Genomic DNA, 114,256 nt, shown 5'->3' on the forward strand with positions numbered 1-114,256 from the left:
GCCGATGTGCTCAGCAGCATCGCCGACATCCCCCAGAACCGTCTCCACGAACTGCTGCCATGGAATTGGCGCGCAGCCGAAGATCAACGCGAAGCCGCCTGATCCGCGGCCTTCACCGAATGCCTACCCCCGTCCGGCGAGTGAAATTGCACATATCCGTTCATAGCTGCTCCCTGCTGAACGAAGCGCTTAAACCAGCAGGAAGGTGTTGCCCAGCACTACGCTGCCCAGCGATCCAGTTCGGGGAACAGCGGCAGTCGCGGCGGCAGCGGCGGTTCGATAACGTTCGGATCGTAGGCAGACACCGTCACCCATTCCATCCGCCAGTCCACAATGATGCTTCGGCCTTCCAGCCTGACAAAGCCAGCCCCATCGCGGGCGACCTCCCACTTGCATTCAAGCTGATCGTCGTAAGCGCCTTGGAGCAGTGTGCCCTCACTGAGGCCGATCAGAAAGCGGTCATCGTCCTCATAGGGAACGGCCAGCGTGGTTTCGATATCGCCGCTGACACGCAGGCGCACGCTTTCCGGCATAGGTTCGATTTTGACGGTCATCGCAGAATCATCCTTTCCTACATGAGAACATATAGCGAACATATCATGGGGAAAGGAGTCGGCAATCATGATTATCGACGGGACGTTTTTGATGGGCATTGCGGCCGTGCTGACCAGCATTGCAACGCTTTGGAGGGCGATGCGAGGGCGCTAGGCATGCGCCCCATCCGCATTGACGCAGACGGGGCGAAGCAAGAAGGGGCGGGTTCAGTCCAAGAGCGAGTAGCGCCCATCTTGATTGCGGCTCCAGTAGTGCGACACAGGATCTCCCCCGGTATGATGACTTAATGTCATGCCGATGTGTTGCCCATCGAATCCCAGTTGCTTGGCGGTCGACACCAGATGCGGCCCTTCGTTTACGCCATCACCTATTAACGCCTGAAAGACGGCAATGAGCTGGTCGTGCCTGTTTAGCCCGCATCTGCCCATAAGCTGCTGCAATGCCGCCATATCGACCACCTGATGTGCCTGAGTTTGAAATTCGTTCATTTCCATATTTCCAAAGTTGCGACCTTCTATCGAAGGCAAAAAATAAAAGGGGTGCCCGCCCACACGCCGACCGGGAAGGCCAAGCGCATGGACGGGCGATGAGGTTAGAGTCAGGCGGGACCGATCTGCATTTTCCTCGCTCCTGCCTCCACAGCGGCCAGCAGCGTGTCATTGGCGAGATGGGAGTACCGCATCGTGCTCTTATGATCGGCATGCCCCAGCACCCGCCCTACGGCGAACAGGTCGATACCCGCGTTGATCATGAAAGACGCCGCAGAGTGGCGAAGGTCATGGATGCGCAAATCAGGCAATTTCGCTTCATCCCGTGCCGTCTGCCACGAATGTTTTACCGACACATATGGCTTACGGGTTTCAGGATTCGGCAGGACGTAGGGACAGGCACCGAACTTCGGCACGGCGTTCAGCATGTCGATCGCAGGCTTGGACAGCGGTACATGACGTGCCCGGCCGGTCTTGGACGTCGGGATCAGCCATTGCCGCTTCTCCAGGTCGATATGCCGCCATTCAGCATGAAGCAACTCAGACACCCGCGCCCCGGTCAGAAGGAGAAGGCCCACGATATGCTTCAATTGCGGGTTCAGCGATGCCTCCACCGCCGTCATTAGCCGCTTGGCCTCGGCGGCACTGAGGAACCGTTCACGGGCATTATTGATGGGCTTCCGGGGGATACCCTTTACCGGGTTCTTGCTGACCCCCGGCGTCTCCCAGCGAAGGGCCAGTTCGAACGAGCGATTGAACATCACCCGAACCTTTTCGACCGTAGCAGGCGCAAGCCCTTCACCCAGCTTTTCGGCCAGCCATTTGGCGATGGATGGCTGCGTGATTTCGTCCAGTCGAAGCTTTCCCCAGCGTGGCAGTATGTGCAGGCGGATGATCCGCTCGGTATTGGCCGGGTTTTTCTGATAGGTCTTGGCGTAATCAAGATGCTGCTCCGCCAATGTCGCGTAGACGGGCACCGACCTTTTCTCACGGCGTTGAGCCATAGGATCGTTCTGTCCTACCACCTCGGCGCGCAAGCGTTCAGCCGCCTTCTTCGCTTTGGCGAAGGTCAAATCCCCATAAGAAGCGATCTTGAGCTGGCATTGACGCTCACCGGCATTTTCATACCGAAGATAGTAGGTCTTTCCGCCCGACTGACGGACTTCGAGAACGAAGCCGGTGATTGAGGTATCATAATAGTCGATCTTCTTCTTGCCTTGAGGGCAGGTCGCAAGACGCGCAAAATCGGCGTCCAATTTCTGGATGGGCATAGAGTTTTCCTTTTTGAAAAGAATGGGCTTCCCAGGCGGCCGGAGGGCAGCGCGGGGCGCAGAGAGGGGCAGACCCCAAGCACGCCGAAAGACGCGTCTGAGGTGCCCGGAGCGGGGTTGGAGGGGATAGACCGGGGCAGTGATGCCCCAGCCGTCAGAGGGTGGTGGAGAGCGCGGAGGTCAGGTCACGGTATCGACCGGCACTACCGCCCACGCCTGCCGTTCCTTGCAGGGTGCTTTCTGAATTTCGAAGCCATCGACGATCCGATTGGCGTGACGCTTCAGATACCAACCTAATTTCGAGGGGTTTATCGACCCTCGCTCGACCACTGGCAGGTCGAACAGCGCATCCTCCAAGTCATCGACAATTTCGGATTCTGCGATGATCTTGCGAACCATTACGGCCTTCGAACCGAACCGATCGCGCCATGCGGTCATCAGGCGACCTAGGGCTTCGCCGTCAGGATCTTCCTGAACCTGTGCAATGAGGCTGGCGGCTGGATCGATCTCACCCAGAGCGATCAGAGGATAGCGGCACAGGCTGGCCCAAAGACCATCGAAACTGGCGATCGAGGGCACATCCAGCTTGGCCTGCCCCGACGCCATCCAATAGCGCGCAACGGTCAAGGCTGCGGCGACATATTCACCTCGCGACTTACGCACCGCGTCCAGCGGGTTGCCATTGTAGCGCAACGTCGCCGGTGAGGAAGATTTCGGGGCGAGACGGATGGTAGCGACCCGCCTGCACATATCGCGAACGGGACCGATGTTGTTCCCCGTCCCAAGAAGGAAGGCGCGGGTGCTGACGGTCGCATTTCGGCTGACGCCCAGTATGCGCTCTGAAATAGTCGAGCTGGTGATGATGCGATTCATGACGCTATGCGGCAGCCAGTCGAACTGCATGTCGTCAAACATGACGGCCGCCGGTGCTTGCAGGAGGGCCGCGAGCATCGCCTTGCTCGCCTCCTCAGCCGTCGCAGGATACCCCATGGTCATCGGCTGACCTGGACCTGCAAACGATGCGATGATGCCGCCCAGGTAGCTTTTACCGCTGCCCGGAGCGGAAGCCGTGATGTTGAAGGCGGGAGCCACTGGCAGGCTTTGCCGGACAGCAGCCGTAATCATGGCACAAAGAGCGGTTGAGCGATCCTGCGGTGTTGCGAAGTGGAATTCTTCGATCAGCCCCGACAGCTTCGCCAAAGCAGCCCTGACATTGGCCTCAGTGGGTTCAGGCAGGGGGAACTGACCCGGATCGAAATCCGCGAACAACTGCGAGCCCTGATGGTATCCAGCCGACGCAATCAGCGTGACACCATCGTCAAGGAAGTAAGGTTGCCGAACCAATCCGCCCAAAACAGGCAGGCGGTCATAGCTTCCACTTTTATATACCTGCTGCACCGTGCGCACGGGAGGATCGCGACGGGACCATTCCTTGGAACGGCCATCGTAAACTTCCCAATCCGCAGCATCGGCCAGAGCCGCCGCGATAGCCTGTTCGGACAGCATTTCCATGGCGATATTCCCCGATCCAGGCGCACGACGCACCGAGACCACAAGGCCGCCCGACTGGAACACATCCCCCTTCTCCGCCAGTACATCCTCAGCGGCCCGCTTGACCCGATTGAGTTCGCCCTGTGTAACGCGGATGCGCGCCTTTCCTCGCGCCATGTTGGGATCGACGTTGAGATGTTCGAGCAGTTCGATGATGTGGTAGTCGTCCCTGTGTGAGTGCTGGCAGCAGAAGCCGCCCAGCGGGAAATCCTCGTCCGGCTCGAAATAGGCCGCACCTGAATCCAGAGCGTCACTGTGCTCCTCAACCCAAGGGCAGCGCACTTCATGCTTCCCTGCAGCGATCTCGCGCTTGTACAGACCTGCCGACTTCAAAGCTGCGAGGGCAGGATTGACGGGCGGCTTGGGCGTATAGACCCCATCACCCCGTGCCGGAGTGGATCGCATGAGTTGCCCAGCGCCCACCGAAACAGGAGCCGCACGGACAGGGTCCAACTCCAAACCAAGGAGGTCGGCAATCTCATCGACGGAATAGCGCACCTGCGGGTTCCAGGCGACGAAGCGACAGGCAAAGGGCCGATCGTCGTCGGTCCGGTGTTTTTCCTTGCCGTTGATTGCATAGGGCAGACGCGCCCAGCGTCCGACACCATTGGCCCCCGGATCGCAAAGTTGCGCTGCAATGACGGCGTCCTGCAACCGTTTCACGCCAGCCGCATCCAGCAGCGGGTCTGTCAGCACGATACCAAGCTGACGATTGCCGGGACTGGTTTCGATCGCCCATGTCGGCTGGAAACCTTCCAGACGAGCCGGATCGACCTTGGTGCCTACATCGTCCAGCAGCAGGAAATGATAGCCATGAAACAGATCCTTCTGCGCCAGCGCGACACCATCCTGCCCCGGCCGAAAGGTCGAGCAGTTGATATAGTTGTTTCGGTAGGACGGGCATTGCTCATTCACGTTGTCAGCAGCCTGCGCCTGCCAGCCGCCCTCTGCCGGGTCGGCGGGTTTAGAGCAGACCAGCGGCCAGACGCCCGCCTCAGACGTTCCGAATATCATTTCCACGAAAGCGCCGTTCGAAGGGGGGAAAGGGGGTGAGGCAGGTGCAGTGTCCTCCCCTCCTTCACCTCCTTTTTGCGGGGCAGGTACAACAATTCCCACAGCATCGTCGTTGGACGGGGCGGCGGCATGCGTAGCATCTGGAATCCCTGGCTTGGCACCAATCTTGATGCCAGCAGCGCTGATCGCCTGCTTTACTGCTACAATGGGAGTTGATGATGGAGGATCGTCCTCCTGGGTTGATTGATGCAACATTTTGGTCCTTTGAAAAAGAAGGACCAGAGGCACGCGTCGTCAGCTTGGGAAGCATGTACGCTGCCCAAATTGTGCAAACCCCTGATCCACAATTGATAAAATGGCCGACGGGATAGCCTCGCTGACCCATCAACCGAAAAACCGACAGGCAACGCTCGCCTGTCGCAATCGAAAATCTGACGGCCAAAACTTGGCATCAGACTTACAAAGCCTCGCTAAACCTCCTTGTTCTCTTCAAGACTGAGAAAAGGAATATGCCATTTTTATTGTGAAAAATCAATATTTTGCCACCTTCATGCAATTTCTGCATAGACCTATCGAACATCGATTAGCTAGGATCATGCAATTATTGCATAGAATGCTCAGAAATTTTTTTGGGCTGCGAAGGGTCGAACGACGATGGCAATCACTCCCTCACAACCCACACTAAGATCGATTCGAGACATCCGGGTTATCTGGCTCGAAGCGTTTATCGCTAGCGTTGAAACGGGAAGTTATACCGAAGCAGCCAAGAGGCTGGGATGTAGCCAACCAAGCGTTAGCAGATATGTGCAATTCCTGCAGGAAGCGGTCGGGCAAGTCCTCATTCTCAACTACAACTCGCCCGTTTTGACTGCCGATGGCAAAAAATTCATGCGTCGGGCACGGGGCGCATTGAATTGGTTGAACGTAGTGGATGCTCGACATCAGTATCTCAAACAGCAGGCGGTTGAATTAACGCCACTGGGCGGCGCTGCTCATTCCGATCCGACCGGCACCAACGGCGAATGACGTCTGCCATGAGGGCCATTCCGCATAGGCTGCACACCATCACCGGATAACGCTTGAGCATTTCCGAGAAGAGATTGAGCGCGAGAAAGCCAAAGGTTTCGGACGGTCGGAACCAAGCACCCCAGAGCAACATGAGCGCGCCTGCAATCAACAGCAGGACCGCAGCCCATCGGAAAGCGGCCAGAGCGAGCATCAGCAACGCACAGTATAGAAGAATTTTCATGTTTTGTTCTCCATCAAAACTCAATGCAGTCGGAGCAGGGATTGAAAGGGAGGGCGTGGTCTGCGCACATCGCAAGCAGGCTGGCATCGACGCCATCGGCCTTGGGCACGAAGACAATCCAGCCGAACCCATCGTCAGAGAGGACGTAGGCCATCTCGAACCAGTCCCCATGGTCGCTGATCCATTCCGTCGAGGGCATGAAGCCAGGGGCACCATAGGGCGTGCCATCAACCAGATTGCCAAGGACCGGGAATCCCAGCGCAGCATCCAGCACCTCCATGGTATCGCCCGGCTGGACGACGAGGAAGTGCGCGACCTCTCCAAGGTCATAACCGTCGATCGTGCCGAATTGCTCGAACCGGCGTTCCAGCAGGCTGCGCTGCTCAACGTCGGTAGTTGATTCAATTGTCAGGCGCATGGCCTGAGCATCGCGAATTTCGATCATGTGCAATTTCCTTCAGACAAAGAAAAAGCGCCCCGGAGTTTCCCCCGAAGCGCTGCGATTTGTAGGTTTAGATTGTTAGTCGGCGACTGTTCTGGCGGCTTGCTCGACCCGCTCCTTGGCCAAGCCTCGAAAATGAGACCGTTGAACAGCGTGCCAAATGACCGACAGCAGGATGAGCCACAGCCCATGCCAACTGAAGAAACAGAACAGGATGCCAACGCCGAAACAGATCAAGGCACCGTTGCCCCCTTCCTTGGCGATCAATCTGTCCACCTCCTTGTCGACCAGCTTATTGATCGACGCATTCATTGCAGCGCCATGGGCGGCAGTCTGGATTGAGGATACCTTAGCGGGCTGCTGTATCGATCCACCTTCCTGTTCAACTGCGGACCCGACTTCTCTCGACGCCTCCAGTGTGGCAGCAATCTTTGCCACATGGGCATCAGCATCTTGTTGGGCTTGGCGCTGTTCTCCGGCCAATTCCCGACGACGAGCTTCTATCTTGGATCGGAAATCCATCGACTATTCCTCCCCGCTGCTGGACAGGATCGCACCGAGGACTGCACTGCCCACGACTAATCCAGCCGCGCCAGCCGCCGCTTTCCTGCCGACCGAACGGGATTGATCTTCTGCAACGATGATGTCGTCGATGACGCGCTGCGCCCTCGCCTCTCGTTCAGCTTCTGGAATACGCCGTTCGAAGGTCACCATCAGAGTCTCGCGATCGCTGACCACCAAATGTCGCTGCAGGACGTTCGCCATGAATACCATGCGCCAACCTTCCGCTGCCATCGCATTGAGATAGGCTTCCAGCACAGCCGTCTCGATCCTGCCTTCACCGAGGAGAGCGGAACTGATCGCGCCATCGGCAACGTCGATGACCTTATATTCATATTCCATGTCAGCCCTCCTTCCAGACGGCTTCGACAAAGGCACGGCAGGATGTACGCGCATTGATGATGTTGCGGCCGGTTGAGAGACGAAGGGTTTGTTCGTTGATCGGCTGGATTTCCTTGCCTCGGCGCTTGGCCTCTTCGTAGGTGCGGGTGGTGGCGATTGAGCGGCAAGCAGCCATGAGGGCATCGGCTTCAGGGATAAACTGGTACCGGGAGTAGCGTAGATCGACGGTGAAACCGGTGGCGGAATCTTTGATGTCGAACTTGGCATTCTTGTCGCCACCAGCAGACAAGGGCTTGGAAACATCGGCGGGCGTTGTGCAGGCAGCGAGCAGCGCCAGACCTGCCATGGGCATGATCTTCTTCATGGTAATCTCCATTCATGTATGGTGATGAACCGCAACCCGGTTGGGCACGGCTGAACAGGCAGCATCGCTATTGCGGAATCTGAATCACTGCTCGCCCCCTCACGCATGGAGAGCGACCTTCGGCTTCAACCTCGCGTCGCCCTATGTACCTCTCGGAGCGACGGCCGAAGCCGGATGTTAGGAACCTGATCGATGAGCAGGCGCATGCGCCTTTACCCTTGCGGGCTGGACATGCGCGCATGCCACCCGGCCCCCAAAATCTGGCGACCGAGTTCATCGAAAAAGAGGTTCCTACGCCCCACCCTCCGGCTTTCACGGAAGGCAGAGCTTTTCTGGCGGGATTAGAGCAGCTTCGCAATAGGAGTTTGTTGCGGCCTATTCATATAAGATGGTCCGATTTGCGCGAAGTCGAGCGCTTACTGAATGAAAGCATTGGCCAACCACCATCTGTTTGGATACCAATCACGCTTAGTTACGCGGCTGCTTGGCTGCTTATATTAAGGGTTTGTAGGAATGGTCGCAAAATCAGAACAGGTATCGGACGCACTGAACACGCTTGCTGAAGCCGTGAGGGGTTCAACATCTCATTCCAACAAAATGTCAGATGTTCTCGGATGGAATGCACCACCATTGGATAAATTTAATTTGTCCGATGTGGCTACAAATTTGGCAACCAGCATAAGACCTCTGCCAGATTCTGCTTATGCTGATGATTACGACCCAATTCTCGACATCGAAAAAATTGAGCATCTTCGCTCCAGCGTTGTGCCCCAACTCTGGAATGGCAATGGCATTGAAGCCGTAAGAACTTACCTTAGCACTTTATCTTGGCTGGAGTCTGACTTCGCTCCATTAATGAAGGTGAAACTAGACTGGGACACGGTCGATGATTCCACGCAAATGCCTCGCGATTTGGCCAAGCGACTACGGGCATTAAACGCGCAAATGAACACAGTTTCTGGGGCAACAGATAATTTAGCCCAGCAAGTCTCAGAGATAAATCGGGCGCACGATGCAGCGCTCTCACTCCCAACCGACCTCGAAAGCCTTTCTGAGGCACGCTTGTTGGTGCAGAAAACGACTGCATCAGTGGAAAGCCTCCACAAACAAGTGGAAAGCGCAGCGGAAACGGCGAATGGTGTCTTATCGCAGATTCAAGAAAAATCTTCCGAGGCTGATAAGTTAGTTGAAAATACAAGTGATGCATATCGCGCTGCTACGACAAAAGGGCTTAGTGAGGCTTTCCAGACGAGGGCAGACAGAACCGCTAAGTCAATGTGGACGTTCGTTGTAGGATTGATTGCATCTCTGGGCATAGGAGCATGGCTCGGTTCACATAGAATCAGCATGATTCAAGCCCTGATCGAGAAAAACGCGCCATCATCTCTTGTTTTTGTGAATCTCGTTCTTGCTGTACTTTCAATTGCGGCGCCAGTGTGGTTCGCTTGGATTGCAACGAAGCAAATCGGGCACAGATTTAGATTGTCGGAAGATTATGCATTCAAGGCCTCTGTGGCGCGAGCCTATGAAGGCTATCGGCGTGAAGCAGCAAAACTTGACGAGGATTTTGCAAAACGTTTGTTTGCTTCCGCTTTGGATCGCCTTGAAGAGCCACCATTGCGCTTTGTTGAGCAGGAAACTCATGGAAGCCCGTGGCATGAGTTATTAAAGCGGCGGTCCACGCCTAAACCTGCTGCGCCTAACACCCACCTCCTACCGACGGTACCTGCTTCTGTTCCCAAACCAGGGAACGACCAAAGCTCTGAGCAGGAAACAGCTTAGGATGAATGCTTTGAGCAGATTCCACTTCCACGCCCGACCCACCGGATACCCACATGGGTCAACCTAGAAGCACATAAATTAGGCAACCTCTCGGCCATAAGCCGAAAGGCACTTTCGCTAGGTTTTTCAGGAATTTCCTACTGAAGGACTGGTGCCGCTTACGTGACTCGAACACGTGACCCCATCATTACGAATGATGTGCTCTACCAACTGAGCTAAAGCGGCGTCGGGGCGGGCAGATAACAGCGGTTGGGCGATTGGACAAGCGGGCATTTCATTCCGCCGCCGCCTTTTTTCCGCCCGCACCAGTTTCGCCCTGCCCCGGCCGATCCGCGCCATCCTGTTTACGGCAAATTTACCATCCCGTGCCACTGTCGAGTCCCGGAATAGTTTTTTCAGCGCAAGGTAGGACGATCGAATGGACACGCTGCGGGGGCATGATGCCGCCAATGACGAGGACGATTTCGACTATGTCGGCGACGCGCAGATGGATGCGCCGCCCGCCGTCATCTCCGATGAACGGCGCATGCAGGTGCGCGCCTATAATTATTGGGCGTCGCTGCTGGGCGACCGCACTTTGCCCTCGATCGAGGATCTGGCCCCGGAACAGCTGGAGGATTTCGGCCCACATTCGGTGTTGCTCGATTTCAGCGTCGGCCTGGACAATCCCGCCATCGTCTATCTGGGCACCGCGCTGCGCGCCGAATGTCAGATCGAGGGAGCGATCGGCTATATCGACGATGTGCCGGCCCGTTCGCTGCTCTCGCGCCTGACCGACCATTATCTGCAGATCATCGCCAATGCCGCGCCGATCGGCTTCGAAGCGGAATTCATCAACCAGCGCGGTGCGGAAATCATGTATCGCGGCATATTGATGCCTTTCTCTTCCGACGATGAGACGATCGACTTCGTGTTCGGCGTCATCAACTGGAAGGAGCTGGCCAGCCGCAGCCTGACCGATGCGCTGGAGCTGGAAGTGGACGAGGCGATGCGCAGCGCGCCCGCCGCCCGCGACACCGCGCCGATCTGGGCCGACGGTCCCGCCGCCGACCAGCAGAGCAACAGCCTGGCCTTCGACATCGAAGAGGATGAGGAGGACGACGCGCTCGACCTCGCCGGCATGGAATGTCCGACCGAGGATGCGCCGCTGGCCGACTGGCTGGCCATCGCCCGCGATGGCGCCGCCCGCGTACGGATCAGCGAGGCGCGCAGCCATGCCGCCCTCTATCGCGCCGTCAGCCTCTCCTATGATTTCGCGCAGGTCGCCCGCGTCCGCCCGGACGACTATGCCGAACTGCTGCATGATTATGGCATCAAGGCGCAGGCGCGCAGCCCGATGACCGCCGTGATCAAGCTGGTCTTCGGCGCCACTTACGACAAGACGCGGATCACCGAATATGCGACCGCGCTGGACCATGCGATGAACGCAGGCCTCAGCGTCGGATCGCTCGCCGCCTATCTGTCCGACTATGTCGGTGGCCTCAAAGCCCTGGTGCGCGACGAACGCGCCGCCCGCCGATCGCAGACGCCTGCCAAGCCGGATCGCCGCCAGATGGCGCGCGACACGGTGAAGGCCGCCGTCGCGATCGATCCGGTCGCGGTCGCCACCGATGCCGATGGCCTGGCCGTCGTCATCGCCCGGCGAGAGGCCGATGGCACGCTGGCGATCGTCGCCGCCCTGCCGGAAGACAGCGATCTCAACCAGCGGGTGATCAGCGCCGCCGCACGCTGATACGGCATGTCCGCCCGTGACCTGCCGTAAAGACGTAAGAAAATAGGTTCAGATAGCGCGCATCCGCGCTCGACATGCTGCGCGGGCTGAACGATAGTCGCCTCGACCGACCGGCCCCGCACATCCCGCGCGGGCCATGTTGCGCTGCATCATATTATTTCAAAAATCGGAAATTTTATTTCTCACAAGGGTTGAGCCGCCCCTTGGCCGGGCGCATATAGGCGGCCCTAAAGCCGAGGAGTCGCATGGCGGCGATCCAGCGCCTCCTCCGTTATGATCCATGCGGGACGAACCCGTGGCAAGAGGTGAGCGAATGACGGCGCTGGCGGAAGCGAAGAACAAGGAAGTCGACAAGAATATTCGCGAGGCGCTGGAAGGCGCGCTCAGCCGGGGTGCCCTGCCCGGCGAAAGCGAAGGGTTTGACGAGGCCGCGCTGGCTGCCGCCGCCGCATTCCTGGGCCGCACCGCCAATGGCCGCAAGCCCGGCCATGAGGCGATTGCGGTGGAAACGCTGGGCGAAGGCGCCAATGGCCGCTTCATGCGGCTGGCCATCATCAATGATGACATGCCCTTCCTGGTCGATTCCATCGCCAATGCGCTGGCGGCGGCCGACATCACCATCCACCGCCTGCTCCACCCCGTCCTGTTCGTGACGCGTGATGGCGATGGCGCGCTGACCGGCGTGTTCGAAGAGGATGCGTCCGGCGCCCGCCGCGAATCCATGATCTATATCGAAACCGACCGCGCCGACGCGAAAGCGCGCCGCGCGCTCGAAAAATCCTTGCAGGAAACGCTGGCCGACGTGCGCGTCGCGGTCGCCGACTGGCCCAAGATGCAGTCGGCCATGGCCGCCGATGCCGACGCCGTGCCGGATGAGGAAGGCGCCGCCTTGCTGCGCTGGTTCCTGGCCCGCCACTTCACCCAGACGGGCCATGAAATCCTGCACCGCGACGGCAGCAGCAGCGCGCCGCTCGGCATCTGCACCCGCCATGACAAGCCGCTGATCGCGCCCGCCTCGCTGGAGGCCGCCTTCACCTGGTTCGAAGAGGGCAAGCGCACCCCGCTGATCATCAAGTCCAGCCGGATTTCGCGCGTCCATCGCCTGGTACTGCTCGACCTCATCATCATTCCCGTGCGGGAAGGAAAGACGGTCAAGGCCCTGTCGATCCATGCCGGCATGTGGACCAGTTCGGGCCTGTCGGCGACCCCGGACAAGGTGCCGCTGCTGCGTTCGGCCCTGTCCACGCTGATGGACAAGTTCGGCTTCGATCCGCAGGGTCACGCCGGCAAGACGCTGGCCCATGCGCTGACCGCCCTGCCCCATGACATCACGATCGGCTTCGACCGCGAGACGTTGGAGCGGCTGGCGCTGACCTTCATGTCGCTGACGGATCGGCCGCGCCCCAAGCTGGCGCTCGCCACCAGCGCACTGGCGCGTCACCTCTATGCCTTCGTCTGGCTGCCGCGCGATGAGCTGTCCACCGCCCGCCGCGTGAGCATTCAGGACATGCTGGCGCTCAAGAGCCATGGCACCGTGCTCAGCTGGTCGATCGCGCTGGAGGAAGGCGGCCTGGCGCTGCTGCGCATCACGCTCGACCTGCGCGATGGCGGGGTCGTGCCCGATGACATCGCGCTGGACCGGATGCTCAAGCAGATGGTGCGTGGCTGGATTCCGGCGGTCGAAGAGGCGCTGGCCGTCACCGAAGAACCGGGCCGCGCCGCCGCCATGGCGCAGCGCTATGGCGGCGGCTTCCCGCTCGCCTATCGCAACGGCGCTGGTCCGGAAGAAGCCGCCGTCGACATCCGCCTGATCCATGGCCTGTCGGGGGATGGCGACAAGTCGATCCGCATCTACCGCAACCCGGAAGACAGCGTCGAACGGCTGCGGCTGAAACTCTATAGCCATGTCACCGTCGCCCTGTCCGAAGTCGTCCCCGCCTTCGAGAATTTCGGTTTCCGCGTGATCGAGGAAATGACCACCGCGATCAGCGGTAGCGCGATCGAGGGCGGCACGCTGGGCCATGTCCAGCGCTTCGTGCTGGAATTGCCGGCCGGCGATAATGCGCAGGTCGTGGTCGATCGTGCCGAGGTCGTGACCGAAGCCATCGCCCAGGTGCTGGAAGGCGTGGCGGAAAATGACCGGCTGAACGAGCTGATCGTCACCGCTGGCCTTGCGCCGCGATCGGTCGTGCTGTTCCGCGCCCTCTATCGCTATCTGCGTCAGGCGGGCGTCGCCTATGGCATGGTGACCTTCGCCGACACGCTGCGCAAGGCGCAGGGCGTCGCCAACAACCTCATCACCCTGTTCGAAGCGCTGCATGATCCCGCCGCGCAGGATGGCGCTGCCGACCGTATCGCGCAGGCGCAATCCGAAATCGACGCGGGGCTGGAACAGGTGACGGCGATCGACGAGGATCGCATCCTGCGCCTGCTGCGCGCCGTCATCACCGCGACGCTGCGCACCAATTTCTACGCCCCCGCCGCGCAGGAGGCGATCGCCTTCAAACTGGACAGCGCCTTGGTGCCGGGTCTGCCCGCGCCGCTGCCCTGGCGCGAAATCTGGGTCTATTCCCCGCGTGTCGAGGGCATCCACCTGCGCGCCGGCCCGGTCGCCCGTGGCGGCCTGCGCTGGTCGGATCGTCGCGACGATTTCCGTACCGAGATCCTCGGCCTCATGAAAGCGCAGCGCGTGAAGAACGCCGTCATCGTGCCGACCGGCGCGAAGGGCGGCTTCTATCCCAAGCAACTGCCCAACCCGCAGGCCGATCGCGACGCCTGGATCGCCGAAGGCACCGAAAGCTATCGCATCTTCATCCGATCCTTGCTGTCGATCACCGACAATATCGTGAAGAATAAGGTGACGCATCCGGCCGATGTCGTCGTGCATGATGGCGACGATCCTTATTTCGTCGTCGCGGCGGACAAGGGCACGGCGACCTTCTCCGACGTCGCCAACGCCATCGCGCTGGATCGCGGCTTCTGGCTGGGCGATGCCTTCGCCAGCGGCGGCTCCAACGGCTATGACCACAAGGCGATGGGCATCACGGCGCGGGGCGCATGGATTTCGGTCCAGCGCCACTTCGCCGAAATGGGCGTCGATGTGCAGAGCGAGCCGGTCAGCGTCGTGGGCTGCGGCGATATGTCGGGTGACGTGTTCGGCAACGGCATGCTGCTCAGCAAGGCGATCAAGCTGGTCGCCGCCTTCGACCATCGCCACATCTTCTTCGACCCCACGCCCGATCCGGCCAAGAGCTGGGAAGAACGTAACCGCATGTTCGCCCTGCCCCGCTCCAGCTGGGAAGATTATGACAAGTCGCTCATTTCCAAGGGCGGTGGCGTCTTCTCCCGCGCGCTGAAGCGCATCCCGCTGACGCCCGAAATGCAGGCGATCCTGGACGTGAAGGACAAGGAGATGGAGCCGGCCGCGCTCATTTCCGCGATCCTCAAGGCCCCGGCCGACCTGCTCTGGTTCGGCGGCATCGGCACCTATGTGAAGGCCGCCGCGCAGAGCCATGGCGACGTGGGCGATCCGGCCAATGATCGCCTGCGCGTCAATGCCGAACAGCTGCGCGTCAAGGTGATCGGCGAAGGCGCGAACCTGGGCACCACCCAGGCGGGCCGTATCGCCTTCTCGCTGCATGGCGGGCGGATCAACACCGACTTCATCGACAACAGCGCCGGCGTCGACTGTTCCGATAATGAAGTGAACATCAAGATCGCGCTGAACAAGGAAATGGTGGAAGGCCGCCTGCCCTTCGACAAGCGCAACACGCTGCTGGAAAGCATGACCGACGCGGTGGGCGACATCGTGCTGGAGGATAACCGGCTTCAGGCGCTCGGCCTCTCCATCGCCGAAGCGGGCGGCGCGGCCGACCTCGCCTCCTATGTCCGCCTGATCGAAACGTTCGAGGAAACCGGCAGGCTCGACCGGCAGGTGGAGGGGCTGGCCGCCAACGACCAGCTGCTGCGCCGTGGACAGGATGGTCAGGGCCTCACCCGCCCCGAACTGGCCGTGCTGCTCTCGACCGCCAAGCTCGCCCTGCAGGATGCTATCGAACATGGCGATCTTGCCACGGACGAGAGCATGACGGCCGAACTGATGGCCGCCTTCCCCGAAGCGATGCAGAAGAAGGAAGCGGACGCGATCGCCGGCCATGCGCTCAAGAAGGAGATCATCGCCACCAAGGTCGCCAACCGCATCGTCAATCGTCTGGGCCTCATCCACCCGTTCGAACTGGCGGAGGAGGAAGGCTGCTCGCTCGCCGATCTGGCCAGCGCCTTCCTGATCGCGGAACGCCTCTACGATATCGGCACGCTCTGGGCGGATATCGACGCGGCGGACATGTCGGAAGGCGCACGCCTTGCCCTGTTCAGCGACATTGCCAGCGGCATGCGGGCGCAGATCGCCGACATATTGCGCGCCCTGCCTGCCGGCACGCTGCCGGCCGAGGGGCATAAGCGTCTGGCCACGGGCGTCGGCCTGCTGGCCCATCAGGTCGACGATCTGCTGACCAGCGAGGCGCAGCGCCGCACCGCTGCCGTCACCGACCGGCTGATCGGCCTTGGCGCTCCCGAAACGCTGGCGGTCCGCACCGCCGGGCTGTTCAAGCTGGACGGCGCCGTCGGCATCGCCTCGCTCGCGGCGCGGCTGGGCGTGGAGGAAATCGCGCTGACCCGCGCCTTCACCCATCTGGGCGAAGCGGTCGGCATCGATTGGGTCCAATCCGCCGCCGCGCGCATGGAACCGACCGATCCGTGGGAGCGCCTGCTCATCTCCGGCGTTGCCCGCGACATGCAGCAAGTCCGGCTCGATTTCCTGGCGCAGGGCAAGGGCAAGGACGTCGCCACCCATGTCGAAGAGTGGTTGCAGGCCAAGGGCGCCCGCGTCCGCCAGTTCCGCACCCTGGTCCAGCGCGCCAAGGCCGCCGCGACCCCCAATGTCGCGATGTTGGCCGAAATCGCCGGCCAGGCGCGCGGTCTGCTGGGCCGCTGATCGCCCGCACAGCAAAAAAAGGGGCGCCATCCCATGCGGATGGCGCCCCTTTTTATGCTTTCACCTTATATCGTAAAGCCATGCGGGATGTTCCCCGGCGAAGGCCGGGGTCCAGTTCAAACCGTGCTACTGGACCCCGGCCTTCGCCGGGGAACGCTACACATAATAGCGTGTCACTTACTGCGGCGTATCCGCTGCCGGCGCATCCTCGACATCATCGCCATAGGCATCGGGCACCACCAGCTTGGGCGCGTCCTTCTTGCCCGGCGTGCGGATATCCTCGCCATAGATGGGCACGAATTTCTCGTCGGATACCCGGCCATGCAAGGCCTCGATCTCCGCCTTGCGCTGGCGCAGATACATGGTCTTGTAGACGGTATAGGGGTCGTCTTCCTTGCGGATCGCCGTGATGGTTTCGTCGAACGCGGCGCGCTCGCCCAGCTGGTTCAGGATCGTCGAGGGGATGACATAGGTGGGCTTGTTGAACGGCTTGCCCACGGCAAAGGGCAGGATCATCTTGTCCACCGTATCGCCGATGATGTCGCGCAGCGTCGTCGGCCCCACGATCGGCAGATACATGTACGGCCCCGGCCCGATGCCGTAAAAGCCCAGCGTATTGGCCAGGCCATTGTTGCGATGGGGCAGGTTGAACGGCTTGCGCTTGGCCACGTCGAACAGGCCGACGAAGCCCAGCGTCGAATTGACGCCGAACCGGCCCACCGTCTCGAACGCCTTGCCCGGCTTGAACTGGAGCAGATAGGCGGCGGCCACCACCGGATCCTGCAAATTGGAGAAGAAATTGCGCAGCCCCTTGCGCACCGGGCGCGGCAGGCCCTTATTATAGGCCTTGGCCACCGGCTCCAGCACCGCCTTGTCGACCGATTGCACCGCCTCGAAACTCTTGGCGTTCAACTGCTCCAGCGGATCGCCCTTGGGCGCGCCCTTGTCGCCGGTAACGACGATATCCTGCGCGGCATCATCCTGCGGCGCGGGCGGCGTGGCGGCGGGCGGTGGCGCAACCTCAGCCGGCACTGCCGGGGCGGTGGACGGGGCAACATCCTGTATCGCGGCAACCTCCGCAGCCACAGCCAGTTGCGGCGCCGTGCTTTGCGCCTGCGCACCCATCATCATCATTCCCGCAGCGACGGCCGGCACCAACATAATATATTCCTAGCAGCGGCCCCGCGCTCTCCCCGCACAGCCCTTCAAAATCCATGACGCCCCGGACATATTTAATCCGTGTTACATCAGGCATACAGCGCGGCTAGAGGTGGTGGCCCGCATCGTCAATAGCAAGACCCGCCCGCCGATCCTCGCTCCGGGGCCGCTCGTCGCAGCATCTTACATTTTGATACAAGATTCTCGATGCGACTCGTTTGCAACTGCGAGTCGTTCTCTTTATGCGTTGAAATCATCTTTCGCAGGACAAGTCCCCTTTCCAATGCACGGAACCGCCCGCATCCAGAAGCCCAGGAAGAAGAGCGCCAAGGCCTTCTGGATGAAGCAGCTGCATACCTGGCACTGGGTCAGCTCGGCGATCAGCCTCATCGGCCTGCTGCTCTTCGCCTTCACCGGCATCACCCTCAATCACGCCGCCGATGTGGAAGCATCGCCGCAGACGATCGAGAAAAGCGCCACCCTGCCCGCCGACCTGCTGAAACAGGTGGCGGCCGACGATGCACCCGATGCCAAAAAGCCCCTGCCCGCGCCGGTCGCGGCCTGGGTGGAAAAATCCGTCGGCCAGTCGGGCCAGGGCGTCGCCGAATGGTCGGCCGACGAAATCTATCTCGCTTTGCCCCGCCCCGGCGGCGACGGCTGGGTGTCGATCGACCGGCATGACGGCAAGGTCAGCAGCGAAACCACCAGCCGCGGCTGGATCAGCTATCTCAATGATCTGCATAAGGGCCGCAATGCCGGCGGCGCGTGGAAGTGGTTCATCGACATCTTCTCGATCGCCTGCTTCGTCTTCGCGCTCACCGGCCTCGTCCTGCTGCAAATCCATGCCAAGAAACGGCCGAGCACCTGGCCTCTGGTCGCCGCCGGCCTCGCCATCCCGGCGATCCTTGCCATCATCTTCATCCACTAACGGGGGATTATTTCGCTCATGCAGATCAGTCATCGCCTGCTGCTGACCGGCACGGCCGCACTCGGCGCTGCGGGAACCGCGGCGGCACCTGCCACGGCCCAGACGCTCAACGTCAGCGTCGCCATTCCGCGCCTGTCGGTCGCCGAATATCATCGCCCCTATGTCGCCATCTGGGTCGAAAAGGAGGGCGCCGCCCCCCGCAGCCTGGCGGTCTGGTATGATTATGACAAGGCCAAGGGCGAAGGCACCAAATGGCTGCGCGACGTGCGCCAGTGGTGGCGCGCATCCGGCCGTGCGCTGACCTTCCCGGTCGATGGCGTCAGCGGCGCGACCCGCGCGCCCGGCGACCAGAAGATCGCCTTCACGGCCGGCAAGGGACCGCTCGGCACGCTCGCGCCCGGCAATTACACGCTGCTGGTCGAAGCGGCCCGCGAAGTGGGTGGCCGCGAAGTCGTCCGCCTGCCCTTCTCATGGCCGCCAAAGCCCGGCGCCACGGTCCGCGCGGCGGGCAGCAGCGAATTGGGCGCCGTCGCCCTCAGCTTCGGAAAGTAACAGGGGAAAGACCATGAAGGCCAGATTTCTGATCGCGGGCGCACTCGCCGCCCTTTCGCTCGCCACCACGGCGCAGGCCCACCGCCAGTGGATGTTGCCGTCGTCCACCACCCTGTCGGGCGATGACAGCTGGGTGACGGTTGACGCCGCCATTTCCAACGACGTCTTCTATTTCGAACATTTCCCGATGGGCACGGAAAATGTCGTCGTCACCGAACCGGACGGCGCAGCCGGCAAGATCGAAAATGCCGCCAAGGGCCGCTATCGTTCGACCTTCGACGTCCATCTGACAAAGCCCGGCACCTATCGCATCGCCAATGTGTCGACCGGCGTGATGGGCAGCTACACGCTGAACGGCAAGCAGGAACGCCTGCCGCGCGGCACGACGAAGGACAAGCTGGCTAGCGTCATCCCCGCCGGCGCGACCAATGTGCAGACCGCCGAAATGGCGAGCCGGAACGAGATTTTCGTGACGCTGGGCGCACCCAGCACCACCATCTTCAAGCCCACCGGCGTCGGCATCGAGCTGGTTCCCGTCACCCACCCCAACGACCTCGTATCGGGCGAAGCGGCGACCTTCCAGTTCCTGCTGGACGGCAAGCCCGCTGCCGGCCTCAAGATCACGGTCATCCCCGGCGGCATCCGCTACCGCGACGCGCTGGGCCAGATCGATCTGACGGCCGACAAGGATGGCAAGGCAACGATCACCTGGCCGCAGCCCGGCATGTACTGGCTGAACGCCACGCTCGGCGGTGGCCGTGAAGGCGGTCCGGGCGGCGAAGGTGGTCCCGGTGGCCCCGGCGCCAAGGCCGGCGAAGGCACCCCGCCCGCGCCGCGCCCGCAGGCTCCGGCCGGCCCGCCGCAGCGCCGCGCATCCTACATCACCACGCTGGAAGTGCTGGCGCCCTGACACCGCCGACGTCCCACGGCGTCCGTATCGCGATCGCGCCCGGCCTGTCGCCCGACCAGTTGGTTGGGCGACAGCAGCCGGGCGCGATCCTTTCGTTTGGCGGGCCGACCATGGGCACCAGTTGGTCGGCGCAGATCGTGGCGCCGCCCGCAGGCTGCGCCGCCGCGATCGAAGCGGTGCTGGCCCGCATCATCGACCAGATGAGCAATTGGGAAGCGGACAGCGCCATCAGCCGCTTCAACCGCGCGCCCGTCGGCGAATGGATGGCCTTGCCGCCGGAGATGCTGACGGTGCTGCGCGCCGGGCTGGACATGGCCCGCCTGTCGCACGGCGCCTTCGATCCCGCGATCGGCCGGCTGGTCGATCATTGGGGCTTCGGGCCGAACGCCTTCGCCTCCCCCTATGCCATCGCGGCACCATGGCGCCGGATAGAGTTGGAGCGCGGCCATGCCCGCCGGCTGGCCGATGTGACGCTCGATTTCTCCGGCATTGCCAAGGGTTTTGCCGTCGATGCCGTGGCGGAGGCATTGCTCGACATGGGCGTCACGAATTTCCTGATCGAAATCGGCGGCGAACTGCGCGGTGAGGGCATAAAGCCCGACCTCCAGCCCTGGTGGGTGGATGTCGAAACGCCGACCGACCTGCCCGTCCCCACGCTGCGCATTGCGCTGTGCGACCTGGCCGTCGCCACCTCCGGCGACTATCGCCGCTTCCGCATGCAGGACGGCGCCCGCCTGTCCCACAGCATCGACCCCACGACCGGCCAGCCGATCGCACAGGGCGTCGCGTCGGTGACGGTGCTGCACGCTCAGGCGATGCTGGCCGACGCCTGGGCCACCGCCATCACCGTAATGGGGCCGGATCGCGGCATGCACCTCGCCACCCGCCACGGCCTGCCCGCGCGCCTGGTGATGCGCACGGCAAGCGGCGCACAGGAATATATGACGCCGGCCATGGCCGCGATGCTGGATTGAGCGCGTTTTAGGGTGGGAAGCGGATGCTCCCAACATTCGTCACCCCGGGCTTGATCCGGGGTCCCGCTGCCGTCTCGAAGCCATAGATTGGAAGAAAAGCGGGATCCCGGATCAAGCCCGGGATGACGATATCGCGAATATCCGATCCCGCGCCTCCCCCTTCCACAAAACTTCCAAAGTAGGATTTTCTCTGATCTATCCTCACAGATGGACCAGCCCCATCCATCGCCGCGAAGGCGTGACCTTCCAGTCGCAAAAGCGGCCCAAGCCTGTCGCGCCGACGGCGCAGCACTGGCGCATCTTCATGACCCATGTGACGCGTCGGTGACGCCGCACGCGCGCTTCGCGAGCGCAAAAGGCCCCAAAAGGCCCTGCCACGGTGTGAACTTCGTTGGAGAAACGGACCTGTGACCCTGAGATCAAGCGTCGGCCCAGCGGCGCAGCAGGTTGTGATATACGCCGGTCAGCCGGATCACCTCGTCATGACCCTGCCCCATGGCGGCGGCGACGCCCTGTACGCTGCGATCGAGGTCGAACAGCATCTGCCGCGCGCCATCGTCCCGAACCATCGACTGGAGCCAGAAGAAGCTGGCCACGCGCCGCCCGCGCGTCACCGGTTCGACCCGATGCAGCGAGGAGGACGGATAGAGTACCGCATGCCCCGCCGGCAGCTTCACCTGCTGCACGCCGAAATGCGTCTCGATCGTCAGTTCGCCGCCATCATAGGCGTCCGGCGCCTCCAGAAAGACGGTGATCGACAGGTCGGAACGCACGCGAAAGCCGGTGCCGGCCTGGATGCGCACGGCATTGTCGACATGCACGCCGAAATTCTGCCCCCCGGCATAGCTGTTGAAAAGCGGCGGAAAAATCCTGAGCGGCAATGCGGCCGCGATGAACAAGGGCGATCGACCGAGCGCATCCAGCACCATCTGCCCGGCGCGTTTCGCCGCCTCGCTATCCTCGGGCAATTGCAGGTTGCGCTTGGCAAGGGCGGACTGGTGGCCGGATGTGATGTTGCCATCCACCCAGTCGGCCGCGTCGATCAGCGCGCGGATAGCAGCGACGCCGTCAGCGTCGATCAGGTCGGGTATGGCAATCAACATGGAAAAGCGTGTCCGTCAGGCGGCGTCGGTCCGCAGGATGAAAGGAATTTCGACCACGCCCTTGACCCGCACGGCCTGACCGCTGCGCAGGATCGGCTTCCAGCGCCAGCCCTTCACGGCGTCGCGCGCGGCATTGTCCAGCCGGGAAGAGCCGCTGCTCTGCGCCACGCTGATGCTTTCGACCGCGCCGTCTAGCCCGACGATCAGGCTGAGCACGACCGTGCCCTGTTCATGCTTGCGGCGGCTTTCGACCGGATAGCGCGGCGGCTTGCCCGCCACCATCTGCGCGCCGAGGTCGCCGCCCTGCACGATGCTGGGCGGGGCCGGCGGCGCGGCGGGCGCCGGTGGCCCCGGCACGGCCACCGTGACCGCGACGGGCGTGGGGGTCGGCACCGGGGTCGGATCGGGCGTCGTCTGTATCGTCTGGACCGGCACGGGTGTTTGCACGATGGGCGGCGGCGCGACCACTGCGGGCTTGGTCGGCGGTGGCGGTGGCGTCTCGGCGGCCGGGGGCGGTGGTGGCGGGGTCAGGTTGACGACCGTCAGCTTTGCCGCCTCCATGCGCTGCACATGGTTACGCACTTGAACGAGCGCGCTGATCGCCAGCGCGTGAAGGGCAAGAATGGCCGCGATGGCAGGAAGATTGGGCCGCGACCGTGCCCCATAGCGAGCGGCGGCTGGGCCGGAGGCGACCGACGAACGGGACATGGCGGGCGCGGGCGTGATCGCCTGCTCCGAAATGGCATCATAATCGTCGATCGGCAGACTCGCGGCTTGCAGCATGACAGCGCCTCCCTTTCCGCGCCCATAACGCGAAGCCTAATGCGAATCAATTGCGTCCTGGCAATAATCAGCAAAGTTTGGGCGGGCGGCGACCCGATGCAGATTGCAATAATCGCCGCCCACCCCTTATTTTCTCGCCCCGCGCAGCCGGGGATTTCAGGATCAGAACTGATAGTTCAGGCTGAATACGGCCGACCGGGTCGGCGCCGGCTGCGCCCAGCTATTGCCGATCGAGTTGCGGACCGTCGTCACATATTTCTCGTTCGTGAAATTCTGGACGTTCACCTGGGCCTTCAGATTGTCCGTGATCGGATAGTTCACCATCAGGCGATGGATGGTGTAGCTCGGCACATGATAGGCGATGTAATTGCCCGCCGTCAGCTGCGCCAGGGTCGGCTGGTTCATCAGGAACTTGCCCTGATAGGTCAGGCCATAACCCAGCTCCAGACCGAAGGCGAAACGATAGGTGGTGAACAGGCTGCCCGAATGTTTCGGCGTGTTGGTAAGGGCATAGCCCGCCGTGGGATCTGGGAAGGCCGCGCTGTTGGCGCAGGTGCCCGCCGCCGTGCTGATCGAACCCGGATTGTCCAGGCAATAGTCCGAAACGCCCTGTTTGATCTTCGACTTGAGATACATGTAATTGGCGGAAATCGTCCAGTTGCTGGTGATATTGCCCGATGCGCCGAAAGATATGCCTTCGACCCGCTGATGACCGTCCGTCGCCTGATCCGGCAGGGTCGGATCGCCCGATACGACCTTGATCTGGTCGCGATCGTTGCGGAATGCGGCCAGCGTCAGCAGCAGCTTCTTGTCGAACAGATCGGCCTTGGCCCCGATCTCGTAATTTTTGGTGGTCTCCGGCTTCGTAAAGCAAGTGCCGCTGCCGCCGGCTGCATTGCTCGCGGTGCAGCTGCCGTCGACCGATGCCTTGGACGGCAGCTTGCTGTTGCCATAGGCGACATAGATGCTGGTGTCCGACGTCGGCTTCACCACCGCACCGATGCGGTAGGAGAAGAGAGTCTCGTCCATGTTCGGCAATCGGGTAACGGCGCCCGGCTGACCCAGCGCCGCGGAACCGGCGGTCGTGTTGTAGGCGAAGGTGCGGCTGAGGCCCTTCACCTTCTCATAGCGCAGGCCGCCGTTGATCTCGAAAAAGTCGCTGAACTTGACCGTATCGAACAGATAGGCGGCATAGCTGGTCTGTTCACCCACGGCGTGGGTGGCCTGGATGAAGTTGACCGGGCCGACATAATTGTTGCTGCCATAGATGCGCGCCAGACCCGACGTGGCGGCAGGGCCGGTCACGACCTGCCCCGGATTGGCGATGCTGACCAGCGGCTGGTAGAAGCCCAGGCTGGCGGCGGCATTATAGGTTGCGGTGGCCGTGCCGGCACCGGTCGCCGGCGCGCTGAACGGCGCGGCATAGGGATCGAAACCGTTGGCGGTGCGGCCAAGGCTGCCCTGGCGCTGATCATAGCGTTCCCACAGCGCCGATGCGCCCAGCACCAGCGTATGGCCGATGCCGCCGGTATCGAAATCGGCACTCAGATCGACCTGATTATAGGCGGTTTCATTGGTAATGAAGCGCTGATTCCCGCGCCCGCCGATCGGAACATAATAGCCGACCGGGATGGTCAGCGTCTGCCCGGCCGCGGTCGAACCGATGCGCACGGTGCAGGCGCCGCCCGTATCGGGATTGAAACCGCCCGCCGTGCCATTGTCCAGGCAGAAGGTGCCGTTGGGCTGGCTGGTGACGGTATCCTGCTTGATATTCTCATAGCGGGTCAGGTTGCGGATCTTCACGCTGTCGCTGAAGGCGTGGCTGAAGATCGCCTGAAGCGACTTGGTCTTGCTGTTCTGATGATCCAGATTGGCATAGCCATAATAGCCCGACCGGTCGAAATCCTTGACGATGCCGCCCAGCGCCGGGAAGTAGCGCATGCCATATTGCGGCATCGCCTTATCATCCAGATATTCGCCCTGCAGCGTCAGGCTGGTCGGCCCGTCGATGCCGATGGTGATGGCGGGGGCGATGCCCCAGCGCTCATAATCCTCGACATCGCGGCCCGGCACATCGTTGCGATGATAGACGGCGTTCAGGCGCACGGCGATCAGGTCATTGACGCGCGTATTGGAGTCGATGGTGGCGCGATAATATTGATCGGTGCCAACGCCGGCGTTCAGGACCGTCTGGTCGTCGGCCAGCGGGCGCTTGGTGACGAGGTTGATCGTGCCGGCGACCGATCCACCGCCGTTCATGACCGAGTTGGCGCCGTTGGTGACCTCGACCTGCTCGATATTATAGACTTCGTTGCGATTGAGGAACGCGCCCGAACGGACGCCGTCGATCGTCACGTCGTTCTTGGCATCCTGTCCGCGCAGGATGATGCGGTCGCCATAGCCGAAGCCGCCCTCGCCCGCGCCGAAGGTGATGCCCGGCACGGTGGACAACACGTCGCGCAGCGTGAGCAGATTTTGTTGCTGGATCGTCGCCTTGCCGATCACCGTGATGGTCTGGGGCGTATCGAGCAGCGGGCGGGTATATTTGGGCGATTCCGCCTTCTCCACCTTGACCGTCGATTCATCGATCGCGCTGTCGGTAACGGTCACGCCGCCAAGGCGCGCGCCCTGTTCCCCGCCCTGTGCGCTGGCATTGGCCGCGAAAGCCATGGCGCCGACGCAGCCCAAAGCCAGAAAGGACGTCATATTCCCGGACTTCGACATGATAACAGATCCCCCTTTTGTAGTTGGAGAAGCTGCTATTGAGAGTCCTTCGCAGAGTCAACGCTATTGCGACTGATTATTGCCGATGTTGCAAGATTGTTGCAGGAACAGCCAACTGCGAATGGCGCTCGCCAGATTGGGTGGATGTGGCACGGCAAGCCGCGCCGCATCGATGCGGGCGACCAAAGCGTTGACGGGCAATTGATGTTGGGCAGCCTGAGCGCGCAGGGCATCCCAGAAGATCGGTTCCAGACTGATGGCGGTCTGGTGCCCCGCAATGGTCACGCTGCGCTTGACCGGCGGGGAGAAGGGCGACCCTTCCGGCCCATCGGGGCCATGGTCAGGGTCGCCCCGCGTCATCAATACATATGCTGGCCGCCGTTGATCGACAGGGTGCTGCCGGTCACGAAGCCACCATCCTCACTGCAAAGGAACGCCACGCCGCGCGCGATTTCATGCGCCTGGCCCAGACGACCGACGGGAATCTTCGCCACGATCTTTTCCAGCACGGCCGGCGGCACGGCGGCCACCATGTCGGTGTCGATATAGCCGGGCGCGATCGCGTTGACGGTGATGCCCGACCGGGCGCCTTCCTGCGCCAGCGCCTTGGTAAAGCCATGGATGCCGGACTTGGCGGCGGCGTAATTGACCTGGCCATATTGGCCGGCCTGCCCGTTGATCGAACCGATATTGACGATCCGGCCCCAGCCGCGTTCCCGCATGCCGCCAAAGGTCGCCTTGGCCATGTTGAAACAACCGCCCAGATTGATGCGCATCACCTCGTTCCAGTCGTCGAAGCTCATCTTCGCCAGCACGCCGTCGCGGGTGATGCCGGCATTGTTGACGACGATATCGACCGGGCCGAGCGCTTCAGTCACCTTCGCCACGCCGTCGAGGCAGGCCTGATGATCGCCGACATCCCATTTGAAGGTCGCGATGCCGGTCTTTTCGGTGAAGGCCTTCGCCTTTTCCTCGTTACCCGCATAATTGGCAGCGACGGTGTAGCCCAATTCCTTCAGCGCCAGGCTTATCGCCTCGCCGATGCCACGCGTTCCGCCCGTCACGATCGCTACTCTCGACATCTGCGCATCCTCTTCCTGTAACAAGGGTCAGTCGATCCAACCCGAAAGCTCGCGGCTCATAAGCCTCTGATAGAGAGTGATAGCTTCCACCGACGCGTTTAGACAGGGCAAATAGGCAAAATTTTCGCCACCCTGGCGCAAAAAAACCTCTTTCGCGCGCAACGCGATTTCCTCTAGGGTTTCAAGGCAATCCGCCGCGAATCCGGGCGTTACGACAGCAATATTTCGGACACCTTCCTGTACCAATTTGGCGAGCGTCGCTTCGGTTTCGGGTTCGAGCCATTTGGCCCGGCCGAAACGCGACTGGAAGCTCATATGGACCGGCAATGTCAGCGCCTCGCGCAGCAGGCGAACCGTCTTGACGGACTGGCAATGATAGGGATCGCCCAGATGCAAGGTGCGTTCGGGCATGCCGTGGAAGCTGGCAAGCAGAGCATCCGGCACGAAGTCCAGCGCCGCGACATTGGCGTCGATGGACGCCTTCAATGCGGCGATATAGGCCGGGTCGTCATGATAGGGCGGCAGGGTGCGCACCGCCGGCTGCCAGCGCATCGCCGCCAATGCGGCAAAGGCGGCATCGTTGGCCGTCGCCGTGGTCGCGCCGCTATATTGCGGATAGAGCGGCGCGAGCAGGACGCGATCGCAGCCCTGCACCTTCATCGCCGCCAGCTTTTCGGCGATGGCGGGATTGCCATAACGCATCGCCCAATCGACCACGACATGCGGCATCGCCTGCTGCAACGCCTGCGCGATGGCGCGGCTATGCACGGCCAGCGGCGATCCTTCGGGCGTCCACACCTGTTGATAGGCATGGGCGGATTTTTTCGGCCGGGTGGTCAGGATCACGCCGTGCAGGATCGGTTGCCAAACGATTTTGGGGATTTCCACCACACGCGGATCGGACAAAAATTCCGCCAGATAACGACGCACCGATTTGGCATCGGGCGCGTCCGGCGTGCCGAGGTTGATGAGCAGCACGCCGACCTTGGGCGCGGGAATAGCGGGATGATCGGCAGGCAGGGTCATGCGGTTCCTACTAAAGGCAGACTGCGCAGGCGCTGACCTGTCCAGGTATAAAGGGCGTTGGCGATGGCGGGGGCGACCAGTGGCGCGGCAAGGTCGCTGACGCCGGCCGGCTCTGCGGTACTGCGCATCAGTTCCACCGTGACCTCCCCAATATCCGACAGGCGCGGCAGGTTCATGCGACCCAATATGGCGCGGGTCGGCATGCCCTTTTCATAAGGCACCGACGCGCCCATCGCATAGGCAAGGCCATAGATCAGGCCGCTTTCGATCTGCTGCCGGGCGATGTCCGGATTGACCTGATCGCCGGCATCGACCGCCGCGACGATGCGATTGACGCTCAGCGTATCGCCATTCATCGCCGCCTCCACCATGACCGCGGCATAGGCGCCGTTCATCATATGGGTGGAAAGCCCCTGCCCGCTGCCTGGGATCCCGCCCTGCCAGCCACCCATGGACGCCGCAGTCGACAGGCAATGGGCAAGGCGCGGATTGCCGCCCAGCATCTGGATACGGAAGGACATGGCCTCCATCCCCGCCAGATGCGCCAGTTCGTCGATGAAGCTCTCCGTAAAGAAAGCCCCATGCAGATGCGCGTTGCCGCGCATGAAGCCGAGCGGCAGGCCCACATCGGTCGGGAAATGATCGACCGCCCAGTTGGGAATGGCATAGGGCGGCACCATGCCCGCCACCGCCAGCCGCGTGACCGTGTCCGCCGCATCGGCCGCCGCCTCATGCGGCAATTTCCCGTCCGCGATCCGCGACCATGTCTGGGTCATCGCACAGGGCGCAGCCACCTTCGCCGACCAGCCCTCGATCGCGCCGTTGCGGCCCAGCTTTGCGGCCATGCGCGCGTGAGCCGGGGCGCTGGGACGATCCTGGATCACATCTTCCAGCCGCGACCAGAGCAGTTGCACCGGCCGCTTCATCTCCTGCGCCAGCAGCGCCGCCTGCACCCCGACATCCCAATCCATGGCGCGCCCGAACGAGCCACCGGCATGCAGCGGATAGAGCGTCACCGCCCGTTCGGACAGGCCCAGCGCATCGGCGATCGCCGCACGGGCAAGGCCCGGCGCCTGCGTCGCCATCCAGACTTCGGCGCCATCGTCCGTCACCCGCGCAGTCGCGCAGGGTGGTTCGATCGCCAGATGCAGGCCGGCATCGACCTGATATTCGCTGGCGAGGATGGTCGCGCCTTCGAACACCGGACCAAGATCGCCCTGCGCATAAAGGCGACGGCCGGCCGATCCTTCAAAGGCGGTTTCCAGCGCCTCCTCGATGCTGCCGCTGCTGACCTGTGGCCCGCGCAAGGTGAAGACCGGATCGGCCAGATCCAGCGCCTTGTTGGCCGCCCACCAATTGCTGGCCACCGCCGCGACCCAGCGCTCACGCCGGATCAGCCGGAGAAAACCGGTGACGCCGCCAGCCGATTTTTCGTCCACGCCAGCCAGCAACGCGTCCCCGATCGGCCCCTGCCGGATCGAGGCATAAACCATGTCGGGCAGGCGGATGTCGGCGGCGAAATTATGGCTGCCGTCGATCTTCGAAGGCGTGTCGAGACGCGGCAGATCCTGCCCCGACAGGCGGCCATCCTGTCCCTGTCGATAGGGCAATATGTCGGGCAGGTCGAAACGCGCGGCATCGGCGACGATATCGCCGATCTTCATGCGATGGGCCGCGCCATCGCTGATGATCCCGTCGGCGATATCGCAGCTTTCCCAGGGGATGTTCCAGCGCGCCGCCGCCGCCTTGCACAACAGCACGCGCGCCGCCGCGCCGGCATCGCGATAGGCGTCGCGAAACATGGGGATGGAGGTACCGCCGCCCGTCAGCATCAGTGCGCCGCGCGTCGCATATTGATTGAGCGCCCAGTCGCCCGCCCCGCCCAGCAACCGCGTCCAGTCGCTCGCCAGCCATTCGCGCGCCAGCAGCCTGTTGGCGTAAAGCGGGCTGACCGGCGCGCTCTGCACCGCGACCGTGCGCCAGTCCGCGCCCAGTTCGTCCGCCAATATCTGCGGCAGGACGGTCGTGACCCCCTGCCCCATTTCGGTCTGGGGTACGACGACGATGATCTGCCCCGACGCGTCGATCTTCAAGAAGGCGTTGACGATGGTTTCGTTCGCGCCGGCATTGAGATTGGGTTGGTAGCTGCGCGGCCAGACGCCCCAGGCGATCAGCAGCCCCGCCGCCGCGCCGCCACCCACCAGCAGGGTGCGGCGATCAATGCCTGTTTTCGTGCCGGATTGCTTCCGCGGGGTGCGCGCCATGCCTGCCTGATAGAGGCGGAAAAGCGTGCTGCCTAGAGCGTTTTCAAGGCAGGTTCACCTGCCGGCTCGGAAAACGCGACAATCCGGCTTACGCGTTATTCCGCAGCGATCGGCGCGACGCCGAAGCGGGGAATGTCGATCGCCGGGCAACGGTCCATCACCACCTGCAATCCCGCCGCCTCTGCGCGGGCGGCGGCGGCTTCGTTGATGACGCCCAGCTGCATCCACACCGCCTTCGCGCCGACCGCGACGGCATCATCCACCGCCTCGCCCGCCGCTTCGCTGCGACGGAAGATGTCGACCAGATCGATGGGCACGCCGATGTCGGACAGGCGGCCCCAGACGAATTCGCCATGCACATGTTCCCCGGCGATCTGCGGATTGACCGGCAACACGCGATAGCCATGGTCCTGAAGAAATTTCATCACGCCATAGCTGGGGCGGTCCGGGCGATCGGAAATGCCGACCAGCGCGATGGTGCGGGTGCGGCCGAGCAAGGCGGCGATATCCTCCGGGGCGGTAAGCGGCATGACGATCTCCTTTCCTGCTGACATGGTGAAGACGCTGCCGCATGCAAGACGTTCCCATCACCGCGCGAGCCGGTTATTCCCGCATGCGATGAGGCTGCCGCTCGTGACCTGTTCCCCAGCGTAGACCGGGGTCCAGTTCAAAGGGTGGTACTGGACCCCGGCCTCCGCCGGGGAACCGCATCTTCATTGCTTGTTGGGACTAGTCTGCACCATGTTCGCCATCCGCCCCGACGACCTGACCGATCCGCAGACCCGCGCGCTGCTGGCACTGCATCTGTCCGGTATGCACGACCATTCCCCGCCCGACGCCGTCTTCGCGCTGGACCTGTCCGGCCTGCAATCGCCCGATATCCGGCTATGGTCGGCCTGGGACGGCGAGCATATCGCAGGGGTCGGCGCGCTGCGGTTGCTGGACGCCGAGCGGGGCGAGATCAAGTCGATGCGCACCCACCCCGACTATCTGCGCCAAGGCGTGGGCACGGCATTGCTGCTTCATGTCATCGACGCCGCGCAGGCAAACGGCCTGAAACATCTGAGCCTTGAAACCGGGCGCGGCACCGCCTTCGGCCCCGCGCTCGCCCTTTATCGCCGCCACGGCTTCGTCGATGGCGGGCCGTTCGGTGCCTATCGGGTGAACGGCTTCAGCCAGTTCCTGCACCTGCGCCTATAGTCAGCCAGCCGCCTTCAACCAGTCCGCCACCTTCTGCGCGATGGCGCGGAACGCGTCGGCATATAGGCCCTCGCCCGCCGCCGGGGGATCGCCAGCGTCGGACTGGCGGCGAATCTCGATCGCCAGCGGAATGCGGCCAAGGAACGGCATGGACAGGTCGCCCGCCGCGCTTTCCGCCCCGCCCTGACCGAAGGGATCGGAGATTTCGCCACAATGGGGACAGGCATAGCCGGCCATATTTTCGACCAGCCCCACCATCGGCACACCCGCCTGCGCAAACAGGCTGACCGCGCGGGTCGCGTCGATCAGCGCCAGATCCTGCGGCGTGGACACGATCACCGCGCCAGCGGGCTTATGCTTCTGCACCATGGTCAACTGGATATCGCCGGTGCCGGGCGGCATATCGACCACCAGCAATTCGGCGTCGCCCCACTCCGCGTCGATCAGCTGCGTCAGCGCATTGCCGACCATCGGCCCGCGCCAGGCCAGCGCCTTGCCCGGCTCCACCAGATGCGCCATCGACAGCATCGGAATGCCGATCGGGCCGGTGACCGGAACCAGCTTCTTGTCGCGCGCAACCGGCTTCTGGTCCTCGCTCCCCATCAGCTTGGCCTGCGACGGGCCATAAATGTCGGCATCGACCAGCCCGACCTTGATCCCCAGCCGATGGAGCGCGACGGCCAGATTGGCCGACAGGGTCGATTTGCCCACCCCGCCCTTGCCCGAAGCCACCGCCAATATGCGTAGCGGCTTGCGCTCTTCTGTCGGCTTGCGTTCCGCCGTCATCGCTATGCGCACGTCAGTGACGCCCGGCACGGTCAGGCCCCCTTCGCGGATCGCGGCGGCCAGGCCGTCGCGCTGCTGCGGCGACAATCCGCCCACGTCCAGGGCCAGGGTCATGACCCCATCCTTGATGCGCGGCGCACTGGCGCGGCCATCGGTCAGAGCGGTCAGACGGGCGGTGAAATCGGCAAGATCGGTCATGACAAAGCCCTGTAGGAAATAATCGCAGCCATTTGCACTGTTTTTCGGAGAAGAGCCTTCCTATAGAAGACAGTATGAGAAGAATATTCGGGTGGATGCCCGCGATCGCAGCGATGGTCCAAGGCCCCTGGGGCGGCAAGAATGACGGCCCGGACGGGGACGGACAGAAAGGCGGCGACGGCGGCCCGCGCAACCCGTGGACCCAGCCGGGCAAGCCGGCTGCCGGCCAGAAGGGGCCGTCCGCGATCGAGGATCTGCTGCGTCGCGGCCGCGAAAGCTTCGGCCAGGGTGGCGGCAATGGCGGTGGCGGCGGCTTTGGCGGCCTGCCGCCCCGCGCCGCCGGCCGGGCCTTGTGGCCTGTCGCGATCGGCCTGGTGGTCATCTTGTGGCTGGTCCTGACCAGCTTCCACCGCGTCGGCCCGCAGGAACGCGGCGTCGTGACCTTCCTCGGCAAATATAGCCGCACGCTGACGCCCGGCATCAGCCTGACCCTGCCCGCCCCGTTCGAGGCGGTGACGACGGTCGATGTCGAGGAAATCCGCACCATCGACATCGGATCGGCCAGCGCCGAAAGCGAAAATCTGGTGCTGACCGGCGACCAGAATATCATCGACCTCGCCTATTCGGTGCGCTGGAACATCCGCAACCCGGAACTCTATTTGTTCCAGCTGTCGGAACCCGACGCCAGCGTGCGCGAAGTCGCCGAAAGCGCCATGCGCTCGGTCCTCGCCAGCGTCAGCCTGGACGATGCGCTAGGCGCGGGCCGCACCGCGATCGAGCAGCAGGTCGAACTGCGCATGCAGGAGATATTGGACGGCTATAAGTCGGGCATCCGTATTCAGGGCGTCGCGATCAAGCAGGCCGACCCGCCGACCGCCGTCAACGACGCGTTCAAGGCCGTGTCCGCCGCGCAGCAGACCGCGCAGACCTACCTCAACGAAGCGCGCGCCGCCGCCCAGCAGGTAACGGCCAAGGCGCAGGGTGAGGCTGCGGCCTTCGACAAGGTCTATGAACAATATAAGCTGTCGCCCGACGTGACCCGCCGCCGCATGTATTATGAAACCATGGAGGGCGTGCTGTCGAACGTCGACAAGACCATCGTAGAGGGCAATAATGTGACCCCCTATCTGCCATTGCCCGAAATCAAGAAGCGGGCACAGGCCGCCCCGGCGACAGATGCCGCCACCAGCACGGGAGGCCAGTAATGCCCGCTATCCTGCGTCACCCCGTCGCCCTTGCGCTGATCCTGCTCGCGCTGCTGATCCTGATCGGCAGCACCGTGGCGATCGTGCCCGAAACCAAGCAGGGCGTGATCGTCCGCTTCGGCGATCCCAAGGAACTCATCAACCGCTATCGCCCCAATGAAAGCTTCGGCCAGACCGGTGCCGGCATCATCCTGCGCTGGCCGTTCGTCGATCAGATCGTGTGGATCGACAAGCGCGTCCTGTCGGTCGAAATGGAGCGACAGCAGGTGCTGTCCACCGACCAGTTGCGCCTTCAGGTCGATGCCTTCGCCCGCTATCGCATCGTCGATCCGCTGCGCATGTATATCGCGGCCGGTAGCGAGGACCGCGTATCCGACGCGCTGCGCCCGATCCTTGGCTCTGCGCTTCGCAACGAACTGGGCAAGCGCCCCTTCGCCGCACTGCTCAGCCCCGAACGCGGCCAGGTGATGCAGAATATCGAAGCGGGCCTCGACCGGGTCGCGCGCCAATATGGCGCGGAGATCGTCGACGTGCGGATTAAGCGGGCCGACCTGCCCGACGGCACGCCGCTGGAAAGCGCCTTCACCCGCATGCGCACCGCGCGCGAGCAGGAGGCGCTCACCATCCGTGCGCAGGGCGCCAAGCAGGCGCAGATCATCCGCGCCGAAGCCGACGCCAACGCCGCGCGCATCTATGCCGAAAGCTTTGGCAAGGATCCGTCCTTCTACGATTTCTATCGCGGGATGCAGAGCTATCGCTATACCTTCGCGCCCGATCGTCCGGGTCAGACCAACATCATCCTGTCGCCGGACAATGAGTTCCTGCGGCAATTTCAGGGACGACGTTAATCTTTCGTCATGATCCCTACTGGATCATTACGGAACCAGCGTCATTCAATGAGGGTTAAGGCAAAGCGGAGCATCTGAGGGCTTCTTAAAAGTCCCGCCTTCCTTACCCCTGAAGCTTTGAAGAGGACCGTCACGAGTGCGTTACGCTTATGCCATTACCGGCGCCCTGCTGCTCGGCGGCACCGCCATCGCGGTCACCACCAGTTCCAATGTCGGCGCGCAGACCGCGCAGAATGAAGGCCTGACGGCCGCAGCGCCTGCGGGTGCGCCTGCCAGCCTGGCCGACATGGTCGAAAAGCTGCAACCGGCCGTGGTCAATATTTCGACCAAGCAGCGCGTAAAGGTGCAGAACCCCTTCGCCGGCACCCCGTTCGGCGACCTGTTCGGTCAGGGCCAGCAGGGCGGCCAGCCGCAGACGCGCCAGGCGCAGTCGCTCGGCTCGGGCTTCCTGATTTCGGCCGACGGCTATATCGTCACCAACAACCATGTGGTGTCGGCCGGTGCCGAAGGCGCCAGCGTCGATTCGATCACGGTCACCATGACCAACAAGGAAGAATATCCTGCCAAGCTGATCGGCCGCGACCCCGCGACCGATCTGGCGGTGCTGAAGATCGAATCGCCCAAGCCATTCCCGTTCGTCAAGTTCGGTGACAGCACCAAGGCGCGCGTGGGCGACTGGGTCGTCGCGATCGGCAACCCGTTCGCGCTTTCGGGCACGGTGACGGCGGGCATCATTTCCGCCTTGCACCGCAACACCGGCGGCACGTCGGGCTATGACAAGTTCATTCAGACCGACGCGTCCATCAACCAGGGCAACTCGGGTGGCCCGATGTTCGACATGCGCGGCAATGTGATCGGCATCAACAGCCAGATCCTGTCGCCCTCGGGCGGCAATGTCGGCATCGGCTTTGCCATTCCGTCGGAACAGGCCGCACCGATCGTCGATACCCTGCGCAAGGGTCAGGCGATCAAGCGCGGCTATCTGGGCGTGCAGATCAGCCCGCTGGGCGAAGATCTGGCGGACTCGCTGGGCCTTGCCAAGAATCGCGGTGAATTCGTCCAGGGCGTCGAGCCGGGCAAGGGCGCGGAGAAGGCCGGGATCAAGGCCGGCGACGTGATCGTCAGCGTGGCCGGTCAGGAAGTGACCGCCGACCAGAACCTGTCCTCCATCGTCGCCAATCAGGGCATCGGTGCGAAGGTGCCGATCGTGCTGATCCGCAACGGCCAGCGCCAGACCGTGACCGCCATCGTGGGCGAGCGCCCGTCGGAAGACGAGCTGAACAATTTCGCGCAGCCGCAGGGCGACGAGGATTTCAGCCAGCAGGACCAGAATCCGGGTCAGGCGACGCAGCAGGCGCTGGGCATTTCGGCGATCCCGCTGACGCCTGGCATCATCCGCCAGCTCGGCATTGCCGGCGATACCAAGGGCGTCGTCATCACCGCCGTCGATGGATCGACCGATGCCGGCGCCAAGGGCCTGCGTCGCGGCGATGTGATCATCAGCGCCAACAACCGCCCGGTCGCCACCCAGGCGGAACTGGACGCACAGGCCAAGGCCGTGTCGTCGCAGGGCCGCAACGCCATCCTGTTGCAGGTGCTGCGTCGCGGCCAGCCGGCAATCTTCCTGCCGGTGCGTCTGCGCGACAAATAAATTCCATAATGCCTATCGCCTTGTGGCGAAGGCAGATGTGCGGTTAATTCCGTCATCCCCGCGTAGGCGGGTATCCATCTCCAGCCCTCGCACCAAAGGATAGCGTGGGAGATGGGTTCCCGCCTTCGCGGGAATGACGGTTTTTTTGTTGGGGGAAGGATCGATAATGAGCGACGGTATCTTCATCGGCCTGGGCGCACCGGAGAAGGATGGGCCAGACGGAAGCAAGGGAATCCCCCAGACGCTCAACCTGCGCCGCGCGAACCGGCACGGCCTGATCGCGGGCGCGACCGGCACCGGGAAGACGGTGACGTTGCAGGGTATCGCCGAAAGCTTCTCCGCGCTGGGCGTGCCGGTGTTTCTGGCCGATGTGAAGGGCGATCTGGCCGGCATTTCCATGGCCGGTTCCCCCACCGCCAAAAATGCCGACAAGCTGGTGTCCCGTGCCGCGGAGGTCGGCATCACCGACTATAGCTATGCCGACAATCCGGCGATCTTCTGGGATCTTTACGGGCAGCAGGGTCATCCCGTGCGCACCACCGTCAGCGAAATGGGGCCGCTGCTGCTCGCTCGCCTGATGGGCCTTAACGAAACGCAGGAAGGCGTGTTGTCGATCGCCTTCAAATATGCGGATGAGGAAGGCTTGCTGCTGCTGGACCTCGGCGATCTACAGGCGATGCTCGCCTATTGCGCCGAAAATGCCGACACGCTTTCGGCCCGCTACGGCAATGTGACCAAGGCCAGCGTCGGCGCGATCCAGCGGCAATTGCTTCAGTTGGAAAGCCAGGGCGGCGATCATTTCTTCGGCGAACCCGCGCTCGACATCCACGACATGCTCCAGGTCGATGAAAAGGGCCGCGGCTATGTAAATATACTGGCCGCCGACAAGCTGATGCAGTCGCCCAAACTCTATGCTACCTTCCTGCTGTGGCTATTGTCCGAACTGTTCGAGACGCTGCCGGAAGTGGGCGACCCGGACAAGCCCAAGCTGGTCTTCTTCTTCGACGAAGCGCATCTGCTGTTCGACGACGCGCCCAAGGCGCTGACCGACAAGATCGAGCAGGTCGTGCGCCTGATCCGGTCGAAGGGCGTGGGCGTCTATTTCGTCACGCAAAACCCGATCGACATTCCCGAAGATGTGGCGGGCCAGCTCGGCAACCGCGTGCAGCATGCGCTCCGCGCCTTCACCCCGCGCGACCAGCGCGCGATCAAGGCCGCCGCCGAAACCTTCCGCATCAATCCCGACCTGCATGTCGAAACCGCGATCACCGAATTGAAGGTGGGCGAGGCTTTGGTGTCGCTGTTGCAGGAGGATGGATCGCCGGGCATCGTGCAGCGCACGCTGATCGCCCCGCCCCGCTCGCGCCTTGGCCCGCTCGATGCGAAGGAACGGGCGATCATCCAGTCGATATCGCCGGTCGCGGGCAAATATGACACGGCCGTCAACCGGGAGTCGGCAGAGGAAATTCTCGCGGCCCGCGGGCAAGCCGCCGCTGCCGCCGCGCAAGCCTCCAAGGCGCAGGCCGAAGCCGACAAGGCCGCCGCCGCCCAAGCCAAGGTGGAAGCCAAGCAGCGCGAGGCGGAATTGAAGGAACAGGCCCGGCGCGACGCCGTGGAAGCGCGCGAGGCGGCCAAGCCCAGCGCCTTCGACAAGGCGGTCCAGTCCGCCACCCGCGCCGCCGGCTCCTCGGTCGGGCGGCAGGTCGCCAACGAACTGGGCCGCGCGGTATTCGGCGGATCGAGCCGCAAATCGTCATCCGGCGGCATTGCCGGCAAGCTGGTACGCGGTATCTTGGGCAGCCTGTTCAAATAGGCTATCATCCGCATCGGTGCCGGGCCGCAACAGGGAGATGATCGACATGAAAGCGACAGCGCGTTGGGCAGGTGCAGCCTTGTTTCTGCTGGCCACACCCCTGCATGCGCAAATCGTCGTCGTGCCACGCCATGTCGTGGGCGCGGCGATCGTCAGTGACATCGTCGCCGACCGGCAGGCCCAGCGCGACGCACGGCAAACGCCCTATGCGGCGCCGGGCTACGGGTCGATCAGCACTGCCGCCGCCGCGCGGGACGCCTGCGCGGAAAAGGCGCTCCATCAGGCCGGGCCATCGTCACGCCTGATCGGCTCCGCGCGCGCCAGCACCATGTCCACCGGCTGGGAAGTCGAAGGCGTGGTGGGTTCGGGCGACGGCGACATTCCCTTCGTCTGCTCGGTCCGCAACGGATCGGTCAGCGGGATATTGCTGAAATAGTCAGGCGGTCGCGCAAGCGACTGGTTTGGGTGGAACCAAGATCCTCCTCCCAAATGCGGGAGGAGGCAACAGCTCCGCCCATGGCCGCTCCTAACCTTACCCGCTTTCGTCATGCCGGGCTCGACCCGGCATCCCACTTTTCCTGCAAATATTGGTAGTAAAAAAGCGGAACCTCGGGCCACCCCGATGTGACGATAGTGGGTGGATTGCGGATGGTCGGCTTATCTTAGCCCTCTCCCGTTTTCACGGGAGAGTTCAAAGCAGGCACGTGACTGCTTTGAAGGGTGAGGGTCTTTCTTCTTTTTGGCAGGAAATGCTTGTCCAGAAAGAAGAAAGACCCTCACCGACTGCGACTAGGCAGCAAGCTGCCAAGTCTCCGTTGCCTCTCCCGCGAAGGCGGGAGAGGGTAACAAGAGCGCCCGCATCTGCTCGTCGCCAGCCATCTCACCGCAACATGACACGCCGCTACCAATGTAGGATAATCTCTGATCTATCCTGTCGGATGACCCGTTCGCCCCTTCGCCCCAGCACGCCCCATGCACCAAATCCGCCCCGCATGCATGACCCGACCGGTGCGCTACTGTGCCCTGGCTGGCGCGGCGCAATAACCCTAATGGCGCGTTGCAGACGCGTGACGGTGACCTTCATGGCGCATGGGCGGCGCATCGTCCGTTTTTTACCGCATTTTCGCGTCGCCAGTGACGGTGTGAACTTCGCGCCACGCTCAAAGCGTGACCCTGGAGTGACCCAGCAAAGCGCCCTCTTCGCCACCGCCATCCCGAATCACCCGGTCGTCCGCCGATCGGGCAGGTCCGCCTGGCCTGCCCGGAACGCAGGCGGCAGCCTGCAAACATGTCGGCCCGCCCCGCTCCCCCTCCCGCTCATAGGTCGCAAAGCAAATCTTGTTGCCTGCTGGGTCGCGGCGCTGTTGCTTCGGCAATATAAGCGCCGCTAAAGCCATCGGCATGACGGCCTCCCCTCCTCCCCGCCACCCGCTGCATTTCGCCAATTTCCGGGCCTATCTGGTCGGTCGGCTATGCGCCGTGCTGGCGCAGTACAGCATGATGATCGTGCTGGCGTGGCAGGCCTATAATATCGCGCGCGAAACGATGACGACGGCGGGCGCCTCGGCACAGCTGGGCCTGATCGGGCTGGCGCAATTCCTGCCTCTCTTCTTCCTGACGCCCATCACCGGTTGGGTCGCCGATCATTATGACCGGCGGGTCATCACCCGACTGACGCTGACCCTGCTGACGACGGCCTCGGCCTTGCTGGCCTTCGCCACCTATGAAGGCTGGGTCAGCCTGCCGCTCATCTTCGGCATCGCCATCATCGTGGGCATCGCGCGCGCCTTCAACGGACCGGCCTATGGCGCATTGGCGCCCAATCTGGTGCCGCCCGCCATTTTGCCCACCGCCATCGCCATTTCCAGCGTCGCCTGGCAGACCGGGTCCATCATCGGCCCGGCACTGGGCGGCTATGCCTATGCGATGACGCCATGGGGCGCCTATGCGCTGGCCGCCGCGCTTTATGGCGTTGCCCTGATCGGCATGCTGCTGATCGGGCCGGTGCCCCAGCCGCCGCGCGACACCAGCCGCCATCCCGTGCGCCAGATGATCGACGGCTTTGCCTATGTGAAGGGCAACCGGCTGGTGCTGGCGACGATCACGCTGGACCTGTTCGCCGTGCTGCTGGCGGGCGCGACCGCATTGCTGCCGGTCTATGCCCGCGACATATTGCATGTGGGATCGGCGGGCCTTGGCCATCTGGCTGCGGCGCCCGGCATCGGCGCGGCGGTGACGGCGCTCTGGTTCTCCTTCCGCCCGATGAAGACGGAAGTGGGGCTGAAGATGCTGGCGTCGGTCATCCTGTTCGGCCTGTCCACGATCGCCTTCGGCTGCACCGCCTTTCTGCCGCGCGACATCGCGGTGGAGGCAGGCGTCGCGGCGCTCGTGGTGCTGGGCGGCGCGGACATGGTGTCGGTGTTCGTGCGCCAGTCGCTGGTCCAGCTCCATACGCCCGATGCCATGCGCGGCCGCGTGTCCAGCCTGTCGCAACTCACCATCTCCGCCTCCAACGAACTGGGCGAAGCGGAGTCCGGCTTCCTGGCCGCCATGGTCGGGCCGGTCGCGGCGGTGATCGGCGGCGGCATCGGTGCTATCATCATCACCATCATCTGGGCGCGACTCTTTCCCGAATTGCGCCTTGCACGTAGCTTCGATCCACCCGACATCGGGCGAGCGGAAAATAGCCAGGAGAAGCCTTCATGAAAGCTGCCACGATTCTCGAAACCATCGGCAATACGCCGCACGTCCGGGTGAACCGGCTGTTCGGGGACGCTGAAGTCTGGATCAAGTCGGAACGATCGAACCCCGGCGGATCGATCAAGGACCGTATCGCCCTCGCCATGATCGAAGCGGCGGAGGCCAGCGGCGAATTGCAGCCCGGCGGCACCATCATCGAGCCGACGTCGGGCAATACCGGCGTGGGCCTGGCCATGGTCGCGGCGGTCAAGGGCTATAAGCTGGTGCTGGTCATGCCCGAAAGCATGTCGATCGAGCGCCGCCGCCTGATGCTGGCCTATGGCGCCAGCTTCGACCTGACGCCGCGCGAAAAGGGCATGAAGGGCGCGATCGAGCGCGCGCTGGAGCTGGTGTCGCAGACGCCGGGCAGCTGGATGCCGCAGCAGTTCGAAAACCCCGCCAATATCGACGTGCATGTGCGCACGACCGCGCAGGAAATCCTGGCCGACTTCGCCGACACGCCGATCGACGCGCTGATTACCGGTGTGGGCACGGGCGGCCATATCACCGGCGTGGCCGAAGTGCTGAAAAAGGCATGGCCCAATCTGAAGGTCTATGCGGTCGAACCGACGCTGTCGCCGGTCATCAGCGGCGGTCAGCCCGGCCCGCATCCCATTCAGGGTATCGGCGCAGGCTTCATCCCGGCCAACCTGCACACCCAGTTGCTGGACGGCGTGATCCAGGTCGATCCCGCCGATGCCAAGGATTATGCCCGCCGCGCCGCGACGCAGGAAGGGCTGCTGGTCGGCATTTCGTCGGGCGGCACGCTGGCCGCGATCGCGCAGAAGCTCAAGGAACTGCCCGCCGGCAGCCGCGTGCTGGGCTTCAACTATGATACCGGCGAACGCTATCTGTCGGTGCCCGACTTCCTGCCGGAATAAGGCAGGATCGCCCCATGCCGTTCGCCTGCAACCATAAGGGCGAACGGCGAAGCGATATGGCGCCCCTCATGCCTGCCTTGTTTCAGCCCCTGTTCCTGCCTAAAGGCAGACCCCGCACAGAGGCACTATGGATGCTGGACCATGTTCAGCATGAAGTGGCTTATATTCGGAAACGTGGCGAACCGCGCTGACGACCGATCCGTCGCAGGGCCATCATCCGCGTGAAACGAACCGATCTTTCCACCCTCCTGTCCTGGATCGTCTGGGCCTTGCTGTTCGTGGGCCTGCCCATGGCGGTGGCCGGATGGGAAAGCCACAGGCAGGCGGCCGACGCCCCTGCGCGCGTCGCGGTCGCCCATGCGGCGCGCGGCAAGCGGCCGACGACACCCCCGCCCCCTGTCGAACCGGTCAAGGTCTATGCCCTGGCACGGGATCAGGCCGTGGCGTTCAACGCCGCCATCCCCTTTTCCCGCGACCCCAATCCGGCCGCCCTGCCCTTCCTCTTTTCCGGCACGGAAACGGATATGTCCCGCGCCGTCGATTGTCTGGCCGCAGCGGAAATTTTCGAAGCGGGCGACGATGCCGTGGGTGAGCAGGCGGTCGCGCAGGTCGTATTGAACCGGGTGCGCCACCCCGCCTTCCCCAAGACGGTATGCGGCGTCGTGTTTCAGGGGCAGGAACGCAGCACCGGTTGCCAGTTCACCTTCAGCTGCGACGGGGCGCTGGCACGGGTTCCGGGACCGGCGGCCTGGGCGCGCGCGCAGGAGATTGCGCGCGGCGCCTTGGCGGGCAAGGTCTACGCACCGGTCGGCCACGCCACCCATTATCATACCGACTGGGTCGTGCCCTATTGGAGCAGCAGCCTGGACAAGATCACGGCGGTCGGCACCCACCTCTTCTTCCGCTGGCGTGGCTGGTGGGGCACGCCCGCCGCTTTCCGCAGGCGCGGCGATGCGGGCGAGCCGCTGATTGCGCGCATCGCGGCCTTTTCGATCGCGCATCGCGACGTGACGCTCCCGCTGCCGGGCGCCGTCACGCCGGTCGGCGACAGTGCGGAGGCGATCGCCGCGCAGGCACGACAGGCGATCGGCCTGGACCAGATCGGCAAGAGCGTGGGCGGCGTGCGGTTGATCGCGCTGGCCGACATACGCAGCTTCCTGGTCGAACTGCCGCGCGGGAGCAAACCCGACAGCTGGCCGGAAAGCGCCCGCACCTTTTGCGCGGGACGGCCGCAATGCCGCATCATGGGATGGACCGCGGCGGACGCGCCCAAGGAATTGCCGCTGACCCTGGCCAATCTGACGTCCATGCGATTTTCCTACATTCACGACACGCAGAGCGGATTGCAGCGGGCATTGTGGAACTGCGCGGTGACGCCCCGCGCCGCCAAGGCCGAGTGCATGCGCCAGCGCATAACCGCAGCCTCGCCCGCGCCCGTACTGACCGGCGTTCGACGCAAGGAGCGGTTCGAAACGGTGAAGATCGCGCCGGTCGCGCCATCGGCCGCCATGCCCGGCGCCGCATCGAACGGTGCACCATGATGCCATAGCGGGTTTGCGACCCTGTTCCGTCATGGTATATTATTACATGATTGGACAAGGGTGGCATATGGTGACGCGACGGGCTTTTCTGGGCAGTGGGGGCGTGGTCTGCGGCACGTTGGGGCTGGCATTGAGCGGCGCTGACGGGAGTGCGATGGTGCACGGTGATGCCGCCTTGCCATGGCCGGCCGAGCCGCCCTTCCGCTTTACCGGCGACATGGCCGATTTCGATGCGGCACAGGCGGCATTGATGCCGCTCTATCGGGTGAACCGGGACTTCGCGACCTTCGACGCGGCCTATTATGGCGCGATGACGCTGCCGGTACAGGCCGCCTATGAGGCGCGGTCGCGCTGGGTGAACCAGAATCATGCGCTGTTCCTGCGCAATGCGGCGCCCGGCCATCCGCGCGACGTCGAACTGGACAAATCACGCGCGGCGGTGGCGAAGCTGCTGGGCGCATCGACCGAAGAGATCGCGCTGGCGGGTGGCGGGACCGAGGCGCTCTACGCCCTGATCGCCAATTACTCGCTGCTGCAACCGGGCGACGCGGTGATCTATGCCGATGTCGATTATGACGAGATGCAGTTCGCCTGCGACTATCTGGAAAAAAGCAGGAGCGCGCGGATCGTGCGCTTTTCGCTGCCGGAACCGCATGATGAGGCCAACATATTGGCGGCCTATGAGAAGATACTGAAGGACACGCCACGCGCGAAACTGCTGCTGCTGACCCATTTGTCGAACCGCAGCGGGCTGGTGCCGCCGGTCAGGGCGATCGTGGACATGGCGCGGGCGCGCGGCGTGGACACGATATTGGACAGCGCGCAGGCGGTGGGCCACCTGCCCTTCACGGTGGATGACAGCGGCGCGGATTTCATCGGCTTTTCGCTGCACAAATGGCTGGCCGCGCCGCTCGGCACAGGGGGCATCTATATCCGCAAGGGCCGGTTGCGGGATATCAGCCCCTGGCTGGGCAATCGCATCCATGGGCCGGAGGATATCCGCGCACGCATTCCCACCGGCACGGTCGATTTCGCCGCACGGCTGACGGTGCCGCGCGCGACGGAGGTGCATCAGGCCATCGGCAGTGCGGCCAAATATCGGCATCTGTTGCGCCTACGCAACTATTGGGTCGACCGAGTACGCGATATCAAGGGGCTGGAGATGATGTTGCCCGACGAGCCTGACCGCCACGGCGCTGTCGCGGGCTTCCGCCTGCCCGGCATGAAGGGGCCGGATGACGCGAAACGGGCGGCGGCGCTATTTCTCGACAAATATCGTCTGCTGGTCGTGGCCAAGGCCGGCCTGGCGTCCGGCCCGGTGCTGCGGGTCACACCAGCCCTGTTCAACAGCAGCGCCGAACTGGACCGGCTGGTGGCCGCGATCCGGGCGGAGCGCGGGCTGTTTAGCTGACCCCCCTTCACAAACAGGGACATAGCGCCTATATCGGCGTCAATCCGGTCGTCCTCTCGACGCTATGCGTTGATGGTCGGCCGTCCCCCGGATCGCTCGGGGTCCAGCATCGAATTGCGCGCGAAGCTGGCGGAATTGGGCGACTTTCGACGGGTCATCAGGTGCTGATAGTGCGGATCGGACAGTCCCGGCCCGCACTTTTTTTGCGTGGAATAGAGGGTGCGAATCACCCTCTAGTTCATAGCGCTTCGACTGAATTTCCGCCGGGATGCGGAAAAACACGACGAACTGACACAGGCAGGAACCGCATGGCGACCAAGGCTCTCCCCCCCATCAGCAACACCGGCGCTAAGAAGCGCATCCGCAAGGTGTTCGGCGACATCCACGAAGTGGTGCAGATGCCGAACCTGATCGAGGTTCAGAGGGAGAGTTACGAACAGTTCCTGCGTTCCGATCCGTCGATCGGCTATGTGTCGGGCCTGGAAAAGACGCTGCGCAGCGTCTTCCCGATCCGCGACTTCGCCGGCACCGCCGAAATGGACTTCGTCCATTATGAGCTGGAAGACCCGAAATACGACGTTGAGGAATGCCGTCAGCGCGGCATCACCTATGCAGCGCCGATGCGCGTTACCCTGCGCCTGATCGTGTTCGAAGTCGATCAGGACACCGAAACCCGCTCGGTCCTGGATATCAAGGAGCAGGACGTCTACATGGGCGACATGCCCCTGATGACGGGCAACGGCACCTTCATCGTCAACGGCACCGAACGCGTCATCGTCAGCCAGATGCACCGTTCGCCGGGCGTCCTGTTCGACCATGACCGTGGCAAGACCCACTCGTCGGGCAAATATCTCTTCGCCGCGCGCGTCATTCCGTACCGTGGTTCGTGGCTCGACTTCGAATTCGACGCCAAGGACATCGTCAACGTCCGTATCGACCGCAAGCGCAAGCTGCCGGTCACGGCGCTGCTGTTCGCGCTCGGCCTGACGCCGGAAGAAATTCTGGGCGAATTCTATAACAAGGTTACCTATGTCCGCGGTGAAGGCGGCTGGGTCATCCCCTATCTCGCCGAAGCATGGCGCGGCCTGAAGCCGGCGTTCGACATCGTCGACGCCGCTTCTGGCGAAGTCGTGTTCGCCGCCGGTCACAAGATCAGCCCCCGCGCCGCCAACAAGGCGGAAAAGGACGGCCTGGCCACGCTGCTGATCCCGACCGAGGAAGTCTATGGCCGCTACAGCGCCTATGACCTCATCAACGAGAGCACCGGCGAAATCTACATCGAGGCCGGCGACGAAGTGTCGCCTGAAAATCTCGAAAAGCTGGACAAGGCTGGCGTCGACCGTCTTGAACTGCTGGATATCGACCATGTCGGCACCGGTGCATGGATCCGCAATACGTTGAAGGCCGACAAGGCCGAAGACCGCGACCAGGCCCTCTCCGACATCTATCGCGTCATGCGCCCCGGCGAACCGCCGACGAAGGAAACCGCCGAAGCTCTCTTCGCCGGCCTGTTCTTCGATCCGGAACGCTACGACCTCTCGGCCGTGGGCCGCGTGAAGCTGAACATGCGTCTCGACCTCGATGCCGAGGATACGGTCACCACCCTGCGCGTCGAGGACATCCTCGCCGTGGTCAAGGAACTGGTGAACCTCAAGGACGGCAAGGGCGAAATCGACGATATCGATAACCTCGGTAACCGTCGCGTCCGTTCGGTCGGCGAATTGCTGGAAAACCAGTATCGCGTCGGCCTGCTGCGCATGGAACGCGCGGTCAAGGAACGCATGTCGTCTGTTGACGTGTCCACGGTGATGCCGAACGACCTGATCAACGCGAAGCCCGCCGTGGCCGCCGTGCGTGAATTCTTCGGCTCGTCGCAGCTGTCGCAGTTCATGGATCAGACCAACCCGCTGTCGGAAGTCACCCACAAGCGCCGCGTGTCGGCACTTGGGCCGGGCGGCCTGACGCGTGAGCGCGCAGGCTTCGAAGTCCGCGACGTTCACCCGACCCATTATGGCCGTATCTGCCCGATCGAAACGCCAGAAGGCCCGAACATCGGTCTGATCAACTCGCTGGCGACTTTCAGCCGCGTCAACAAATATGGCTTCATCGAAACGCCGTACCGCAAGGTCGTGGACAACAAGGTCACCGACGACGTCGTCTATCTGTCGGCGATGGAAGAGGCCAAGCACACGATCGCGCAGGCCAACGCCGAAGTGAATGCCGACGGTCATTTCGTCGAGGATCTGATCTCCTCGCGCGAAGCCGGCGAATTCCTGATGGCGCCGCGCGACCACATCACCCTGATGGACGTCAGCCCCAAGCAGCTGGTGTCGGTCGCCGCATCGCTCATTCCGTTCCTGGAAAACGATGACGCCAACCGCGCGCTCATGGGATCGAACATGCAGCGTCAGGCCGTGCCTCTGGTACGCGCCGAAGCGCCGTTCGTGGGCACCGGCATGGAAGGCACGGTCGCCCGTGACTCCGGCGCTGCCGTCGCGTCCAAGCGTGCGGGCATCGTCGATCAGGTCGACGCGACCCGTATCGTCATCCGCGCAACCGGCGACATCGAAGCCGGCCAGTCGGGCGTCGACATCTACACCCTCCAGAAGTTCCAGCGGTCCAACCAGGACACCTGCATCAACCAGCGTCCGCTGGTGAAGGTGGGCGACCTGATCGAAGCCGGCGACGTGATCGCCGACGGCCCGTCGACCGAGTTCGGCGAGCTGGCGCTGGGCCGCAACACGCTCGTCGCGTTCATGCCCTGGAACGGCTACAACTACGAAGACTCCATCCTGATCTCCGAACGGATCGTGAAGGACGACGTCTTCACCTCGATCCATATCGAGGAGTTCGAGGTCATGGCCCGCGACACCAAGCTGGGACCGGAGGACATCACCCGCGACATCCCGAACGTCGGTGAAGAAGCGCTGCGCAACCTCGACGAGGCTGGCATCGTGTATATCGGCGCCGAAGTGGAGCCGGGCGACATTCTGGTCGGCAAGATCACCCCCAAGGGTGAATCGCCGATGACCCCGGAAGAAAAGCTGCTCCGCGCGATCTTCGGTGAAAAGGCGAGCGACGTGCGCGACACGTCCCTGCGTCTGCCGCCGGGCGTTGCCGGCACCGTCGTGGAAGTCCGCGTGTTCAACCGTCACGGCATCGACAAAGACGAACGTGCCATGGCGATCGAGCGGGAGGAAATCGACCGCCTCGCCAAGGACCGTGAAGACGAACGTGGCATCCTCAACCGTGCGACCTTCAACCGCCTTCAGGAAATGCTGACCGGTCAGACGGCTTCGGCCGCGCCCAAGGGCATCAAGAAGGGCGTTGTCATCGACGAGGCCCTGCTGGGCGAAGTCGAGCGTCACGAATGGTGGAAGTTCGCGGTCGAGGACGACACCCGTCAGGCCCAGATCGAAGCGATCAAGGGTCAGTATGACGAAGCGGTGAAGTCGATCGTCGACAAGTTTGAGGACCGCGTCGACAAGCTGCAGCGTGGCGACGAACTGCCGCCGGGTGTGCTGAAGATGGTGAAGGTCTTCGTTGCGGTGAAGCGCAAGCTGCAGCCGGGCGACAAGATGGCCGGCCGTCACGGTAACAAGGGTGTCATTTCGCGCATCCTGCCGATCGAGGACATGCCGTTCCTGGAAGACGGCACCCATGTCGACATCGTGCTGAACCCGCTGGGCGTGCCGTCGCGTATGAACGTCGGGCAGATCTTCGAAACGCATCTGGGCTGGGCTGCCCGCGGCCTTGGCCAGCAGCTCAAGCACGCGCTGGAAGACTGGCGTGAGGCCAATCCGAACCCGCAGCCGGGCGACATGCCCGACGCGGTCAAGGAACGGCTGCTGACCTCCTATGGTGAGCGCTATGCCGAGCAGATCGAAGCCCGTACGCCCGAACAGATCATCGATCTGGCCGAGCATCTCCAGCGGGGTATCCCGATGGCGACACCGGTGTTCGACGGCGCCCGCGAAGCGGACGTGTCGGACATGTTGGAACGCGCAGGCCTGCACACGTCGGGTCAGTCGGATCTGTATGACGGCCGCACCGGCGACCGTTTCGACCGCAAGGTGACCGTCGGCATCATCTACATGTTGAAGCTGCATCACTTGGTCGACGACAAGATCCACGCCCGTTCGATCGGGCCGTACTCGCTCGTCACGCAGCAGCCGCTGGGTGGTAAGGCGCAGTTCGGTGGTCAGCGCTTCGGTGAAATGGAAGTGTGGGCGCTCCAGGCCTATGGCGCTGCCTACACGCTCCAGGAAATGCTGACGGTGAAGTCCGATGACGTCGTCGGTCGTACCAAGGTCTATGAGGCGATCGTCAAGGGCGACGACACGTTCGAGGCCGGCATTCCCGAAAGCTTCAACGTGCTGGTCAAGGAAATGCGCTCGCTGGGCCTCAATGTCGAACTCGCCGCGATGGACGCGACCGAAGACGACGACGGCTTGGCGCAGGCGGCGGAATAAGGGCCCCTTGGAGCGCTGCCTCCCGAAGACAGCGCTCCTCCCCTGCCTCGCTCCAGATACTTTACCCTCTAGAGGGACTTGAAATATGAACGAACTGACCAACTTCGCGAACCCGGTCCAGAAGGCCGAAACCTTCGACCAGATCCAGATCGGCCTTGCCTCGCCCGAGCGCATCCGCTCCTGGTCCTTCGGCGAGATCAAGAAGCCGGAAACCATCAATTATCGCACGTTCAAGCCCGAGCGTGACGGCTTGTTCTGCGCGCGCATCTTCGGTCCGATCAAGGATTATGAATGCCTGTGCGGCAAGTATAAGCGCATGAAATATAAGGGCATCGTCTGCGAAAAGTGCGGTGTCGAAGTTACCGTGAGCAAGGTGCGCCGCGAGCGCATGGGCCATATCGAGCTGGCCGCGCCGGTCGCACACATCTGGTTCCTGAAGTCGCTGCCGTCGCGCATCGGCCTGCTGCTCGACATGCAGTTGAAGCAGCTGGAACGCGTCCTCTACTTCGAATCCTATATCGTCACCGAACCCGGCCTGACGCCGCTGGAGAAGTTCCAGCTGCTGACCGAAGACGAACTGCTCGACGCGCAGGACGAATATGGCGAAGACGCCTTCTCGGCCGGCATCGGCGCTGAAGCCGTCAAGCAGATGCTGATGGATCTCGACCTGGAAGGCGAGAAGCAGGCGCTGCTGGACGAGCTGGCCGTCACCAAGTCGGAACTGAAGCCCAAGAAGATCATCAAGCGCCTGAAGGTCGTCGAAAGCTTCCTGGAATCGGGCAACCGCCCCGAATGGATGATCCTGGACGTTGTGCCGGTCATCCCGCCGGAACTGCGTCCGCTGGTGCCGCTGGACGGTGGTCGTTTCGCGACGTCGGATCTTAACGATCTGTATCGCCGCGTCATCAACCGCAACAACCGTTTGAAGCGCCTGATGGAACTGCGCGCGCCGGACATCATCGTCCGCAACGAAAAGCGCATGTTGCAGGAAGCCGTCGACGCCCTGTTCGACAATGGCCGTCGCGGCCGTGTCATCACCGGTGCCAACAAGCGCCCGCTCAAGTCGCTGTCCGACATGCTCAAGGGTAAGCAGGGCCGCTTCCGTCAGAACCTTCTGGGTAAGCGCGTCGACTATTCGGGTCGTTCGGTCATCGTGACCGGTCCTGAGTTGAAGCTGCATCAGTGCGGCCTGCCCAAGAAGATGGCGCTCGAACTGTTCAAGCCGTTCATCTACGCGCGTCTGGATGCCAAGGGTCTGTCCATGACCCTGAAGCAGGCCAAGAAGTGGGTCGAGAAGGAACGCAAGGAAGTCTGGGACATCCTGGACGAGGTCATCCGCGAACATCCGGTGATGCTGAACCGCGCGCCCACGCTTCACCGTCTGGGCATCCAGGCGTTCGAACCCGTGCTGATCGAAGGCAAGGCGATCCAGCTGCACCCGCTCGTCTGCTCGGCCTTCAACGCCGACTTCGACGGTGACCAGATGGCCGTCCACGTACCGCTCTCGCTGGAAGCCCAGCTGGAAGCGCGCGTGCTGATGATGTCGACCAACAACATCCTGTCGCCCGCCAACGGCAAGCCGATCATCGTTCCTTCGCAGGACATGGTCCTGGGTATCTATTATCTGTCGATGGAACGTGTGGGCGAACCGGGCGAAGGCATGCTGCTGTCCGACATGCAGGAGGTCCATCAGGCCCTCTATGCCAAGGCCGTCACCCTGCACTCGAAGATCATCAGCCGCGTGCCGCAGACCGACGAAAACGGTCAGCAGTATATGAAGCGCTTCGAGACGACCCCAGGGCGCATGCTGTTGGGCGAATGTCTGCCCAAGTCGCACAAGGTGCCCTTCGACGCCGTCAATCGCCTTCTGACCAAGAAGGACGTGGGCGACGTGATCGACGAGGTCTATCGTCACACCGGTCAGAAGGACACGGTGCTGTTCGCCGACGCCATCATGGCGCTGGGCTTCCGCCATGCATTCCAGGCCGGCATCTCGTTCGGCAAGGACGACATGGTGATCCCGGATTCGAAGGAAGGCTCCGTCGCCGAAACCAAGGCGCTGGTGGCCGACTATGAGCAGCAGTATCAGGACGGTCTGATCACGCAGCAGGAAAAGTACAACAAGGTCATCGACGCCTGGAGCCGTTGCGGCGACGTGGTGGCGAACGCCATGATGGACGAAATCCGTGCCATGCCGATCGATCCGGACACCGGTCGCCAGAAGCAGATCAACTCGATCTACATGATGGCGCACTCGGGTGCCCGTGGTAGCCAAGCCCAGATGAAGCAGCTGGCCGGTATGCGCGGCCTGATGGCCAAGCCTTCGGGCGAGATCATCGAGACGCCGATCATCTCGAACTTCAAGGAAGGTCTGACCGTCCTTGAATACTTCAACTCCACCCACGGCGCCCGTAAGGGACTGGCCGACACCGCGCTCAAGACGGCGAACTCGGGTTACCTGACCCGCCGTCTGGTCGACGTGTCGCAGGACTGCACGATCGTCGAGGACGATTGCGGCACCGAAAAGGCGCTGGAGATGAAGGCCATCGTTCAAGGTGGTTCCGTCATCGCCTCGCTCGGCGAGCGTATCCTGGGCCGCACCACGGCACAGGACATCGTCGACAGCAAGGATGGCAGCATCGTCATTCCGATCGGCACTCTGCTGGACGAACCGATGATCGCCCAGATCGAAGCCATCGGCACGCAGGCCGTGAAGATCCGCAGCCCGCTGATCTGCGAAAGCAAGATGGGCGTGTGCGGCAAATGCTACGGTCGTGACCTGGCCCGCGGTACCCCGGTGAACATCGGTGAAGCCGTCGGCGTCATCGCGGCTCAGTCGATCGGTGAACCGGGCACGCAGCTGACCATGCGTACCTTCCACATCGGCGGCGCGGCGAACTTCAACGAAACGTCGAACCTGGAGGCTCTGGCCGACGGTACGATCGAACTGCGCGACATGCCCACGATCACCGACAAGAACGGTCGCCGTCTGTCGCTCGCCCGCAACGGCGAGATCGCGATCATCGACAGCGAAGGCCGCGAACGCGAAACGCACCGCCTGCCTTACGGCGCCACCATCCTGTTCGCAGATGGCGATGCCGTGAAGAAGGGCGACCGCTTCGCCGAGTGGGATCCCTTCACCATGCCGGTGATCACGGAAAAGCCCGGTATCGTTAAGTATGTCGACCTGATCGACAACAAGACGCTGACCGAGCAGACCGACGAAGCCACCGGTATCGCCCAGCGCGTGGTGATCGAACATCGTGGTGCTGCCCGCACCAAGGAAGATCTCCGTCCGCGCCTGACCCTGATGGACGACAGTTCGGGCGAAGCCGCACGCTATATGCTGGCGGTGGGTGCGACCCTGTCGGTCGACGATGGTGCGCAGGTTCAGGCCGGTGACGTGCTGGCGCGTGTCAGCCGTGAAGCGGCCAAGACCCGTGACATCACCGGTGGTCTGCCGCGCGTCGCCGAACTGTTCGAAGCCCGCAAGCCCAAGGACAATGCGATCATTGCCAAGGTGTCGGGCCGCGTCCAGTTCCTGAAGGATTACAAGGCGAAGCGTAAGATCGCCATCAATCCGGAAGATGGCGGCGAGCCGGTCGAATATCTGATCCCCAAGAGCAAGGTGATCGACGTTCAGGAAGGCGACTTCGTGAAGCGCGGCGACAACCTGATCGGCGGTTCGCCCGATCCGCATGACATTCTGGAAGTGCTGGGTATCGAGCCTCTGGCCGAATATCTGGTCGCCGAAATCCAGGAAGTCTATCGCTTGCAGGGCGTGAAGATCAACGACAAGCACATCGAAACGATCGTTCGTCAGATGTTGCAGAAGGTCGAGATCATCGAGTCCGGCGACACCACCTTGCTGGTGGGCGAGCAGATCGACCGCGAGGAAATGGACGAGATCAACGCCAAGCTCCAGCCGGGCTTCGCGCCCGCTGCTGGCAAGCCGGTGCTGCTGGGCATCACCAAGGCCTCGCTCCAGACCCGTTCGTTCATCTCGGCCGCGTCGTTCCAGAAAACCACCCGCGTCCTCACGGAAGCGGCGGTCCAGGGCAAGAAGGACACGCTCGTTGGCCTGAAGGAAAACGTCATCGTCGGCCGCCTGATCCCGGCGGGTACCGGTGCCGGCATGAACCGCCTGCGCGTCGCCGCTTCGTCGCGTGACGCGGCGCTGAGGGCCGCGCTGCGCGCGTCCAGCCAGGTGGACCTGATCGCACCCAAGTCGGCCGCCGCCGAACGGGCTGCCGAACTGGCGCAGGGTCCGGAAGCGGCGATCGGCAACGATCCGCTGGCTGCCATCGAAGGGGAAACCCATGGCAGCGACGCGGATGCGGGCGATTACCTGCTGAAGAGCGACGGCGAATAAGCCCTTTGAAAGCATGGGAGCCGCACCCTATATAGAGTGCGGCTCCCATGCCCTTCCCTTCCGCAAGGAAGAGAAGATATGCCCGTCGGACGCACCTGCGCCCGGCGGGCTTTCTTTTTGCGCGGCCGAAAAGTCAGTGGGGGAAGGTCGCAGAAAGTCGCGCAAATATATCAGAAAAGTGCTTGACCGACTCTGCAACCCCGCCTATCTGCGGCCACCCAAGCGCGGCGCGCTCAGGATTGATGCCCGATCCTCTAATGGTAAGAGAGCGGACTCTGACTCCGTCAATCAAGGTTCGAGTCCTTGTCGGGCATCCAAATTTTCTACATTCAGCTAGAGATGCCGCCCAACAGCTGAGGCTTGGTGGCTATCAATGTCCCTGCTGTCGAATGGCATCGATCATGTATCGCCAGACATTGGCCGCATCGCTTTGATAGGCGACGAACGATTCATCCGGACCGACATATCGGATAATCTCTACACCCGCCTCCTTCATCGGCAGGCTTGGCTCATGCAGAGCCTCGATCACCGCTACCACCTGCGGCACATGGCGACGCCAATCGGCTTCGTCGTCTGGCGAAACCTTACCAGTCCCAGCCTTGGCTTCCAACGCGCATAGAGCGCGAGCGGCGCGTTCGATCGGTGTCATGTCACGAAGGTCACCAAAGCAACCCACGCCGTCAATGCGTATCGTCGACGCGCTACGCCGGGACGATCGCCCGCGCCACCGCTTCTGCCACCTTGATCCCGTCGATCGCGGCGGAGAGGATGCCGCCGGCATAGCCCGCGCCCTCACCCGCTGGGTACAGGCCGGCGACGTTGAGGCTCTGATAATCCTTGCCGCGCGTGATGCGAATGGGCGAGGAGGTACGCGTTTCCACGCCGGTCATCACCGCGTCGGGATGGTCATAATGGGCGATCTGGCGGCCGAAGGCGGGCAGAGCCTCGTGGAACGCCTCGATCACATAGTCGGGCAGGCAGAGCGACAGGTCGGTCGGCGTCACGCCCGGCTTGTAGGAAGGCACGACTTCGCCAAGCTGCGTCGAGGGTCGGCGCGCGAGGAAGTCCCCGACCGTCTGGCCCGGCGCCCAATAGGAGGAGCCGCCTGCCTGATAGGCCAGGCTCTCCCAATGGCGCTGGAGCGCGATGCCGGCGAGCGGACCGTCCGGATAATCCTTGGCCGGGTCGATGCCGACCACCAGCCCCGAATTGGCGTTGAATTCTGCGCGGCTATATTGGCTCATGCCGTTGGTGACGACGCGCCCTTCTTCCGACGTGGCGGCCACGACGCGGCCGCCGGGGCACATGCAGAAGCTGTAGACGGTGCGGCCGTTGGCGCAGTGATGGGCGAGGCTATAGGCAGCCGCGCCAAGGTCCGGGTGGCCAGCGCAATTGCCGTAGCGAGCGCGATCGACCCAGCTTTGCGGATGTTCGATCCGCACGCCGATGGAAAAGGGCTTGGGTTCGATATGGACCCCGCGCGCGTGCAGCATCTCGAAGGTCGGGCGCGCACTATGGCCGACCGCCAGCACGACATGGTCGCTTTCTATCACGCTGCCATCGTGCAGCACTACGCCGCGCAGTTTCTGCGCCCCGTCGCCCTGCCGTTCCAGCACCAGATCGTCCACGCGCTGCTGCCAGCGATATTCGCCGCCCAGCGCCTCGATCTGCTTGCGCATCGCCTCCACCATGGTGACGAGGCGAAAGGTGCCGATATGGGGATGCGCTTCCCAGAGAATATCGTCGGGCGCGCCGGCGGCGACGAACTCTTCCAGCACCTTGCGACCCAAAAAGCGCGGGTCTTTGACACGGCAATAAAGTTTGCCGTCGGAGAAGGTGCCCGCTCCGCCCTCGCCGAACTGGACGTTGCTGTCCGGATTCAGCTCGGCCCGGCGCCACAGGCCCCAGGTATCCTTGGTCCGTTCGCGCACCACCTTGCCGCGATCGAGGATGATGGGCTTGAACCCCATCTGCGCGAGGATGAGGCCCGCGAACAGACCGCATGGTCCGGCGCCGATCACGACCGGGCGCAGACCCTGCCAGCCGTCGGGGACGTGGGTGACGAATTTATAGCTGCTGTCCGGCGTCGGGCGGATGTCGTGGTCGTTCGCGAAACGGCCGAGCAGCGCCGCCTCGTCCGCAACATCGACGTCGAACGTGTAGACGAGCATGATGGCGGAGCGGCGGCGGGCGTCATTCCCGCGCCGCACCAGGCTGTACCCGCGCAGGTCATGGGGTTCGAGGCCAAGGCGTTCGCAAATGGCGGCGGGGATCGCCTCGGCCGGATGGTCGAGGGGCAGTTTCAGGCCGGAAAGACGGATCATGGCTGCGCCATAGTCCTTCGCGGCCTGAAAATAAACTAGCTGCGCCGCATCTGCCCGACCAGCCATTCGCCCACCAGCGCCGTCAGCATCGACAGGCCGGTGAGCGGGAAGAGAAGGCCGAGGGCAAGCATCAGTCCCGCGACTATGCGCGCCGTGCCCGGTGGCGCGGGCGGCGGCGCGGCGAACCGGCGTTTCCACCAGAGGATCGGCGCGGTGAGGCAGAGGGCGAGCAAGCAGAGGCAGCCCGCCAGCATCAGCAGCCGGTTTACCTCGCCATATTGTTGCCCTTGATGGGTGGCGATGCCCCATTCGACGCTTTTGGCCCCCATGCCGAACTGGCGCCAATCCATTTCCTGCACCACCACGCCGGTGCTTGCATCGATGGTAATGGCGCGGGCATCGTTGGCACGAGCGTTGAGCGCAGTGACCAGGTAGGGCGCGTCGGGGCTGGCCGGCAGGAACAATTGATAGCCGGAAGCGAGGCCATGGCGGGCCGCGATCCGGACGACCGCATCGACGCCGATGTCGCCCGGACCGCCGGTTGGCGCGTTCCTGTCCCGTAATGTCCATGGCAGCGCCTGCTTGGCCGGCGGCGCCCAGGGATTGACCTTCATCGCCGGGCGACCTGCGCCATTGGCGGCGATGACGGCGCGCAGACCGCCGCCCCAGACATCGGTCCAGGGCATGCCGGTGACGGCCAGGAACAGGATCACGCCGGCCGACAAGAAACCCAGCGTGCCATGCAGGTCGCGCCAGAAGAGCCGCCCGCCGGCCCGCCCCCGGATCGCCAGCGCGGGGCTGCCGCGACGGGGCCAGCGCAGATAGAGGCCGGTGATGCAGAGCAGGATCGCCCAGCCCGCCACCACCTCCACCAGTCGGTTGCCGATCGGGCCGGTCAAAGCGAGGCTGTGCAGGTCACGGATCGTCTGCATAATGCCACCGTCGTGCATCCGGCCTTGCAGCCGGCCGCTATAGGGATCGACGAAAGTGACGGTCGATCCGGTCGTGACGCGCCAGCTTTCGTCGCGCTTGGCAGGCACCAATATCTGGGTTGCAGGCGCCCCCGCCACCTGCGCGGCGGCGATGAGGCGTGCGGGTAGCAGCGGTTGCGCATTTGGTGGCGCAGTGATCCGCACCGGATAAAACCATGCCTCTATCTCCGGTTTGTAGAGATAGAGGGCGCCAGTCACCGCCATCAGCGCCAGCACCGGCAGGACGATGAGGCCCGCATAGAAATGCCAGCGCCACATTGCTCGATAAAGTCCCCGCTCCATCAGAAGCGCGCCCTGACACCGGCATAGAAAGCGCGGCGTTCGACGGGGTAGAAGATGGCGCGTCCGCTCGCGGGCAGGGCGGCATAGTTTACCACCGCGCTGATATCGCCGATGGCGCGTTCCCCCGTCAGGTTGCGGGCGTCGAGGAACAGGGTGACGCCATCACGCAACTGCGCCTGTGCCCCAAGGTTGAGCAGCGCATAGCTGCCCACGCGCTTGCTGTTGGCATAATCGACCCAGGCGCCCTGCGGCAGCCATTCGACCGCCGGTGAGACGCTGAGGCGATCCGTGCCCAGTTTCAGCTCCGCGCGATAGACATGACGTGGCACCACCGGCAGGCGGTTGTCGCCGAATTGCGCATCGCCGCGGAACCGGAAGTCGCTAAATTGATAGACCTGTCGCAGGCTGGCCCAAGACGTCAGGGTCAGGTCCAGCCCGGCCTCTATCCCCTGATGCCGGGTCCGGTCGGCATTGAAGGTCGCGGCAGGAATGGTGCCGGCGACGACGCTATATTGCAGCATCTCGCCGCGCAGGTCGGCACGATAGAGGCTGATATCCCAGGCGGCGATGCCCAGCCGGCCGCGCGTGCCGATTTCCGCCGTCCATGCCTTTTGCAGGCCGACGGGCGTGAAGCCCGGTGCGCCACCGGCGGGCGTCTGGCTCAGTTCGCCAAAACCCGGCATTTCGATCGACCGGCTATAATTGGCGTAGAATTGCAGCGTCTCGGCGGGCTGGTAGAGAAGGCCCAGCTTGGGTGCGAAACTGTCGAAGCTGGCGTCGCCGCTGCGCACCGGGACAAGGCGATTGGCGATGCGCCGCTCGCCATGGCTGTAAAGGCCGCCCGCGATCAGCCAGAGGTTCGTGACCGGCGCAATCCGCGCTTCGGCATAGCTGTTGATCGTCTGCGCCTTTTGCAGGGCATTTGCGGTCAGCGCGCCGGACCTGCCGTTCAGGTTGACGAACTGGCGTGCCACCGTGCGGCCGAATCGTGCCTGACTGCCCAGCGTCAATGCCACCGGCATAGCTCCCAGATTGCCCGTCAGGGCGAGGCTGGCGAAAAGGCCGCGATCCTCCGACGTCTGATCGATCAGCTGATAGATGGGGTGGGACAGAGCCTTGGTATTGTAGAAGAGGCCGAAGGCCAGCGTGCCATGGGCAAGATCGATGCTGGTGCGGTTTTGAAGCCGGATCGAATCGATATCCCGCGCCTGGTTGCCCGTGAAATTACCCTTGGCGGGATGGTCGATCGCATCCGCCTCGCTGAGCGCACCGGCCAGATGCTGGCGGATGGCCTGAGCGCTGGCGTAGAAGCGGGTTTCAACGCCCTCCCCCAGTTTCAGCCCAACATTGCCGTTGACGCGCAGCGCCTTGCGGTCGCCATGGGCGCGGTCGCTGTTCGACCGATCGCCTGAGACAACGAGATAGACATCTGCGCGCTCGTCGGCATGACCATAGGCGATCTTGCCGCGCAGCGTGTCGAAGCTGCCACCGTCGATGCGCAGCTCCGCGCCCGGCATGCTGCGCCCGGTCGGCGTCACGGCATTGATCGCCCCGCCGAGCGTCGATCCGCCAAAGCGTAGCGCATTGCCCCCACGATAGACCTCCAGATGCTGAAAGATTTGCGGGTCCAGCTCCTGGAAATCGCCATTATCGTCGGCGCCGTTGATGGGAATGCCGTCCTGCAACAGGGTCAGGCCACGCATATGATAGCCGCGCGACAGGCCCGATCCGCGGATGGAGATACGCACCTCCTGCCCGAAACGCGGCTGGGTATAGACGCCGGGGGAAAAGGCCAGCGCATCGCGCAGGGAGACGGCGGCCTTGTTCGCAAACTCGTCGGCAGCGACGACATCTACGCCGCCGGGGGTTTGCTGAACGCGGGCAGCCGCTGCTTCGACGATCGGGCTGGCGGTGACGATGATGGCGCCCTGCTCGGCTTCCTCGGCGGAGGCATGCGTGGCGGACAGGATAAGGGTCAGGGCGCACAGCGGCAGGCTGCGCGCGACATGGTGATGACGCATGGAGAGAATGGCTTTCTGAAAATAATGCAAAGGACCGCGCGTGCCCTTCGACGCCGCCTGCGGCGTCGCTCAGGACAGGCTCCGACAGGCTCAGCACGAACGGAGATTTTGGCTTTTTCAGAAAGGGACGGGTGGCCCTGATGACGGCGGCGGCGGCGCGGCGAGGCGGGCGATCAGCCCGGTCTTGAGCGCAAAGGCGATCGGACCGAAGGCCAGTTGCCAAGCAGGCAGCGGCAGGTCGGCCGCCATGAGCGGCGGCACCAGCGGCTGCACCGATGCGGCGAAGGGGCAATGTTGCTGCCCGGTCACGCCGTCATCGGGGCGATGGTCGCCCTTATCCGGCGCGGTTCCGCGCGGCACGACGACGTTGACGGGACCGGTCCCGGTACAGAGCGTCACCACGACGCCCCGTTCCGTACGCACGGGCATGAAGCCCGACGGTGCGATCAGCTGGATGGCAAGGACGAGCAGAGCCAGCGCTGCCAACAGGCCGCGCGCCTTCTCCGACTGTCTGATCACCCCCATCATGTCCCCTGACGTAGCGGCGATGGGCCGCCCTGTCATCCGGGCAAAAGGTCCAAGTCGCGCCCTCACTCACCTTGACGTAAACGTAAAGTCGAATTACATCTCATGGCATGAACACGCGCAGCAGCATCGCCGGCATCGAATTGCCCGACCATAGCGAACGGCAAAGCTACACGATCACCGACCTGTCCGAGGAATTCGGGGTCACCGCCCGCGCGCTGCGCTTCTACGAGGATGAAGGGCTGATCTCGCCCGAACGGCAGGGTCTGGCCCGCATCTATTCGCGCCGCGACCGTGCCCGCCTCGCCTGGATATTGCGCGGCAAGCGGGTGGGCTTCAGCCTGACCGAGATTCGCGAAATGATCGACCTTTATGACGCCGACGAAGCGCATGAGGCGCAGCGCCGCGTCACCGTGGACAAGTGCAAGGCGCGGATCGACCTGCTGACCCGCCAGAAGGACGATATCGACGCGGCCATCACCGAACTGGCCAGCTTCATCACGACCATCGAACAGAAATAATCCCCCTCTCCCGCCGGGGAGAAACAGAAGAATAATCAGGAGAAGATCATGCCCAGCTATGCCGCCCCCGTTCGCGACACCCGCTTCGTGCTGGATCATATTGTCGGGCTGGACCGCTATGCCAACCTGCCCGGATTCGAAAATGCCACGCCCGACCTGGTCGAGGCGATCCTGACCGAAGGCGGCAAGATGGCGGCCGAAGTGCTGTTCCCGCTGAACGCCGTGGGCGACAAGGAAGGCTGCACCCGCCACCCGGACGGCAGCGTGACCACGCCCACCGGGTTCAAGGCGGCGTTCGACCAGTTCGTCGCCGGCGGTTGGACCACGATTCATAGCCCGGCCGAATTTGGCGGTCAGGGGCTGCCCAGCGTGCTGGCGACGGCGGTGGACGAATATGTGCTATCGGCCAACCAGGCGTTCGAAATGTATCATGGGCTGACCGCCGGCGCGGTCGCGGCGCTGATCGCCAAGGGCAGCGACGAACTGCAACAGCGCTACATCCCCAAGATGGTGTCGGGCGAATGGACCGGCACGATGAACCTGACGGAGCCGCATTGTGGCACCGACCTTGGCCTCATCAAGACCAAGGCCGTGCCGCAGGCCGATGGCAGCTATTCGATCACCGGCACGAAAATCTTCATTTCGGCGGGCGAACATGATCTGGCCGAAAATATCATCCACCTCGTCCTCGCCAAGACGCCGGATGCCCCGGAAGGCAGCAAGGGGATTTCGCTGTTCGTGGTGCCGAAGATGTTTGTCGGTGACGATGGCACGCTGGGCGACCGCAATGCCGTGTCCTGCGGCTCGATCGAGCATAAGATGGGCATCCACGGCAACGCCACCTGCGTCATGAATTATGACGGCGCGACCGGATGGATCGTGGGCGAGGAGAATAAGGGCCTGGCCGCGATGTTCATTATGATGAACGCGGCGCGGCTGGGCGTGGGCCTTCAGGGGCTGGGCCAGGCGGAGATCGCGTTTCAGAACGCCGTCCATTATGCCAAGGATCGTCGTCAGGGTCGCGCGCTGACGGGGCCGAAGGAGCCTAACGAAAAGGCAGATACGCTGTTCGTCCATCCCGACGTGCGCCGCATGCTGATGGAAGCCAAGGCGATGACCGAGGGTCTGCGCGCGCTGATCCTGTGGACATCACTGCAAGTCGACCTGTCGCATCATGCCGCAACCGAAGAAGAGCGTCAGGCGGCCGACGACCTGCTCCAGCTGCTGACCCCGGTGGTCAAGGGCTATGGCACCGATCGCGGCTTCGACGTGGCGGTCGCCTGTCAGCAGGTGTTCGGCGGTCATGGCTACATCTGGGAAAATGGCGTGGAGCAATATGTCCGCGACGCCCGCATCGCCCAGATTTATGAAGGCACCAACGGCGTACAGGCGATGGATCTGGTCGGTCGCAAGCTGCCGATGAACGGCGGCCGCGCGCTCCAGTCCTTCCTCAAGATGGTGGGCGAGGAAGTCGCCACCGCCAAGAGCGACGAGAAGCTGGCGCCGATCGCCGAAGCGCTGGAAAAGGCGAGCGGTCAGTTGGGCGCGGCGACCATGTGGCTGATGCAGAACGCCATGAAGAACCCCGAACATGCCGGGGCCGGCGCGCATCACTATATGCACATCCTCGGTATCGTCGCTACCGGCCTGATGTGGCTGCGCATGGCCAAGGCCGCCACCGCACTGATCGCGGCGGGCGAAGGCGATACCAAATATCTGGAAGCCAAGCTGGTGACCGCGCGCTTCTTCGCCGAGCGGGTCATGCCCGATGCGGGCTCGCTGCGGCGGAAGATCGAGGGCGGCGCCGATGCGCTGATGGCGCTCGATCCGGATATGTTCCTGGCGGCCTGATTGCGGCTGCCATCCGGTAACCACGCGAAGGGCGGTCCAATGGGCCGCCCTTTTCGCATGGACCTTACGCTGCGAGCGGCAGCCGTTCTTCGACCAGAACCGGGGTCACATCGTCGGCGACGGGCGCGGTCGCCTTGGTCTTGTTGAGCGCGGCAATGTAGCGCTCGGCAGAGACGACGTCGCGGCGATAGGAGAAATAGAGCGAGATCAGAGAGAACATCATACGGCCTTTATTGACTTTGCTGCGTTGCAGCATCGCAGCTTATCTGGGCTTTTGCGGGTATGTTCGCAAATGCAATGCGGGCAAAGGCGATTGCAGGAAATGTATCTTCCATGCCCGGCTCGCCGCCGGGTGCCTGATCGGGATTACCCGCCGATGGCCAGACGCCATCACCCAACACCCGTTCGGGCTGAGCCTGTCGAAGCCCCGCTCTTTACGCTGAAGCAGCGCCATTTGAAAATGTGCAGCCCCCTGCGGCTGGCTGCCAAGGCACGCGCGCAGGACAGGCTTCGACAGGCTCAGGGCGAACGGATGTTGAGAATGGAAACGTCCGATCCCCACGTTCAAAGAATGACGGGCGCTGCCTAGCAATCGTTCAGACACGCCTTTAGAACTTCGGAATGAGCCATCCGTCACCTGCGGCCACCGCCGCCCCCTCCTCTTCCCGTACCCTGGGCCTTGCCGCCTGCATTGCCCTTGTCATGGGCAATATGATCGGGTCGGGCGTGTTCCTGCTGCCTGCATCACTCGCGCCGTTCGGCTGGGATGCGGTGGCAGGGTGGGTGTTCACCATTGCGGGATCGCTGGTGCTGGCCTTCGTGATCGCACGGCTGACTGTCGCCATGCCTGACGCCAATGCCTCGCAGATGATCGCCCGCGCCTATGGGCCGCTGGCGGGCTTTGCGATCGGTTGGATCTACTGGATCTCCATCATCATCACCAATGTCACCATCGCGGTGGCGGCGACCGCGAACCTGAGCAGCATCATGCCTGTGCTGGCCAAGCCCGGCCTGGGCGCGGTCTGCTCCATTGCTTTCCTGTGGGCGATGGCGGGGATCAACCTGATCGGTGCGCGGGCGGCCGGCCTGACGCAGATCGCCACCACCTGCATCAAGCTGGTGCCGATCCTGGTCGCGCTGGTTTTGCTGGCGATCATCCTGAGCAACGGCAGCGCGCAGGTCGAACCTTTCCCGGCGCAAGGGCTGACCGGGGCCGGCATCACCGCATCGGCCGCATTGACGCTCTGGGCACTACTCGGTTTCGAATCGGCCAGCGTGGCAGCGGACAAGGTACGCGATCCTGCGCGCACCATCCCGCGCGCGACGCTGATCGGCACGGCCGCTACCGGGCTCATCTATCTGGTCGTCTGCTCCGGCATCGCGCTGACCCTGCCCGCGGCGGAAACCCAGACCGGATCGCCCTTCGGCGCGTTCGTCAGCCATTATTGGTCGGCGGGACCAGCCAGCTTCATCGCCATCTTCGTGGTGATCAGCTGCCTTGGCGCGCTCAATGGCTGGACGCTGCTCCAGGGCGAAGTGCCGCTGGCGATGGCGCGGTCAGGCGAGTTGCCGCGCTGGCTGGCTGCGACGGATGCCAAGGGCACGCCGGTGCGCGGGCTGATCCTGTCCACCGTGCTGGCCAGCCTGATGCTGGTCGCCAACAGTCTGCAAGGGTTGGTGGCGCTATTCACCGCGATGGCGCTGCTGGCGACGTCTGCGACGCTGTGGCTCTATGTCGGATGTGCGCTGGCCAGCCTGCGGTTCCGGCTGGCAGTGCCCGCAGCGGTGATCGGGCTGGGCTATGCGCTCTGGACATTATGGGGCGCGGGACTGGTGGCGAGCGGGTCCAGCATCCTGCTGATGCTGGCGGGCCTGCCCTTTTATTGGTGGGCACGGCGGGGGCGGTGAGAGGCTGGCCCCCGGCCTTCGCCGGGGAACAGGCCTTAATCTGCCCACAAATCCTTGAGCTTGGAGAAGAAGCCGCTGACCTGCGGGCATTCTTCGCCGGTTTCCGTCTCGCGGAAGGCTTCCAGCAATTCCTTCTGCTTGGCCGTCAGCTTGGTCGGCGTTTCCACCTCGACCTGAATGACCAGATCGCCATGGCCGCGCCCGTTCAGCACCGGCATGCCGCCGCCGCGCTGGCGCAACTGCTTGCCCGACTGGATGCCGGTCGGAATCTTGATCTCATGCCGGATGCCATCGAGGCCCGGCACTTCGATCGACCCGCCCAGCGCCGCGGTCGTGAAGCTGACCGGCGCACGGCAGAAGAGCGTCGTGCCATCGCGTTCGAACAGCGAATGGCGCTTCACATGCAGGAAGATGTAGAGGTCGCCCGCAGGGGCACCGCGCGCACCAGCCTCGCCCTCACCCGACAGGCGGATGCGGGTACCTTCGTCCACGCCGGCCGGGATGTTGACCGACAGACTCTTGGGCTTGTCCACGCGCCCTTCGCCACGACAGGATTTACACGGGCTTTCGATCACCTGACCTGCGCCATGGCAGGACGGACAGGTGCGTTCGACCACGAAAAAGCCCTGTTGCGCGCGCACCTGACCATGGCCTTTGCAAGTGCCGCAAGTCTTGACCCCGGTGCCTGGCTGCGCGCCTGAACCTTCGCAACTGTCGCAGGCGGCCGACACGTCGATCGCAATCTCGGTCTTCTTGCCATGATAGGCTTCGTCGAGCGTGATCTCCATGTCGTAGCGCAGGTCCGCGCCGCGACGATTGGCCTGACGCCCACCACCGCCCTGCCCGCCAAAGCCGGACTGGCCGAAAATCGTCTCGAAAATATCGCCAAGGTCGGAAAAGCCGCCCGCGCCACCGCCACGGAAACCGCCGCCGCCACCGCCGCCCGACTGGGCATTGGTATAGGCCGCATGACCATAGCGGTCATAGGCCGCGCGCTTTTGCGGGTCTTTCAGGCATTCATAGGCTTCGGAAACGGCCTTGAACTTGGCTTCGCTGTCCACGCATCCACCGGTTTTATCCGGATGATACTTCATCGCCATCTTGCGATAGGCGCTCTTGATCACCGCACCATCAGCGGTGCGCTCGACTTCGAGCAGCTCGTAATAATCAACTTCGGTCGTCATAGAGGCCCCCGCCCGCTTCGCCCGTCATGCCGATACATATCGACATGACGGGCGATGGGCATAGATTATGCCTTGTTGTTATCGTCGACTTCCGAGAATTCGGCGTCGACGACATCGTCGTCAGCCTTGGGCGCGTCTGCACCCGGAGCCGCCGCATTGGCCTGCTCCTTCTCGTAGATCGCCTGACCCAGCTTCATGGCGACCGTGGCGAGTTCCTGCGCCTTGGTCTTCATCGCTTCAGCATCGCCGCCTTCGATCGCGGTCTTGGTTTCCGCGATCGCTGCTTCGATCTCGCCCTTCAGCGATGCGTCGACCTTGTCGCCATGTTCGACCAGCTGCGCTTCGGTCGTGTGAACGAGGCTTTCGGCGTTATTCTTGGCTTCGGCCGATTCGCGGCGCTTCTTGTCGTCTTCGGCAAAGCGTTCGGCATCCTTGACCATCTGGTCGATGTCGGAGTCGCTGAGGCCACCCGACGCCTGGATGCGGATCTGCTGTTCCTTGCCGGTGCCCTTGTCCTTGGCCGACACGTTGACCAGGCCGTTGGCGTCGATGTCGAACGTGACTTCGATCTGCGGCACGCCGCGCGGTGCGGGCGGAATGCCGAGCAGGTCGAACTGGCCGAGGATCTTGTTGTCCGCCGCCATTTCACGCTCGCCCTGGAACACGCGGATGGTCACCGCCTGCTGATTGTCGTCGGCGGTCGAATAGACCTGCGACTTCTTGGCGGGGATGGTGGTGTTGCGGTCGATCATGCGGGTGAACACGCCACCCAGCGTCTCGATGCCCAGCGACAGCGGGGTCACGTCCAGCAGCAGCACGTCCTTGACGTCGCCCTGCAACACGCCTGCCTGAATGGCGGCGCCCATGGCGACGACTTCGTCCGGGTTCACGCCGGTGTGCGGTTCCTTGCCGAAGAATTCCTTCACGGCTTCGCGCACCTTGGGCATGCGGGTCATGCCACCGACGAGGACGACTTCGCTGATCTCGCTGGCCGACACGCCTGCGTCCGCCATCGCCTTCTTGACCGGGTCCATCGTGCGCTTGATGAGGTCGGCGACCAGACGCTCCAGATCGGCGCGCGTGATCGTCTTCACCAGATGCTTGGGACCATTTTGGTCGGCGGTGATGAAGGGCAGGTTGACTTCGGTCGTCTGGGCCGAGGACAGCTCGATCTTCGCCTTTTCAGCCGCTTCCTTCAGACGCTGGAGGGCCAGCTTGTCCTTGGTCAGGTCGATGCTCTCGGCCTTCTTGAAGTCTTCGGCCAGATACTGAACCAGCTTGGCGTCGAAATCTTCGCCGCCCAGGAAGGTGTCGCCGTTGGTCGACTTCACTTCGAACACGCCGTCGCCGATTTCGAGGATCGAAATGTCGAAGGTGCCGCCGCCAAGGTCATAGACCGCGATCGTCTTGCCGTCCTGCTTGTCGAGGCCATAGGCCAGGGCAGCCGCGGTCGGCTCGTTGATGATGCGCAGCACTTCCAGACCAGCGATCTGGCCGGCGTCCTTGGTCGCCTGACGCTGAGCGTCGTTGAAGTAGGCGGGCACGGTGATGACCGCCTGCGTCACGGTTTCCCCGAGGTACGACTCCGCCGTTTCCTTCATCTTCTGAAGGGTGAAGGCGCTGATCTGCGACGGGCTATATTCCTCGCCGCCAGCCTTGACCCACGCGTCGCCGTTCGGACCCTTCGCGATGTCGTAAGGAACGAGTTCCATGTCCTTCTTGGTCAACGGATCGTCGAAGCGGCGGCCGATAAGGCGCTTCACCGCGAAAATCGTGTTGTCCGGATTGGTGACCGCCTGACGCTTGGCCGGCTGACCGATCAGACGCTCGCCATCCTTGGCGAAGGCGACGATCGAGGGCGTGGTCCGTGCCCCTTCCGCATTTTCGATGACCTTGGGCTTGCCGCCATCCATGACAGCGATACAGCTGTTGGTGGTACCCAGATCGATCCCGATTACTTTTGCCATCTCTTCCTCTTGTAACCCCAAATATATTCAGCGGTTGACGGCCCAATACCTCACATAAGCGCCAAGGCAAGGCCGGTCTGCAAAGCGGGATATAGGCGCGGTTACGCTTGGCACAAGACGCTGGGGCGTTTACCTGATGGATCGACCGGAAACGAGACAAGTTATGGAGTGTCGGATGCGCGCGCGCTTTGCCCTTTTTGCCCTGCTGGCTCCCCTTGGCTTAAGCGCCTGCGGCGACCCCGCGCCATCCTATATCGATCAGGCATGGGTGCGGCTGTCGCCCAACAAGGACACGCCATCGTCCGGCTATTTCGTCGTCCACGGCGGGGATGCCGGCGTGCAACTGCGCGGTGTGCTGACCGACTATGCGCTCAAGGTCGAGATGCATGAGACGATCAGTAAGGACGGCATGACCACGATGGAGCGGGTCGAAAGCGTCGATGTGCCGCCCAAGGGGCAGGTCGACTTTGCGCCCGGCGGCAAGCATCTGATGATCTGGGGCATCAATGACACGGCGATCAGCCGGGGCAAGATGCAGTTCACCTTCCTGATGGGCAATGGCGACCGGTTGCTGGTGGACGCGGTGATCCGCAAGCCGGAAGCGGCAGGCACGCCCAAGCCCGCCGATAACGCGGCACATTGACCAGCCGCGCGCTGACGAGGGAAGAAGCGGCGCTGGCTCGAACCTTGTTCGGGGCGGCGATCGACTATGGCCGGGTGCGCGTACATGATCGCAAATGGTGGCCGTTCCAGCCGAAGGACGTGACCATGGCGCCGGACGGCGACCTGTGGTTTCATCCGGATGGCGGCCTGTTCTGCGCCGATTTCTGCGACAGCCCGCTGCACATACAGGGGCATTTCATCCATGAGATGACCCATGTGTGGCAGGCGCAGCGATCGGGGCGCTGGTGGCTCCCGCTGATGCGCCATCCATTCTGCCGCTATGGCTATGATGTGGCGCCGGGCAAGCCGTTCGAACGATACGGGATCGAGCAGCAGGCGGAAATCGTGCGGCATGCGTATCTGCTGCGGCGGGGCGTCGCGGTGCCGGGCAAGCCGGGGCTGGATGTGTTTGAGGCGCTGTTGCCGTTCAGAGGTGAGCGGGGGTAATTTGGGTGGTTAGGGGACGGCCCAACATAATATCGTCATTCCCGCGGAGGCGGGAATCCATCTCCTGTCCTCGCGGCTGAATCAACTCTGGTAAGATGGATCCCCGCCTACGCGGGGATGACGAAGAGGGGGTGGATTGCAAACTGTCCGGTTTTGGAGAAATAACCGGCGGTAGCTGACGCTGCCCGGTAAAAAATCATTCGGCGGCAATCACCCCACTTGCGGACATTCTCCAATGTGCGATTAAAAGCACATGAGCCGCAGCAAGCACCAAACTCTGAAAGGCGTGATCGACGGCCAGTCCAAAGGGCAGATCACGGCGATGTTCGCTGAACGTGACCACGAAGCTATGGAGTGGGTGAAAAAAGGCGCGATCAAGCGCGAAACCCTACGAGATAGGCGTGATGGGCGGATGGCCCCTGCAGATGCTGACGGGCACGTCGCTACGCCAGACGACAGCGACCGCTGACGTCCGCTTTCCATCAAATTTCGTTATTCAACCTTCCACGTGCCATCTGAACGAATGGCCTGTTTCAAGAACCAGGTTGATCTGGCGGAGCGACGAAAAATGGTCGTTTCCAGACCCGAATGTCCGTTCGCCCTGAGCCTGTCGAAGGGCCGTACTTTTTCTGCCGAAATACACCCAGAGGAAAGAGCGGGGCTTCGACAAGCTCAGCCCGAACAGATGTGGAGTGTCCGAACAGGATCGAAGACAGCCACTCCGTCCTTACCATACCCCTGCCAGCATCGCCTCCAGCAACTGCGCGAAATCCCATCCATCGGCGCGCGCCGCTATGGCGGACAGGCAATCCTGATCGTCGCGACCGGGGCGGCCGGGGCCAGTCATGTTCGGCTTCATGTTGAGATCGAACAGCTTGTAGGCGCCGCTGGCGTCCGCGCGGCAATCGATGCGGATGACGGCGCGTGCGCCGACCAGCGCCGCTGCCTTGACACATGCGTCCAGCATCGCCTGCACGGCGGGTGACGCCAGTTCCTCGGCGTCGATCGCGACGCTGTTCGCCGTCACGGCGACGTCGCCATTATAAGGCGCTACGCCGTCCTTCTGGTCGAAGCGGCGTACCGGCCGCAATGCCCGATATACGCCATCGACCGGCGGCATCACCGTCACCGTGACCTCTTCGCCGGCCAGATATTCCTCGACGATCAGCGTATCGCCGAATTTCGCGTCCGCGATCAGGGCGGTCCCCGCCGACACCAGCCCTGCCAGATCGACGACCCGCGTGACGCCCCGACTGCCGCGCCCGCGCACCGGCTTGACGATCAATGGAAAGGTCAGCCCCGTGTCCGCGATCGCCGCCTCTATATCCGCCAGCGCCCGGACGCCCGGCCGCGCGCTCTGTGCCATCAGGAAGGATCGTGCGACCGGCAGGCCCGCTTCCTCCAGCATGCGGTTGGTGGCGAATTTGTCGTCATAGCGCTGCATCAGTTCGGGCAATTGCCCCACGATCCGCACCTGCCCCAGCACGGCTTCGATCGGATGACCTTCGAACAATACGCTGTTGGCCCACAGGATCGTCGCCCCCTTCCCCATCGCATCAGCGATTCCTTCGGCCGTGTCTGGGAAGACCCAATCGAGCGGCCGCGCGGGATCGGGATCGGCCACCGGCGTCAAAAGCTCATGCCCCCGCCCGCGCAGCACGAAGCCGATATCCGCGCCGCCATCCGAATAGCCGCCGGGCTTGGCATCCTTGCGCAGGCCGTCGATCACCGGCGGCGGCAACGCCTGATAGAGGATGGCAATCACGTCCTGCTGCGTCATGTCGTCTCAATCCCGATCAACGAAAAGGGGGCCAGCCCTGCGGCTCGCCCCCTCCTCAAACTTCTGCCTTGCAACGCAATGCCTTAATAGACGCGCGCCTTGGGCTTCACATATTCGGCTTCGTCGGTCATCGTATAGTCGTGGACCGGACGATAATCGAGCGTCACCTTGCCGCCCGAACCGCCCCAGCCTTCGAACCAGCTGACCGTGTGCTTCATCCAGTTTTCGTCGTCGCGGTCCGGGAAATCCTCATGCGCATGGGCGCCGCGCGATTCCTTACGCGCGTCGGCGCTTTCGATCGTGCAGATCGCCTGGCTGACTAGGTTGTCCAGTTCCAGCGTTTCGATGAGGTCGGTGTTCCAGATCAGCGAACGGTCGGTGACCTTGACGTCCTGCAACCGCTTGTTGACCGCATGCATCTGCGTGACGCCTTCCGACAACAGCGCGCTGTCGCGGAACACGGCGGCATGCTTCTGCATGGTACGCTGCATGTCCATGCGGATGTCTGCCGTGGGCGTCGAACCCTTGGCATTGCGATAATGGTCCAGGCGACCCAGCGCCAAATCGGCGGCATCGGCCGGCAGCGCCTTGTGCGGCGCGTTGGGCTTCAGATTATCCTTGAGGAACAGGCCGGTGGCACGACCGAACACCACAAGGTCGATCAGCGAGTTGGAACCGAGGCGGTTGGCACCATGGACCGACACGCAGGCCGCTTCGCCGACCGCGAACAGGCCCTTGACGATAACTTCCGGATCGTCGCCGACCTTGGTCACGACCTGGCCGTGATAGTTACAGGGGATGCCGCCCATATTGTAATGGACGGTCGGCGTCACGGGGAGCGGCTGGCGGGTCAGGTCGACGCCGGCAAAGATCTTGCCGCTTTCGGTGATGCCCGGCAGGCGTTCGGCCAGCACCTTGGGATCGATATGGTCGAGGTGCAGGAAGATATGATCCTTATGCTCGCCAACGCCGCGCCCTTCGCGCATTTCCATCGCCATCGATCGCGACACGACGTCGCGCGACGCCAGATCCTTGGCCGACGGGGCATAGCGTTCCATGAAACGCTCGCCTTCGGAATTGGTGAGGTAGCCGCCCTCGCCACGCGCGCCTTCGGTGATCAGCACGCCCGCGCCGTAGATGCCGGTCGGGTGGAACTGAACGAACTCCAGATCCTGAAGCGGAAGCCCTGCGCGCAGCACCATGCCACCGCCGTCGCCGGTGCAGCTATGCGCCGATGTGGCGGAGAAGTATGCGCGGCCATAGCCGCCCGTTGCCAGCACGACCGCATGGCTGCGGAAGCGATGGATGCTGCCATCTTCCATGCAGATGGCGATCACGCCACGGCATTCGCCATTTTCCATGATCAGGTCGATGGCGAAATATTCGATGTAGAAGTCCGCGTCGTACTTCAGCGATTGCTGATAGAGCGCGTGCAGCATGGCGTGGCCGGTACGGTCGGCCGCGGCGCAGGTGCGCTGCACCGGCGGGCCGGCGCCCATATTCTGCATGTGGCCGCCGAAGGGACGCTGGTAGATGGTCCCATTCTCGTTACGGCTGAACGGTACGCCGGCATGTTCCAGCTCGATCACGGCCGCCGGCGCTTCACGCACCATATATTCGATCGCGTCCTGATCGCCCAGCCAGTCCGACCCCTTGACGGTGTCGTACATGTGCCAGGTCCAGTGGTCGGGGCTATTGTTGCCCAGCGACGCAGCGATGCCGCCCTGTGCCGCCACGGTGTGGCTGCGGGTCGGGAACAGCTTGGTGATGCAGGCGGTCTTGAGGCCCGCTTCGGCGCTGCCCATGGTCGCGCGCAGGCCGGAGCCGCCAGCGCCCACGACGACGGTGTCGTAGGTATGGTCGATGATCTTATAGGCTTCGGTCATGGCTTGACGACCCCAATGAAGGCGATCTTGGCGATCGCGAAGACGCCTGCGGCCGCGCCGCCAAAGGCATAGAAATTCAGCACGAGCATGGAGAAGAAGGCCAGTCCCTTGTCATGGACATAATCCTCCAGCATCACCTGCATGCCGACGCGCAGGTGCATGAAGATGCTGACCACCATTAGCATCAGCGGCACTGCGACCAGCGGATTGTGGATCCAGCTGACGACGCTTTCATAATCCAGGCCGGGCAGGCTCAGAAGGCTGAAGACCAGCCACAGGACCAGCAGCAGATTGCCGACGGCGGTATAGCGCTGCGCCAGCCAGTGATGCGCGCCATGCTTGGCGGAGCCGAGGCCGCGAACGCGACCGATGCCAGTACCGGTACCCATCAGAGCGCCTTTCCGAAGATGTAGAGCCAGACGAAGCCGGTCGTGAGCAGCGACAGGATGAAGGTCGCGATCGACCACATCTTGTTGTTCTTCAGCTCATAACCCGCGCCCATATCGAGCACGAAGTGGCGGAGGCCCGAGAAGAGATGCTGGAAGAAGAACCAGGAAAGGCCGATCATCACCAGATAGCCGATCGGCGAGGTCGCGCACTTCACGAAGGTCGCATAGGCCTCCGGACCGGTCGCGGCGGCCATCAGCCACCAGATGAGGCCGAGCGCGCCAGCGGTCGCCAGACCGTTGCCCGTCACGCGGTGCATGATGGAGACGGCCATGGCCGGCCCCCATTTCCAGATCGTCAAATGCGGCGAGAGCGGCCGGCTGTTGGAACGCGCCATGTCTACCCTAGTCCTTAGATACTTGTCCCTGAGTCCGCTCCCCTTAGGAGCGAAGCGCCACGAGGGCAAGAAGAGGAAGGCTACAGAAAGTTGCTGACGCTTTTCCAATCGCATCGGTCAGGCATAAGAAGTGATTAACCAACCCGCGCTAATGATCGAACGCGAACCGATCATGTCTTCAGCAAGGGCCGTCCCCGCATGCCGTCCAGTCTTTCCCCTGCCGCCATAACATCGGACTATATGGCGGATGTCGATCCCACCGGCGCGATCGCCAGCGCCGCGCGCGAAGTGGGCGAATTGATCGAGAAGGATCTGGGTAGCGTCGGCGCGACGTTCTTCGCCACCTATATGCGTGAAACCGGGCTTCAGGACCGGCTGAGTCGCACCATCATCGCCCGCATCGAGCAGGAGGCGGACGTATATGTGCGCGAAAAGCTGCTGCATTTCGCCGAAGGGCGCTGGGCGCAATCGGCCGCCGACTGCGTGCGCCATGCCCGCAAACATGATGTGTCGGTGCGGTCGGTGATGACCGCCGTGGCGGCCGCCAACGAGCGCGTGACCGATCTGATCTGGGAACGCTGCCATGATGACGGCGCCCGCTGCCGCAAGCTGCTGAGCATGATGTTGCAGATCGCGATGATCGATTCGGGCTTCATGAGCAACGTCCTGTCATCCGACCAGGCCGAAACGCAGCGCGCCGAACGGCAGCGGTACGGCACCTTGTTCGAACAGAGAATCGTGGGCGAGATCGACGGCGCATCGAAGCTGGGCGAATCGCTGCGCGAACAGGCCAAGGATGCGTCGGCCGCCACCCGCGGCATGCTGGGCAAGGCGTCCGAAGTCGCCGCCGCCGCCGAGCAGTCCGCGCTCGCCATGCGCGAAGCCGCCCGCACGTCCGCCGGCCTGATCCGCGCGATCGAGGATGCCCGTACCGAGGTCGAAAGCTCCGCCGAGGTGGCGCGACGCGCCTCGACCCAGTCGGGCGACGCCGTTGCGATGTCGACCACCCTGTCCGAACATGCCAAGTCGATCGAATCGATCCTGGGCCTGATCCGCGACATTGCCGGACAGACCAATTTGCTGGCGCTCAATGCCACGATCGAAGCGGCGCGTGCCGGCGATGCCGGTCGCGGCTTCGCCGTCGTCGCGCAGGAAGTGAAGAGCTTGGCCAACCAGACCGCCCGCGCCACCGACGAAATCGCCAGCAAGATCGCCGATATTCAGGCATCGACCCGCCAGTCGGTCGAAACCAACGAACGCATTCGCGACACGGTAGGCGAAGTACAGGCCAGCGCCGAGCGGATCCGTCATGCCATGGATGCGCAGGCGCAGACCGTCACCATGATCACCGCCGCCGTGGATGAAACCGCACTGGCGGCCGATTCGATGTCCACCACCATTTCGGCCATCCGCCAGGATACCGAGGTCGTGGCGTCGGAAATCGACCAGCTGGAACGCGGCTTCGTCAGCGTCGAGGGCAAGCTGGCCAGCCTGCGCCATGCCTCGTCCGACTTCGGGCGGCAGGTAGCGTAAAGCTTCCCCTGCCCCCGCCGCTGGGCTAAAGGCGGCGGGATGAACGAAGTCGCAAACGCAGCCCAAAGCTGGAAAGTCACCCTGCCCTGTACCCGCGCCGAAGCGGAGGCGCTGGACGGCGACATTGCGGCCTTCGCCATCATGGACCGGCCACCAGTGCTGATGACCAGCGAAGCCGCCCCCGATGACGACAATAAATGGCAGCTGGACGCCTATTTCGAGGGCAAGCCCAGCCCGGCCGCGATCAAGCTGCTCAAGACGTTCGTGCCAAGCGCTGCGCGGGTCAAACCGATCGTCGAAGCGCTGCCCGACGAAGATTGGGTGACGCTGAGCCAACAGGGGCTGGAGCCGGTGACGGCCGGCCGCTTCCATGTCCGCAACATCGCCACCGACCCCGAACTGCCCGGCCACGTCAATCTGCTGATCGAGGCGGGCCGCGCGTTCGGCACCGGCCAGCATGAAACCACCGCCGGCTGCCTTGCCATGCTCGACCGGATGCGCCGGGTGGGCATGCGTTTTCGCCATGTCGCCGATATCGGCACTGGCACCGGGCTGCTCGCCTTCGCCGCGCTGCACCTGTGGCCGCGCGCCCATGCGATCGCATCGGATATCGACGCCGTCGCGGTGGAGATCAGCGCCGACAATGCGCGGACCAACGGCGTGAAGCTGGGCGATGGAGCGGGGCGGCTGGCGCTGGTGACGGCGGCCGGCGGCAATCATCCCGCTTTGATCGGCCGGGCGCCTTACGACCTGCTGATCGCCAACATATTGGCCGGGCCGTTGATCGAACTGGCGCCTGCGCTCTGCGCCTTGGTGGAGGAAGGCGGCAGCATCGTGCTCGCAGGCCTGCTCAATGAACAGGCCGATGCGGTGATCGCCGCCTATCGCGCACAGGGCATGCGCCTGGCCGAACGCAGCGACCGGGGCGACTGGCCTACATTGCACCTGCGCAAGCGGCCCATCATCGGCTGGAAACGCCCCAAGCGTATCGACAGCGCCGCACGCGGCGAAGCCCCCGGTTTCGGCAGCATCTGAAGGAATAGCGCATGAGCATCACCCGCACCGTCATCGTCCAGGACATGGCCGGCGAACCGTTCGAGCATGTCGTGGTGGCCGCCAGCGCCGCTGGCGCGCGTCCCGGCATCCTGCTCTTCCCCAACGTGCTGGGGACGAAGGAAGCGGACTTCGCTTACGCGGAAAAGGTCGCGGCGCTGGGCTATACGGTGCTGGTCACGGACGTCTTTGGCCAAGGTAAGCGCACGACACGCGCCGACGCCGATCCGGCGCTCTACATGAACGCATTGAACGCCGACCGCGCGCTGTTGCGCGACCGGGTGAACGGCGCCCATACCCTGCTCAAGGGGCTGGAGACGGTGGACGCGACACGGACGGCGGCGATCGGCTTCTGTTTCGGCGGCAAATGCGTGCTGGATCTGGCGCGCTCCGGCGCAGCTATCGCCGGCGGCGTCAGCTTCCACGGCGTCTATGAAGCCCCGCCCTTCCCCAATGCCGCGATCACGACCAAGCTGCTCATCTGCCATGGCTGGGACGATCCGATCGCGCCGCCGGAAGCCACGGTCGGGCTGGCGAAGGAACTGACCGAGGCCGGCTGCGACTGGCAGATCCATGCCTATGGCCATACCGGCCACGCCTTCACTGACGAGGCAGTGAACATGCCGGAAAAGGGGCTGGCCTACAGCCCGGACGCCGACCGCCGCAGCTTCCGCGCGATGAAAGATTTTCTGGGCGACCTGTTCGGGTAAAGCGAACGCCGACAGATGGGTCAGCGCGTGGGAATACGCCGCGCGCTGGCTAGATGATGGGCATGGGTGATCGCCACGGCGAGCGCATCCGATGCGTCCGGCCCCGCAATCTTCGCGCCGGGCAGCAACCGCTGCACCATGGCATGCACCTGATCCTTCGACGCATTGCCGACGCCGACGACCGATTTCTTGACGAGCCGGGCGGCATATTCGCCGACCTCCATGCCCGATCGCGATGCATTGAGCAGGATCACCCCGCGCGCCTGCCCCAGCTTCAGCGTCGATTGCGGGTTCACGTTGACGAACACCTCCTCGACCGCCGCGCCATCGGGCTTATGCTCAAGGATGAGGTCGGTCAGCGCCAGGTCGAGCGCCAGAAGCCGCGTCGCCAGCGACATGGCGCTGTCGGTCTTGATCTGGCCATTGCCGATATGGGTCAACCGATTGCCATCCGCGGCAATCAGGCCCCAGCCGGTCGTGCCAAGTCCAGGGTCAAGGCCAAGAAGGATCATGCTCTTCTCCTCTCCCCCTGGGGGAGAGGATAGCAAGGCTTGGCAGCCTGCTGCCTAGCCGCGCTTGGAGAGGGGTGCAGCAGGCGCGGCAGGCAAGGCCCCCTCTCCCAGCTTCGCCTAGGCGGCATAGCCGCCAAGGCTGCGCAACCCTCTCCCCTATGGGGAGAGGGAATAGGCATCAGCCCAATTTCTCCATCACTTCGTCCGAGACTTCGTAATTGCCCCAGACGGTCTGGACGTCGTCATCATCTTCCAGCGTGTCGACCAGCTTCATCAGCGTGGCGGCGTTGCTTTCGTCGACGTCGACGGTGGTGGTCGGCTTCCAGGCCAGCTTCGCGCCGTCGGCGGCGCCCAGCGTGGCTTCCAGCGCCTTGGCGACTTCGTGGAGCGCGTCCATCGCGGTCCAGATTTCATGCTCGTCCTCATTGGACGACACGTCCTCCGCGCCGGCTTCCAGCGCCGCTTCGAAAATCGCTTCGGCGTCCCCAGCGCTGGCGGGATAGGTGATGAGGCCAAGGCGATCGAAGCCATGGCTCACCGCGCCCGACGCGCCCAGATTGCCGCCATTCTTGGAGAAGGCAGTGCGCACGTTCGTCGCAGTGCGGTTGCGATTGTCGGTCAGCGCTTCGACGATGATCGCCGTGCCGCCGGGGCCATAGCCCTCATAGCGCACTTCTTCGTAATTTTCGGTGTCGCCCTTGCTCGCCTTGTCGATGGCGCGCTGGATATTGTCCTTGGGCATGGACTGCGCCTTGGCCGCGTTGACCGCCAGGCGCAGGCGCGGGTTCATGTCCACATCGGGCATGCCCATCTTGGCCGCGACGGTGATTTCGCGGCTCAGCTTGGAGAACATCGAGGAGCGCTTCTTGTCCTGCGCGCCCTTGCGATGCATGATATTCTTGAATTTGGAATGGCCTGCCATGGTCCTGAATTCTTATCTGCCGTTGAAATAGGATGGGCGCCCTTACACCAGCGGCCGCCCAAAGGGCAACCGCCAGAGCAAGTCAGCCGTCAATCGCCGGCCTTTTACAGGATCAATAGAGGATCGCGGTGCCCGAAGCCGACACCATCAGCATCGACCCGTTGGAGCCGATCACTTCATAGTCCAGGTCCACGCCGACCACGGCATTGGCACCCAGGCTCGCTGCGCGCGTACGCATTTCGGCGATCGCCTGCTCGCGGGCACGCTGAAGCACATCCTCATAGGCGCCCGATCGCCCGCCCACGATATCGCGGACGCTGGCGAACAGGTCGCGGAACAGGTTGGCACCCACGATCACCTCACCGGTGACGATGCCGAGATACTCCTTCGCGGGCCTCCCCTCCAGACGGCTGGTGGTGCTGACGATAATCTCGGCCATGGGCGCTTCTCCTTTGACGAGGAATCCGGCCTCCGCCGGATTGCCGCACCGGCCCTCTCCCCCACCCGGCCACCCATATGATACTGCCGTTGGGTGGCCGGGTGGGGGAGAGGGCCGGTGCAGTTCAAAGATACGCGTGAGCGTATCTTACAAACAGCGCCTTATTCCATGCCCAGCGCGGAAAGATAGGTCTGGAGGATCGCTTCCATTTCCTGCCGGTCATGCGGCTGCATCTTACGCAGGCGAATGATCTGACGCATGATCTTGGCGTCGTAACCGGTCGCCTTGGCTTCAAGATAGACGTCCTTGATATCGTCGCCGATGCCCTTCTTTTCCTCTTCCAGGCGCTCGATGCGCTCGATGAGAAGACGTAGCTGGTCGGCTGCGACGTTGCCCTCGCTCATGGGAATCTCCGTTCGTTGTGAAAATGTGAATCAGGCTGAATGAATCAGGTTGGCGGACGCCTCTAATGATTGTCCGCGTTCTTCGCCACACTCTCCTGCATCTTTGCGATCTGCTGAGGCGTGGCTTCGCCCTGATGCTGCGCTTTCCATTGCGCAAAAGGCATGCCGTGGATGATTTCGCGTGCCTGATCCCGCGTCAGATCGCCGTCCGCTTCCGCAATCCAGTCGGCCAGGCAGTTGCGGCAAAAGCCCGCCAATCCCATCAGATCGATATTCTCCACATCGGTGCGATGCTGCAAATGCGCGACCAGACGGCGGAAGGCGGTTGCAGCAACGGCATCTGTGACTATGGTATCGGACATCGGCGCGAGAGACCCTTTCGCTGAAAACTACATCATCCTGTCGTGCAGCATGGATAACGCATAACCTCGCCCCGGCAAACCGGGAGCGATCATGACGCTCAGGAGACGATATGACGACACTACCGCCCCGCTCTCGCAAGGTTCGCATCCTGGCGACCCTTGGTCCCGCGAGCGATACGCCCGAGATGATCCGGGCGCTGTTCGTCGCCGGGGCCGACGCCTTCCGCATCAATATGAGCCATGGCGCGCATGAGGATCACGCCGCGCGGATCGCCATCATCCGCGATCTGGAAAAGGAATTCCATCGGCCGACAACGATCCTGGGCGACCTTCAGGGACCAAAGCTGCGCGTGGGCACGTTCGAAAAGGGCCTGGCCATATTGGAAACCGGCGCGCCCTTCATCCTGGACCAGGACGAAACGCCGGGCGACGCGCGCCGCGTCAACCTGCCCCACCCCGAAATCTACGCCGCGCTGGTGCCCGAAACGCGCCTGTTGCTGGACGATGGCAAGCTGGTGCTGCGGGTCAAGACGATCGGTGAGAATCGCATCGACACCATCGTCGAGGTCGGCGGCACCCTGTCCAATCGCAAGGGCGTGAACGTGCCCGACGTAGTCGTGCCGGTGCCGGCGCTGACCGACAAGGACCGGCGCGACCTCAGCTTCGCGATCGAACAGGGGTGCGACTGGATCGCGCTCAGCTTCGTACAGCGGCCCGAGGATCTTGCCGAAGCGCGCAAGCTGATGGGTGGCTATGGCGCGCTGATGGCGAAGATCGAAAAGCCATCGGCCGTGCAACGGCTGGAAGAGATTATCGAACTGGCCGACGGCGTGATGGTCGCGCGCGGCGATCTGGGCGTCGAACTGCCGCCGCAGGCGGTGCCGCCGCTGCAAAAGCAGATCGTCGCCACCGCGCGGCGCATGGGCCGACCGGTGGTGGTCGCGACCCAGATGCTCGAATCGATGATCAAGTCCCCCTCCCCGACTCGCGCCGAAGTGTCGGACGTCGCCACCGCGGTTTATGACGGCGCGGACGCCATCATGCTGTCGGCGGAAACGGCGGCGGGCGACTGGCCGGTCGAGGCGGTCGCGATGATGGACAGCATCGCCCACAGCGTCGAGCGCGATCCCGGCTATTTCGGCCGGCTTCACTATACCGAAACGCGCCCGGACCCGACGACCGCCGACGCGCTGGCCGAAAGCGCCGGCAATATCGTCGATGTCGTGGGCGCCAGCGCCATCACCTGCTTCACCTCGTCGGGCAGCACGGTGCGCCGCGTGGCGCGTGAACGGCCTTCAGCCCCGATCCTGGCGCTGACGCCGCGATCGGACACGGCGCGCAAGCTGGGCCTTACCTGGGGCGTGCATGCCATCCGCACCAAGGATATCGGCAATTTCGAAGAGATGATCGGCAAGGCCCGGCGCATGGCGTTGCGCCATGGCATGGCCGAAAAGGGCGGCAAGATCGTCGTGCTGGCCGGCGTCCCCTTCGGCACGCCTGGGTCGACCAACGTGCTGCACGTCGCAGCGGTGCGCGGCGACGAACTCAAAGGCCGCGACGAAGGCTGAACAAACTGGGGGGAGGCGCGTGCCTCCCCCCACCCGTATTTCCAGAAGAAACGAAAAGCGATTCGCGCGAATCGCCTTCCGCACCGTTCAAAGACAAACGCAGAAAAGCGCCCGATCCACGACCGGGCGCTTTTCTGCGTTACAAGACCTGCCCCCGAAGGGGCAGCGCCTGCTTTTAGCCCTGGCGGGCCTTGAAGCGACGGTTGGTCTTGTTGATGACGTAGGTACGGCCGCGACGACGGATCACGCGGTTGTCCCGGTGGCGTCCCTTGAGCGACTTGAGCGAGTTGCGGATCTTCATGGCTAGGCCCTTGATGGAATCTGAATTTGTTCGAAAATCGAAGCGCAGCCCCTATGGGTGAGACGGACCAAAGTCAAGGGCGGCAGCCGCTCTTTTGACTCTGTTCATCCTCCATGCAGCAAGTTCATGGCTTCACGCGTTGGAGGGGATTATGGCCCCCACACCGTCTATAGCACGACATAATAGCCGAATGCCCGTTGGAGTTGAACCCATGTCGAAGCGCCTTCTTTTCCTCGCCGCCATCGCCCTTCCCTTCGGCGCGTGCGCGACGGCCGCCCCGCGCGTGGAAGTGACGCGATTCCATATGGGCAATCCTGCCCGGTCCGGCACTGTCGCGGTCGAGGAAATGCCCGGCAATCCGGACATCAGCCTGGAATTTCGCACTTATGCCGGCGCGGTATCGCAGGAATTTCAGCGAGTCGGTTTCAGCGCCACCGGCGACGGGGCGCAGAGCGACTATGTCGCGCTGGTCAGCTTCAGCCGCACCTTTCGCCCGTCCGGCCCCGATCGCAGCAGCGATAGGCCGGTCAGCGTGGGCATGGGCGGCGGCATCGGCTCGGGCGGTGGCCGTCGTGGCGGCACGTTCGGAGGCTTGGGCCTTGGTGTCGGCATCAACCTGTCGGGCAAGCCCAAGGATATCGTGACGACCGAACTGCACGTCCAGCTGCGCCTCCGGTCCGATTCGACCGCTATCTGGGAAGGGCGCGCCTCGACTCAGGCGAAACAGGGTTCGGCCGCCGCTCAACCCGCCGCCGCCGCGCAGAAACTCGCCGCAGCGCTGATCGGGGGCTATCCCGGTGAATCGGGGCGCACTATAATGGTCAAATGACCATCAGCATCTCCAGCGGCTTTGACAGCGGCAATATTCGCACCCTCTCCATCACCGATTCTCCCGCCGGCGTCCGCGCCGAGCTGGAGATCGTGACGGATCATCAGAGCGACTTCTACCAATGGTTCCATTTCCGCCTTGCCAATGCGGCAGGGCGCGCGGTGGAACTGGCCATCGTCAATTGTGGCCAGTCAGCCTATCCCGATGGCTGGGCCGGCTATAGCGCCCGTATCAGCGAAGATCGCGAAAATTGGCTGCTGGCCGATACCAGCTATGCCGATGGCACGCTGACCATCCGGCTGGAACCGGACAGCAACGCCGTCTGGATCGCCTATTTCGCGCCCTATTCGATGGAGCGCCATCACGACCTGATCGCCTGGGCCGCCAGCCAGCCGGGCGTCGAGCATCGCGAACTGGGTCTGACGCTGGACGGCCAGCCGCTCGACAAGCTCACCATCGGCGAAGGCCCCAAGCAGGTGTGGCTCTATGCCCGCCAACATCCCGGCGAATCGATGGCGGAATGGTGGATGGAAGGCGCGCTGGAGCGGCTGGCCGACGAGGAAGACGCCGTCGCCCGCCTGCTGCGCCAGAAAGCGACGATCCACCTCGTGCCCAACATGAACCCGGACGGCAGCCGTCGCGGTCATCTGCGCACCAATGCGGTAGGCGTGAACCTGAACCGCGAATGGCATGAGCCGACCGCCGAGCGCAGCCCCGAAGTGCTGATGGTCCGCAATGCGATGGACGAAAGCGGCGTGGACTTCGCCATGGACGTGCATGGCGATGAAGCGATCCCCGCCGTGTTCATCGCCGGATTCGAGGGTATTCCCTCGATCACGGACAAGCAGGTCCAGCTTTATCACCGCTATCGCGACACGCTGGCCGCGCGCACGCCCGATTTCCAGACGCGGCTCGGCTATCCGGTGGCGGGCGCGGGCAAAGCGAACCTGTCCATGTCCACCAATCAGGTGGCAGAGCGATTCGGCGCGGTGGCGATGACGCTGGAAATGCCGTTCAAGGACAATGACGACCTGCCCGACGCCGATTTCGGCTGGTCACCCGCCCGCTCCATCCAGCTGGGCAAGGATTGCCTGGCCGTGCTGGCGGAGATGATCGAAGATATTTGATTGTTCCCCGGCCTTCGCCGGGGAACAACAAACTGAGCCTGACCTTTACTGCCAATCGAACGGCAGCGGCGCTTCCCGGAAGGCAAAGCGGTCGAGGTGATCCGCGACCACTTGCTTGAACTTCTCCACATCAGCGTCCGCGTTCGGCTCGAGCGTCACCACCAGTGCCTCGGGCTGCGCAGCCATGCGGATCGGACCCATGGGGAAAGCGATAACGCCTTGCTCGGGGCTGAAGTCCGTCTCGAACTTATGGCTCCAATGCTTGCATAGCTGTTGCAGATAGCGGCTGCCGTTGGTGGTCGGTACGGTAGCGGTCAGGGTCATATTCAGAGCCTTTCGATCTTGGCGACGGCTTCGTCGATCAGGGCGGCGACGTCGAACATGGTCTGGTTATCCGCGCCTTCCTTTTCAAGGCGTTGCTGGATGGCGAAGCGCAAATTATGCATCGCGCGGCGAACCGGGCCCCCATCGACCCGTTCGGCCTTCTGCGCCATCGACGCCAGCCGCTCCAGAGCCAGGTCAAGCGCCGCCTTGCGCTCTGCGATCTGCGCACGACCCGCGTCGGTAATGGCGAAGCGCTTGCGGCTGCCCTCGCTTGGCTCTTCGACGATCAGGTCCATTTCGGACAACAAGGTCAGCGTCGGATAGACGACACCGGGGCTGGGCGCATAGGCCTCACCCGACAGCGCCTCGATCGCGCGGATCAGTTCATAGCCATGCCGCGGTTCGTCGGCGATCAGCTTCAGCAGGATCAGCCGCAGCGTCTCATTGTCGAACAGGCGCCGACGACCGCCGCCACCGCCGCCGCGTCCACCGCGACCGCCACCGCGCGGACCGTCCTCACCAAAAGGATCGCCGCCGCCGAACGGGCCGCCATGTCCACGGCCGAAGCCACCGGGGAAAGCGAAGCGGTCCATGCCGCCAAAGGGGCCATGATGGCCGCGATGATGGCCGCCATGCCGACCGTGAAAATTATGGGGGTTACGCATCATTTGCTCTTTCATATATGTCATGATGCTTTGCGATATATCTTAGAAATCCCGCTCGTCAAGAGTTAGGATAGATCTTAATTGTATCAAGATATCTTAAAGTGTGGAAAAATCGATCGGCGCGTGCCGGTCCAGCGTGCGGCTCTGATCCTCCAGCGGATATTTGAGGCCACTGGCGCAGTTGAACAGCACTGCCCGATCATCCCGGCCGATCAGGCCTTCGTCCAATGCGCGCTGATAGGCTGCCAGCGTCGCGCCACCTTCGGGACAGAGCAGCAACCCGTCATCGCGCGCCACATCCCGCACCGCCGCCCCGATCGCCGCGTCGGACACCGCCAGCGCCGCGCCACCACTTGCCCGCACCGCCCGCAAGATCAGGAAATCGCCCACCGCCTTGGGCACGCGGATGCCCATGGCGATGGTCTGGGCATCCTCCCAACGCTCGGCAAATTCCACGCCCTGTTCGAACGCACGGACCATCGGCGCGCAGCCTTCGGCCTGTACCGCGAACATCTTGGGGCGCCTGGAGCCAATGAAGCCGATCTTCTCCAGTTCGTCGAACGCCTTCCACATGCCGATCAGGCCGGTGCCGCCGCCCGTGGGATAGAAGATCGCATCGGGCAGCTCCCAACCGAGCTGTTCGGCCAGCTCCAGCCCCATCGTCTTCTTGCCCTCGATCCGATAGGGTTCTTTCAGCGTCGAGAAATCGAACCAGCCGCGTGCCTTGACGCCCTGCCCCACGATCGCGCCGCAATCGTCGATGTAGCCGTTGACGCGATAGACGCGCGCGCGCTGCGCCGCGATTTCCCGCACGTTGATTTCGGGCGTATCGGCCGGGCAGAAGATCACCGATTCCATGCCAGCAACGGCGGCATAGGCGGCCAGCGCGGCGCCGGCATTGCCGTTGGTGGGCATGGCGACCTGCGTCACACCCAGTTCCTTCGCCATGGACACGGCCATGACGAGTCCGCGCGCCTTGAAGGAGGCGGTCGGCAGCCGCCCTTCATCCTTGGCCAGCAGATGCGCACCCCCCAGACGCGCCGCCGTACGCGGCAGCGGAATGAGCGGCGTCGCATTCTCGCCCAGGCTCACGATATTGGCCGTCTGCCGCACCGGCAGCAATTCGCGCCAGCGCCACAGGTCCATCGGCCGCTCGGCCAGCGCCGCCTTGGTCAGCGTCGCGCGCACGCCGTCCAGATCATAGCGCACCAGCAACGGCTTTCCCGCCGCCGACAATCCGTGCAGTTTGTCCGCCTCATAGCGCTCGCCAGTCAGCGAACATTCGAGATGGGTGACGAAGGTCGGGCGGTCGGTGGTGAGGTTGAGGTCGTGAAACACAAAAATCTCCGTTCGGGCTGAGCCTGTCGAAGCCCCGCCCTTCTCTTTTAGAAAGTGGGGCCTTTCGGCAGGCTCAGGGCGAACGGGATATACAACCCGGTTGGTTAGTCCGGCTTCTTCGCCACGCTGACCATGGCGGGGCGCAGCAGGCGGTCCTTGATCATGTAGCCGGCCTGCATTTCCACCAGCACCGTACCCGGCTCGGCATCGGCCGACGGGATTTCCATCACGGCCTGATGCTTGTTGGGGTCGAGCGGCTGGCCGACCGACTCCAGCTTGCTCACGCCGTTGCGACCGAACACGCTTTCCAGTTCGCGGCCGGTGGCCTCCAGGCCCACGACCAGGCTCTTGAATTTCTCATCATCCCGCAATTCAGCCGGGATCGCGGCCAGCGCACGGCTCAGATTGTCGGCGACCGACAATATGTCGCGCGCGAAAGCGGTCGACGCGTAGGACCGCGCATCGGCCAGCTCCTTTTCCAGCCGGCGGCGCACATTCTGCGTGTCGGCATGGGCGTAGAGAATATCCTGCTTCGCGGTAGCGAGTTCGGCCTCCAGCGCGACGATCTTCTCCGCTACGGCGTCTCCGGCCGGTGCCGCATCCTCGAGTAGCGCGTCCACGACTTCGGTGTTTTCGATATTGTCTTTGTCTTCGCTCATCTCATCAATCTCGATAGCGTCTGTGCTGTGAAATCCACCATGGGGATCACCCGCGCATAGTTCAAGCGCGTGGGGCCGATCACGCCGACCACGCCGACGACCCGGCCGTCCGCGCCACGGTAGGGCGCGGCTATGACCGAAGAACCCGACAGGGAAAAGAGCTTGTTTTCCGAGCCGATGAAGATTTTGGTCGCGCTGCCGGCCAATGCGCCGCGCAACAGGTCCAATATTTCCTGCTTGCCCTCCAGCTGCTCCAGCAATTGCCGCGCCCGTTCCAGGTCGGCGGCCGCGCCGTCGTCCAGCAGGTGCGACTGGCCGCGCACGATCAGCACCGGCCGGTCGTCGGCATCGTGCGACCAGATGGCGAGGCCCCGCGCCGCCAGATCCCGTGCGCTATTGTCGAGCGCGTGCCGCTCCGCCTCCATCTCCCGCGTCAGCGCCTCGCCCGCCTGTCGCAGCGTCAGGCCGCCGAACCGCGCCGACATGAAATTGGCTGCTTCGTTGAGCGCGATCGGGCTGACGCCTTCGGGCAGGTCCAGCACGCGGTTTTCCACCGACCCGTCCTGCCCCACCAAAACGGCAAGCGCCTGCCGTGCATTCAGCGGCACGAAACCGAACTGGCGCAGCACCGGCTCGCGCTTGGGCACCATGACGATGCCGGCGCATGCGGACAATCCCGACAGCGTTGCCGTGGCGGCAGACAGCGCTTCCTCGATCGGCCCGCTTTCGGATATGCCCGCCTCGATCGCGCGGCGCTCCTCGGCCGACGGCTCGGCCGCCTGCATCATCCCATCGACAAACAGCCGCAGCCCCGTTTCGGTCGGCATCCGCCCGGCGGAGGTATGCGGCGCGGCGAGCAGGCCCAGCTCCTCCAGATCCTGCATGACGTTGCGGATCGAAGCGGGCGACAGGCTGAGCGAGGCCATCTTGCTGATGGTGCGCGATCCCACCGGCATACCCGTGCCCAGATAGCTTTCCACCACCAGGCGAAAGACATCGCGCGCGCGATCGTTCAGTTCGGATATGGGGGTGATCGACATGCTGTCTATCTAGGCAGGTCGGCGCGCGCGCTCAAGGCGCGACCGCCTTGGGATTGAGCATATGCTGTACGTCGAGAATCTTGGGCACGGACGCGATCGCCACGCGCAGCTTGCCATGGCGCGGGTCCATGCAGCCCGACTGGAAATCCAGCCGCGTCGGCTGCTGCCCCGGCCGGCTCCATTCCACGCTATAGCTGGGCATATCCGTGGCGAAGCGGGTGCAGCTTTTCTGGTCGATCTTTTGCGTGGTGCCCGTCGCAGGGCGATGCGGCGCCAGCGTCGCCAGCAGCTTGCGATATTGCACCCGGCTGATGGTGAAGCGGGTCGGTCCCGGCACAGATGTGAAGCGTTCCGGCGTCAACAGGCCCGCGCCATCGGGCGACACCTGTACCGTATAGGCCGGGCATGCCCCGAAGCAGCGCCCCGCGGTGAATCGGATCACGTCGCCCGGCGCCTTGGGCGGTTCCAGCCCCTCCTGCTCCGCCATGCATCCCGTCAATGCCAACAGCCCGGCTGCGACCCAGATTTTTATCGTCATAACCCCTCATATCGTCCAAATTGCGGTCTGGACACTGGCAACTCGTCCCATCGACCGCTAAGCGGCGCTTTAAGTGCGCCATTGGGCGCATTGGCGGCGCCTGTCGCCTCTCAAACGCTTCGGAGTAGAAATTATGCGTCCTTCCGGCCGCGCGCCCGACCAGATGCGCGATATCACCATGGAACCCGGCTTCACCATCCACGCGGAAGGGTCTTGCCTGATCAGCTTCGGCGATACGCGCGTGCTCTGCACCGCCTCGATCGAAGAAAAGGTGCCTCCTTTCCTGCGCGGCAAGGGGTCGGGCTGGGTCACGGCCGAATATGGCATGCTGCCCCGCGCCACCCACACCCGCGGCAGCCGTGAAGCGGCCAAGGGCAAGCAGTCGGGCCGTACCCAGGAAATCCAGCGCCTGATCGGCCGCTCGCTGCGCACGGTCGTGGACTTGAAGAAGCTGGGCGAGCGCCAGATCGTGGTCGATTGCGACGTGATCCAGGCCGATGGCGGCACGCGGACGGCGGCCATTTCCGGCAGCTGGGTCGCGCTGCGCATCGCGGTGGACAAGCTGCTGGCTTCGGGTGCGCTCACCGAAGACCCGATCATCCAGAAGGTCGCGGCGATCAGCTGCGGCATCTATAACGGCACCCCCGTCCTCGACCTCGACTATGCCGAAGACAGCAATGCCGAAACCGACGCCAACCTGATCCTGACCGGCGACGGCAAGTTCGCCGAAGTGCAGGCGACGGCTGAGGGCGCGGCCTATGACGAGGAAGAGCTGCTCCGCCTGCTCCGCCTCGCCCGCATCGGCTGCGCGAAAATCTTCGCGGCACAGGATGTGGCGACCGGGCGTTAAGCAATTGCCGTCACCCCGGGCTTGACCCGGGGTCTCGCTTTCCTTTGACTGGCTCGAAGAACAAGCGAGATCCCGGCTCAAGGCCGGGATGACGAGATTAACAAGGCAAGGGTAGACAATGAGCGACGATTTCGGACAGGAACAGGCGATCCGCAAGCTGAAACCGGGCAGGCTGGTGATCGCCAGCCACAATCCCGGCAAGGTACGCGAAATCGCCGCCTTGCTCGGCCCCTATGGGATCGAGCCCGTCTCCGCCGCGTCGCTCGACCTGCCCGAACCGGAAGAAACCGGCACCACCTTCATCGCCAATGCGGAATTGAAGGCGATGCAGGCGGCCGACCTCTCCGGCCTGCCCGCCCTTGCCGACGATAGTGGCCTGTGCGTCGAAGCGCTGGGCGGCGATCCCGGCCTGTTCTCGGCACGCTGGGCCGGCCCGACCAAGGATTTCGGCATGGCGATGCAGCTGGTATGGGACGGCGTGCAGGCCAAGGGGCCGGATGCCAGCCACAGCGCCCATTTCGTCTGCGCCCTCGCCCTCGCCTGGCCCGACGGCCATGTCGAAGCATTCGAGGGGCGGATCGACGGCACATTGGTCTGGCCGCCGCGCGGGCAAAATGGCTTCGGCTATGATGCCATGTTCCAGCCGCTGGACCATGCCATCAGCTTTGGCGAGATGGACCCGGACGCCAAACATGCCATGAGCCACCGCGCCAAGGCCTTCGAGCAACTAGTCGCGGCGGTCATTTAAGAAGGCGGGATAACGTCCTGTCGGATCGTCATTGCGAGCGCAGCGGCTACTAACCCGCGGGCACCGCCTTCAGCTTCGCCTGGCCGATATGCCAGCGCAGCTGGGCGGGCGTAGCGCCGTCCACATCGTTGACGCGCCGCACCACATAATCGCCGACGAAGCGCTGGCGCGTCCCGTCCAGCAGTTGCGAATCGACCGTCACCGGCACCGTCTGGTAAATCGAACCCGCGCCACCATCGCCCGGCTCCAGCTTGCTGCCGATCGTCACCCGCGTCGACCGAGTACCGGCAAAGCCTGCCTGAAACTTGTCCAATGTCTGGTTGGGCGGTCCATCCTCCCCCCATTGTGCCCAGGCCGTGGCATAGTCGCGGGCATTGATGGCCGAATAATAACGCTGCACCACCGCGACCGCCGCCGCCATGCTCTTGGGCGCGGGATCGCATCCCTGCATCGGCTCGCCCTTGCCATCGAAAAGGGCGCAGCTGCGCGCAATTTCATCCTCGATCATGGCGCAGCTGTTGGCGGCATTGCAGGGTGGCCGGGTGGCGGGCGAAACATTGCGGCAGACGGCGACCCGCTTGGCTGCTGCCGCGGCCCCGATATCGGCGGCACAGGACAACGGTTCTGCGTCTTGGGCAACGGGTGCGGGCATCGGGCTTTGTGCGGCACCCGCATTGACCGGCGATGGGGCCACCGGCGCAGCGTCATTGGCGCTGGCTACCGCGTCCGCCTTATGCTCCGGCTGCGACGGCCCGCCACAGGCGCCGAGCGCCAACAGCGCACAGCCCGAGATCATCCATGACAGTGCTGCGTGGCGCATCCTCTTCTCCTCTGGCGGCTTCATCTGCTCAATGCCCACCACCAGGAGAAATATCCATCGCCGCCTTACGGACCGACGCTGGCGACCTGCGTTTGCGCCATCGGTGCTGCATCATCCGCGTCCAGCGGCCCCTTGCCAAAGGCGTTGCCGGCCGGGAAATAACGACAGACCAGATAGTCCGCATTCGCCCCCTCACCCAGCGCGCAGCCGACCTTGCGCGTCCCGCGCCAGATCATCTGGGTATAATGGCCGACATCCTGCCAGCGCCCGGTGGCGCTCATGTCGGGCAGCTTGCCCGCGATCCGGGTCAGCCGCTTTTCCTCCAGAAACGATCCGACCATCGCCCCATAGCCATAGAGGCGGCGCGGCCCCATCCACAGATTTTCGCCGCTGGGGATGGCGCGGCCGGTGCGAGGCGAATGGCGGAACAGGCCACTACGCGCCATATCGTCGGCATAGCGGGCGGCATCGGCCGCCAGCGCATCGTCCCAGTCCAGCAGCGGCAGGCCGAGCGAGGCACGCTCCTCATTATGCGCGTCGAGCATGACCGAGCGCAGCAACGCGGTCCCGCGCGGCGCTTCTTCCATGCCATAATAAGCAGCGGGCATGACCGTGCCGGTGGCGAGTGGCGCGACCGTTGCTGCACCATCCGACGCCGCCTGCGCACCCGTTGCACAGAGCATGATCGCCACCCATAGCGAAGCGCGCAAAAATTCTTTAGGGCTGCCCCCAGCCATGTCGTCTCTCAATCCCCAAATCGCAACGGCCCCAGACCATGTCCGCGCCGACGCTCAAGCCTTATATATCCATTGGCCCTTTTGCGTTTCCAAATGTCCCTACTGCGATTTTAACAGTCATGTCCGCGACGGCGTGGATATTCCGGCATGGGAGGCCGCGCTGCTGGCGGACATGGCGCATGAGGCGGCGCTGACACCGGGCCGGCCGCTCTCCTCCATCTTCTTTGGCGGCGGCACCCCGTCGCTGATGCCGCCCGCGCTGGTCGAAACGCTGATCGGCGCGGCGGAGCGCCATTGGGGCTTCACCCCGGACATAGAGATCACGCTGGAGGCCAATCCCAATTCGGTCGAGGCGGCGCGCTTTGCCGACCTCGCCATAGCAGGCGTCAACCGCACCTCGCTCGGCCTTCAGGCGCTCGACAATCAGGCGCTCCATTTCCTCGGCCGCGCCCATGATGTGACGGAGGGGCTGGCCGCGCTCGACACGGCGCAGCGCGTGTTCGATCGGGTGAGCTTCGACCTGATCTACGCCCGCCCCGACCAGAGCGAGGCGGGTTGGGAAGCGGAACTAGCGCACGCCTTGTCCTTCGGCACCGGCCATCTGTCGCTCTATCAGCTGACGATCGAGCCGGGCACGCGCTTTGCCACTTTGGTGGCACAGAACAAGCTGACGCCCGCCGATCCCGACCATGGCGCCACGCTTTATGAACTGACGCAGGCGATGACCGGTGCGGCGGGCATTCCCGCTTATGAAATCAGCAACCATGCCCGGCCGGGGCAGGAAAGCCGCCATAACCTCGTCTACTGGCGCTATGGCGACTATGCCGGGATCGGGCCGGGCGCGCATGGGCGGCGTGGCGGCATGGCGACGCTGCGCCACAAGAAGCCGGAAAACTGGATGGGCGCGGTGTCCCGCAACGGCCATGGCATTCAGAGCGAAGAACCGCTGGCGGCGGAAGACCGCGCCCGTGAGGCGTTGCTGATGGGATTGCGGCTGGGCGAAGGGGTGGATCTGGCCCGGATCGCCGCCCAGTCCGGGATCAGGACGGACCGTCTGGTGGACGAACGGGCGATCGCCCAACTGACCGACCTTGGCCTCATCCGCCTGACCGGCGACCATTTGCAGGTGGCGCCGGCAGGCATGCTGCTGCTCGATGCCATCCTGCCCGAAGTTGTAGCGGTCTGAACAATCAGTTCCTGTTGCGATCCAGCGCTGCAATTTCATCGTCGATGTCGCGCAGAGCGTCAGCCTGATCCTTGGCGGGCATCCGGCTGTTGGCGATCTGGATACGTGCGTTCATCAACCCGCGCCGTGCCGCCAGCTTGCCCATGCGTTCAGCCCGCGCACCTTCACGTTCGGCCAGTGCGGCCTGCCGTTCTGCCAAAGCTTCGGCGCGACTGGCCTGCAATTCCGCACGGCGGGCCTGCGCCTCGATCGCGGCGTTGCAAATGCGGACACGGATTTGCCGCTGCCCCTTGGCATCGACCCATTCGCGATGCGTGCTAACCTGGCTCGCATTCCCGTCGCATCCATCGCGAACATCGACATTCGGTACCATCCGCGCAATCTCAGCCTCGGTCGGAATACGATGGGTTTCGACGCGGCCGTCGGCATGGGTGACGGTGATGCGATTCTTTTCGCTGCGCACAATCGGCGGCGCGGGCGGTACGGGCGCGACCGGGGCGATCATGTCGGCGGCGGGCACGATCGGCGCGGGCGGAACCATGGGCGCGGACGAGGACCATGTGTCATCGCCCGCCTTCACCGCAGGGACGGCAGGCGCCGTAGGTACGGCGGGGACCGCCGCGACTTCGGCGTTCGCCGGCACGCTGGCGGTGGCGGGTTGCGACACCAGGTCGGACAATTTGGCGAAGTCGGCGCTTTCCACCTTGTCGGTGATCGCCGCCATCTGCTGCGCGGCGCGGCTGCCAGATGCGGTGAGCGCCAGGCCGGTGGCGGTGACGATCGCGACGGCGGCCATGCCCCAGCTGATGCGCTGAAGCGAAATGTCATGGTTGGACAGCATTTTCAGCCTCCCCTTGAGCGTAGTGATACGGGTGAGATGGCAAGCGCCGGCAAATTGCCGACCGCCGGCCGCCTTCAATATGGCGCGACCATAGGCATGGGCCTGATCGCGGCCGTAAAGCGAAAGGACGCGGGCGTCGCAGGCGGTTTCCTGATCGGCCCGATAGGCGCGATAGGCGATCCAGGCGACGGGATTGCACCAATGGACGGCCAGCAACAGCAAGGCGATCATATTGGCGGCCAGATCGCGCCGCTCATGATGCGCCCGTTCATGGGCGATCGCCATGTCCTGTTCCTGCGCGTCGTAGCGCACAGCGAAATCGGCCGGCAGCACGATGTAGGGCCGCAACACGCCAAAGGCGAGCGGACCGGAGGCATGCGGGCTGGAAATGAGGCGGATACGCCCTTCCTCCCCGATCGGGGTGGCGCCGTCCAGCATATGGCGGCGGAAACGGGTATAGCCCACCGCCTGCACGATCAGAAAAACGACCATGCCGGCGAACCAGAGCGAAAGGCCAGCCTCCAGCCAGGGGAAGGTCGGAGTCGTGGGGACGACAGGCGCTGCGGGCGGCACGGTCAACAGGTCGGGCAGACCCGCCTGATCGACCGCCAGATGCAGCGGCGAAGGATCGATGTCGCAGGGCAAAGCCGGCATCACCATCCGCGCCAGCGGCAGCGCCCAGAGCAGATAGGCCGCCCCCGCCCCCAGCCAGCGCGCGACCGGCCGCCGCAACATCATGACCAGCGCCATTAACAAGGTGGTGGCGATCAGCGTTTCGGCCAGCCAGACGCTCATGATTTCAGCCCCTTCAGGATTGCCTCAAGTTCGGCGATATCGTCCGCCGTTAATTGATCCTGCTGCGCCAGCTGGGCGACCAGCGGCGATATGCGCCCGCCGAACAGCCGGTTGACGAGACGCCCGCCTTCGCCCGCGACATAATCGTCACGGGCCACCATCGGGCGATAGAGAAAACGACGGCCATCCTGATCGGCGGCGATGACATCCTTGGCCATCAGCCGCGACAACAGGGTCTTGACCGTTTGCAGGCTCCAGTCGCGGTCGGTGGCGACGCGGTCGGCAACGTCATTGGCGGTCTGCGGCGCGGCTTCCCACAGCGCCTCCATCACCACTAGTTCCGCTTCGCTGATCTTCTCGCTCACGTCTTCTCGCCCGCTGGCCGGATACCCGACTCGATGTTTAACAACCACGGATGTAGTCGCATTGATTACAGATGTAGTCAATAGCCGTTCGCAGGCTCGTCCTTGACTGGCTTCACGTTGAAAAAGCCGGAAAATGTCGGAAATTTTGACAGATGGCGCGGACCATCTCGGCGCGTTAACCTTTGGAACCCGCAGCTTCCCGCGATCGCCCCAAATTGGCACGGCCATTGCGACTTTAGTCGCGTTCCCACCGTTCAACTACCGGGGGATGCAGGCAGTCTCCGCTCCGCATCCCCCACCCGGTGGCCCTCCCCCCATTTCAGGTCACACCAACGCGACGCGCGAAGTTCACACCGTTGCAGGCCCCTATGCGTGCGTGAAGCGCTCGCGAGGCTTTCGCCAAGCGCCACCGGCGCGACAGCCGCACGACATCGGCGCGCCATCGGCGTTACAGCGAAGCGACGCGCACGCGTCCGGTCGTAACCGGCCGCGGGCCATTGGCGGGTGGATGAGAATGGAGTCATCCCGCAGGATAGATCAGAGAAAATCCTACATTGGAAGGATGGTGGCGTCGCGGGCACTCATCCTTCTCCCCTGGAGGGAGAAGGATACGAAGCCTTGGCGCGTAGCGTCTAGGCGGAGTTGGATGAGGGGTTGGCGCAAGGCTGGCATATTATCGTGAGGCTGCCCCCAACAAAAAAGGCGGCCCGTTCCCGGACCGCCTTCCCTATTCCCGATCGCCCCCCGCTCAGTTGGCGGCGGCGATCCCTTGATCGGTCAGAAGCTGGCTCAGTTCGCCTGCTTCATACATTTCCATCATGATGTCGCTGCCGCCGACAAATTCGCCCTTCACATAGAGCTGGGGGATGGTCGGCCAGTCGGAGAAGGTCTTGATGCCCTGACGCACGCCCTGGTCCTGCAACACGTCGACCGTTTCATAGGTCACGCCCAGATGCTCCAGAATCGCGATGGCGCGGCTGGAAAAACCGCATTGCGGGAAGAGCGGCGTGCCCTTCATGAAAAGCACCACGTCATTGCTCTTGACGATGTCGGCAATCCGCTGCTGCACGGCGTCGGTCATGTGAAAAGTTCCATTCCTGTCTGGCGCCCATCCGATAGGCGCTAATCTCTGGCCCGTTAGTTGGGAACGGCGGTGGTCAGTTGCAAGGCGTGAAGCACGCCCCCCATCCGTCCGCCCAGCGCCGCATAGACGGCGCGCTGCTGCGCCACGCGGCTAAGCCCACGAAAGCTTTCCGCCACGACCTTAGCCGCATAATGATCGCCATCGCCGGCCAGATCGGTAATTTCGACCTGCGCGTCGGGAATGGCGGCGCGGATCATGTCCGCAATATCGTCGGCTGCCATCGGCATGGGATTAAGCCTTACTGTACTTCGATGAACTGGCGACGAGCGATCACGGCCTGCTCGTCCAGTGCGGTGCGCACGCCCGCTTCGTCGATATCCACGCCGGCCGACGTCATATCGCCTACCAGCTTGCGAATGACATCTTCGTCGCCCGCTTCTTCGAAATCGGCCTGCACCACCGCCTTGGCATAGGCGTCGGTTTCTTCCGGGGTCAGACCCATCTTGACCGCCGCCCATTCGCCCAGCAGCCGGTTGCGGCGCGCCTGAATGCGGAACTCCAGTTCCTGGTCATGGGCGAACTTGTTTTCGAACGCCTTTTCGCGATCGTCGAAAGTGGTCATGCGTCAAAAGCCCTGTTGCAAGCGGTATCTGAGCCAAGAGATAGGCAGAAGCGTCGCATTACGCAACGGCAGCAGGCACGATCCAGGGACGATCCTGCGCCTGCCTGGCTTCATAGCCGTCGATCACGTCGCTCTGATCCAGCGTCAGGCCGATTTCGTCCAGACCGCCGAGCAGGCAATGTTTGCGGAACGGATCGATCTCGAACGCGAACCGGTCCTGAAACTGGGTGGTGACGGACTGCGATTCCAGATCGACATGGATCGGATCGGTCTTCGCCACTTCCAGCAGCCTATCCACCGCATCCTGCGGCAAAACGACCGTCAAAATGCCGTTCTTGAACGCATTGCCGGAGAAGATATCGGAGAAGCTGGGCGCGATCACCACCTTGATACCCAGGTCGCCGAGCGCCCAGGCGGCATGTTCGCGGCTGGAGCCGCAGCCGAAATTGTCGCCCGCGATCAGGATCGGGCTGCCGGCATATTCGGGATCGTCGAAGACGTTGCCCGGCTCCTTGCGCAGCACTTCGAACGCGCCCTTGCCAAGGCCGTTACGCGAAATGGTCTTCAACCAATGCGCGGGGATGACGATGTCGGTGTCGACATTCTTCATCCCGAACGGATAGGCCCGGCCGTCTACGGTCGTCAGCTTGTCCATCAGTGAACCTTCTTCGCCTCAGCAGCCGGCGTGTCTTCGGCCCGGCCCAGGGTCGCGGCCATCGCCGCGCTCGCCAGCGCGCCCAGCGTCAGCAGCCAGAAAATCTTCTTCATGCGACCACACCCTCTTTTTTGTTCAACAGTTCGCGCACATCCGTCAGCCGGCCGGTGATGGCCGCAGCCGCCGCCATTTCGGGCGACACCAGATGAGTGCGCGATCCCGGCCCCTGACGGCCCATGAAATTGCGGTTGCTGGTCGATGCGCAGCGTTCGCCCGCGGGCACCTTGTCAGGGTTCATGCCCAGGCACGCCGAGCAGCCCGGCTCGCGCCATTCGAAACCGGCGTCCAGGAAGATGCGGTCCAGCCCTTCGGATTCGGCCTGTTGCTTGACCAGGCCGGAGCCGGGCACGACCATCGCATGCTTGATGCCGGCGGCGACATGGCGCCCCTTCAGCAATGATGCGGCGGCGCGCAGATCCTCGATCCGGCTGTTGGTGCAGCTGCCGATGAAGACATGCTCGATCGCGACATCGGCCATTTTCTGCCCGGCGACGAGGCCCATATAATCAAGCGACTTTTGCGCGGCGGCCTGCTTGGACGGATCGGCGAAGCTCTGCGGATCGGGCACCACGCCGGTCACGGCCACGACGTCTTCCGGGCTGGTGCCCCAGGTGACGTTGGGCACGATGTCGGCCGCGTCGATCACCACGGTCTTATCGAAGACGGCGCCTTCGTCGGTGACGAGCGTCCGCCAATAAGCGACGGCCGCGTCGAAATCCGCGCCCTTGGGTGCCATCGGGCGACCCTCGATATAGGCGAAGGTCTTTTCGTCCGGGGCGAACAGGCCCGATCGTGCGCCCGCCTCGATCGACATGTTGGCGACGGTCAGACGCCCTTCGATCGACATGTCGCGGAACACCGAGCCGCGATATTCCATGACATAGCCGGTGCCGCCCGCCGTGCCGATCGTACCGCAAATCGCCAGCGCCACATCCTTGGGCGTGACGCCCGGCGCCAGTACGCCTTCGACGACGACTTCCATCGTCTTCGACTGTTTCAGCAGCAACGTCTGGGTCGCCAGCACATGCTCGACCTCCGACGTGCCGATGCCGAAGGCCAACGCGCCCAGCGCGCCATGCGAGGAGGTATGGCTGTCGCCGCACACCAAAGTGGTGCCGGGCAGCGTAAAGCCCTGTTCCGGGCCGACGACATGGACGATGCCCTGCTCCAGATCGGCGTCACCGATCAGGCGGACGCCGAATTCGGGCGCATTGCGTTCCAGCGCGGCCAGCTGCTGCGCGCTTTCCGGATCGGCGATCGGGATGCGATGGCCATCCGCGTCGCGGCGCGGCGTGGTGGGCAGATTATGGTCCGGCACCGCCAGCGTCAGATCGGGCCGGCGCACCTTACGACCGGCAAGGCGTAGCCCCTCGAACGCCTGCGGGCTCGTCACTTCATGGACGAGATGGCGGTCGATATAGATGAGGCAGGTGCCATCGGGACGCCGTTCGACGACGTGCGCGTCCCAGATCTTTTCGTAGAGGGTGCGAGACTTTACCATAATGTCCACCCCCTAGACCCGTCCGCCGGATCGGGAAAGGGGGTGAACGACCGATTTGCCCTGTTTTTCCTATCGGGCGGGCAAGAATGTTACAGGGTTGGCTAACCCACCGGCCGACACCTACACCGCCCGATAGTCCTCGATGACCTTGCCGGCCGCGCCGATCTCCGCTTCATGGCTGTCCTCGCGCCATGTTTCGGCCAGCGCCTCCCTTTCCCACTGCTGCATGGCGGGATGGGCGAGCATATGGTCGACCCAGGCCTGCGCGATCGGGCCGACATCCAGCCCATAGGTGCGCACGCGGAAGGCGACGGGCGCATAGAAAGCGTCGATCGCGGTGAAGGTCTTGCCCGCCAGGAAAAAGCCACCAAAGCGGTCCAACCCCTGCTCCCACAATTCGCGCAGTCGGGCGATGTCCTTGTTGAGCGCGGGCGAGGGCAGATGCGGCTCCACCCGGACGCCGACATTCATGGTGCAATCGTTGCGCAACGTGGTGAAACCGCTGTGCATTTCCGCCGTCGCACATTGGGCGAAAGCGCGCGCGGCCTCGTCCGCCGGCCAGACGCCGGGATGGCGATCGGCCAGATAGAGGATGATGCCTAACGAATCCCAGACGGTACGATCCCCGTCGATCAGCGCGGGCACCTGCCCCGTGGGCGAAAAGCTGCGGAAGGCGGCATAGTTGGTCGCGGCGGCGAAGGGTTCCAGCCGGTCCTCGAACGCTATGCCCAGCGCCGTCATCAGCACCCATGGGCGCAGCGACCAGCTGCTGTAATTCCGGTTGGCGGTGATCAGCGTGTAGGACATGCGGTTCCTCCCTATGCAAGGCACGCGCCCCATAGCGCAGGAGGAAACGACGCGACAGCCGCAACGATCCATGATGCTGACAAGCTGGGCTTATATGGGCCGTTTGGTTGACAGGAAGATGACAGGGCGCGGGCGGCGGTGGCCATTAACAATGTCGTCATCCCGGGCCCTTCGACAGGCTCAGGACAGGCTTGACCCGGGATCCCGCTTTCCTTGCACGCCTAGCTTTTGAAAAGGTAGCGAGACCCCGGATCAAGTCCGGGGTGACGAAAATTTGGAACCGTCCACAAGCCATCCAGCATCTCCGCGCGCCGGACCGACCATGCCCCACTCAACCTACACTCTAGCCAAGCTGTTGAACGCTCGTCAAAAGAGCGCATCGCGGGCGGCGCCCCCTTGCCGCCCTCCCCTTGCTCTGGAGCTTTCAGTCGTGAACCGACGCCAATTTCTCGCCACCAGCGGCGCCACTGCCATCGCCGCCGCCACGCCCAACGCCTTTGCGCAAGGCGCCAGCGCCGACGCGCGGTTCCGCGCGATGCTCGACGATTTCTTCTACGGACGGCTGGCCGAATCGCCGGAGCAGGCCACCCGCCTCGGCCTCGACACCGGCGCGCGGGCGGCGTTGCGCGGCAAACTCAGCGACACCAGCGCGGCCGGCGCGGCCAAGGATCTGGCCCGGACCAAGGCACAGGTGAAGCAATTGGCCAGCATCGACCGCGCCAAACTCAGCCCCGCCAGCCAGCTCGACTATGATGTGGTCGCCTATCAGATGGACCGCGCCGTGGGCGGCGAACGCTTCGGCTATGGCGAAACGGCGGGCCGCTACGCCCCCTATATCCTGAGCCAATTGACCGGCAGCTATCGCGAAGTCCCCGACTTCCTCGATTCGCAGCACCGGGTGAAGGATGCGGCCGACGCCGACGCCTATCTGTCGCGGCTCGAAGCCTTCCCCGCCGCCCTCGACGGCGAACTGGCCCGGCAGAAGGCGGATGCGGCCAAGGGCGTGTTCGCGCCCGACTATATTCTCGACACCACGATGAAGATGCAGGCGTCCCTGCGCGACCAGCCCGCCGCGCAGACTGTGCTGGTCGCCAGTTTCGCCAAGAAGCTGGCCGCCGCCAACCTGCCACCCGAACGCGTGGCGCAGGCGGAAAAGATCGTCGCGGAGAAGATCTTCCCCGCCATCGATCGCCAGCGCGCACTGGTGGCGCAGTTGCGTGCCAAGGCCAGCCATGACGCAGGCTGCTGGCGCCTGCCCGATGGCGAGGCTTTCTACGCCGCCGCCGCCGAAGCCGCGACCACGACCAAACTGACCGGCGATGAAATCCATCAGCTGGGCCTCGATCAGGTGGCGGACATCTCCGCCCGGATCGACGCGATCCTGAAGGGCGAAGGGATGAGCCAGGGCAGCGTCGGCGATCGTCTGGTGGAACTCAACAAGCGCCCCGATCAGCTGTATCCCAACACCGATCCGGGCCGCGAGGCACTGCTGGCGCAGCTCAACAGCCAGATCATCGCCATGCAGAAGCGTCTGGGCGAATCCTTCAACACCGTGCCCAAGGCGCCGGTGGAGGTCCGCCGCGTGCCAGTGACGATTCAGGCGGGCGCGCCGGGCGGCTATTATCAGAACGCCTCGCTCGACGGGTCGCGCCCCGCCATCTATTTCATCAACCTGCGCGACACGTTCGACCGGCCGAAATTCGGCCTGGCGACGCTGACCCATCATGAAGCGGTGCCGGGGCATCATCTTCAGGTGACGGTAGCGCTGGAATCCGACTCCATCCCAATGATTCGTCGCCGTGGCTTCTACAGCGGCTATTCGGAAGGCTGGGCGCTCTATTCGGAACAGCTGGCCGACGAAATGGGCATGTATGAAGGCGATCCTCTCGGGCAGGTCGGCTATCTCCAGTCGCTCCTGTTCCGCGCCACCCGTCTGGTCGTGGACAGCGGCATGCATGCCAAGCGGTGGAGCCGGGAAAAGGCGACCGATTACCTCATCGCCACCACCGGAATCGCGCGCGGCCGCAGCCAGGGCGAAATCGACCGCTACACCGTCTGGCCGGGTCAGGCGTGCAGCTACAAGATCGGCCACACCGTGTGGACGCAGCTGCGCGACGAGGTGAAGGCGAAGCAGGGCGACAGCTTCGATCTGAAGCAGTTCCACGACGTGCTGACATTGGGCGCGATGCCGCTCGACATTTTGAAGCAGGCAGTGCGGCAGCGGGCGGGGATTGCCTGAACGACGCACTGAGTTATCCCCTTAAACTCCGTTCGGGCTGAGCCTGTCGAAGCCCCGTCTTTTTCTTCAAAGACAGCCCTTCGACAGACTCAGGGCGAACGGAGTTTAGGGTAGTTGGCACACACAAAAAACGACCCGGCGATGTGTCGCCGGGTCGTCCAGTTTCTTCCACCCAAACACGCGAAGGGAGTGTCGAAGTCCCCGCGCTTTGGCTTTTCTTGCGGCCTGCACGCCGCAAAAACGGCCGTCATCCCCGCGAAGGCGGGGATCCATCTCACACCCTTGCGGCTGGGGATAAGGCAGGAGATGGGTTCCCGCGTTGGCCTACGACCGCCCTTCGGGTCGCGGGAATGACGTGCTTAGAGATTACGCCGCGAACTGGTTCATCGTATTGTGTGCGCCGCCGGCCTTCAGCGCAGCTTCCCCGGCGAAATAATCCTTGTGATCGTCGCCGATGTCGCTGCCCGACATATTCTGATGCTTCACGCAGGCGATGCCCTGGCGGATTTCCTTGCGCTGCACGCCCTCGACATAGCCCAGCATGCCAGCCGCACCGAAATAGTCCTTGGCCAGGTTATCGGTGCTGAGCGCCGCCGTATGATAGGTCGGCAGGGTGATGAGGTGATGGAAGATGCCTGCCCGCGCCGCTGCATCCTTCTGGAAGGTGCGGATCTTCTCGTCAGCCTCGACGCCCAGTTCCGTGCCGTCATAATCCGCGCTCATCAGCTTCGCCCGGTCATAGGCACCAACATCCTTGCCGGCTTCGGCCCACGCATCATACACCTGCTGGCGGAAGTTCAGCGTCCAGTTGAAGCTGGGCGAATTATTATAGACCAACTTGGCGTTGGGAATGACCTTGCGGATGCGGTCGACCATCGACGCGATCTGCTCGATATGCGGCTTTTCCGTTTCGATCCACAGCAGATCCGCGCCATTTTGAAGCGAGGTGATGCAGTCGAGGACGCAGCGATCCGCGCCGGTGCCTTCGCGGAACTGGAACAGGTTGCTGGGCAGGCGCTTGGGGCGCAGCAGCTTGCCGTCGCGGTTCAGGATGACGTCGCCATTCTTCGCCGTCGCCGGGTCGATCTCCTCGCAATCGAGGAAGCTGTTATACTGGTCGCCGATATCGCCGGGTTCCTTGCTGACCGCGATCTGCTTGGTCAGGCCCGCGCCTAGCGAGTCGGTGCGCGTGACGATGATGCCATCGTCCACGCCCAGCTCCAGGAAGGCGTAGCGACAGGCGCGAACCTTCGCCAGGAAGTCCTCATGCGGCACCGTGACCTTGCCGTCCTGATGGCCGCACTGCTTTTCGTCCGAAACCTGATTTTCGATCTGGAGCGCACAGGCCCCCGCCTCGATCATCTTCTTGGCGAGCAGATAGGTGGCTTCCGCATTGCCGAAGCCCGCGTCGATATCCGCGATGATCGGCACGACATGCGTCTCATAATTGTCGATGGCGTGGGTCAGGCGCTGGGCCTCAACCTCGTTGCCGGTTTCGCGCGCCTTGTCGAGATCGCGGAACAACATCCCCAGTTCGCGGGCATCGGCCTGCTTCAGGAAGGTGTAAAGTTCCTCTATCAGCGCGGCGACGCTGGTCTTTTCGTGCATCGACTGGTCGGGCAAAGGCCCAAAATCGCTGCGCAGTGCCGCGACCATCCAGCCGGACAGATACAGGTACTTCTGCTTGGTCGTGCCGAAATGCTTCTTGATCGCGATCAGCTTCTGCTGACCGATGAAACCGTGCCAGCAGCCGAGCGACTGGGTGTAGTTGGCCGGGTCGAGGTCATAGGCCGCCATGTCGCGGCGCATGATGCCGGCAGTATATTTGGCGATATCCAGACCCGTGTTGAAGCGGTTCTGCAACTTCATGCGGGCGACGGATTCGGCATTGATGCCGTCCCAGCTGCCGGGGTGGCTACCGATGAGGCTCTGCGCCTTCGCGATATTGTCCTGATAGGTCATGGCCGTTTTCCTTGCGTCCGGTGATCTGTTGCCACCTTGCCTAATCACCTCTGTTGCAGTGCGGCAGTACTCCTGAAGTTCAATTGTCGATCTTTACAAAAATCTGCTGTAAAGTTGTAAAGCCTGCACAGGAGTCGCGCACATGGCCAAGGATCGTCCCGTCTATATGGGGCCGCGGCTGCGGCGGCTGCGGCGCGATTTGGGCCTGACGCAGGCGGACATGGCCGCCGATCTCGATATCTCCGCCTCCTATGTCGCTTTGCTGGAGCGCAACCAGCGGCCGCTGACTGCCGACATGCTGTTGCGGCTTGCCCGCACATACAAACTCGACATGGCGGAAGTGGCGGGCGATGGCGGCGCGGAACAGACGGCGCGGTTGCAGGCGGTGCTGAAAGACCCGATGTTCGCGGATATAGATCTGCCCACGCTCGCCACTGGCGACGTGGCGGTCAATTATCCCGGCATCACCGAAGCGCTGCTGCGCCTCTATACCAGCTATCGCGAGGAGCATCTGGCGCTGGCGGATCGGGGCGCGGGCGTGGATGCGGCGCCGCAGGAGGATGTTGCCGATCCCGTCGCCGAATCGCGCCGCTTCCTCGCCGCCCGGCGCAACAGCTTCCCCCTGCTGGACGATGCAGCGGAAAAGCTGGCAGCGGAGGCAGAAGCGGAAGGCGGCCTCATCGCCTGGCTCAAGGCGAAGCATAATCTGCGCGTTCGCCGCCTGCCATCGGACGTGATGGCCGGCTCCATGCGACGGCTCGACCGGCATCGCGACGCGGTGCTGCTCGACGATGCGCTGGACGGCGCCAGCTCGCAGTTCCAGCTGGCGCTGCAGATCGCCTATCTGGACCTGCGCAAATATTTCGACGCGATCCTGAAGGACGGCCAGTTCTCCCATGAAAGCGGCCGCCGCCTCGCCCGCCGCGCGCTCGCCAGCTACGCCGCCGCCGCGATCCTGATGCCCTATACCGCCTTTGCCAAAGCAGTGGAGGCGCGCCGTTATGATGTGGAGGCGCTGGCCCGGCAATTCGGGGCGAGTTTCGAACAGACCGCCCATCGCCTGACCACGCTCCAAAAGCCGGGGCAGGAGCGCGTGCCCTTCTTCTTCCTGCGCGTCGATCCGGCGGGCAATGTATCGAAACGGCTGGACGGCGCGGGCTTTCCCTTTGCGCGCCATGGCGGCTCCTGCCCGCTCTGGTCGGTCCACCGCGTGTTCGAAACCCCGCGTGAGGTGGTGACGCAATGGCTGGAGCTGCCCGACGGCCAGCGTTTCTTCTCGATCGCGCGCACGGTGACGGCGGGCGGCGGCGGCTGGGGCGCGCCGAAGGTGGAGCGCGCCATCGCTTTATGCTGCGCGGCCGACCATGCGCATCGGCTGATCTACACGCAGGATGCACCCGCGCCCGACCCCACGCCGATCGGCGTCACCTGTCGCCTGTGCCATCGCACCCAGTGCATGGCCCGATCCGCCCCGCCGATCGGCCGCGACATGCTGCCCGACGATTATCGCCGCACCCGCGCGCCCTTCGGCTTTGCGGATGGTTAACGGCTTTTTAGGCTGCGCGCGAGAAACAGGGGCATGACCACCGACAGACCCCGCATCGCCGCGACGCTCATCATGCGCAACGAGGCGCGCTGCATCGCCCGCTGCCTGGACAGCGTGCGGCCCTATGTCGATGCCATGGTCGTGCTGGATACCGGATCGACCGACGACAGCGTCGCCATCGCGCGGGCGTGCGGCGCGCAGGTCCATCATCTCGACTGGCCGGGCGACTTCTCGGCCGCGCGCAATCATGTGCTGGCGCTGGCCGATGCCGACTGGAACCTGATCGTCGACGCCGACGAATGGATCGCGGAAGGTGGCGAGGCTTTGCGCGACTGGTGCGACGGGCCGCCACGGCTGGGCGCGCTCTGCATCCGCAGCAGCTTCGACCTGCCGCAACAGGCGGGCGCCGCCCTGCCCTCGACCCGCAGCTGGATCGCCCGACTATTGCCGCGCGGGGTCCACTATGCCGGGCGCATCCATGAACAGCCTGTGTCCAGCCTGCCGGTCGAGCGCATCGCCCTGCTGATCGACCATGACGGATACGAGGACGCGCAGGCGGCGGGCAAGCGGGATCGCAATACGCCGATGTTGCTGGCGGAATTGCAGGCCGATCCCGGCAATCCCTACCTCCTCTACCAATTGGGCAAGGAGGCGGAGACGGCGCGCGACTATGCCTGCGCAGCGGATTGGTATGAACAGGCCAGCACCCGCACCCCCGATGGCGCGCCATGGATGCATGCGCTGCTGATCCGCCGGCTTCATTGCCTCGGCCAGTCGGGCGCGTCGGAACAGGCCATGGCGATTGCCAGCGCGCAGATGGCTCATTGGCAGGAGTCGCCCGACTTCTTTTTCGTCCTGGGCAACCTCGCCATGGACCGGGCGCTGGCCGAGCCGGCTCATGCGCTCACCGAATGGCTGCCGCTGGCGGCCACGGCATGGGAACGGTGTCTGGAAATTGGCGAGCGGCCCGATCTGGATGGATCGGTCGAAGGGCGCGGCAGCCATTTGGCGCAGCATAATCTGGACGTCATCCGCCAGCAGCTCGCGCTGCTGGGCAATGGCTGACTATTCCTCGATCAGGTCCAGATAGGCGACTACATCATTGTCGGTCGCCAGATATAGCCCATCCTGCACCTCGGCCGGCTGCTGCTCGGCGACATGCAAAGCCTGGCTCAGCGGCCCATACATGATCGTCATGGCCGCCCCATCGTCGCCGAGATGATAGAGGCGGACGGTCGCGCTGTCATAGGTGGTTCGCATGGGCCCACCCTTATCACGCCAGCGCGGCCAAGTCAGCGCCAGTCCTTGACCTTCATCGACGGCGCCAGTTGGTTCGCCCCAATCCGCACCGCATCGTCGGTGAAATTGGCGACGAAGGTGGAGCCGCGCTCCAGCCCCGGCACGAAGCCTGCCTTGTTCCCCTCGATCACCAGCCCCGCGCTCGAATGTTCGCGGCCTTCCGGAGCCACGGTGATGAAGGCGGACCAATTATCCTTGTCCTTGCCCTGCACCATTTCATTACCGGTGATCGTGCCGGTCGCGCCATTGGACAGGTCGATCATATAATTGGTCAGATGCCCGCCGCTATCGTCGAAGCTGTTGCCGCTGATGGTGACGCGGGCGGTGCGGGTTTTGAGATAATGGCCGCCATCGCCCTGATCGAAGCGGCTGTTGGTGACGGACAGGCTGGCGAGGCGACCGATATAGATTCCATGCGCGCAGTCGAGATCGCGATCGCAGCGGCCCAGCTTGCGGAAGGTCGAATTGTCGATCACCACCTGCCCGCCATCATAGTCGCCGGTGAGGATACCCTCCTCGCTGTTGCGGAACAGGCTGTTGCGCACGGTCAGATTGCCGCTTTCCAGGCGGATGCCCGCGCCATTGCCGTCGGGCACGCGGATATTCTGGAAGATGATGCCGTCCACGCTGCTGGCTTGGCCGCGCAGAACGAGCGCGCCCTTCCCTTCGCACACGGCCCCGTCGAAGATCGCGGTGCCGGGCGTCGCCGCACGGATGGTCACGTCGCCGCCCTGCTGCACGCCGCATTGGCGATAGGTGCCGGGCGCCACGACCACCGTGCCACGCCGGTCGCCGATCGCGGCCAGCGCATCGCCGATGGAGGCAAAGCCCTGCCCCGTTTCCGCAACGGTGAAAGGCGCCGCATTGCCCTGCGCCCAAGCGCTGGAAACGATGGCGGCGGAGACGAGGAGCGTGGTGGAGAGGATGCGCATGGGGACAAGCATAAGGCCCGGCGGCGACAGCACCAAGGCGCCAAGACCCGCAATCTGCCGCTGCCCCGCTATGGGACAGGGTGAAGGCCATGTCTTTACGCGGGGAACAGGTCGATCTGCTCCGCATCCGGCAGCACCGCGTCGATCAGCAGCGAGCGGTGGCAGCCCGACGGATCACGTTCGAAGCAAAGCAAGGCGGTGGGCCGCTCCGCCGCCATGTCCTTCAACTGTTCGGCCTGCACGATCGCTTCGGGCAGGTCGAGTTGGCGCGCGTAGATTTCGGCCAGCCGCGCATGATGCCCCTTGCGCGCAGCCTCGCGCCCCTCGGCCGGCGTGCCCAGCGCCTTGAGGCCGACATAGTCTATCCCCGCCTCGCGCAGGCCGGCGGCCAGGATGTTCTTCGAGAAGCCGGGGCGGCGCGACAGCGGCACCGCGCGGACATCGGCAAGCAGCCGCACGCCGGCGGCTTGCAGCGCGGCAATCAGGTCCGGCTGCGTCGTGCCTTCATAGCCAATGGTGAAGATCTTCATGGACGCAAGATAGGGAGGGGATGGCGCTATACCAGCTTCGTCACCCCGGACTAGATCCGGGGTCCCGCTACCTTCCCCCCGCGGCCCGAAGAAAAGCGAGATCCCGGGTCAAGCCCGGGATGACGATAGAGGGGTCAGTCCAGATTCGGCCGCAAATAGCGTTCCGCCGTTTCCAGATCGATGCCGCGCCGCTGCGCATAATCTTCCAGCTGGTCGCGGCCGACGCGGGCCACACCAAAATATTCGGCCTGTGCATGACCGAAATAGAAGCCGCTGACCGCCGCCGTCGGCAGCATCGCAAAGCTTTCCGTCAACGTCGCACCGGTTGCATGATGGGCGTCCAGCATCTCGAACAGGATCGGTTTCAGACTATGTTCCGGGCAGGCGGGATAGCCGGGCGCCGGGCGGATGCCGCGATACTGTTCCTTGATCAGCGCTTCGTTCGTCAGTTGCTCGCCCTCGGCATAGCCCCAGAGCGCGGTGCGGACATAATGGTGCAGCCGCTCGGCGAAGGCTTCGGCCAAACGATCGGCCAGCGCCTTTAACAGAATGTCCGAATAATCGTCGATCGCATTTTTGAAGCGCGCCAGATGCGGCTCGATGCCGTGGATCGACACGGCAAAACCGCCCATCCAGTCGCCATCGGGACTGATGAAGTCGGCCAGGCACATATTGGCCCGCCCTTCCCGCTTCTGAATCTGCTGGCGCAGCATCGGCAGGACATAGTGCTTCTCATCCTCGACATGGACGATGATGTCGTCGCCCTTGCGCCGGCACGGCCACAGACCAGCGACGCCGCGCGCGGTCAGCCATTTGTCGTTGACGATCTTGTCCAGCATCTTCTGCGCGTCGGCGAACAGGCTGGTCGCGCTTTCACCCACCACTGGATCGGTCAGGATCGCGGGATAATTGCCCGCCAGTTCCCATGCGCGGAAGAAGGGCGTCCAGTCGATATATTGGATCAGATCCTTCAGATCCCAGTCGGGAAATTTATGCACACCGGGCAGGCGCGGGCGCGGCGCCTTCAGGCTTTCGTCGATCTCGAACCCATTGTCGCGCGCTTCCGCGATGCTGATCAGCGCGCTCTGCCCCTTGTTGGCGCGGGCGACACGGACATGCTCATAATCGTCCTTGGTCTTCTGGACGAAATCATTCTTCTGCGTTTCGGAGACGAGCGCTGTGGCCACGCCCACTGCGCGGCTGGCGTCCAGCACATGGACCACCGGGCCGGTAAAGGCCGGATCGATGCGCAGCGCGGTATGCACGCGCGACGTCGTCGCCCCGCCGATCAGCAGCGGCATCGTCATGTTCGCGCGCTGCATTTCGGCGGCGACCGTCACCATCTCGTCCAGCGACGGGGTGATGAGGCCCGACAGACCGATCATGTCGGCGTCATTCTCGTTCGCGGCCTTGATGATGTCCTGCCACGGCACCATCACGCCCATGTCGATGACATCGAAACCGTTGCATTGCAGGACCACGCCGACGATATTCTTGCCGATATCATGCACGTCGCCCTTCACGGTCGCCATGATGATCTTGCCCTTGCCCTTGGCGCCCGGTTCCTTCGCCGCCTCGATATAGGGCAGCAGATGCGCGACCGCCTTCTTCATGACGCGCGCAGATTTCACCACCTGCGGCAGGAACATCTTGCCCGCGCCGAACAGGTCGCCAACGACATTCATGCCGTCCATCAGCGGCCCTTCGATCACATGGATCGGCTTGTCGGCGGCTAGGCGGCATTCCTCCGTATCCTCCACCACATACATGTCGATGCCCTTGACCAGCGCATGTTCCAGCCGCTTGGCGACGGGCCAGCCGCGCCATTCCTGCGCCGCCTTTTCCGATGCTGCGTCCTTGCCTTTGAAACTTTCGGCGAGCGTGACCAGCCGGTCGCCCGCTTCGGGATCGGTGTTGAGGAGGACATCCTCGCACGCCTTGCGCAGCGCGGGGTCGATCGCGTCATAGACGTCGAGCTGCCCGGCATTGACGATCGCCATGTCGAGGCCGGCGGGAATGGCGTGGTACAGGAACACGCTGTGCATCGCCCGGCGGACGGGTTCGTTGCCGCGGAAGGAGAAGGAGAAGTTCGACAGGCCGCCCGAAATATGGACGTGCGGGCAGCGCTTCTTGATCTCCTTGCACGCCTCGATGAAGTCGACGCCGTAATTATTATGCTCCTCGATCCCCGTCGCCACCGCGAAGATATTGGGGTCGAAGATGATGTCTTCGGGCGGAAAACCGATCGTCATCAGCAGCTTGTAGGCGCGCTCGCAAATCTCGACCTTGCGGGTCTGGGTATCGGCCTGCCCGGTCTCGTCGAACGCCATGACGACCACCGCCGCGCCATAGGCCATGCATTTGCGGGCGTGGAACAGGAAAGCCTCCTCGCCCTCCTTCATGCTGATCGAGTTCACGACCGGCTTGCCGGACACGCATTTCAGGCCTGCTTCGATCACTTCCCACTTGGAGCTGTCGATCATGACCGGCACGCGGCTGATATCCGGTTCCGACGTCATCAGCTTCAGGAATGTGGTCATCGCCTCGACCGCGTCGAGCAGGCCTTCGTCCATGTTGACGTCGACGATCTGCGCGCCATTCTCCACCTGCTCGCGCGCGATGTCGATGGCGGCGGCATAATCGCCCGCCATGATCAGCTTCTTGAACTTGGCCGATCCGGTAACGTTGGTGCGTTCACCGATGTTGACGAAAGTGGCGGTGGTCTTGGTCATTTTTAAGTGCGTCACCCCAGCGAAGGCTGGGGTCTCCCGATTTAGAGTGCGCCTCAAGAGGCACGAGATCCCAGCCTTCGCTGGGATGACGTTATTATCTTACGCCGCGATGTGCATCGGCTCCAGCCCGGCAAGCCGGGTCACGACTTCCAGTTCCGGCACCACGCGGGGCTTATGCCCGTCCAGCGCCTTCGCCACCGCGCCGATATGCGCAGGCGTCGTGCCGCAGCAACCGCCGACCATATTGACGAGGCCCTCGTCCACCCAGTCGCGGATCAGCTTCGCGGTGGTTTCGGGCAGTTCGTCATACTGCCCCAGTTCGTTGGGCAGGCCGGCATTGGGATAGGCCAGGATCAGCGTGTCGGCATTTTTGGACAATTCGCTGAGGTACGGCCGCAACAGATCCGCGCCGAACGCGCAATTCACGCCGATGGTCAGCGGCTTCAGATGGCGCAGCGAATACCAGAAGGCGTTGATCGTGTGGCCCGACAGGTTGCGGCCCGACATGTCGGTGATGGTGAAGCTGAGCATCAACGGCACGGACCGGCCCGCCGCTTCCTCCGCTTCGCGCGCGGCCATGCCCGCCGCCTTGGCATTGAGCGTATCGAAACAGGTTTCGACCAGCAGAAAGTCCACGCCGCCGGCGATCAGCGCGTCGCACTGCTCGCGATAATCGGCCTTGAGCGTGTCATAATCGACCTCGCGAAAGGCCGGGTCGTTGACGTCGGGCGAAATGCTGAGCGTCTTGTTCGTCGGGCCGATCGAGCCGCAAACGAAGCGCGGCTTGCCGTCCTTCGCGGTCGCCTTTTCGCAAGCGCTCCGGGCCAACTTCGCCGCCGCGATATTGATGTCCCACACCAGATGTTCGCAGCCATAATCGGCCATCGCGATCTTGGTCGAGCTGAACGTGTTCGTCTCGATCATGTCCGCGCCATTGTCGAGATAGGCGGTGTGGATGCCCTCCACGATGTCCGGCCGGGTCAGGCACAGAAGGTCGTTATTGCCCTTCTGATCCTTCGCCAGGTCCAGGTCGCCGCGATAATCGGCTTCGGTCAGGCCATGTTTCTGGATCGAGGTGCCATAACCGCCGTCGAAGATCAGGATCTTGTCGGCAGCCAGTTGGCGCAATTGGTCTTCGGCGGTCATATGCTCCCTCTCCCCGTTCGGTTCGAGCTTGTCGAGAACCCTCGCGCAACCGGTTCTCGACAGGCTCGAACCGAACGGAGGGGGTTAATCCGTATCAGGCGTTCACCGCCACCTTCGCCCGAAGCCCGAGCAGATGGCAGATCGCAAAGCTGAGTTCCGCCCGGTTGAGCGTGTAGAAATGGAAATCGCGCACGCCGCCTTCATACAGCTTGCGGCACAGTTCGGCGGCGATCGTCGCCGACACCAGCTGGCGCGAGGCGGGATGTTCGTCCAGCCCTTCGAACAGGCGCGCCATCCACAGCGGCACGTCGGTATTGCACATGGCGGCCATGCGCTTGGTCGCGGCGAAATTGCTGACCGGCATGATGCCCGGCACGATATCCGCCGTGATGCCCGCCGCGCCGACCTTGTCCATGAAACGGAAATAGGCGTCGGGCGAGAAGAAGAATTGCGTGATCGCGCGGGTCGCCCCGGCGTCCAGCTTGCGCTTGAGGTTATCGAGGTCGCTCTGCGCGCTCGCCGCATCGGGATGCACTTCGGGATAGGCCGACACGCTGATCTCGAACGGATGGCGCTTCATCAATCCTTCGACCAGATCGGCAGCGCCGGTATAACCGTCAGGATGCGGCTCGAACCGGCTGCCCACTTCCGGCGGATCGCCGCGCAACGCCACGATATGACGCACGCCCGCATCCCAATAGGCGTCGGCAATCTCGCCGATCTCGTCCTTGCTGGCGGCCACGCAGGTCAGATGCGCGGCCGCCGCCAGCGACGTTGCCTTCGCGATGCGCGCGACCGTATTATGGGTGCGCTCCCGCGTGGAGCCGCCCGCGCCATAGGTGACGGACACGAATTTGGGCGCCAGCGGGGCCAAAGTCTCGATCGCCGACCACAGCTGCGCTTCCATCTTCTCCGTCTTGGGCGGGAAAAATTCGAAGCTGACGCGGGCATCGCCCGCCAGATCCGCATAAAGCGGGCCAATAGGCGCGTTGTGCCTGGGATCATTCAGGGTCATGCGGAAATCCGTCCTTCGATGGGCAGAACATTGGCGCTCTGGCGCCGTCCCAGCCACAATACTACCGTCAATTCCTGGCCGGGCAGCGTTTCCACCCGTTCCAGCGCCAGCCCCGCCTGCGCGAACCAGCCGCTCATCTGTTCGTCGGAAAAGCCCAACCGCGCATGCTGGTCGCGCAGCCGCAGTTCTTCGCGTTCATGCGCCGCGAAATCGGCGATCAGCACCCGGCCGTTCGCCGCCGCGACCCGCGCCGCCTGCGCGATCACCAGTTCGGGCGCCTGCGCATAATGCAGCACCTGATGCATCACCACCGTATCGGCGCTCCCCTGCTCCAGCGGCAAGTCCAGGAAATCGCCCAGCAGCAGCGCATATTTGTCGCCGGCATCCTGTGGCAGCTTGGCACGGGCCAGACGCAGCATGTCCGGGCTGCGATCCAGCGCGGTCACCTGATCCGCATCCCCGCCGAACAATTCGATCATGCGCCCCGTGCCGGTGCCGATGTCGAGCAGATGGCCGATCGGTTCGCGCCCCAACAGGGCGACCATCGCCGCCTCCACATCGGCTTCGGCGATATGGAGCGACCGGATCGCATCCCATTCCTCGGCATGTTCGGCAAAATAGCTTTCCGCCGCCCGCGCCCGGTCCGCGCGCACCGCCGTCAACCGCGCGATATCCGCCGCCTGCCACAAGGCCTCGCTCTCGGACGGCTCCAGCCGGTCGAACAGGGTCAGAAACGGCACGACCGACCGATCCTTGCCCAGACGCAGAAACACCCAATTGCCTTCCTTGCGCCGTTCCACCAGACCCGCTTCGGCCAATATGCGGACATGGCGCGACACGCGTGGCTGGCTCTGCCCCACGACCTGCGCAATCTCCCCCACGGCCAGCTCCATCGCCCGCAACAGGTGGATGATGCGCAGCCGCGTCGGGTCGCCAAGTGCCCGGAATATATCAAGTGCCGCATGCATGATCATGTCATATAAAGAAATCTTTATATACGTCAATGCCAGTGAATTTTCTGTGCATTTTTCATCCATAAAGCGATGAAATGGCGGACATCCTATGGTTTCGCCCCATGAATGGGATTGCCTTGCCCGGTTCAAGGCAGTACGAATCGGCCCGCAGGCGCAATGGGGGGTGAGCTTTTCTCCGAGAGTGGTCTGCATTTTTATTTTTCTCAGAGAGGGGTTTTAACCCATGACCAAGTCGATTGCTCTTTCGCTCGTTCTCGCCGCTTCGCTCGGCCTGGCCGCTTGCTCGGGTGGCACTGAAAACGCCGCCAACAACGCCGCCAACTCGGCCGAGAACGCGTCGAACGCTGCCGACAACGCCATGAACGCCGCGCTGAACGCTGCCGATAACGCTGCGAACGCCGCTTCGAACGCGACCAACAACGCTTCGAACGCGATGTAATTCAGTCCCGTTCGGGTCTAGAATTTAGGAAGGGGTCGCACCGACAACGGGGCGGCCCTTTTTCTTTTGGAGCATATCATGGTCCGTCCTCTCCTCCCCCTTGCCGCCCTTGCGATGCTGGCCGCCTGCGGATCAGGATCGCAGGATGGCGTCGGCGGCGTCAGCGCCGGCGAAGCCCAGGCGCTGAATGATGCCGCCGCGCAGCTGGACGCCCGCACCGGCGCGGCTCAGAGCGCCGACCCCGGCCTCAATCCCGCCGCCGTCACGGCCGCAGGCGCCGACCGCAAGCGGGTCGCGCCGCAGCCCGCCCCGCAACCCTGACTCCGGCCCGACCCTGGCCCTGACGCGGAAAGGGCCGCCCCACATGGGACGGCCCTCCTCTTTGTCCGATCAACGTCGGATTTAGCAGTTGCGGTCGATCGCCCGGCCGGCCAGCGCACCCACGCCTGCGCCAAGGATGGCGCCCGTGGTGCCGTCGCCGCGACGGCCATAGCGGCCCGAACCCTTGCCGACTTCGTTACCGAGCAGGCCACCGGCGATCGCACCGATGATGGTGCCGCCCGTGCCATTATCCCGGCAGCGATAGCCGCCACGATAGCCACCGCGATAATTGTTGCGATAATAGCCGTCGCCGCGATAGCCGCGGTCACCGCGCCAGCCACGATCACCGCGATACCCACGGTCGCCACGATAACCACGGTCATAGCCGCCGCGATAATAGTCGCCACGGTCGTAACCGCCGCGATAATATTGCGCATTGGCCGGCGCGGCCGTCACCACCAGGGAAGCGGCCCCCATCGCCAGAGCGGCTCCCAGATTAACAAGAAACTTCATCTTCATGGCGCTTCTCCTCATATGCCATCCTCTTGGGCGGCCGTTGAAAAGAACGGAATTGCCCTTCGATTGATATCCTTATGATCGATTCGCCTTGAGCCGAGCCTGAATGGGGGTGTCAGCCCCCGTTCACCTGCCGACCGTCCGTCACGCCCCTGCTGCGTCCTGTCGGATTATGCCCTATGGCGGGCGGCGATGCAGCGAATCCTGATCGTCCTCCTTCTTGCCACCCTGCTATTGCCGGCCCCGCATATGGGGAAACCGGAAGTGGTGCGGAGCGGCACGCTGCTGGTGACAGCGCGCGCCCTGCCCCTCAGCAGCATCGACCCCGACCTTACCCATGTCGGCGCGCTCACCTATCTGGGCGGCTGGCAGCTGGAGAGCGGTAATCCGGGCTTTGGCGGCATTTCCGCGCTGCTGGTGTCGCCGGTGGGCGATATATTGGGCCTCAGCGATTCCGGCATATTGATGGGCTTTCGCATCGCGCCAGGCGAAGGCCAGGGGCATCCCTTCATCGCCCCGCTGCCGATCCGCGCGCAGGACCGCTATCGCCCATGGTGGGCATGGGATTCGGAAAGCCTGACCCATGATCCGGCGACCGGCCGCTATTGGGTGGGCTTCGAACTGCAACAGGCGATCTGCCGCTACAGCCCCGGCTTCGCTCGCGTGGAGGCCTGCCGCACCTGGCCGGAGATATTCGCCTGGCCCAAGACCGGGTCGATCGAATCCCTCGCCCGCCTGCCCGACGGCCGCTTCCTGGCGATCGGGGAGATGGGGATGACGGTGGATGGGCATCATGACAGCCTGCTCTTCGCCGGCGATCCGGCGGAAAAGGACACGCCCGACCCCATCCATTTGCGCTACACCGCGCCGCGCGGCTATCGCCCGACCGATGCGGTGGCGCTGGACGACCGGCACCTGCTGGTACTGAACCGTCGCCTGACCATGGAGCAGCTGTTCACCGGCGTGATCGCCATCGTCGACCTGCCCGAAAAGCTGGAGCCGGGCAGGGAGCTGAAAGCCCGCACCCTTGCCAGACTGGCCCCGCCGCTGCTGGCCGACAATTTCGAGGGGCTGGCGGTATCCCATGAACATGGCCGCCCGGTCATCTGG

102 protein-coding genes and 2 tRNA genes (1 of these 104 cut by a window edge) are annotated in these 114,256 nt (G+C 63.5%); 42 read left to right on the top strand and 62 right to left on the bottom strand.

Going from position 1 to position 114,256, the window contains the following annotated elements; genetic code table 11:
* Positions 1-218 precede the first annotated feature (218 nt).
* From F4U94_RS10375 to F4U94_RS10390, 4 genes are all read right to left on the bottom strand, one after another.
* Entirely contained in the window at positions 219-554 is a 336-nt protein-coding gene (locus tag F4U94_RS10375; protein ID WP_120252152.1) for a hypothetical protein, read from the bottom strand.
* Positions 555-761: 207 nt separating this feature from the next.
* Positions 762-1,043, bottom strand: a complete 282-nt coding sequence (locus tag F4U94_RS10380) for a hypothetical protein (protein ID WP_145986226.1) — start codon at positions 1,041-1,043, stop codon at positions 762-764.
* Between the two features lie 110 nt (positions 1,044-1,153).
* A complete protein-coding gene (locus F4U94_RS10385) occupies positions 1,154-2,314 on the bottom strand; it encodes a tyrosine-type recombinase/integrase (protein WP_120250717.1) in 1,161 nt (386 codons plus the stop codon).
* A gap of 180 nt (positions 2,315-2,494) precedes the next feature.
* A complete protein-coding gene (locus F4U94_RS10390; protein WP_120250718.1) occupies positions 2,495-5,134 on the bottom strand; it encodes a DNA-primase RepB domain-containing protein in 2,640 nt (879 codons plus the stop codon).
* 399 nt (positions 5,135-5,533) lie between these two features.
* Here F4U94_RS10390 and F4U94_RS10395 point away from each other — a divergent pair, with 399 nt between their 5' ends.
* Positions 5,534-5,905: a LysR family transcriptional regulator gene (locus F4U94_RS10395; protein WP_120250719.1), complete on the top strand. Its 372-nt coding sequence runs from the start codon at positions 5,534-5,536 to the stop codon at positions 5,903-5,905.
* Between the two features lie 236 nt (positions 5,906-6,141).
* Here the strand turns inward: F4U94_RS10395 and F4U94_RS10400 are convergent, their stop codons facing one another.
* The 4 genes from F4U94_RS10400 to F4U94_RS10415 all read right to left on the bottom strand — a co-directional run bounded on the left by F4U94_RS10400 (position 6,142) and on the right by F4U94_RS10415 (position 7,837).
* Entirely contained in the window at positions 6,142-6,573 is a 432-nt protein-coding gene (locus tag F4U94_RS10400) for a hypothetical protein (RefSeq protein ID WP_120250720.1), read from the bottom strand.
* A 75-nt stretch (positions 6,574-6,648) separates the two neighbouring features.
* Positions 6,649-7,092: a hypothetical protein gene (locus tag F4U94_RS10405; protein WP_145986227.1), complete on the bottom strand. Its 444-nt coding sequence runs from the start codon at positions 7,090-7,092 to the stop codon at positions 6,649-6,651.
* A gap of 3 nt (positions 7,093-7,095) precedes the next feature.
* Positions 7,096-7,473, bottom strand: coding sequence for a DUF4177 domain-containing protein (locus tag F4U94_RS10410; protein ID WP_120250722.1), 378 nt, complete (start codon positions 7,471-7,473; stop codon positions 7,096-7,098).
* Between the two features lies 1 nt (position 7,474).
* Positions 7,475-7,837 (bottom strand): hypothetical protein, encoded by a 363-nt coding sequence (locus tag F4U94_RS10415; RefSeq protein WP_120250723.1) that lies wholly within the window; start codon positions 7,835-7,837, stop codon positions 7,475-7,477.
* A 513-nt stretch (positions 7,838-8,350) separates the two neighbouring features.
* On the opposite strand from F4U94_RS10415, the gene F4U94_RS10420 reads away from it, so the two are divergent.
* Positions 8,351-9,619 carry a hypothetical protein gene (locus F4U94_RS10420; protein WP_145986228.1) on the top strand — a complete coding sequence of 423 codons (1,269 nt, stop codon included), beginning with the start codon at positions 8,351-8,353 and terminating at the stop codon, positions 9,617-9,619.
* A 149-nt stretch (positions 9,620-9,768) separates the two neighbouring features.
* On the opposite strand, the gene F4U94_RS10425 is transcribed toward F4U94_RS10420, so the two are convergent.
* Positions 9,769-9,844, bottom strand: a tRNA-Thr gene (locus tag F4U94_RS10425).
* Positions 9,845-10,037: 193 nt separating this feature from the next.
* Here F4U94_RS10425 and F4U94_RS10430 point away from each other — a divergent pair.
* Complete coding sequence (locus F4U94_RS10430; protein WP_120250724.1) at positions 10,038-11,351, top strand: PAS domain-containing protein; 1,314 nt, start codon at positions 10,038-10,040, stop codon at positions 11,349-11,351.
* A 313-nt stretch (positions 11,352-11,664) separates the two neighbouring features.
* Positions 11,665-16,344: an NAD-glutamate dehydrogenase gene (locus tag F4U94_RS10435; protein ID WP_150411913.1), complete on the top strand. Its 4,680-nt coding sequence runs from the start codon at positions 11,665-11,667 to the stop codon at positions 16,342-16,344.
* 177 nt (positions 16,345-16,521) lie between these two features.
* On the opposite strand, the gene F4U94_RS10440 is transcribed toward F4U94_RS10435, so the two are convergent.
* A complete protein-coding gene (locus F4U94_RS10440) occupies positions 16,522-17,505 on the bottom strand; it encodes an MlaA family lipoprotein (protein ID WP_120250726.1) in 984 nt (327 codons plus the stop codon).
* A gap of 280 nt (positions 17,506-17,785) precedes the next feature.
* Here F4U94_RS10440 and F4U94_RS10445 point away from each other — a divergent pair, with 280 nt between their 5' ends.
* From F4U94_RS10445 to F4U94_RS10460, 4 genes are all read left to right on the top strand, one after another.
* On the top strand, positions 17,786-18,430 hold the full coding sequence (locus F4U94_RS10445; RefSeq protein ID WP_120250727.1) for a PepSY-associated TM helix domain-containing protein: 645 nt from the start codon (positions 17,786-17,788) through the stop codon (positions 18,428-18,430).
* A gap of 18 nt (positions 18,431-18,448) precedes the next feature.
* Positions 18,449-18,982 (top strand): DUF2271 domain-containing protein, encoded by a 534-nt coding sequence (locus F4U94_RS10450; protein WP_120250728.1) that lies wholly within the window; start codon positions 18,449-18,451, stop codon positions 18,980-18,982.
* A 13-nt stretch (positions 18,983-18,995) separates the two neighbouring features.
* Entirely contained in the window at positions 18,996-19,892 is an 897-nt protein-coding gene (locus F4U94_RS10455; RefSeq protein ID WP_120250729.1) for a DUF4198 domain-containing protein, read from the top strand.
* Between the two features lie 110 nt (positions 19,893-20,002).
* On the top strand, positions 20,003-20,866 hold the full coding sequence (locus tag F4U94_RS10460; RefSeq protein WP_120250730.1) for an FAD:protein FMN transferase: 864 nt from the start codon (positions 20,003-20,005) through the stop codon (positions 20,864-20,866).
* Between the two features lie 419 nt (positions 20,867-21,285).
* Here the strand turns inward: F4U94_RS10460 and F4U94_RS10465 are convergent, their stop codons facing one another.
* The 8 genes from F4U94_RS10465 to F4U94_RS10500 all read right to left on the bottom strand — a co-directional run bounded on the left by F4U94_RS10465 (position 21,286) and on the right by F4U94_RS10500 (position 30,378).
* Positions 21,286-21,969, bottom strand: a complete 684-nt coding sequence (locus F4U94_RS10465) for a Fe2+-dependent dioxygenase (protein WP_120250731.1) — start codon at positions 21,967-21,969, stop codon at positions 21,286-21,288.
* Between the two features lie 15 nt (positions 21,970-21,984).
* On the bottom strand, positions 21,985-22,752 hold the full coding sequence (locus F4U94_RS10470; RefSeq protein WP_120250732.1) for an energy transducer TonB: 768 nt from the start codon (positions 22,750-22,752) through the stop codon (positions 21,985-21,987).
* 162 nt (positions 22,753-22,914) lie between these two features.
* Positions 22,915-25,476 carry a TonB-dependent receptor gene (locus F4U94_RS10475; RefSeq protein WP_120250733.1) on the bottom strand — a complete coding sequence of 854 codons (2,562 nt, stop codon included), beginning with the start codon at positions 25,474-25,476 and terminating at the stop codon, positions 22,915-22,917.
* A gap of 63 nt (positions 25,477-25,539) precedes the next feature.
* Positions 25,540-25,836, bottom strand: coding sequence for a ribbon-helix-helix domain-containing protein (locus tag F4U94_RS10480; protein ID WP_120250734.1), 297 nt, complete (start codon positions 25,834-25,836; stop codon positions 25,540-25,542).
* On the bottom strand, positions 25,836-26,558 hold the full coding sequence (gene phbB / locus F4U94_RS10485; protein WP_120252153.1) for an acetoacetyl-CoA reductase: 723 nt from the start codon (positions 26,556-26,558) through the stop codon (positions 25,836-25,838). Before phbB ends, F4U94_RS10480 begins: the two co-directional genes overlap by 1 nt.
* Positions 26,559-26,585: 27 nt before the next feature.
* Positions 26,586-27,584 carry a ferrochelatase gene (hemH, locus tag F4U94_RS10490; protein WP_120250735.1) on the bottom strand — a complete coding sequence of 333 codons (999 nt, stop codon included), beginning with the start codon at positions 27,582-27,584 and terminating at the stop codon, positions 26,586-26,588.
* On the bottom strand, positions 27,581-29,848 hold the full coding sequence (locus F4U94_RS10495) for a xanthine dehydrogenase family protein molybdopterin-binding subunit (protein ID WP_120250736.1): 2,268 nt from the start codon (positions 29,846-29,848) through the stop codon (positions 27,581-27,583). The genes hemH and F4U94_RS10495 overlap by 4 nt, the downstream gene beginning before the upstream one ends.
* A 95-nt stretch (positions 29,849-29,943) precedes the next feature.
* The gene (locus F4U94_RS10500) at positions 29,944-30,378 is read right to left on the bottom strand and encodes a CoA-binding protein (protein ID WP_120252154.1); all 435 of its coding nucleotides are present in this window, start codon (positions 30,376-30,378) and stop codon (positions 29,944-29,946) included.
* Between the two features lie 211 nt (positions 30,379-30,589).
* Here F4U94_RS10500 and F4U94_RS10505 point away from each other — a divergent pair, with 211 nt between their 5' ends.
* Complete coding sequence (locus F4U94_RS10505; protein ID WP_120250737.1) at positions 30,590-31,048, top strand: GNAT family N-acetyltransferase; 459 nt, start codon at positions 30,590-30,592, stop codon at positions 31,046-31,048.
* On the opposite strand, the gene F4U94_RS10510 is transcribed toward F4U94_RS10505, so the two are convergent.
* Positions 31,049-31,834, bottom strand: coding sequence for an Mrp/NBP35 family ATP-binding protein (locus F4U94_RS10510; protein WP_197716451.1), 786 nt, complete (start codon positions 31,832-31,834; stop codon positions 31,049-31,051).
* A gap of 293 nt (positions 31,835-32,127) precedes the next feature.
* Between F4U94_RS10510 and hflK the strand changes: the two genes are divergently transcribed.
* The 12 genes from hflK (at position 32,128) to F4U94_RS10570 (ending at position 53,282) form a co-directional block, all read left to right on the top strand.
* Positions 32,128-33,237: an FtsH protease activity modulator HflK gene (gene hflK / locus F4U94_RS10515; protein WP_120250739.1), complete on the top strand. Its 1,110-nt coding sequence runs from the start codon at positions 32,128-32,130 to the stop codon at positions 33,235-33,237.
* On the top strand, positions 33,237-34,085 hold the full coding sequence (gene hflC / locus F4U94_RS10520; protein ID WP_120250740.1) for a protease modulator HflC: 849 nt from the start codon (positions 33,237-33,239) through the stop codon (positions 34,083-34,085). The genes hflK and hflC overlap by 1 nt, the downstream gene beginning before the upstream one ends.
* Before the next feature lie 136 nt (positions 34,086-34,221).
* Positions 34,222-35,736 (top strand): Do family serine endopeptidase, encoded by a 1,515-nt coding sequence (locus tag F4U94_RS10525; RefSeq protein WP_120250741.1) that lies wholly within the window; start codon positions 34,222-34,224, stop codon positions 35,734-35,736.
* Between the two features lie 166 nt (positions 35,737-35,902).
* Positions 35,903-37,549 carry a helicase HerA-like domain-containing protein gene (locus F4U94_RS10530; RefSeq protein ID WP_120250742.1) on the top strand — a complete coding sequence of 549 codons (1,647 nt, stop codon included), beginning with the start codon at positions 35,903-35,905 and terminating at the stop codon, positions 37,547-37,549.
* Between the two features lie 46 nt (positions 37,550-37,595).
* Positions 37,596-37,985 carry a hypothetical protein gene (locus F4U94_RS10535; protein ID WP_145986229.1) on the top strand — a complete coding sequence of 130 codons (390 nt, stop codon included), beginning with the start codon at positions 37,596-37,598 and terminating at the stop codon, positions 37,983-37,985.
* 965 nt (positions 37,986-38,950) lie between these two features.
* A complete protein-coding gene (locus tag F4U94_RS10540; protein ID WP_120250744.1) occupies positions 38,951-40,255 on the top strand; it encodes an MFS transporter in 1,305 nt (434 codons plus the stop codon).
* Positions 40,252-41,169 carry a cysteine synthase A gene (cysK, locus tag F4U94_RS10545; protein ID WP_120250745.1) on the top strand — a complete coding sequence of 306 codons (918 nt, stop codon included), beginning with the start codon at positions 40,252-40,254 and terminating at the stop codon, positions 41,167-41,169. Before F4U94_RS10540 ends, cysK begins: the two co-directional genes overlap by 4 nt.
* Positions 41,170-41,459: 290 nt before the next feature.
* Positions 41,460-42,710: a cell wall hydrolase gene (locus tag F4U94_RS10550; protein ID WP_120252155.1), complete on the top strand. Its 1,251-nt coding sequence runs from the start codon at positions 41,460-41,462 to the stop codon at positions 42,708-42,710.
* A gap of 67 nt (positions 42,711-42,777) precedes the next feature.
* A complete protein-coding gene (locus tag F4U94_RS10555; RefSeq protein ID WP_120252156.1) occupies positions 42,778-44,121 on the top strand; it encodes an aminotransferase class V-fold PLP-dependent enzyme in 1,344 nt (447 codons plus the stop codon).
* 308 nt (positions 44,122-44,429) lie between these two features.
* Positions 44,430-48,593, top strand: coding sequence for a DNA-directed RNA polymerase subunit beta (gene rpoB / locus F4U94_RS10560; RefSeq protein WP_120250746.1), 4,164 nt, complete (start codon positions 44,430-44,432; stop codon positions 48,591-48,593).
* Between the two features lie 85 nt (positions 48,594-48,678).
* The gene (gene rpoC, locus F4U94_RS10565; protein ID WP_150411902.1) at positions 48,679-52,965 is read left to right on the top strand and encodes a DNA-directed RNA polymerase subunit beta'; all 4,287 of its coding nucleotides are present in this window, start codon (positions 48,679-48,681) and stop codon (positions 52,963-52,965) included.
* A gap of 243 nt (positions 52,966-53,208) precedes the next feature.
* Positions 53,209-53,282, top strand: a tRNA-Gln gene (locus tag F4U94_RS10570).
* A gap of 53 nt (positions 53,283-53,335) precedes the next feature.
* Here F4U94_RS10570 and F4U94_RS10575 read toward each other — a convergent pair.
* The 5 genes from F4U94_RS10575 to F4U94_RS10595 form a co-directional block, all read right to left on the bottom strand.
* Entirely contained in the window at positions 53,336-53,614 is a 279-nt protein-coding gene (locus tag F4U94_RS10575) for a hypothetical protein (protein WP_120250748.1), read from the bottom strand.
* Positions 53,615-53,666: 52 nt separating this feature from the next.
* Positions 53,667-55,289, bottom strand: a complete 1,623-nt coding sequence (locus F4U94_RS10580) for an NAD(P)/FAD-dependent oxidoreductase (protein ID WP_120252157.1) — start codon at positions 55,287-55,289, stop codon at positions 53,667-53,669.
* Between the two features lie 35 nt (positions 55,290-55,324).
* Positions 55,325-56,563 (bottom strand): PepSY-associated TM helix domain-containing protein, encoded by a 1,239-nt coding sequence (locus tag F4U94_RS10585; protein WP_232015724.1) that lies wholly within the window; start codon positions 56,561-56,563, stop codon positions 55,325-55,327.
* Complete coding sequence (locus tag F4U94_RS10590; protein ID WP_120250750.1) at positions 56,563-58,584, bottom strand: TonB-dependent receptor family protein; 2,022 nt, start codon at positions 58,582-58,584, stop codon at positions 56,563-56,565. The genes F4U94_RS10585 and F4U94_RS10590 overlap by 1 nt, the downstream gene beginning before the upstream one ends.
* 117 nt (positions 58,585-58,701) lie before the next feature.
* Entirely contained in the window at positions 58,702-59,112 is a 411-nt protein-coding gene (locus tag F4U94_RS10595; RefSeq protein WP_120250751.1) for a DUF2946 family protein, read from the bottom strand.
* Positions 59,113-59,219: 107 nt separating this feature from the next.
* Here F4U94_RS10595 and F4U94_RS10600 point away from each other — a divergent pair, with 107 nt between their 5' ends.
* Both F4U94_RS10600 and F4U94_RS10605 read left to right on the top strand, forming a co-directional pair.
* Entirely contained in the window at positions 59,220-59,630 is a 411-nt protein-coding gene (locus F4U94_RS10600; protein WP_120250752.1) for a MerR family transcriptional regulator, read from the top strand.
* Positions 59,631-59,678: 48 nt separating this feature from the next.
* Positions 59,679-61,481, top strand: a complete 1,803-nt coding sequence (locus F4U94_RS10605; RefSeq protein ID WP_120250753.1) for an acyl-CoA dehydrogenase C-terminal domain-containing protein — start codon at positions 59,679-59,681, stop codon at positions 61,479-61,481.
* Positions 61,482-61,545: 64 nt separating this feature from the next.
* On the opposite strand, the gene F4U94_RS10610 is transcribed toward F4U94_RS10605, so the two are convergent.
* Complete coding sequence (locus F4U94_RS10610) at positions 61,546-61,737, bottom strand: hypothetical protein (protein WP_120250754.1); 192 nt, start codon at positions 61,735-61,737, stop codon at positions 61,546-61,548.
* A 365-nt stretch (positions 61,738-62,102) separates the two neighbouring features.
* Here F4U94_RS10610 and F4U94_RS10615 point away from each other — a divergent pair, with 365 nt between their 5' ends.
* Positions 62,103-63,389, top strand: a complete 1,287-nt coding sequence (locus F4U94_RS10615; RefSeq protein WP_120250755.1) for an amino acid permease — start codon at positions 62,103-62,105, stop codon at positions 63,387-63,389.
* Positions 63,390-63,424: 35 nt separating this feature from the next.
* On the opposite strand, the gene dnaJ is transcribed toward F4U94_RS10615, so the two are convergent.
* Both dnaJ and dnaK read right to left on the bottom strand, forming a co-directional pair.
* On the bottom strand, positions 63,425-64,573 hold the full coding sequence (dnaJ, locus tag F4U94_RS10620) for a molecular chaperone DnaJ (protein WP_120250756.1): 1,149 nt from the start codon (positions 64,571-64,573) through the stop codon (positions 63,425-63,427).
* Positions 64,574-64,638: 65 nt separating this feature from the next.
* Positions 64,639-66,540 carry a molecular chaperone DnaK gene (gene dnaK, locus F4U94_RS10625; protein WP_120250757.1) on the bottom strand — a complete coding sequence of 634 codons (1,902 nt, stop codon included), beginning with the start codon at positions 66,538-66,540 and terminating at the stop codon, positions 64,639-64,641.
* Between the two features lie 175 nt (positions 66,541-66,715).
* Between dnaK and F4U94_RS10630 the strand changes: the two genes are divergently transcribed.
* The 3 genes from F4U94_RS10630 to F4U94_RS10640 all read left to right on the top strand — a co-directional run bounded on the left by F4U94_RS10630 (position 66,716) and on the right by F4U94_RS10640 (position 68,119).
* Positions 66,716-67,183 (top strand): copper chaperone PCu(A)C, encoded by a 468-nt coding sequence (locus tag F4U94_RS10630; RefSeq protein ID WP_120250758.1) that lies wholly within the window; start codon positions 66,716-66,718, stop codon positions 67,181-67,183.
* On the top strand, positions 67,180-67,650 hold the full coding sequence (locus tag F4U94_RS10635; RefSeq protein WP_120250759.1) for a vgr related protein: 471 nt from the start codon (positions 67,180-67,182) through the stop codon (positions 67,648-67,650). The genes F4U94_RS10630 and F4U94_RS10635 overlap by 4 nt, the downstream gene beginning before the upstream one ends.
* A gap of 253 nt (positions 67,651-67,903) precedes the next feature.
* On the top strand, positions 67,904-68,119 hold the full coding sequence (locus tag F4U94_RS10640; protein ID WP_120250760.1) for a hypothetical protein: 216 nt from the start codon (positions 67,904-67,906) through the stop codon (positions 68,117-68,119).
* Positions 68,120-68,377: 258 nt separating this feature from the next.
* On the opposite strand, the gene F4U94_RS10645 is transcribed toward F4U94_RS10640, so the two are convergent.
* The 4 genes from F4U94_RS10645 to sdhC form a co-directional block, all read right to left on the bottom strand.
* The gene (locus F4U94_RS10645) at positions 68,378-69,430 is read right to left on the bottom strand and encodes a D-alanine--D-alanine ligase family protein (protein WP_120250761.1); all 1,053 of its coding nucleotides are present in this window, start codon (positions 69,428-69,430) and stop codon (positions 68,378-68,380) included.
* Between the two features lie 83 nt (positions 69,431-69,513).
* A complete protein-coding gene (gene sdhA / locus F4U94_RS10650; protein ID WP_120250762.1) occupies positions 69,514-71,316 on the bottom strand; it encodes a succinate dehydrogenase flavoprotein subunit in 1,803 nt (600 codons plus the stop codon).
* Positions 71,313-71,705 carry a succinate dehydrogenase, hydrophobic membrane anchor protein gene (gene sdhD / locus F4U94_RS10655; protein WP_120250763.1) on the bottom strand — a complete coding sequence of 131 codons (393 nt, stop codon included), beginning with the start codon at positions 71,703-71,705 and terminating at the stop codon, positions 71,313-71,315. Before sdhD ends, sdhA begins: the two co-directional genes overlap by 4 nt.
* Entirely contained in the window at positions 71,705-72,100 is a 396-nt protein-coding gene (gene sdhC / locus F4U94_RS10660; RefSeq protein ID WP_120250764.1) for a succinate dehydrogenase, cytochrome b556 subunit, read from the bottom strand. The genes sdhD and sdhC overlap by 1 nt, the downstream gene beginning before the upstream one ends.
* A 198-nt stretch (positions 72,101-72,298) precedes the next feature.
* On the opposite strand from sdhC, the gene F4U94_RS10665 reads away from it, so the two are divergent.
* From F4U94_RS10665 to F4U94_RS10675, 3 genes are read left to right on the top strand one after another with little or no spacing between them, the layout of a single operon-like run.
* Positions 72,299-73,633, top strand: coding sequence for a methyl-accepting chemotaxis protein (locus F4U94_RS10665; RefSeq protein ID WP_120250765.1), 1,335 nt, complete (start codon positions 72,299-72,301; stop codon positions 73,631-73,633).
* 39 nt (positions 73,634-73,672) lie between these two features.
* Positions 73,673-74,668, top strand: a complete 996-nt coding sequence (locus tag F4U94_RS10670; protein WP_120250766.1) for a 50S ribosomal protein L11 methyltransferase — start codon at positions 73,673-73,675, stop codon at positions 74,666-74,668.
* An 11-nt stretch (positions 74,669-74,679) separates the two neighbouring features.
* Entirely contained in the window at positions 74,680-75,396 is a 717-nt protein-coding gene (locus tag F4U94_RS10675) for a dienelactone hydrolase family protein (RefSeq protein ID WP_120250767.1), read from the top strand.
* A 20-nt stretch (positions 75,397-75,416) separates the two neighbouring features.
* Here the strand turns inward: F4U94_RS10675 and ruvC are convergent, their stop codons facing one another.
* The 5 genes from ruvC to F4U94_RS10700 all read right to left on the bottom strand — a co-directional run bounded on the left by ruvC (position 75,417) and on the right by F4U94_RS10700 (position 78,035).
* The gene (gene ruvC / locus F4U94_RS10680) at positions 75,417-75,908 is read right to left on the bottom strand and encodes a crossover junction endodeoxyribonuclease RuvC (protein WP_120250768.1); all 492 of its coding nucleotides are present in this window, start codon (positions 75,906-75,908) and stop codon (positions 75,417-75,419) included.
* 178 nt (positions 75,909-76,086) lie between these two features.
* Complete coding sequence (locus F4U94_RS10685; protein WP_120250769.1) at positions 76,087-76,830, bottom strand: YebC/PmpR family DNA-binding transcriptional regulator; 744 nt, start codon at positions 76,828-76,830, stop codon at positions 76,087-76,089.
* Between the two features lie 112 nt (positions 76,831-76,942).
* Complete coding sequence (locus tag F4U94_RS10690; RefSeq protein WP_172598776.1) at positions 76,943-77,269, bottom strand: heavy metal-binding domain-containing protein; 327 nt, start codon at positions 77,267-77,269, stop codon at positions 76,943-76,945.
* 161 nt (positions 77,270-77,430) lie between these two features.
* Complete coding sequence (locus F4U94_RS10695) at positions 77,431-77,673, bottom strand: DUF2312 domain-containing protein (RefSeq protein WP_056683669.1); 243 nt, start codon at positions 77,671-77,673, stop codon at positions 77,431-77,433.
* A gap of 62 nt (positions 77,674-77,735) precedes the next feature.
* Complete coding sequence (locus F4U94_RS10700) at positions 77,736-78,035, bottom strand: DUF1244 domain-containing protein (protein ID WP_120250770.1); 300 nt, start codon at positions 78,033-78,035, stop codon at positions 77,736-77,738.
* A 110-nt stretch (positions 78,036-78,145) separates the two neighbouring features.
* Between F4U94_RS10700 and pyk the strand changes: the two genes are divergently transcribed.
* Positions 78,146-79,603 carry a pyruvate kinase gene (gene pyk / locus F4U94_RS10705; RefSeq protein ID WP_120250771.1) on the top strand — a complete coding sequence of 486 codons (1,458 nt, stop codon included), beginning with the start codon at positions 78,146-78,148 and terminating at the stop codon, positions 79,601-79,603.
* Between the two features lie 175 nt (positions 79,604-79,778).
* On the opposite strand, the gene ykgO is transcribed toward pyk, so the two are convergent.
* Positions 79,779-79,904 carry a type B 50S ribosomal protein L36 gene (gene ykgO, locus F4U94_RS10710; protein ID WP_004210176.1) on the bottom strand — a complete coding sequence of 42 codons (126 nt, stop codon included), beginning with the start codon at positions 79,902-79,904 and terminating at the stop codon, positions 79,779-79,781.
* Positions 79,905-80,115: 211 nt separating this feature from the next.
* Between ykgO and F4U94_RS10715 the strand changes: the two genes are divergently transcribed.
* Both F4U94_RS10715 and F4U94_RS10720 read left to right on the top strand, forming a co-directional pair.
* Positions 80,116-80,733, top strand: coding sequence for a hypothetical protein (locus F4U94_RS10715; RefSeq protein ID WP_120250772.1), 618 nt, complete (start codon positions 80,116-80,118; stop codon positions 80,731-80,733).
* Positions 80,730-81,860, top strand: coding sequence for a M14 family metallopeptidase (locus F4U94_RS10720; protein WP_120250773.1), 1,131 nt, complete (start codon positions 80,730-80,732; stop codon positions 81,858-81,860). Before F4U94_RS10715 ends, F4U94_RS10720 begins: the two co-directional genes overlap by 4 nt.
* 45 nt (positions 81,861-81,905) lie before the next feature.
* Here the strand turns inward: F4U94_RS10720 and F4U94_RS10725 are convergent, their stop codons facing one another.
* The 6 genes from F4U94_RS10725 to F4U94_RS10750 form a co-directional block, all read right to left on the bottom strand.
* Entirely contained in the window at positions 81,906-82,184 is a 279-nt protein-coding gene (locus tag F4U94_RS10725) for a DUF2218 domain-containing protein (protein WP_120250774.1), read from the bottom strand.
* Between the two features lie 2 nt (positions 82,185-82,186).
* The gene (locus tag F4U94_RS10730) at positions 82,187-82,852 is read right to left on the bottom strand and encodes a PadR family transcriptional regulator (protein WP_427771211.1); all 666 of its coding nucleotides are present in this window, start codon (positions 82,850-82,852) and stop codon (positions 82,187-82,189) included.
* Between the two features lie 93 nt (positions 82,853-82,945).
* Positions 82,946-84,187 carry a threonine synthase gene (locus tag F4U94_RS10735; protein WP_120250775.1) on the bottom strand — a complete coding sequence of 414 codons (1,242 nt, stop codon included), beginning with the start codon at positions 84,185-84,187 and terminating at the stop codon, positions 82,946-82,948.
* A gap of 104 nt (positions 84,188-84,291) precedes the next feature.
* Positions 84,292-84,846 carry a nucleotide exchange factor GrpE gene (grpE, locus tag F4U94_RS10740; protein ID WP_120250776.1) on the bottom strand — a complete coding sequence of 185 codons (555 nt, stop codon included), beginning with the start codon at positions 84,844-84,846 and terminating at the stop codon, positions 84,292-84,294.
* A complete protein-coding gene (gene hrcA, locus F4U94_RS10745; RefSeq protein ID WP_120250777.1) occupies positions 84,843-85,886 on the bottom strand; it encodes a heat-inducible transcriptional repressor HrcA in 1,044 nt (347 codons plus the stop codon). Before hrcA ends, grpE begins: the two co-directional genes overlap by 4 nt.
* A gap of 31 nt (positions 85,887-85,917) precedes the next feature.
* On the bottom strand, positions 85,918-86,424 hold the full coding sequence (locus tag F4U94_RS10750) for a DUF6438 domain-containing protein (RefSeq protein ID WP_120250778.1): 507 nt from the start codon (positions 86,422-86,424) through the stop codon (positions 85,918-85,920).
* Positions 86,425-86,557: 133 nt separating this feature from the next.
* Here F4U94_RS10750 and rph point away from each other — a divergent pair, with 133 nt between their 5' ends.
* Together rph and rdgB are read left to right on the top strand one after the other, a co-directional pair.
* Positions 86,558-87,274, top strand: a complete 717-nt coding sequence (rph, locus tag F4U94_RS10755; RefSeq protein ID WP_120250779.1) for a ribonuclease PH — start codon at positions 86,558-86,560, stop codon at positions 87,272-87,274.
* Positions 87,275-87,392: 118 nt separating this feature from the next.
* Complete coding sequence (gene rdgB / locus F4U94_RS10760) at positions 87,393-88,022, top strand: RdgB/HAM1 family non-canonical purine NTP pyrophosphatase (protein WP_120250780.1); 630 nt, start codon at positions 87,393-87,395, stop codon at positions 88,020-88,022.
* A gap of 49 nt (positions 88,023-88,071) precedes the next feature.
* Here the strand turns inward: rdgB and F4U94_RS10765 are convergent, their stop codons facing one another.
* Both F4U94_RS10765 and F4U94_RS10770 read right to left on the bottom strand, forming a co-directional pair.
* The gene (locus F4U94_RS10765) at positions 88,072-88,842 is read right to left on the bottom strand and encodes a hypothetical protein (RefSeq protein WP_120250781.1); all 771 of its coding nucleotides are present in this window, start codon (positions 88,840-88,842) and stop codon (positions 88,072-88,074) included.
* A 65-nt stretch (positions 88,843-88,907) separates the two neighbouring features.
* Complete coding sequence (locus tag F4U94_RS10770; RefSeq protein WP_120250782.1) at positions 88,908-89,579, bottom strand: CAP domain-containing protein; 672 nt, start codon at positions 89,577-89,579, stop codon at positions 88,908-88,910.
* Between F4U94_RS10770 and hemW the strand changes: the two genes are divergently transcribed.
* Positions 89,578-90,765 carry a radical SAM family heme chaperone HemW gene (gene hemW / locus F4U94_RS10775; protein ID WP_120250783.1) on the top strand — a complete coding sequence of 396 codons (1,188 nt, stop codon included), beginning with the start codon at positions 89,578-89,580 and terminating at the stop codon, positions 90,763-90,765. The two genes, F4U94_RS10770 and hemW, sit on opposite strands and share 2 nt — an antisense overlap.
* Before the next feature lie 4 nt (positions 90,766-90,769).
* On the opposite strand, the gene F4U94_RS10780 is transcribed toward hemW, so the two are convergent.
* From F4U94_RS10780 to F4U94_RS10815, 8 genes are all read right to left on the bottom strand, one after another.
* Positions 90,770-92,401, bottom strand: a complete 1,632-nt coding sequence (locus tag F4U94_RS10780; protein ID WP_120250784.1) for a M56 family metallopeptidase — start codon at positions 92,399-92,401, stop codon at positions 90,770-90,772.
* Positions 92,398-92,766 (bottom strand): BlaI/MecI/CopY family transcriptional regulator, encoded by a 369-nt coding sequence (locus tag F4U94_RS10785; RefSeq protein ID WP_056683720.1) that lies wholly within the window; start codon positions 92,764-92,766, stop codon positions 92,398-92,400. Before F4U94_RS10785 ends, F4U94_RS10780 begins: the two co-directional genes overlap by 4 nt.
* Before the next feature lie 748 nt (positions 92,767-93,514).
* Positions 93,515-93,847, bottom strand: a complete 333-nt coding sequence (gene grxD, locus F4U94_RS10790; protein WP_120250785.1) for a Grx4 family monothiol glutaredoxin — start codon at positions 93,845-93,847, stop codon at positions 93,515-93,517.
* 56 nt (positions 93,848-93,903) lie between these two features.
* Positions 93,904-94,137 carry a BolA/IbaG family iron-sulfur metabolism protein gene (locus F4U94_RS10795; RefSeq protein WP_093020889.1) on the bottom strand — a complete coding sequence of 78 codons (234 nt, stop codon included), beginning with the start codon at positions 94,135-94,137 and terminating at the stop codon, positions 93,904-93,906.
* An 11-nt stretch (positions 94,138-94,148) separates the two neighbouring features.
* Entirely contained in the window at positions 94,149-94,472 is a 324-nt protein-coding gene (locus F4U94_RS10800) for a DUF1476 domain-containing protein (protein ID WP_120250786.1), read from the bottom strand.
* Between the two features lie 58 nt (positions 94,473-94,530).
* Complete coding sequence (gene leuD, locus F4U94_RS10805) at positions 94,531-95,127, bottom strand: 3-isopropylmalate dehydratase small subunit (protein ID WP_120250787.1); 597 nt, start codon at positions 95,125-95,127, stop codon at positions 94,531-94,533.
* A gap of 109 nt (positions 95,128-95,236) precedes the next feature.
* Entirely contained in the window at positions 95,237-96,688 is a 1,452-nt protein-coding gene (gene leuC, locus F4U94_RS10810; protein ID WP_120250788.1) for a 3-isopropylmalate dehydratase large subunit, read from the bottom strand.
* Between the two features lie 120 nt (positions 96,689-96,808).
* Positions 96,809-97,495: a glutathione S-transferase family protein gene (locus tag F4U94_RS10815; RefSeq protein ID WP_120250789.1), complete on the bottom strand. Its 687-nt coding sequence runs from the start codon at positions 97,493-97,495 to the stop codon at positions 96,809-96,811.
* 430 nt (positions 97,496-97,925) lie between these two features.
* On the opposite strand from F4U94_RS10815, the gene F4U94_RS10820 reads away from it, so the two are divergent.
* On the top strand, positions 97,926-99,734 hold the full coding sequence (locus tag F4U94_RS10820; RefSeq protein ID WP_120250790.1) for a DUF885 domain-containing protein: 1,809 nt from the start codon (positions 97,926-97,928) through the stop codon (positions 99,732-99,734).
* A 366-nt stretch (positions 99,735-100,100) separates the two neighbouring features.
* Here F4U94_RS10820 and F4U94_RS10825 read toward each other — a convergent pair whose 3' ends face one another.
* Positions 100,101-101,696 (bottom strand): isocitrate lyase, encoded by a 1,596-nt coding sequence (locus F4U94_RS10825; RefSeq protein ID WP_120250791.1) that lies wholly within the window; start codon positions 101,694-101,696, stop codon positions 100,101-100,103.
* Between the two features lie 142 nt (positions 101,697-101,838).
* Here F4U94_RS10825 and F4U94_RS10830 point away from each other — a divergent pair, with 142 nt between their 5' ends.
* A complete protein-coding gene (locus F4U94_RS10830; RefSeq protein ID WP_120250792.1) occupies positions 101,839-103,242 on the top strand; it encodes a helix-turn-helix domain-containing protein in 1,404 nt (467 codons plus the stop codon).
* A 33-nt stretch (positions 103,243-103,275) separates the two neighbouring features.
* Positions 103,276-104,307, top strand: coding sequence for a glycosyltransferase family 2 protein (locus tag F4U94_RS10835; RefSeq protein WP_120250793.1), 1,032 nt, complete (start codon positions 103,276-103,278; stop codon positions 104,305-104,307).
* Here the strand turns inward: F4U94_RS10835 and F4U94_RS10840 are convergent, their stop codons facing one another.
* The 7 genes from F4U94_RS10840 to F4U94_RS10865 all read right to left on the bottom strand — a co-directional run bounded on the left by F4U94_RS10840 (position 104,308) and on the right by F4U94_RS10865 (position 111,864).
* Positions 104,308-104,502: a hypothetical protein gene (locus F4U94_RS10840; RefSeq protein WP_120250794.1), complete on the bottom strand. Its 195-nt coding sequence runs from the start codon at positions 104,500-104,502 to the stop codon at positions 104,308-104,310.
* Positions 104,503-104,534: 32 nt separating this feature from the next.
* Positions 104,535-105,473, bottom strand: a complete 939-nt coding sequence (locus tag F4U94_RS10845) for a right-handed parallel beta-helix repeat-containing protein (RefSeq protein ID WP_120252160.1) — start codon at positions 105,471-105,473, stop codon at positions 104,535-104,537.
* Between the two features lie 95 nt (positions 105,474-105,568).
* Positions 105,569-106,003, bottom strand: a complete 435-nt coding sequence (locus F4U94_RS10850; protein WP_120250795.1) for a DUF488 domain-containing protein — start codon at positions 106,001-106,003, stop codon at positions 105,569-105,571.
* A 134-nt stretch (positions 106,004-106,137) separates the two neighbouring features.
* Entirely contained in the window at positions 106,138-108,750 is a 2,613-nt protein-coding gene (gene metH, locus F4U94_RS10855; protein ID WP_269462504.1) for a methionine synthase, read from the bottom strand.
* 84 nt (positions 108,751-108,834) lie between these two features.
* Positions 108,835-109,881 carry a homocysteine S-methyltransferase family protein gene (locus F4U94_RS24760; RefSeq protein ID WP_150425561.1) on the bottom strand — a complete coding sequence of 349 codons (1,047 nt, stop codon included), beginning with the start codon at positions 109,879-109,881 and terminating at the stop codon, positions 108,835-108,837.
* A gap of 94 nt (positions 109,882-109,975) precedes the next feature.
* Positions 109,976-110,896: a methylenetetrahydrofolate reductase gene (metF, locus tag F4U94_RS10860; protein ID WP_120250796.1), complete on the bottom strand. Its 921-nt coding sequence runs from the start codon at positions 110,894-110,896 to the stop codon at positions 109,976-109,978.
* The gene (locus F4U94_RS10865; protein ID WP_150411903.1) at positions 110,893-111,864 is read right to left on the bottom strand and encodes an ArsR/SmtB family transcription factor; all 972 of its coding nucleotides are present in this window, start codon (positions 111,862-111,864) and stop codon (positions 110,893-110,895) included. The genes metF and F4U94_RS10865 overlap by 4 nt, the downstream gene beginning before the upstream one ends.
* A gap of 229 nt (positions 111,865-112,093) precedes the next feature.
* On the opposite strand from F4U94_RS10865, the gene F4U94_RS10870 reads away from it, so the two are divergent.
* Together F4U94_RS10870 and F4U94_RS10875 are read left to right on the top strand one after the other, a co-directional pair.
* Entirely contained in the window at positions 112,094-112,309 is a 216-nt protein-coding gene (locus tag F4U94_RS10870) for a circumsporozoite protein (protein ID WP_120250797.1), read from the top strand.
* A gap of 78 nt (positions 112,310-112,387) precedes the next feature.
* Positions 112,388-112,630 (top strand): hypothetical protein, encoded by a 243-nt coding sequence (locus F4U94_RS10875; RefSeq protein ID WP_120252162.1) that lies wholly within the window; start codon positions 112,388-112,390, stop codon positions 112,628-112,630.
* Positions 112,631-112,711: 81 nt separating this feature from the next.
* Here F4U94_RS10875 and F4U94_RS10880 read toward each other — a convergent pair whose 3' ends face one another.
* Positions 112,712-113,149, bottom strand: coding sequence for a glycine zipper 2TM domain-containing protein (locus tag F4U94_RS10880; RefSeq protein WP_120250798.1), 438 nt, complete (start codon positions 113,147-113,149; stop codon positions 112,712-112,714).
* A 189-nt stretch (positions 113,150-113,338) separates the two neighbouring features.
* Here F4U94_RS10880 and F4U94_RS10885 point away from each other — a divergent pair, with 189 nt between their 5' ends.
* Positions 113,339-114,256: the 5' portion of an esterase-like activity of phytase family protein gene (locus tag F4U94_RS10885; protein WP_120250799.1), read on the top strand. Its footprint extends 66 nt past the window's final position; 918 of the gene's 984 nt are visible here — the first part of the coding sequence; its start codon is at positions 113,339-113,341; its stop codon lies off the right edge, out of view.

Source organism: Sphingobium limneticum (genome assembly GCF_008710155.1).
Taxonomy (GTDB): Bacteria; Pseudomonadota; Alphaproteobacteria; order Sphingomonadales; family Sphingomonadaceae; genus Sphingobium; species Sphingobium limneticum.

Excerpts from the sequence above, each read along its gene's own strand:
- F4U94_RS10780 (WP_120250784.1), bottom strand. The coding sequence starts at position 92,401 with ATGAGCGTCTGGCTGGCCGAAACGCTGATCGCCACCACCTTGTTAATG.
- dnaJ (WP_120250756.1), bottom strand. The coding sequence starts at position 64,573 with ATGACGACCGAAGTTGATTATTACGAGCTGCTCGAAGTCGAGCGCACC.
- F4U94_RS10380 (WP_145986226.1), bottom strand. The coding sequence starts at position 1,043 with ATGAACGAATTTCAAACTCAGGCACATCAGGTGGTCGATATGGCGGCA.
- F4U94_RS10715 (WP_120250772.1), top strand. The coding sequence starts at position 80,116 with ATGTCGAAGCGCCTTCTTTTCCTCGCCGCCATCGCCCTTCCCTTCGGC.
- F4U94_RS10880 (WP_120250798.1), bottom strand. The coding sequence starts at position 113,149 with ATGAAGATGAAGTTTCTTGTTAATCTGGGAGCCGCTCTGGCGATGGGG.
- F4U94_RS10630 (WP_120250758.1), top strand. The coding sequence starts at position 66,716 with ATGCGCGCGCGCTTTGCCCTTTTTGCCCTGCTGGCTCCCCTTGGCTTA.
- sdhA (WP_120250762.1), bottom strand. The coding sequence starts at position 71,316 with ATGACCGAAGCCTATAAGATCATCGACCATACCTACGACACCGTCGTC.
- ruvC (WP_120250768.1), bottom strand. The coding sequence starts at position 75,908 with ATGATCCTTCTTGGCCTTGACCCTGGACTTGGCACGACCGGCTGGGGC.
- F4U94_RS10670 (WP_120250766.1), top strand. The coding sequence starts at position 73,673 with ATGAACGAAGTCGCAAACGCAGCCCAAAGCTGGAAAGTCACCCTGCCC.
- rpoC (WP_150411902.1), top strand. The coding sequence starts at position 48,679 with ATGAACGAACTGACCAACTTCGCGAACCCGGTCCAGAAGGCCGAAACC.
- F4U94_RS10685 (WP_120250769.1), bottom strand. The coding sequence starts at position 76,830 with ATGGCAGGCCATTCCAAATTCAAGAATATCATGCATCGCAAGGGCGCG.
- F4U94_RS10505 (WP_120250737.1), top strand. The coding sequence starts at position 30,590 with ATGTTCGCCATCCGCCCCGACGACCTGACCGATCCGCAGACCCGCGCG.
- ykgO (WP_004210176.1), bottom strand. The coding sequence starts at position 79,904 with ATGAAGATCCGCAACTCGCTCAAGTCGCTCAAGGGACGCCACCGGGAC.
- rdgB (WP_120250780.1), top strand. The coding sequence starts at position 87,393 with ATGAGCGACGATTTCGGACAGGAACAGGCGATCCGCAAGCTGAAACCG.
- F4U94_RS10460 (WP_120250730.1), top strand. The coding sequence starts at position 20,003 with ATGGGCACCAGTTGGTCGGCGCAGATCGTGGCGCCGCCCGCAGGCTGC.
- grpE (WP_120250776.1), bottom strand. The coding sequence starts at position 84,846 with ATGAGCGAAGACAAAGACAATATCGAAAACACCGAAGTCGTGGACGCG.
- F4U94_RS10840 (WP_120250794.1), bottom strand. The coding sequence starts at position 104,502 with ATGCGAACCACCTATGACAGCGCGACCGTCCGCCTCTATCATCTCGGC.
- F4U94_RS10580 (WP_120252157.1), bottom strand. The coding sequence starts at position 55,289 with ATGATCCGTCTTTCCGGCCTGAAACTGCCCCTCGACCATCCGGCCGAG.
- F4U94_RS10420 (WP_145986228.1), top strand. The coding sequence starts at position 8,351 with ATGGTCGCAAAATCAGAACAGGTATCGGACGCACTGAACACGCTTGCT.
- leuD (WP_120250787.1), bottom strand. The coding sequence starts at position 95,127 with ATGGACAAGCTGACGACCGTAGACGGCCGGGCCTATCCGTTCGGGATG.
- F4U94_RS10455 (WP_120250729.1), top strand. The coding sequence starts at position 18,996 with ATGAAGGCCAGATTTCTGATCGCGGGCGCACTCGCCGCCCTTTCGCTC.
- F4U94_RS10665 (WP_120250765.1), top strand. The coding sequence starts at position 72,299 with ATGCCGTCCAGTCTTTCCCCTGCCGCCATAACATCGGACTATATGGCG.
- pyk (WP_120250771.1), top strand. The coding sequence starts at position 78,146 with ATGACGACACTACCGCCCCGCTCTCGCAAGGTTCGCATCCTGGCGACC.
- F4U94_RS10430 (WP_120250724.1), top strand. The coding sequence starts at position 10,038 with ATGGACACGCTGCGGGGGCATGATGCCGCCAATGACGAGGACGATTTC.
- F4U94_RS10575 (WP_120250748.1), bottom strand. The coding sequence starts at position 53,614 with ATGACACCGATCGAACGCGCCGCTCGCGCTCTATGCGCGTTGGAAGCC.
- hemH (WP_120250735.1), bottom strand. The coding sequence starts at position 27,584 with ATGACCCTGCCTGCCGATCATCCCGCTATTCCCGCGCCCAAGGTCGGC.
- F4U94_RS10765 (WP_120250781.1), bottom strand. The coding sequence starts at position 88,842 with ATGCGCCACGCAGCACTGTCATGGATGATCTCGGGCTGTGCGCTGTTG.
- F4U94_RS10440 (WP_120250726.1), bottom strand. The coding sequence starts at position 17,505 with ATGTTGGTGCCGGCCGTCGCTGCGGGAATGATGATGATGGGTGCGCAG.
- dnaK (WP_120250757.1), bottom strand. The coding sequence starts at position 66,540 with ATGGCAAAAGTAATCGGGATCGATCTGGGTACCACCAACAGCTGTATC.
- F4U94_RS10445 (WP_120250727.1), top strand. The coding sequence starts at position 17,786 with ATGCACGGAACCGCCCGCATCCAGAAGCCCAGGAAGAAGAGCGCCAAG.
- F4U94_RS10405 (WP_145986227.1), bottom strand. The coding sequence starts at position 7,092 with ATGGATTTCCGATCCAAGATAGAAGCTCGTCGTCGGGAATTGGCCGGA.
- F4U94_RS10590 (WP_120250750.1), bottom strand. The coding sequence starts at position 58,584 with ATGCGTCATCACCATGTCGCGCGCAGCCTGCCGCTGTGCGCCCTGACC.
- F4U94_RS10870 (WP_120250797.1), top strand. The coding sequence starts at position 112,094 with ATGACCAAGTCGATTGCTCTTTCGCTCGTTCTCGCCGCTTCGCTCGGC.
- F4U94_RS10595 (WP_120250751.1), bottom strand. The coding sequence starts at position 59,112 with ATGATGGGGGTGATCAGACAGTCGGAGAAGGCGCGCGGCCTGTTGGCA.
- F4U94_RS10530 (WP_120250742.1), top strand. The coding sequence starts at position 35,903 with ATGAGCGACGGTATCTTCATCGGCCTGGGCGCACCGGAGAAGGATGGG.
- rpoB (WP_120250746.1), top strand. The coding sequence starts at position 44,430 with ATGGCGACCAAGGCTCTCCCCCCCATCAGCAACACCGGCGCTAAGAAG.
- F4U94_RS10725 (WP_120250774.1), bottom strand. The coding sequence starts at position 82,184 with ATGACCCTGACCGCTACCGTACCGACCACCAACGGCAGCCGCTATCTG.
- F4U94_RS10465 (WP_120250731.1), bottom strand. The coding sequence starts at position 21,969 with ATGTTGATTGCCATACCCGACCTGATCGACGCTGACGGCGTCGCTGCT.
- F4U94_RS24760 (WP_150425561.1), bottom strand. The coding sequence starts at position 109,881 with ATGACCGCCGAAGACCAATTGCGCCAACTGGCTGCCGACAAGATCCTG.
- F4U94_RS10800 (WP_120250786.1), bottom strand. The coding sequence starts at position 94,472 with ATGACCACTTTCGACGATCGCGAAAAGGCGTTCGAAAACAAGTTCGCC.
- F4U94_RS10720 (WP_120250773.1), top strand. The coding sequence starts at position 80,730 with ATGACCATCAGCATCTCCAGCGGCTTTGACAGCGGCAATATTCGCACC.
- F4U94_RS10600 (WP_120250752.1), top strand. The coding sequence starts at position 59,220 with ATGAACACGCGCAGCAGCATCGCCGGCATCGAATTGCCCGACCATAGC.
- F4U94_RS10510 (WP_197716451.1), bottom strand. The coding sequence starts at position 31,834 with ATGACGGCGGAACGCAAGCCGACAGAAGAGCGCAAGCCGCTACGCATA.
- F4U94_RS10645 (WP_120250761.1), bottom strand. The coding sequence starts at position 69,430 with ATGACGCAGCAGGACGTGATTGCCATCCTCTATCAGGCGTTGCCGCCG.
- F4U94_RS10470 (WP_120250732.1), bottom strand. The coding sequence starts at position 22,752 with ATGCTGCAAGCCGCGAGTCTGCCGATCGACGATTATGATGCCATTTCG.
- F4U94_RS10835 (WP_120250793.1), top strand. The coding sequence starts at position 103,276 with ATGACCACCGACAGACCCCGCATCGCCGCGACGCTCATCATGCGCAAC.
- F4U94_RS10450 (WP_120250728.1), top strand. The coding sequence starts at position 18,449 with ATGCAGATCAGTCATCGCCTGCTGCTGACCGGCACGGCCGCACTCGGC.
- phbB (WP_120252153.1), bottom strand. The coding sequence starts at position 26,558 with ATGTCGAGAGTAGCGATCGTGACGGGCGGAACGCGTGGCATCGGCGAG.
- F4U94_RS10750 (WP_120250778.1), bottom strand. The coding sequence starts at position 86,424 with ATGACGATAAAAATCTGGGTCGCAGCCGGGCTGTTGGCATTGACGGGA.
- grxD (WP_120250785.1), bottom strand. The coding sequence starts at position 93,847 with ATGACCGACGCCGTGCAGCAGCGGATTGCCGACATCGTCAAGAGCAAT.
- F4U94_RS10690 (WP_172598776.1), bottom strand. The coding sequence starts at position 77,269 with ATGGCCGAGATTATCGTCAGCACCACCAGCCGTCTGGAGGGGAGGCCC.
- F4U94_RS10830 (WP_120250792.1), top strand. The coding sequence starts at position 101,839 with ATGGCCAAGGATCGTCCCGTCTATATGGGGCCGCGGCTGCGGCGGCTG.
- F4U94_RS10850 (WP_120250795.1), bottom strand. The coding sequence starts at position 106,003 with ATGAAGATCTTCACCATTGGCTATGAAGGCACGACGCAGCCGGACCTG.
- sdhC (WP_120250764.1), bottom strand. The coding sequence starts at position 72,100 with ATGGCGCGTTCCAACAGCCGGCCGCTCTCGCCGCATTTGACGATCTGG.
- F4U94_RS10415 (WP_120250723.1), bottom strand. The coding sequence starts at position 7,837 with ATGAAGAAGATCATGCCCATGGCAGGTCTGGCGCTGCTCGCTGCCTGC.
- F4U94_RS10675 (WP_120250767.1), top strand. The coding sequence starts at position 74,680 with ATGAGCATCACCCGCACCGTCATCGTCCAGGACATGGCCGGCGAACCG.
- F4U94_RS10555 (WP_120252156.1), top strand. The coding sequence starts at position 42,778 with ATGGTGACGCGACGGGCTTTTCTGGGCAGTGGGGGCGTGGTCTGCGGC.
- hflC (WP_120250740.1), top strand. The coding sequence starts at position 33,237 with ATGCCCGCTATCCTGCGTCACCCCGTCGCCCTTGCGCTGATCCTGCTC.
- F4U94_RS10610 (WP_120250754.1), bottom strand. The coding sequence starts at position 61,737 with ATGCTGCAACGCAGCAAAGTCAATAAAGGCCGTATGATGTTCTCTCTG.
- cysK (WP_120250745.1), top strand. The coding sequence starts at position 40,252 with ATGAAAGCTGCCACGATTCTCGAAACCATCGGCAATACGCCGCACGTC.
- F4U94_RS10825 (WP_120250791.1), bottom strand. The coding sequence starts at position 101,696 with ATGACCTATCAGGACAATATCGCGAAGGCGCAGAGCCTCATCGGTAGC.
- F4U94_RS10390 (WP_120250718.1), bottom strand. The coding sequence starts at position 5,134 with ATGTTGCATCAATCAACCCAGGAGGACGATCCTCCATCATCAACTCCC.
- metF (WP_120250796.1), bottom strand. The coding sequence starts at position 110,896 with ATGACCCTGAATGATCCCAGGCACAACGCGCCTATTGGCCCGCTTTAT.
- F4U94_RS10865 (WP_150411903.1), bottom strand. The coding sequence starts at position 111,864 with ATGCATGCGGCACTTGATATATTCCGGGCACTTGGCGACCCGACGCGG.
- hemW (WP_120250783.1), top strand. The coding sequence starts at position 89,578 with ATGTCGTCTCTCAATCCCCAAATCGCAACGGCCCCAGACCATGTCCGC.
- F4U94_RS10770 (WP_120250782.1), bottom strand. The coding sequence starts at position 89,579 with ATGGCTGGGGGCAGCCCTAAAGAATTTTTGCGCGCTTCGCTATGGGTG.
- F4U94_RS10410 (WP_120250722.1), bottom strand. The coding sequence starts at position 7,473 with ATGGAATATGAATATAAGGTCATCGACGTTGCCGATGGCGCGATCAGT.
- F4U94_RS10550 (WP_120252155.1), top strand. The coding sequence starts at position 41,460 with ATGGCGGTGGCCGGATGGGAAAGCCACAGGCAGGCGGCCGACGCCCCT.
- sdhD (WP_120250763.1), bottom strand. The coding sequence starts at position 71,705 with ATGGGTACCGGTACTGGCATCGGTCGCGTTCGCGGCCTCGGCTCCGCC.
- hrcA (WP_120250777.1), bottom strand. The coding sequence starts at position 85,886 with ATGTCGATCACCCCCATATCCGAACTGAACGATCGCGCGCGCGATGTC.
- F4U94_RS10400 (WP_120250720.1), bottom strand. The coding sequence starts at position 6,573 with ATGATCGAAATTCGCGATGCTCAGGCCATGCGCCTGACAATTGAATCA.
- F4U94_RS10815 (WP_120250789.1), bottom strand. The coding sequence starts at position 97,495 with ATGTCCTACACGCTGATCACCGCCAACCGGAATTACAGCAGCTGGTCG.
- F4U94_RS10695 (WP_056683669.1), bottom strand. The coding sequence starts at position 77,673 with ATGAGCGAGGGCAACGTCGCAGCCGACCAGCTACGTCTTCTCATCGAG.
- F4U94_RS10585 (WP_232015724.1), bottom strand. The coding sequence starts at position 56,563 with ATGGAGCGGGGACTTTATCGAGCAATGTGGCGCTGGCATTTCTATGCG.
- F4U94_RS10375 (WP_120252152.1), bottom strand. The coding sequence starts at position 554 with ATGACCGTCAAAATCGAACCTATGCCGGAAAGCGTGCGCCTGCGTGTC.
- F4U94_RS10475 (WP_120250733.1), bottom strand. The coding sequence starts at position 25,476 with ATGTCGAAGTCCGGGAATATGACGTCCTTTCTGGCTTTGGGCTGCGTC.
- hflK (WP_120250739.1), top strand. The coding sequence starts at position 32,128 with ATGCCCGCGATCGCAGCGATGGTCCAAGGCCCCTGGGGCGGCAAGAAT.
- F4U94_RS10605 (WP_120250753.1), top strand. The coding sequence starts at position 59,679 with ATGCCCAGCTATGCCGCCCCCGTTCGCGACACCCGCTTCGTGCTGGAT.
- F4U94_RS10495 (WP_120250736.1), bottom strand. The coding sequence starts at position 29,848 with ATGGCGCGCACCCCGCGGAAGCAATCCGGCACGAAAACAGGCATTGAT.
- F4U94_RS10535 (WP_145986229.1), top strand. The coding sequence starts at position 37,596 with ATGAAAGCGACAGCGCGTTGGGCAGGTGCAGCCTTGTTTCTGCTGGCC.
- F4U94_RS10500 (WP_120252154.1), bottom strand. The coding sequence starts at position 30,378 with ATGCCGCTTACCGCCCCGGAGGATATCGCCGCCTTGCTCGGCCGCACC.
- F4U94_RS10395 (WP_120250719.1), top strand. The coding sequence starts at position 5,534 with ATGGCAATCACTCCCTCACAACCCACACTAAGATCGATTCGAGACATC.
- F4U94_RS10845 (WP_120252160.1), bottom strand. The coding sequence starts at position 105,473 with ATGCGCATCCTCTCCACCACGCTCCTCGTCTCCGCCGCCATCGTTTCC.
- leuC (WP_120250788.1), bottom strand. The coding sequence starts at position 96,688 with ATGGTAAAGTCTCGCACCCTCTACGAAAAGATCTGGGACGCGCACGTC.
- F4U94_RS10615 (WP_120250755.1), top strand. The coding sequence starts at position 62,103 with ATGAGCCATCCGTCACCTGCGGCCACCGCCGCCCCCTCCTCTTCCCGT.
- F4U94_RS10795 (WP_093020889.1), bottom strand. The coding sequence starts at position 94,137 with ATGCCGATGGCAGCCGACGATATTGCGGACATGATCCGCGCCGCCATT.
- F4U94_RS10435 (WP_150411913.1), top strand. The coding sequence starts at position 11,665 with ATGACGGCGCTGGCGGAAGCGAAGAACAAGGAAGTCGACAAGAATATT.
- F4U94_RS10385 (WP_120250717.1), bottom strand. The coding sequence starts at position 2,314 with ATGCCCATCCAGAAATTGGACGCCGATTTTGCGCGTCTTGCGACCTGC.
- F4U94_RS10730 (WP_427771211.1), bottom strand. The coding sequence starts at position 82,852 with ATGATGCGTAACCCCCATAATTTTCACGGTCGGCATGGCGGCCATCAT.
- rph (WP_120250779.1), top strand. The coding sequence starts at position 86,558 with ATGCGTCCTTCCGGCCGCGCGCCCGACCAGATGCGCGATATCACCATG.
- F4U94_RS10640 (WP_120250760.1), top strand. The coding sequence starts at position 67,904 with ATGAGCCGCAGCAAGCACCAAACTCTGAAAGGCGTGATCGACGGCCAG.
- F4U94_RS10540 (WP_120250744.1), top strand. The coding sequence starts at position 38,951 with ATGACGGCCTCCCCTCCTCCCCGCCACCCGCTGCATTTCGCCAATTTC.
- F4U94_RS10875 (WP_120252162.1), top strand. The coding sequence starts at position 112,388 with ATGGTCCGTCCTCTCCTCCCCCTTGCCGCCCTTGCGATGCTGGCCGCC.
- F4U94_RS10700 (WP_120250770.1), bottom strand. The coding sequence starts at position 78,035 with ATGTCCGATACCATAGTCACAGATGCCGTTGCTGCAACCGCCTTCCGC.
- F4U94_RS10480 (WP_120250734.1), bottom strand. The coding sequence starts at position 25,836 with ATGACGCGGGGCGACCCTGACCATGGCCCCGATGGGCCGGAAGGGTCG.